Source organism: Pontibacter vulgaris (genome assembly GCF_022758145.1).
Lineage (GTDB): Bacteria > Bacteroidota > Bacteroidia > Cytophagales > Hymenobacteraceae > Pontibacter > Pontibacter vulgaris.
Map to the genome: position 1 here is coordinate 287,780 of NZ_JAJVDH010000005.1, position 115,343 is coordinate 403,122.

Consider the following 115,343-nt stretch of genomic DNA (forward strand, 5'->3'; position numbering starts at 1 on the left):
ATTTTGGATTATTTACGAGGGTAACAGCAGGTAGTTGTTGTAGAATCAATAAAAAAGTTATATATAGTGTTTGTTATTTGTTTTATCTAATTTTGTATGGCAATTATTTAATTTACATTAATATTTTATTTTTTATATATTTTGATTAGTATATAAAAAGTTATACTTGTTAAAACTGAATTAATTGTGCTTTGTCGGGGAATTTGCCTGGGGTTGAAGCATAAAAAAAGCCCCGGCTATTTTAGCCGGGGCTTCCCATTTATTTGTTAAGCTTTGTTAAGCTTCTCTTTTATTAACTGTAGCGTTGGTTCGGTTGTTTTTACTTTGGCCCTGGCTGCGGTTCTTATTGCGCCAGTTGCCATTGTTACCTGTGCCATTATTGGCACTTCCAGCTGCATTGCTGCTTCTGTTGCCATTTCCATTGCCGCCATTTCTTCTTTGCTGCTGGCCACCATTGCCTTTTGCTTTTGGTGGCGCAATGGCTCCTTCCGGCTGTGCTGATACGTAAGGGTGTTCCTTATCAACAGGCAATTGCTTCTGAATCAGCTTCTGAATATCGCGCAGGTAAACACGTTCTTCTAAATCGCAGAACGAAAGGGCAATGCCTTCGTTGCCGGCACGGCCGGTGCGGCCAATACGGTGCACATATGTTTCAGGCTCATTAGGCAATTCAAAGTTTATCACATGCGAAAGTTCTTCCACGTCAATACCACGGGCCGCAATATCGGTTGCAACCAAAACGCGGGTGCTGCCTGCTTTAAAATTGCTAAGCGCGCGTTGTCTTGCATTCTGCGACTTGTTACCATGTATAGCTTCGGCCTGTATTTCTACCCGGTTCAGTTCTTTAGCAACGCGGTCAGCACCGTGCTTGGTGCGTGTAAATACAAGGGCGCGTGCAATATTGCCTTCTTCCAGTATATGGCGTAACAAAGCACGTTTATCGTTTTTCTCTACCATGTATATCATCTGCTCTACTTTGTCAGCAGTAGATGAAACCGGTGTAACTTCCACTTTTAACGGATCAATTAAGATCGTGTCAGCAAGTTTCTGGATTTCGGTTGGCATGGTAGCCGAGAAGAATAGCGACTGGCGCTTTATTGGCAACAATGGAATAATACGCTTTATATCATGTATAAAACCCATATCCAGCATACGGTCGGCTTCATCCAGCACAAACAGGTCGATATACTTCAGGTTAATGAATCCCTGGCCAATTAAGTCCAGTAAGCGGCCCGGCGTTGCGATAAGCACATCTACACCTTTGCGCAGTACCTGTGTTTGAGCATGTTGCGATACGCCGCCAAAAATTACGGTGTGCTTAATGTTTGTGTTTTTGCCGTAAGCTGTAAAGCTTTCTCCGATCTGGATAGCAAGCTCGCGGGTTGGGGTAAGTATAAGGCACTTAATAGATGCGTATACTTTCTTACCTGATTGCTGCTTGTTATGCAGCAACTGCAGAATAGGAAGGGCAAAGGCAGCTGTTTTACCAGTACCAGTCTGGGCGCAGCCTAACAGGTCGCGTCCGGCCAATACTTTTGGTATAGCTTGCTGCTGTATAGGCGTGGGGTTAGTATAGCCTTCTGCCTGCAATGCCTTCAGTATAGGATCTATTAAATTAAGTTGATCAAATGTCATATATAAATTTTGATAATAATCTCCAAAGGTACTGCTATATTTTAGCATACCATTTTTTATTTCACCAGTGATGTGGCAGAAGAAAAGAGAGGAGGTCGGCTTGATTAAGTATGTAACGCTACAAGGGTAGTAATAATTCAATAGCCGTAGCTTATACTCTGAGCCTGCTGGTATAGATAAGGCAACGCTTTCTGGCGGTACGGGAGTATGATTTGAAAGGAAGTGTGATTTATACCTTTAACTTAAAGTTTATAACTGAAGGAAGCTCAGAGTTGGAAGTATAGAGGTTTGTTAAAGTATAGATGTTTGTTAATCAAAAAGCCCCGGCATTTTTTGCGTCGGGGCTTTTTGATTAAATAAATTCATCTTTTATAAACTCCAGAATTTCAGGGGAAAGCGGCTTGGAGAAAAAGTCCTTTACCTCTTCCAGGCTTTTAGCGCTTACAATATCTTTCCTGTCTACTGCAGACGAAAGCATGAATAGGTTGCAGCGGCCTGTTACCTCTTCCGGAAGTTTGCGATACTCATCAATAAAAGACCAGCCATCCATGCCTGGCATGTTAATATCCAGGAAAATAAGTTCAGGAAAACTGGCAGGAGCTTTTTCTGTAGCTTCTTTCAAAAAGCTTAACGCCTCTTCAGCCCATTCAAAACTAATAACTTCCTCTGCGAACTTTTCATTTTTGATAATGCTCTCGCAAACAAAATTGTTTACCTGATCGTCATCTATCAAAACTACCCTTCTCAAAGTACTCATTTATTTACCTAACTTTTAAAATACACATGAAAGGTTGTACCCACACCCACCTGGCTTTCTACCTCAACTTTACCTCCAAGTAGCTCTGTTTGTGTTTTAACTAAATGGAGGCCAATGCCTTTGCCTTCTTTGTCGTGGTGAAAACGTTTGTACAGACCAAAAACTTTTTCTTTCTCTTTTTCCAGATCAATTCCCAGGCCATTATCGCTGACCATAAGACAAATATAACCATGTAAGCGCAAAGTTTTTACCTGTAAGTATAACTTTCTGTCCGGCGAACGATATTTTAACGCATTTGATATCAGATTTAGCATAATACTATAAGCATAACTTCTGATAGTTAGCAGGGTAGGGGCATCTTCAAAATCATATTCCAGGCGGGCATCCGATTTTTCCAATTCATCAGACAAGCCATCTTTTACATGCTCCAGCAGTTGGCAAAATGCTACTTCTTCCTTTACCTTGTTTATCTCGCTACGGATGGTAAGTATATCGTTCAGGTCGCGGATGGTTGAATCCAGCAACTTCGCCGATTTAAACAGGTTATCAATTACACGGTTATTCAGTAGTTGATCAGGGCGTTTACGATCGTATATAGAAGTAAGGCCCAGTATGTTGGCAATAGGCGCCCGCAGGTTATGCGAAACAATGTAAGCAAACTGTTGCAGGTTCTGGTTTTGTTTCAGTAACTGCTCGGTCAGGTCGTTGCGTTTGTTTTCGGCAATTTTATACTCTGTCATGTCCGATGCAGAGCCATCGAGCCTGATCACATTTCCTTTTTCATCAAGCTTAGGTGATATGCGTAACATCAGCCATTTTATAACCCTGTCGCGGCGAATAATGCATACTTCGCATTGCTGGCTTTGCCCGGCCAGTAAATTAGGAATGATCTGGCCTAATAACTGCTGTTTATCCTGGGCGCGCATAATGCTAAACCATAGTTTCGGATTCGCCATGAAATCTTCCACGGTATAGCCGGTTAGCTCATGGCACTGTTGGCTGATGTACGTAAGTACGGCATCTGTGCCCATAGAGAAAATAACTTCGGGAATGTTTTCCAAAGTGGATTGTAGCAGGTTTTTAGCTGCTCTTACCTCTTGTTCTCTTTTTATTCGCTCCGTAATATCCTGAACTGTAGCTGTTACTCGAATAGCATTGCCATTCTCATCCCTGATTATTTCGCCGATATGGTAAAGGTATCTTACGGTACCGTCGGAATGCAAAATGCGGTGTTCCAGCCTTAGTTCACTGTTATTGGCAAGTGCCTCGTTATACTTTTCCAGCGCCATAGCACGGTCCTCCGGGTGAAAGCGCATTACTACATTGGCAAATGTTGGCCTGAAATCAGATTTGGAAACACCATAAATATGGTATACTTCATCCGAGAAGTGTAGCAATTCGCGTTGCAGGTCATATTCCCAGTTGCCAAAATGAGCCAGTTGCTGTGCACGTTCCAACTGTGCCTCGTTGCGCTTTATCGTTTCAATGGCCTTTTTACGCTCCGATATGTTATTTATACTTAACGAAACAGCCTGTACTTTACCCCTTGAGTTGAACACCGGCCTGAACGCAATTTCATGCCAATAGCTGCCATTGCCGGTTTCGTATACTATAGTTTCTCCCTGTATAGCCTGCGCATGGTGTTTCAGTATTTCCTGCTTCAGCGATGTGTCTACAAATTCAAGTATACTTTGTCCTGTTTGTAAATCTTTAAGCAGATAGCTCTTTACTTCTGTTTGGGCTACAGCATTAAAAGAAACTATATTCAGGTGCTCATCTAACAAATAAATTGCCTGTGGCGAGCTGTTATGCAGGGCACGCAGGTTGGCTTCGCTTTCGGCCAGTTTTTCCTGGGCCTCTTTCTGGAAAGTGATATCAATAAAAGTACCGTTCCAGATAATAACACCATTCTCTTTCAGGGTTGGCATACTGTGGCCACGCAGCCATTTCCATTTTTTCTGCCTGGCATGCCATATCCTGAACTCCAGCATCCAGGGGGTTAAGGTTTGGTAAGATTGCTGTGTTGATCTCACCATGGCAGGTACATCCTGTGGGTGCAGGTCTTTGAATAGCTTGTCGGGGTCGGCGTATACTTCTGATGGGTGTACGCCATACAATTCAACAATACCTTCGCTTACGTAAGGGAAGCTGAACTTTTGGTTGCTATCCATCTGAAACTGGTAAACTACGCCCGGTAAGCTGGAGCTGATCTCGCGCAGCTGCTTTTCATTATGCTCTATAAGCTTTGAAGCCTGTACGCGTTCCTCTATATTAACAGCAATGGCCAACCTCGGGTGATGGTCGGCCTGCTCAGGCAAGGGGTGTGATATTACCTCTACCGTAAAAGTTGTGTCGTCTTTGCGTTTGTGGCGCAAGGTGTCAGTTGCTGAGGCAAAGCGGTTTGTTCTGGATAGCTGGCGCTGCGATTGCTCTATTTCATCCACGGGCAGTAAGTCATAAAAAGTCATCTCCAGGAATTCCTCCCGTGTATAACCATACTCATCTGAAGCAGCCTGGTTTACCGCTATAAATTTACAAGTATGCTGATCGTACACCAGCATAGGCAGCGGGTTGTGCTCAAACAGCATTTTATACTGGCGGCTGCTTTCGTTAAGGGCCATTTCAAGTTGCTGCCGTTCCTGTATCTCGGCATTCAGAAGCAAATTGTCGCGCCGGAGCCTTTTAATCACATGCCGTAGCAAAAGGGCACCTGCCAGAGCTAAAAAGAAAGTAAGTATAAGCAGGAGTTTATACTTCCGTACTGCACCATTAAAAGACTCTACCGCATGGTCGCCATTGCCTTGTATAGTGTCCCGGATACCTGCGCTTAGTTCTTTAAGTAAATGCTGATGTACCTGGTAGGCTGGTGTAAGTACCTGTATGTTATAGGTTTGGGTTTCCTGTAGTTTGCCCTGCTGGCTTAGATCGAGCTGTTGCTTAATGTGGTCCTGGTAAATGCGCTGCTCGCTTATAAAAGCATGCAGTATTTTTTCATGTTCCCTGTCCTGCAGGAGCTGATCAAGTTTATTTAAGGCTACCTGGTGTTGCGCATTAATGATGTCTATGTCTTTGGCATAGCGTAATTTTAACTCCGGATTAGCGGTAGACAGGTGCTCCAGTACTTTATTATAGATCGCGTCTTCGTTCTCGTGCAGGCTGTTTATCAGGTCCAGTTTATACATGGCATCGGCAACCATGGCATTATAGTTAATCTGAACTTTACGCGCTCCTAAAAATGACAACATACTTACAGCAACCAGCGCAGCAAGCAAAACACCAAACGCAACAGCTACGAATTTGATGGTTTTGCCGCTATGGTAAGCAATGTTTAATCTGTTTCTGAATATCATGTTAAAGCTTTGCGCCTGATTGCCTGTGCTTCTAATCTTCCAATTTAGGAACATATCTTTAGAAGGACAAACCAGTAGGTATGCATACCTACCAGATTATTAGCAAAATTTACCCTCTTTTTAGTTCCATTTTAAATACATCGGGCTTATAAAATCTATATTTATAATAGCTGTGCTTATACTTTAGGAAAGTGTTGTGTGATAGCAGCATAGTATTAAAATCAGTACTTACAATTGTAGTTACAACCTATTTTTTATCTAAAAACCGTACAAAAGTGTATTGCATTAAAATCTGTAAACCTTATCCGGAAAAGTGTAATGAAAACGCAATAGTGCAGGTGTATCTTTGTAACATCAGAAATTAAGAAAGGAGACACCACGATGGAAACCCTGACATCTAAAAAATATAAAAAAGCATCCTTTCCGGTAGAGGGTATGTCATGCGCCTCCTGCGCCTCAAGTATAGAAAGTATGCTGAAAGCCCAGGAAGGTGTGCAGGAGGCAAACGTGAACTTTGCAGGTAAAACGCTACAGGTTGCCTATGAGCCATCCAGAATATCGCCTGTGCAGCTGCAGGCCACTGTTAAAGAAATAGGCTTTGACCTGCTGATAGAAAAGCAGACGGAGGAAGAGATAGAAGCGCGGCAGGCCGCCGCACTAGCCGAGTTGAAACGAAAGACCATTGCTGCAGCTATACTTGCCTTTCCGGTTTTCGTGCTGGGCATGTTCTTTCATGATACCTTTAGCTGGGGCAACTGGGCTATGCTTATACTTACTGCGCCAGTGCTGCTTTGGGCCGGGCAACGCTTTTTCGTTAACGCCTGGTTGCAGGCCAGGCACGGCCGCGCCAACATGGATACGCTGGTAGCCTTAAGTACAGGTATAGCATTTATTTTCAGTTTTTTTAATACGGTTTACCCACACTTTTTTATGAGCCGTGGCCTGATGCCGCACGTGTACTACGAAGCGGTAGCCGTGATCATTGCTTTTATACTTCTGGGGAAATACCTGGAAGAAAATGCTAAAAACAGGAGCTCCTCTGCTATTAAAAAGCTAATGGGCTTGCAGCCAAAAACGGTTAGAGTATTACGTGATGGAGCAGAAGCCGAGATAAAAATTGAAGAAGTGCAGGTTGGCGACCGCGTGTTGCTTCTTCCCGGCGATCGTGTGCCTGTTGATGGTGAAGTTGCGTATGGGGCTTCTTACCTTGATGAAAGTATGCTTAGCGGAGAGCCATTGCCGGTGCAAAAACAAATAGGAGATGCCGTTTTTGCCGGTACCATCAACCAAAAAGGAAGTCTGCAGCTAATTGCTCAGAAAACCGGAGGCGAAACTATGCTGGCCCATATTATTAAAATGGTGCAGGAAGCACAGGGAAGTAAAGCGCCTGTTCAAAAGCTAGTAGATAAAATAGCAGGTATTTTTGTGCCGGTAGTGTTGGGAATAGCTATACTTACCTTAATAACGTGGCTGGTGCTGGGAGGCGAGGCTTATCTTACAGAGGCATTGTTGTCTACAATTTCGGTGCTGGTAATTGCCTGCCCTTGTGCCTTGGGCCTTGCAACGCCAACCGCCATTATGGTAGGCGTGGGCCGCGGTGCAGAAAATGGTATCCTTATAAAAGATGCTGAAAGCCTGGAGCGTGCCCACCAGACCAATGCTGTTATACTGGATAAAACCGGAACTATCACCTTGGGTAAACCTGCTGTTACAGATGTTATCTGGGGTGATGGTATTACTGAACAGGAATTGCTGGAGCGGGTTTTCTACTCTATAGAAGCACAATCAGAACACCCGATAGCACAGGCAATTTATACTTTCTATAAAGAGGCAGGCGTAAATGCAGTACAGCCAAACTATTTTAACAGCCTGACAGGTTTAGGTATAGAAGCTGAGTTTGAAGGAATACGCTACTTTGCCGGCAATGAGAAGCTATTGAAACAGTATAATGTTCAGTTGCCGGATGCCTTACTTCAGGCAGCAGAAACGCTGCAACAGGACGCTAAAACCGTTATCTTTTTCGGAAATACAAAGCAGGCACTGGCTGTATTTGCCGTAAGCGACCCGATAAAGCCAACGGCTGCCGAAGGTATAAAAGCCATGCTGGATGCTGGCCTGGAAGTATACATGCTGACAGGTGATAATAAGCAAACAGCCGCTGCAGTTGCCAGGCAGGTAGGTATAAAACAGTATCAGGCCGAGTTGTTGCCAAACGATAAAGCAGCTTTTGTGAAGAAACTGCAGAACGAAGGAAAATCTGTAGCTATGGTAGGTGATGGTATAAACGATGCACAGGCACTTGCCACTGCCGATATAAGTATAGCCATGGGGCATGGTACTGATATTGCTATGGATGTAGCTGGTATCACGCTCATGCGCTCCGACCTGACCCAAGTAGCCACAGCGGTAAAACTTTCACGGGCGACGGTACAAACTATCCATCAGAACCTGTTCTGGGCGTTTTTCTACAATGTGATCTGTATACCGGTTGCTGCCGGCGTATTGTTCCCATTCACAGGCTTTCTGCTCAACCCCATGATTGCCGGGGCAGCAATGGCCCTGAGCTCTGTATCGGTGGTAACAAACAGCCTGCGCCTGCGTGCCAGAAAAATCTAACTCTTAAAGTATAAAAATTGTTGAATTGATAAATAAGCTAAATATGAAGACCTATAAATTTAAAACCACGATAAATTGCGGTAGCTGCATTAAAGCTGTAACGCCACACCTGGAAAAACTGGAAGGCGTAGAAACCTGGAACGTAGATACTGCCAATCCGGATAAAATTCTGGAAGTAACAACAGCTACGTTGGATGCGCAGGAAATTAAAAGCACGGTGGAAAAAGCCGGTTTCAAAGCAGAGCAAGTATAAATCCTGACCTGTAAAAACAGAAAAAGCAGCTACTTATAGCTGCCTTTTCTGTTTTATACTTTCGTACACTTTACCAGGCCCATTGCGGACAAACTACTTTAGCTGTATTGCGCAGCTTAAAGCCAAGTATAACTTCGTGGCTACCTGCATTTGCCTGACCAAGCGGAGAGGTGCTGGCATCATAAGAATAAGCCAGATCAAGTAAGGGGCTGATGTTTATACCTGCCATTGCCGATACAGATTCCTGGTGGCGGTAGGATGCGCCCGCCCAGATCCTGTTTGCATAAATTACTTTGGCTGTTGCATCTACAGAGGTGTTAGGCTGTGCTATTTTCACCATAAAAGAAGGCACTATAGATAAATAAGGAGTTACATCCAATCGGTAGCCACCTGTAACGTAATAATGCTTCTGCAAAGTGCCGCTGTTATCTTCTGCCGTAGTTGTAGTTACATACTGGCGTTTAGCCGGAACAAGTTGCGCGCCAGCCACACCAAGGTAAAAATCAGAAGCATATAACCATAAGCCCATGTTCAGGTCAAACTTTATTTCATTCACACGCCCGTCAAGTATAGCCGGATCGTTGCTGTTTATTACGCGCACGGCTGCCGGGTCCAGGCTGTATTGTATAAGACCGGGTGCCACGCCCGCTGAAACGCGGATCCTTCGGGTGAGGGGCTGGTGGTAAGCATAGCTAAAGCTCAGGCTGCCTCTTTTTAATGGGCCTGTCTCGGTGCTCATGGCCATGGCGCCTATGCCGTGGTGCGGACGCAGACGACGGTAAACAGGCTTTTTAGTGCTCGACTCTTTTGGTATAGATACACCTCTGCCACCGCGGTAAGTGGCAGTCATATCCTTCATAATAGGCATGTGAAAGGTAGCATAGTATGAAACCGGGGCTCCCTCCAGTCCAGACCATTGCTGCCTTGTGCCTAGTTTCAGGTCTCCGTAATCTTCTATACCTGAAATGGCAGGGTTTGCCAGATAATTGTTTAAAGTGTACTGCGAATATTGCGGCCTTTGTTGGGCATAACCTATACTTGCCAGCAAAAGCAATAATCCAAGGGCTAAAAGTTTATTCATAGGTTGTTATTTAACAATTGTTACGCTGCCTGATAAAGGCTTTTCATTTTTATCTAAGTAAATGATGTAGTAGTAAGTTGCCAGCGGAAGTTCCTGGCCGTTAAAGCGTCCGTCCCATGGTTGTTTGTACCCATCAGAGCTGAACACTTTATTGCCCCATTGGTTGAATACCTGTACTTTACAGTTAGGATAGCTTCCGATGTTCGGTATCTCCCATGTATCGTTGATGCCGTCGCGGTTCGGAGTGAAGGTGTTCGGTATAAGTACCTGTTGCAGTACCGTTACCGTTACCTCATCTGTGAAAGTACAGCCACCTGCCGTTTCTACCGTTACTTTATAGGTCGTAGTAACTTCAGGTTTTACCACCGGGTTTGGAATGTTGAGGTCGCTTATGCCAGGTGCCGGAGCCCAGGTATACCTGTCGCCACCACTGGCATTAAGGGTTGCGCTCTGGCCTTTTACAATAGTGATATCCAGGCCTGCATCCGCGGAAGGTTGCGTAACCGTAACTGTAACGGCTTTGCGCGCTCCTGCACAAGACAAGCTCACTTCCTGCACATAATAAGTAGTAGTGTGTTGTAAAGGAGTTGTAGTGAAACTGCGGCCGGTTGCCAGTAAGCTGCCTCCCGTAGCTGCATCATACCACTCCAGCCTGCCATCGCCCATCGAAGTTGCGGTTAACGTAACAATGCCACCGGAACAAACTATGGCATCAGCAGCAGCCGGTGCTTTAGGCAATGAGTTTATACTTACAGCCACCACATTACTTACCAGCTTGTCGCAGGCCTCCGAGGTAACCACTCTTCTAAACCACGCAGCCTGTGAAAGGGCAGCCGGGCTGTAGTTCTGTCCGTTGTTATTGCCAGGTGCTGTCATAAAGCCTGAGGTTGGTCCGGCTGTGCTCATCTCCCATAGGTAAGTATAAGTACCGCTTCCGCCTGTTGGCGCAGAACCTGTAAGGGTAGCAGGTGTTGTACCTGAACAGATTGTCTGGTTGGTGCTGATCTTGTTATTGTCCAGCGCCGGCCTTACAGAAATAAGTATAGTATTGCTGATGGCTGTATGAGGGCCAGAAGTTACCACACGCCTGAACCAGGTTGGTTTGCTTACTGCGTTTGGCTGAAAGTTCTGCGCATTATTGCCCTGGCCCTGTGCTGTTACAAAACCAGTTGCTTCGCTTGTAGTGCTGCTTTCCCAACGGTAACTGAACTGGCCTTCGCCACCTGTTGGTACTGTGCCTTGCAACTGCGCTGGCGTATTGCCCACACAAATTACCTGATCTGATTTTATGACGTTGTCAGCAATTTCGGCAATTACAGAGATTACTATTTCATTGGAGATGACCTCGCATCCACCGGAAGCAATTACTCTTCTGAACCAGGTTGTTTTGCGTAAGCCACTCTGGAATACATAATCCTTGCTGGTATAAGCGCCGGGAGCAGCAACGAATGTCTTGTTCTGGCCTTCGTCGGTGCTCATTTCCCAGCGGTACTCATACTTGTCATTGCCACCTGTAACCGGAGTAGTGTAAAGACCTGTAAGCGTAGCCGGAATTGTACCTGCATATATACTCTGAGAATCCTTGATGTTATAATTACCTAGGGGCGTGTTAACCGTCACTTTTATCGGGGCAGAGTAAACTGAACAGCCTCCTGAGCTAACTTTTCTGCGGAACCAGGTGTTGTTTTGCAAGGCTTCGGGCTGGTAGCTGCCATCCGTGCGGCTGTTGTTGCCAGGCGCAGGCGTAAAACTGCCCGTATTGCCGGTAGCGCTGTACTCCCATAAGTATTCATACTTGCCTTCTTCGCCGCCAGTAGGTGTTGTGCCTGTTAGCAACGCTGGCGATGCTCCTTTGCAGATTTCTGCTGCAGCATATAACATGTTGTTAAGGATGCCCTTGTTAACAGTAACCGTAATCACATCAGACTCACTTGCGCAATTTCCGGAAGTTACCACACGCTTGTACAAGGTAGTTTTAGTAAGTATGCCCGGGTTATAGTTGGCTGCTGTGCTGGTACCGGTTGCTTTTGCAAATGTGGCGCCGCCATCTATACTTTGCCACCACTGGAAACTATATACTCCATTGCCGCCAGATGGGGAAGTACCTTTGATCTCGGCAGCTTCGCTACCCGCACAAATCACCTGATCTGAACTTAATGGTTTAAGCTGGTTATTCAGGATCTGCGGTGTAATGTTAACAGCAACCGGAGTTGATGGATTTTCGCCACACAGTTCTGATATTACCACACGTCTGAACCAGGCTGTTTTATCGAGCTTACCTGGTTGGTAATTTTGTGCGCTGTAGTTTCCTTCGGCTGTTTTATAAGTTTTGGCGTTGCCTGCATCGGTGCTCATTTCCCAACGGTAGGTCAGGTTTTCGCCTCCGCCATCGGGTTTGCTCGCTTCAATCAGAGAGGCATTTTCGCCAAAGCAAAGATTTTGCGCTCCGCTTAAAATATTATTGTTGCTGATAACAGGTACAATGTTTACCGCTACCTCGTTGCTGGTAAGCGTGCCACACGGAGCTGCGGTAACTACACGCCTGAATATAGTTGGCCCGGTTAATGCAGCTTTGTGAGTATATTCTTTGGTAATAGCCACAACCCGGAAACTCTTGCCGTTATCGGTGCTTATTTCCCAGCTATACTTATAGTTGCCGTTGCTGCCGGTTGGCTCAGATGCAGAGAAATTAATCACGGTAACATCGGCGCAAACTAATGGTGTTTTAGTGCTGATCGTGTTATTCACCAGCGGCTTGTAAACTATAACCTCAAGTTTTGAGCGTGAACCTACACACTTGTTGCTATTAACAGCCTCTACAAAATAGGTCTCGTTGCCCGCAGCTAGCGCATGGGTGGTAGTATAGGTAGTTTCAGGGCCACTGTGCAGTAATGTGCCGTTGCGGTCGTACCATCTATAGGTTGTTCCGCTTGCTCCGTTTACAGTAAGCACAGCCGATGAGCCTTCGCAAACAGGAGCTGCACTAGCAACAGGAGCGTCCGGTAGCTGATTGACTGTTATCTCTACGATGTTAGAATAGCTGGTGCAGGCACCTGAAGTAACTTTTCTGCGATACTTAGTAGTAACAGATGGGTTTTCCGGCGTAAAGCCCGGTAAGTTTGGTGCGCCAGTTATTGCTGTAAAAGGTTTGCCATCTGTGCTGCTTTCCCATGCATAAGTATAGTTTGTACCATCGCCTCCGCTGGCTGGTTCGCCCGGGATAGGAGAAATCGCATCACCCACACAAATGGTCTGTGAGCCGGCAATAATATTTACCAATTGTGGGTTTACCGTAACAGTTACAGGTTCACTTATACTTACCTCGCATGTGCCGGATAGCACTACACGTCTGAAAGCAGTAGTTTCCTTTACCTGTCCCGGGTTCCAGTTCTGCTTCGATGTGCCACGGCTATTTGGAATTTCTGAAAAACCGCTTCCGCCCACACTAGCCTCCCAGTAGTAAGTATAGCTGCCTGTGCCATTGCCTCCTGCAGGTAATTCGCCTGTTAGCTGTGCGGCTGCTTCGCCGGCGCAAATGGTTTGAGTGCCACGGATAATGTTGTTTGAAACTGCCGGAACCACTGTTACTTTAACCGGTGCGCTGATATCTTCGGAGCAGGTACCTGAAGTAACTACACGTCGGAACCAGGTCGGTACAAGTAAAACTCCAGGCTGATACTCGGCATTATTGCTGTTTTCTATACTTGTATAGGTAATGTTATTCGTGCTGTACTCCCAGCGGTAAGTATAAATCTTATTGCCGCCTTCAGGCAGTTTCCCTGTAAGTTTAGCAGGTTGATTGCCCGCGCAAATAACCGGAACAGTATAAAGCTCATTTTTGCTGATAACTGGCGTTACAGACACGAGTACAGGTGCTGATGTAAGCTCACAGCCTGCAGATAACACTACTCTTCTGAACCAGGTTGACTTTGTAAGAGCACCAGGCTGATAAGTTGCGGTGAAGGCGCCTCCAATGGAAGTATAAACTTTACCATCAAGACTATATTCCCAACGGTAAGTATACCTGCTATTACCTCCGGTTGGCTCGCTACCATTTAACGGATCTGGTGTCTGGCCTGAGCAAATTTCTGCAACTGCGTTCAGGCGGTTGTTGTCCAGTTCAGGGTAAACAGTAACCGTAACTTCGGCGCGAGGGCCTGCGCAATTTTCCACAAAGCCTTCTGCAAAGTAAGTATGGGTGCCGGTAGTAGTAAATTCAGGTTCGAACACTTTGCCTGTAAAAACCAGTTTTCCGCTTTCATCATACCAGTTATAGTTACTGGCGGTGCCTTCTGCAGCTAAAATCGCCTTGCCAGGTCTGCACATAACATAAGGCTGCACGATAGGCTTTGCAATTTCGGGTCTTACAACCACCGTAACTTTGGTTCGGGTGCTGGCGCAACCGCTTTCAGAAGAAGCAAATTCTATATAATAATCTGTTGATTTGGTTAGCGCACCAGTTTCGAATGCTGTGCCTGCAGCTGTTGTAGCTATTGGCTGACCTCCTTTTTCCTGAGTATACCAGGAGAAAGTGCCATTTACTCCTGCTGTAGTCTCAGCCATTAAGCTTGTACCTGTATTATAGCAGATATCCTGAATGCCTGTAACAGAAGGCGCAGTTGGTAGTGGCTTCACTACAACGATCATTTCATCGGTTGTAAAGCAACTACCGGTGTAGTAAGTATATGTAAGCGTAAATGTTCCTGCTGTCGAAGGTGTGAAGGTGCCATCTTCCGAAACATGCTCCGAGCCGCTCCATTTGCCACCAAAAGGAGCTCCTTGAAGTATAAAGGCACCGCTATTCTGGCATGCTTCCTTATCTGTTCCGGCATTGGCTACCAAAACTTCTGAAACGGTTATTTTAACATCGTCTGAATTGGTACAGCCGTTTTCGTTAGTGTAGGTATAAGTAAGTATAAAATCGCCTTTGCCGGATGGTGTAAAGTAACCGTCTGTTGTTACATTGGTTCCTGACCAGGTTCCACCGGCCGGGCTTGCCTGTAGTTTGGTAGCCACAAGTTTGTCGCAAATAACCAAATCAGCACCTGCATTTACCTCGGGTAGGGGGTTTACTTTAACAGTTACTGTTGTTGTGCTGTTGCAGCCTGTTTCTGAGTTAAAACCAGTTACAGTATAAGTTGTGGTTTTGTCTGGTGTTGCTGTTACACTTTTGCCAGTGGTAGCTGATAAACCTGCTGCAGGTGCCCAGGTATAAGTGTCGGCTCCGGTGGCGGTGAGTATAGCTGAGCCTTGCCCAACGCATATTTCAGGAGTAGAGCTGGTTGCCTGTACTGTTGGAGGTGTATTTACTACCACCTTATAAGTAGTGGTGCTGGTACAGCCAGTAGTCTTATTTACACCTGTTATAGTATAAGTTGTAGTTTCTGTAGGATAGGCTGTTACTTTGCTGCCTGTTGTGGTGCTTAATCCTGTAGCAGGTGCCCAGGTATAGGTATCAGCTCCGGACGCGGTCAGTTCCACGTTATCTCCAACGCAAATAGCAGGTTTTGCCGCTGCAATCTCTAAAATCGGTAACGGATTTATAGTAACTCTTTGTACAGCTGGCGCCGAAGATTGCCCGCATTCATTTATGGCTACAACTGCAACATCATAAGTTCCGGCTTGTGTAAAGTTTATACTTGGGTATTGCGAACCGCTGCTTGTGCCATTCTCATAAGTTACTGCAGCCGGGCCGGTTACTTTCCATTCGTAGCCTGTAATGGTGCCCAGTTTTGCATTATAAGTTGGTTTGTGCAGAGAATTAGCGTTGCTAAAGGCTATAATTTTCGGGCCACAGTAAGTTTGCGGCGATGGGAGTGTAACAACAGGTTTACCTTTTATCGTTATAGCCTGGCTGACCGTGCTGCTTGGGGCGCAGCCATTGGTAGCTGTTAGCGTAACCGTATAGTTTCCAGGAGTGGTAAAGTTAAAGTTAGGCGAAGCTGAACGTGCAGTAGAGCCTGTTGCATAGCTCCAGCCTGTAGTTGGCGCCACAGACCAAGCGTATTCAATATTATCTCCAACAGATGTGTTTACAGCTTTTACCAGGTTAGGTGCACAACCTTGCTCTGGTGTGGGAGCTAATGTAAAACCCGCTTTGGGGGGCGCACTAACCTTAATTATACTTACGGCCGAGTCGCCGGAGCACTTTAAGTTGCCCCCTGAAGGTGTTACATAAATCTTTATTTTATATTCTCCGGGCTCGTTAATTTTTATAGTTGGAGTAGCAGACCGTATGGTGCCAGATACAAATTCCCAGCCGGTAGCCGGAGAAATGATCCATTCGCGGTTGTATGTATTGGAAGACTGGTTTGCGTTAAAGCCACCCTCCGAAATATCTTTCAGGTTAAAGGTCTGTCCAATGCAGCCTTCTGTAGCAGAAACTGTTAAGCCTGCAGTTGGTCCTTTTGATATCTTAATGCCACCCACCGAGGCTGGAGTAGTACCACAGGGGTTAACCGCATAGCCATTCAGTGTGAAAGAGTTATAAGGCTTTCCTTTTGAAGATTCGGTGAAAGTATGCTCAATTGTCTTGGGTAAGTTGGCGTGGGTATAAGTAAGGGTGTCTGTTCCATCATCAAACCAGAATTTATAGATAGTCTGGATTGAATTGCCTTCCGTATTCAGGATATCGAAAATAAAGGTAGAGGGAGCGCAGTCGCTGGTATTACCACGGCTGGCAAGTCCCAGGCCTGGGTTACTACCAACAAATACTCTTTCTGTTTTAGTGCTGGTGCAGCCGCTCTCACTTGTTACGGTTAATTCTAAAGTAAAAGATCCGGCTGAAGTATACCTGTGACTTACCGTTTTAAAGTCTTTGCCATACTTGGAAACACTGCCATCACCCCATTTAATGCTATAATTTGCGTTTGTTTCCTTTGTTGTAGAGGTGTTTTCTACTGTTAGATCAAAAGTGGCCTCGCCGCCGGAATAACTACAGTATGTAAAGAAATCAACCGGGTCTGCTATGCTGGCATCTGGTTTGGCAGCTATGCGCATTATATCCGATGTGCCTGTGCAACCGGATGCATCTACTGTTTTTACCCAGTATTCGCCACCCGACTTAACTTTAATGGAGCGAGATGTTTCTCCAGTAGACCAGGTGTATTGTGCTGCCTCGCTTGCTATAAGTGTTATTTCGCCATCCTCACATAAAGATTTATCGCCTAGTGAGGTGATAATTGGAGTGCAAGTTTGGGCATAGGTGGCCGAAGCAAATAATATTGCAAAATATAGAGGTAAGAGTTTAAATAAACCCTTCAAGATTGGCTGCATGGCTAAAAGTTGTAAAGAATCTTGTATTGCTTATTTATCAGCGAGCTTCTCAGAAGTTTACTGATTTTTTATAACACGATATTTCAGTTCAATTCAGCGGATAGTTTTTACCCACAATCGGAGCTGCTTTTTGCTAGGTCCTAGCAATATAACATGAGATCTATTTTATCCTTTTAACCCTTTAATATGCAAATTAATACGAGTGTATAGTTTGTTCATGTAATTGTATTTTAAATGCTATTTTGATTTTATGTTACTGGTTTTCTTAGTTGTGTCTTTAAAAAAAGTCTAAGCTTGGTTCTTTTAAGAAATGCTTTTAAAACTATGATAACCATGAATTTGCTAAGTATTTATTCCGCGATAAAGTTCCTTGTAGCAATTTTTTTTTAAGTATTTAAAATAAGTGTATTTGAATGATTCAAGTTGTTGTACTTAAGCAACTTGATGAATTGTTTTTTTAATGATAGGCAGGCTTGGTTAAGTTATATTTAGTGATTCTAAAGCATAGATAAGAAGCAGCTTGGGCATAACTTGGATCGTCAGCAGTTTTTTATAAGATACTTTAAGGTAAATAATTAGTGGGTTTATGTGTATAGTTATATTTATATATTAAATTTAATAAATATAGTTAGAATTATATATTCTTGGAAATTGCATACATTTTGAATTATATAAAGGTTGATAAAATATAAATTTTAAAAGAATTATTTTTCTAAATATTGTATTATCATAATTTGTTAATAAAACCTAATTATAAGGCAAACTTCTAAAAGTTTAAAGCGTAATAATGTGCATGGTTCAAATTTGAGGTTTTATAAGGACTTGTTGAGAATTGATAATAATAAAAGTGCAATATAAATATTTTGTTTTCCTAATATTTAAATGATATTGTTTTATAAAACTTATTATAATATCCAACTGCTTGGCAAACCTGCGAAATATGTGATTTGAGATCTGGAAATCGCTAATCTAGCAATCAGAATGAGTTAATTAAAGAAGTATATGATTGAATAAGTACAAAATAGACTATGAATAAATACCGTCACTATAATAGCTTCAACCGAGTGATTTTGTTGATGCTAGATATAATCCTTATAGCCCTTTCTTTCAAGGTTTCTAATTTCATCCGCTACGGCGAGCTGCACTTTGAGCATCAGTACAGTATTTTCTTTGTGCTTTTTGGTCTGGTATGGTGGATCGTATCTGGTTTCAAGGACTTTGTTTTTCAGATCGAACGCTTCGTTCCCTGCCATAAAAGTATAGCTAACGTCATCAATGCGTTTATTTTGCATGCTTTTTTGCTGGCAAGCTGTATCGTAATTTTTAACCTAGAATCTATTTCAAGGCTATTGCTCCTTTATACTTATTTGTCAACTGCGCTTCTAATTGGGTTCAGTCGCCTACTTATTGTACAGTTGAACAAATACTTTACCAAATCAGATATGGCATATTCGCGCTTTGTCATTATCGGTACAGGTCCTGCAGCTTCTACGCTTTATCAGACTTTTAACACACACGATAATCCAGGTACAAAATTCATGGGTTTCTTTGATAATGACCCAGATGTAAACAGCCCATACTATAATATGGTAAAAGGTAGTGTAGAAGATGTAAAAGAGTTTTGCCTGCAATACAGCATTGATGAAATTTACTATGCCCTGCCATTAAACAATAAAGAGCATATCGAAGACCTGTCTCAGTTTGCAGATGACAACTTCATGTACTTCCGTATGGTGCCTGAATTTAGTGCCCTGGTACAGCGCGATGTGAATATGTACTTCTATCAGAACATTCCGATGATCAGCATTCGCAACGAGCCATTGGAATTGGTTACAAACCGTGTTGTAAAGCGTGCTTTCGACATAGCATTTTCACTTTCGGTTATACTTTTACTCTTCCCGATCGTGATGCCGATTATCGCACTGGCTATCAGAATCAACTCTAAAGGACCGATTTTCTTTAAACAATTGCGTCCTGGTAAAAAGAACAGGTTGTTTGTCTGCTACAAATTCAGAACAATGTATATAAACAATCAGACTGAGTTACAAGCAACTAAGCACGACCCACGCATTACAAGAGTGGGTGCTTTCCTGAGAAAGACAAACCTGGACGAACTGCCGCAGTTTTTTAACGTACTCTTGGGTGATATGTCTGTGGTAGGGCCACGTCCGAACCTTGTGTCGCAACTGGAACACTATTCTAAGGTAATCTCCAAGTATAAAATGCGCCACTTTGTTACGCCAGGTATAACTGGTTATGCACAAGTAAGTGGCTTCCGAGGCGAAACCAAAGAAGTGCACCTGATGGAGAAACGCATTGAGTATGATGTGCGCTACATGGAGAACTGGAGCTTTATGATGGACATGAAAATTATATTTCTCACTGTCTGGAACATGATCAAAGGCGAAAAGAATGCTTACTAATACTGATACCATACAAGAACCAGCAATTGCCGCACCCTTAAAAACAAAGCGAAAACTACTCACTTCGCTAATATCGGCTGGTTCGTTTAATGATTTTGTAAACCATATTTTCTGGCTTACTGATAATAAGGCTTCTTCTTATGTATGTTTTGCCAACGTGCACATGTTGGTAGAATCTTACAAAGACAAAAGTTTTAATACGCTCTTAAACCAGGCTGATGTGGCCACGCCAGATGGGGGGCCGGTTTCTAAGCTGATGAAACTGCTGTACGGGCAGCAACAGGACCGTGTAGCAGGTATGGACCTGGTGCCACGCCTGCTGCAGGAAGCCGCTGACCGTGGAAAATCCGTATACTTCTATGGGTCTACAGATCAGGTACTGGAAGCGGTAGTTAGCAGAGCTAAACAAGACTTGCCAAACCTGCGCATTGCCGGTTATTATTCACCACCCTTCCGTAAGTTATCGGATGAAGAGGATAATGCCATTGTTGATATGATTAACGAAACTGCTCCGGATCTTGTATTTGTGGCACTGGGCTGCCCAAAGCAGGAACGCTGGATGGCAGACCATAAAGGCCGTGTAAATGCCTGTATGCTGGGTGTTGGCCAGGCTTTTATGACCTATGCCGGATTAGAGAAGCGATTGCCGAAATGGGCCCGTGATCTTTCGTTGGAATGGACCTATAGGTTATACCTGGAGCCGGGACGGCTCTGGAAACGATACCTGGTTACCAACAGCACCTTTGTATACCTGGCCTCGAAGCTATTGCTGCACCGCCTGGTTAAAGGTAGTTCTACTGCTGCTGATTAAACAAAATGAAAGCCTGAAACGTGATCAAGATATGAGATGGAGGAAGATGATCAGGCATTATTACCGCTACAAATTAAAGTATAACCGGCGACCAGCCTGCATTAGCAGGCGGTTTTTCCGGGCTTGCTATCATGCCTTTCTCAAGCGCAAATCAGAATTCAGTATCCGGTTAGCACAGTTGTTTCGGGTGCATAACAGCGTACACACCTTTAGGCCGGTTTCAGAAAACTATGCTGTAAAATTTGCATCTTTTTTTACAAGAAATAAATCCAAATATAGCGATTGTCGTATTAAGTGATGTGCCTGATAAGACAACACATGATGTACTGTCCTGGTACTAATTTTTAGTTCAACCCAAAAACCCTTTGCATAATGAAAGCAGTTATACTTGCCGGTGGCTATGGAACAAGAATCAGTGAAGAAAGCGGCGTAAGACCAAAACCTATGGTAGAAATTGGTGGTAAGCCCATCCTGTGGCACATCATGAAAATCTACTCTCACTACAATATTAACGAGTTTGTGATCTGCTGTGGCTATAAAGGACACATGATCAAAGAATATTTTGCAAACTATTGCCTGCACAACTCTGATGTGACCTTTGATATGCGTAAAAACAGCATGGAGATCCACAGAAATAATACCGAATCATGGAAAGTGACCTTGGTAGATACCGGTGAGGGTACTCTTACAGGTGGCCGTTTAAAGCGCGTTAAAGATTATGTAGGTAACGAAACATTCTGCATGACTTATGGTGATGGTGTTAGCGATGTGAACATTGCGGAAGCTATTGCTTACCACAAAGCCCAAGGCACGAAGGCTACACTTACAGCCGTGCAGCAGCCGGGCCGTTTCGGTGCTTTTAACCTTTCTTCAGAAGCAACTAAGATCAATCAGTTTAAAGAGAAGCCAACAGGCGGCGACATGCCATGGATAAATGGTGGTTTCTTTGTATTGGAGCCAGGCGTTTTTGACTACATCGAGGATGATAGCACTACCTGGGAAAAAGAACCAATGGAGAAATTAGCTGAAGAAGGTGAACTTTCTGCTTATCGCCATACCGGTTTCTGGCAGCCAATGGATACCCTTCGCGACAAACATTTGCTTGAAGAACTATGGCAGTCTGGTAAAGCGCCGTGGAATGTTTGGCATAAAATGCTGTCAGGCGTGCTGAACTAAGCTTCGAAAACAAAAGGAAATCAATTCAACTATCCCTTTCTCAATATATAATTATCATGAAGATCTTAATAACTGGAAATATGGGTTATGTAGGCCCTGGTGTTGTACGCCAGTTGCGTTCTACTTTCCCAAATGCAACATTGATAGGCTATGATATGGCCTATTTCGCTACCTGTTTAACCAATGCTACTGTATTTCCGGAAAGCAAACTGGATGTACAGTTATTCGGAGATGTACGCACTATGCCGGCTGAAGTGCTGGAAGGTGTTGATGCAGTAGTACACCTGGCCGCCATTTCTAACGACCCGATGGGTACGAAATTCGAAGATATAACACTAGATGTAAACTATAAGTCGAGTGTTAGAATCGCTGAAATGGCTAAAGCTGCCGGTGTTAAATCCTATGTTTTTGCATCAAGCTGCAGTATGTACGGTGCTACTGAAGGAAGCGCGAAGACAGAGAGTTCTACATTAAATCCACTTACTGCTTACGCCCGTTCTAAAGTATTTACAGAACAAGGAGTAGAGCCGCTTGCCGGTGATGGTTTTACGGTAACATGCCTTCGTTTTGCAACTGCCTGCGGTATGAGCGATCGTCTGCGCCTGGACCTGGTGCTGAATGATTTCGTAGCAGGGGCAGTAGCAACAGGTAAGATCAATATTCTGAGTGATGGCAGCCCTTGGCGTCCGTTGATCCATGTGAAAGATATGGCTCGTGCCATTGAGTGGGCAATTACCAGAGATGCTTCTAATGGTGGCGAGTTCCTGGCAGTAAATGCCGGCAGCAACGAGTGGAACTACCAGGTTAGCGAATTGGCTGAGGCTGTGGCAGATGTTATTCCGGGTACAGAAGTAACACTTAACCGTGATGCAGCTCCTGATAAACGCTCTTATTGCGTAAACTTCGACCTATTCAAGTCTTTGGCACCTAACCACCAGCCGCAGGTAACATTAAAGCAGGCAATTCAGGAATTGCGTGATGGCCTGATGGCGATGAACTTTAAAGATGGCGACTTCCGTAACTCGCTACTGATGCGCCTGAAAGTGCTGACCAGCCTGCAGGATACTGGCGAAATTAACGACCAGTTGCAGTGGAAACACAATAAAACCAAAGTATCGGAAGAACAAGCCGAGTTAGAAACAGCCTAATACATTCAAAAATGATATTTACAGAAACCAAACTAAAAGGTGCTTTTATTATAGATGTGAAGCGCCTGGAAGATGAACGTGGCTTTTTTGGCCGTTCATGGTGCCAGCGTGAATTTGAAGAGCACGTTTTAACTGCCAATGTAGTGCAGACAAACGTGTCGCATAACAAAATAAAAGGTACGCTGCGTGGCATGCACTACCAGTTGTCGCCTTACGAAGAAACCAAACTGGTACGTTGCACACGCGGTGCTATTTACGATGTGATCATCGACCTGCGCCCGGAATCGCCAACTTACAAAGAGTGGATTGGGGTAGAGCTTACTGCAGATAGCTTCCGCATGCTGTTTGTGCCTGAGCGCTTCGGCCATGGCTTTATTACCTTGGAAGACAACACAGATGTAACCTACCAGGTAACACAGTTCTACACACCAGGCGCTGAGCGTGGTATCCGCTGGGATGATCCTGCTTTTAACATCGAGTGGCCGATAGAGCCGGTACTGATTTCTGAGAAAGATAAAGTACACCCGCCTTACGTGAACGAATTCGAACCATCAACTGACGGAAAGCAGCTGGTTTAGCCAGCAGCTTTTTATTAGCTAACCCAAAACAAATTTAACGAATGATTATAGTTGATACAGCCTTAGCCAAACGCCATGCCGAAGGCAAACCAGTACGTGTAGCCATGGTAGGCGCCGGATTTATGGGCCGTGGCATTGCCCTTCAAATCTGCAAATATGTGCCAGGCATGGAGCTTGTAGCCATTGCCAACCGCGATACCGATAAAGCCAGACGTGCCTATTCAGAAGCTGATGTTTTTGATGTTGCTGAAGTAGCTTCCCTAACTGCCCTTGAAGAAAATATCCGTAACGGAAAGTATAGCATTACAGACGACGCCATGCTGCTGTGCGATGCTGAAGGCATTGATGCTATTATAGAAGTAACAGGTGCTGTAGAATTCGGGACTAACGTTGCGTTGCGCGCCATCGAAAACAAGAAGCATATCATCATGATGAATGCTGAGGTAGATGGTACTGTTGGCCCTATTCTGAAAGTATATGCTGATAAAGCAGGTGTGGTGTTCACAAACGCAGATGGCGACCAGCCAGGTGTTGAAATGAACCTATACCGTTTTGTGAAGTCGCTGGGCGTTAAGCCTGTACTTTGCGGTAACATCAAAGGCTTGCACGACCCTTACCGTAACCCAACCACACAAAAAGGCTTTGCCGAGAAATGGGGACAGAACCCAGCTATGGTAACTTCTTTTGCCGATGGCAGCAAGATATCTTTTGAGCAGGCTATTGTAGCAAACGGAACCGGTATGCGTGTGGCTAAACGCGGTATGCTGGGGCCAACTGTACCAAGCGGAACTTCTCTGAAAGATGTGGTAAATTCACTTTACCCGCTGGAAGCTTTGACTGAAGGCCCGGGAGTAGTTGACTACGTAGTTGGCGCTGAGCCAGGACCAGGTGTATTTATACTTGGTACACACGATCACCCGATTCAGCAACACTACCTTAACCTGTATAAATTAGGCGAAGGCCCACTTTATTTGTTCTATACACCGTACCACCTGTGCCATTTCGAGGTGCCAAGCACTGTAGCAAGAGCCGTATTATTTAACGATGCTGCCCTTACGCCAATTGCAGGCCCTTGTGTAGAGGTAGTTGCTGCCGCCAAAACCGACCTGAAAGCAGGCGACGTGGTAGACGGAATAGGCCACTACATGACCTACGGCCTGTGCGAAAACGCTGATACTACCCGTGCAGAGAACCTGTTGCCACTGGGGGTTGCAGAAGGCTGTATTCTGAAGCATGATGTGCCTAAGGATAAAGTGCTTACGTACGATGATGTTATACTTCCGCAAGGCCGCTTAGTGGATGAGCTGCGTGATAAGCAGTCGGCTTACTTCGCAGCAACTGATGACGCGGAGCGCGAACGCATCCTGAGCACATCAAAACTAAAAAACGAAGCACAACTTAATGCTGCTGTAGAGTAGCCCGAAGTATAAATCAAATCAGAAGTATAATGTGCGCTGTTTCCCAAACCGGTTAACAGCGCACATTTACTATATCATCCACTCAAGCTATACTTTAAGCCTTTCCTTGTGCAACCCGAAACAGTAGGTTTGATTCCGGCAGCCGGCTTGGGCACACGCATTTCACCATTGCCCTGCAGCAAAGAACTCTTTCCTGTAGGTTATACTTTAAATTCTGAGCTGGAGCCCATACCTAAACCTGTGGCACAACACCTGCTGGAACGGATGCAAATTGCAGGAATCTCCAATGCCTATGTTATACTACGGAAAGGCAAATGGGACATACCGGCTTATTTTGGAGATGGTTATGCACTACAGATGAACCTGGCTTACCTGATCATGCGCAAGCCTTACGGTACACCATTTTCTGTAAATCAGGCTTATACTTTTATCAAGGGCAAACGGGTGGCTTTTGGTTTTCCGGATATACTTTTTGAGCCCAAGGATGCTTTTGCCGAGCTGCTTCAGAAACAGGAAGCAACACAGACAGATGTAGTACTGGGGCTTTTTAAAGTTGATCATCCTGAAAAATGGGATACGGTAACACTAGCTGATGATGGCAGCATAATAAGTATAAATCCAAAACCCGCTGCAGTTGTATCTCCGTATGCATGGGTAATGGCTGTGTGGTCGCCGGCGTTTACTGAATTTATGCACCAGTATTTACTTAAATGGGAGCAGGAGCGGGGTGAACAAGCAGAGCTAAGTATAGGCCATGTAATGCAACAGGCACTTGCAGCCGGGCTGCAAATTCAAAGTGTGTTTTTCGAAAACGGTACTTGCCTCGATATTGGTACGCCTTCTGATTTGATAAAAGCCATACAGCATTACGCTAACCATAACCCACAAAACCCAACCTGACCCTTTACAACTCACATGAAAATATTAATCATACATAATAAGTATAAAGAAAAAGGAGGCGAAGACAACAGCTTTGCAGCCGAGTGCGCCATGCTCAGCAACTATGGCCACGATGTGCGAACGCTGGTGTTTGATAACAAGGACATAGACTCCTGGATGGCAGTGGCTAAACTGTCTTACCAGATGTTCTATAACTCTGATTCTGCCGCTTCTATGGAGCAGGAAATTCTGGCTTTCAGACCAGATGTGATTCATGTGCACAACTTCTTTTATGTAGCCTCGCCATCAGTATTCTACATTGCCAATAAGCATAATATACCGGTAGTGTTCACGGTACGTAATTTCAGGCTGATCTGCTCCGGAGCTTTCCTGCTGCGCGATGGCAAAGTATGTGAGCAATGTATTACAAAACAGCTTCCTTTGGATGGTATCATGCATGGTTGCCACCGCAACTCGCGCATGCAAACGGCGCAGCTTACGCTCATGACCTCGCTGCACAAAATGGCAGGCACCTGGCGCAACAAAATTACCCGCTACATTGTGCTTACCGAATTTGCCAAAAATAAACTCCTCAGCTCCAGCCTGAAACTGCGCCCTGAGCAGATTGTAGTAAAGCCTAACTGCGTTACCGACCAGGGGTATACTTTGCCGGAAGAGCGCGAAGACTATTTCCTGTTTGTGGGCAGGTTGTCAGAAGAAAAAGGTTTGGATGTGTTGCTGAAAGCTCGTGACCTGGTGCCTTACAAACTCAAGATAATTGGAACAGGACCTCTGGTACCGATGGTGGAGGAATACGCTGCCAAGTATAGCGATGTAGAATATCTTGGTTTCCAGGATAATGCCTTCATAGTTGATGCCTTGAAGAAAAGCCAGGCGCTGCTATTCCCTTCTATCTGGTACGAAGGTATGCCACGAACTATATTGGAGGCTTTCTCTACCGGTACGCCTGTTATCGCTTCCGATATCGACAACATCAACGAAATAGTGGAAAACAACTATAACGGTATCCACTTCAAAACCAGCAGCCCTGAGTCGCTGGCCGAGGTTATTCGTAACTATAGCCCAGGTATAAATCCAGCCCATCGTGCACTGTATGAGCAGGCCCGGCAGACCTTTATAGATAAGTTTACTTACGAAGGTAACTACCAGCAACTTATCAGTATTTACGAAAACTTAATAACCAATAAAGAGCGCCTGCCAGAACAGTTTCCGGCTAAAGAACTCATTTGACCCAAGTATAAATTGATAAATAATACTTTTCTAATATAACCAAGCCTCTATTTTCGCCGTAACATAAACGCAGTAAAATAACCGTAAGCAGGAGCAGTGAACGCGGCTTTATACCTGATTGATGCTCCTTCTTTTATCTAATTAATTTCTGGTGCGCAAAGCGTTTTTCTGCAGGGCACCTGTCTCAACAAACTGAAATATGGCAAAAGTATTACTTACTGGAAATGCTGGGTTTATCGGAATGCATATGGCGCTCCGACTGGCAAAAGAAGGGTATGAAGTAGTCGGTATTGATAATATAAACGAGTACTACGATATTAACCTGAAGTATGCGCGCCTGCGCGAACAAGGTATAGAAAAAGAACAGATTGAGTACGGTGCCATGGTAAACGGCCAGAGCGGGATCCGCTTTATGAAGCTGAATCTGGAAGACCGTGAAATAATGGCTCAGCTTTTCCAGGACCAGAAGTTTGACTATGTGGTGCACCTGGCTGCACAGGCCGGCGTTCGTTACTCAATCGAAAACCCACATGCCTACATCAACAGCAACATTACAGGCTTTCTGAACATACTGGAGTGCTGCCGTACGCACCCGGTGCGTAACCTGCTGTATGCCTCAAGTTCTTCGGTTTATGGCTTAAATGCTGCCGTACCATTCCGCGAGGAAGACGGTACAGAGCACCCGGTTTCGCTTTACGCTGCTACTAAAAAGGCCAACGAAATGATGGCGCACTCTTATGCACATGTGCACCAGATTCCGGTTACAGGCCTGCGTTTCTTTACAGTATATGGTCCGTGGGGACGGCCAGATATGGCGCTCTTCAAGTTTACGAAGAACATTATGGAAGGCAAGCCGATAGATGTTTACAACTATGGCCGTATGCAACGCGATTTTACGTATGTAGATGACATCGTAGACGGGATTTTTAACCTGCTGGATGTAGTGCCGCAAAAACAGGAAGTTTTGCCTGGTATCCCGCTTAAAACCGATGAAAGCAGTGCACCTTATGCAATTTACAATATTGGTAACAGCCAGCCGGTAAAGCTGCTGGATTTTGTAAAAGCAATTGAAGCATCGCTTGAGAAGCAAGCCATACTTAACCTTATTCCGCTGCAGCCCGGCGATGTAACCACTACCTACGCTGCTATGGATAAACTAAAAGAAAAAACAAATTATGCCCCATCTACTCCGCTGCAGGAGGGTACGCGCAAATTTGTGGAGTGGTACCTGCTGCATTACCACAAGGAGCTGGTTTACGAAGGATAAGCAAAATTTGCCCGCTTGTATTTGCAGGTAGCTTTGCCCGAAAGTGCTGTATACTTTCAGGCAATCTGATAAATTTCAAAGATAATTTCAGGGTGAAAGCTGTACCATTTTTAAGTAGCCTGCTCCCTGAAATCCATTAATCCGCAGATCCATTTATGAAAAAATATTTTGCAGTGCTAGGTATGACTTTGCTGTTTTCGGCTGGCCTTACCACTTCAGCAACGCCTATACATAGAGATCTTGCTGTTGCTGAACACAGCGCAGTAAATAGCACAAACAATAATCCGGAAGCCTTCATTTTCAGTAGTGTGGCTGCACCTGCCGTTACGCTGACTTCGCCGAAGATCGGTGCCGTACTAGACCAGAACAGCGCCATTACACTTACTGCAGATGCCAGCAATGAAAGCGGAAGTATAAGTAAGGTGGAGTTTTATGCCAACAATGCAAAAGTAGGAGAAGATAACACCAGTCCTTACAGCGTTTCCTGGAGCGCTGCATCTGCCGGTGACTTTACGCTTACCGCCAAAGCTTATGATAACTCGGGGGCTAGCACTACATCGTCGCCGGTAAAAATATCTGTGTTAGAATGGGGGCAGAAAATTGTACGTATTCTCCCACTTGGCAACTCCATTACGTTTGATAGCCGTACCGATGATACCCGAAACGATGGGGACAAACGCTCATACCGCTACAAATTATCTCAACAACTAAAGCAGGCTGGTTATAGCGTCGATTTTGTAGGAAGCCGCTATAGTGGTTATAATTTCTTTGCCGATGCCAACAATGGCGGTATACCTGGCATACGCGACGACCAAGTGGCGCGCATGCTGGCTACAGGTTTTAACGCCCGCGATGGCGTACAGGAAACACCGGGCCCTTATCTTGAATCTTATCCGGCAGATATTATTTTACTACATATCGGTACTAACCAGGTAAACGAAAGCCCTGCTGATGTAGAAAGCATACTGAATGAGATTGACAAGTATGAGGCATCGAGTAAAACAAGTATAACCGTAATTCTGGCGCAAATTATTAACAGGGTATCTGGGGCAGAGAAGGAGATAACATCCGCTTTTAACCGCAACATTAAAGCCATGGCCGAAGCCCGTATAGCCAAAGGCGATAAAATTGTGATTGTGGATATGGAAAAGGGTGCCGGCTTTGTATATGAACTGGAACCGAACGGGGATATGGCCGATAACCTGCACCCGAACACGGTAGGGTATGATAAAATGGCAAATGTATGGTTTGCAGCACTTAAAAATGTATTGGGTAAGCCAACTGGTATTTCAGACCCTAACTCATCTGAAAACCTGGCCGACCTGAGTGTGTTTCCTAATCCGTTTCAGAACGAGCTGAATATCATGCTGAAAGGCATCCAGAACAGTGCAGCCGAACTTGAATTGTATGATATGAATGGCAGGAGAGTAGCCGAGCTATTTAAAGGGGATCTTACACCAGGTCAGACCATTGAACTAAAGTATAATACCAGTGGGCTGGCAAGCGGAATGTACTTTGCAAAGCTGAAAACCGAAAAAGGGATGCTTACACGAAAGCTTGTATTGCAGCGCTAAACAGACTTCATTTATAAATAGCTTCAGAAACAATGTTGGAAGTAAAACGATATTTTCAACCATAAGTATAAAAACCACACATCAGGTTAAAAATCTGGTGTGTGGTTTATTTTTTAGCCCCTTTCTCACGTAGGTTATACTTCACCCTGGTAGCCTTTTCATCAAAAATTGTTTTGCATTAGCCCAATGCTGATGCCCTCTTTTATTTGCGCTGGCTGCGCAGCAAATACGTATTTATACTTTACAAATCTTTACAAACAAGCTATGAGAAAACTATACTTACTGATAAAGGAAAGCTTTATTTTAGGCTTTCTACTTTTTAGCACAATCAATGCTCAAGCCGCTGCAGGCGATCTTTACCGGGCTATAAACCTGAACGGCGAAGTCCTTACCATAGACGGCGAAGCCTGGGAAAGCAGGTCTGCTGCCAACCTTACGTATACCGGGCGCGCTTTCGAAAATCAAACTATAGTTCTGAATCCTGCTACTGATGCAGCCCGTGCCAAAATGATACGTTCTTCTGTTTGGGAGCGTAACGGAATTCTTAAGGTTTCGCTGGCTGCCATGCCCAACGCATCTTATGATGTATACATTTATACCTGGGAGGATAATGCTGCCGAAAACTATAGTTTATACTTAGAAGGAAAAAAGATTATAGACCGAAACAGTGGCAGTGCCGGTAGTTGGGCCAAACTCGGGCCTTACCGCGTAGACCTCACAGATGGGACTCTGAACATTACTACTTCCGGTGGCGCCGTAAATCTTTCAGGTTTGGAAATACGCCATGCCGGCTCAGATGCATCACCAAATATATTGCCTTCGGTTTCTGTAACTGCACCAACTGCAGGTGGTGTTTTTAACCTCGGAACTTCTGTAAATTTCAGCGCTAATGCATCAGACAGCGATGGGAGTATTGCCAAAGTTGAGTTTTTAGTGAATGGCAGTAAAATTGGAGAGGATGTAACCAGCCCATATACTATAAACTGGAGTGCCAGCACGGTAGGCGATTATTCCCTTACGGCAAAAGCTACGGATAACAATGGCGGCGCTACCGTTGCGGAGCCGGTGAGGGTTTCTATACTTGCAGGTGGCAAAAAGATAATGCGAATTCTGCCACTGGGCAACTCCATCACATACGACGAAATTTCGCTCGATAAAACCAATCCGCGCCCGACCGGCGACCGCCTCTCGTACAGGTATAAATTGTGGCAACTGCTGCGTGGAGGCAACTATAGCTTTGATTTTGTAGGTAACCGTTACAGCGGCTATAATTACTTCCCGGATGCCAACAATGCCGGTATGCCCGGAATAAATGCAGGCCAGACGGTGCGCGTATTGCAGGATGGTTACAACTCCCAGAAAGGCATACAGGAAGCTCCGGGCCCTTACTTAGAATATTATCCAGCCGATATTATACTCTTACACATTGGTGTAAACGATATCAACAAAACAGATGAGGCTACCGCAATTGCCAATGTTGGGAAAATACTGGATGAAATAGATAAATATGAGCAGGAACATAATACTGTTGTTACGGTTGTGCTGGCCAAAATCATTAACCGGGTGCCTGTTATAAGTGCTGTTACCAGTTTTAACAACAAGCTGACTAATCTTGCCAATACGCGTATAGCGCAAGGCGATAAAATCGTACTGATTGATCTGGAGAATGGTGCAGGACTAAATTACAAGTTGCAATCTGATGGCGGCGACATGGTTGATGCCCTGCACCCGGCACCAAGTGGTTATGAGAAAATGGCAAATGTCTGGTTCAGTGCCCTGAAAGGTATACTGGATGACGGTACACAATCTGCTCCTGTAATTACTTCTTCGCCGGTAACAACTGCACAGGTCGGCCAAAATTATAGTTATGATGTGAATGCATCGGGTAATCCTACGCCAACTTATACTTTAGTTACCAGCCCATCAGGTATGCAAATTAATGCAACCAGCGGTTTGGTAACCTGGAGCCCCACTCAAGCAGGAGACTATAATGTGGTTGTTGAAGCAAAGAATACAGTGGGCGCTGTTCGGCAGTCGTTTACAGTAAAAGTAACTTCCACTACAACCGCTTGTACCGCCTCCGGCACCATCGTACGCGAAATGTGGACGGGAATTACAGGTTATGATATTGCCAGCATCCCGGTTAATTCTGCGCCAACCAGCACCCTGGAGCTGACCTCGCTGGCCTCGCCGCTGCACGTGGGCGATAACTATGGCAGCCGCATGCGGGGGTATTTGTGTGCCCCGGCCACAGGCAATTATACTTTCTGGGCCGCCGGCGATAATGCCGTGGAAGTATGGATCAGCTCGGATGCCAGCCCGGCCAACAAGCGCCGCATCATTGCTTTTACAGGCTCCACCCTCAGCCGCGAATGGACCAAGTATCCTGAGCAGCAGTCGGGGTTGGTAGCCCTGGAAGCAAACAAGCGCTATTACATCGAAGTGCTGCACAAGGAAGCAACCGGCGGCGACCATGTAGCTGTAGGCTGGCGAATGCCAAACGGAACCCTGGAAAGACCTATTGGTGGTAACAGGCTTTCGCCTTACGAGGCAAGTATGAGTAGTAGCTTACCGCAATCTCAAATGGCGCTTACAAACGAACCGAAAACGACCGAAACGCTATTCAGCCTGTTTCCTAACCCAGCTGAAACAGAAGTGAACTTCGAAATAAGCGCTGCTAAAAATGAGAACGTTACGTTGCAACTGCTTAACATGAATGGAAAAGTAGTTGAGACAATTTTTACCGGTGAGTTGGAGGCAAATACATCAAAATCATTTACGCTGAATTCTGCCAGCCTGCCCGGCGGTATGTATATTGCCAGGCTTAAAACCGAAAGCAAAGTGCAGGTTATAAAGTTGCTGCTAAATAAGTAAGGTATTAATTGCCGGAAGTATAAAAGGGCAGAGCGGCTTTAATGCGGCTCTGCCCTTTTATTGTTTAGCAGGTAATAGATTTCTATCTTGATCTTTGCTGGTTTTAAAGATAGGTTAATGCCTGCTTTATACTTTCTGGTAATATACATGAGATGATCTGAAGTATAAACTGGCCTGATCTGTACTTTGTGGGAATGCATGAACTGGCTCTATACTTTAAGAAGCTGATTCGGCTTTACACTTATCCGCATTTTCAGTTTATACTTCTGATTCTCTGTTAACAGGTAAAAAAAATCTCCCTGCCATGCCCCGAAGGGAATAACAAGGAGATTAAGTTAAGGGTTATAGTTTGGGGTTAGTTGCTGCTTTCCAGGTCTTTGTTGTTGCTGCTCATTAGCAACGTTTCGCCGTCATCTGTTTTGGTTTTAACTTTCAGGTCATTGAGGTAGCTGGTCAGAATTTCAGCTGTAATATTCACACCATTCTCGTTCCAGTGGTTGTCGTCTTTAGGATACAACGGAATTTTATACTTGATGTAGGCCTGGTAAAACGGCTCCTGCAAATCAACTACATTAACCTTGCGGCGCTGTAGCTCTGCAATAAGCTGTGGCAGGAAATTAGGCTTGGTTTGAGAAGGTAAAAGCTGGTAGTAAATGTTCTCTTTGTTAGGTACGGGCAGAAATACGAATTTCATACCGCGTTTTTCCACAGCTTTGGCATAGCCTTCTATAATTGAAGCAGTACGCTTAATTTCTTCTTCACTCACAGGTTTGTTGGCCTGTTCGCCATGCAAAAACAGTTCGCCGTTGTATACATTGTACTCTTTTTGCTCAAAAGCACGATCTAAGCTGGCACGCACATAATGGTACATCGACCACTTTGTGATACGGTCCATGGTAACGACTGCCTTGGTAAGCAGTGGGCTTTCGTTAATAATGGGGCCAACTTCTGCTTTAAAAATTTCCTCTATGTTATGCTCATTAACCGGAGGCAGGTCAAGTATACGGCGCTCTGTTCTTGAAAAGATAACTACTTCAGGAGGGGTTTCTTTAAAACGTTTTGAGGCCAGGAATTTATCCAAGAAAACAGGGTCGGCGGGAGCAAAGGAGTACACCTTTTTGTGCAAGCGCCGCTCCAAGCTTTCCGACAATAACTCATCCTGTGTAAGGGCAGCACCGGCAATATAAGAATCGCCGATCAGTACTACTTCAGGCGGTGTGTTGGCATCCCTGTTTCTGAAACCATACTTATCAGTGATCCAGTGCTCTAGCTGTGGTACTGCATACTGCGAGTGGGGTGCAATTTCGCCGGCTGCTACTTTTTGCACATCCATGCCCGGGTAAAAAGGCCCTGTCATTACTTTTACATTTTGTACCGAAAGCGTTTCCCAGGGTCTGAAAGTGAAATAGTCAATTGGAAGTATAAAGATCTCTACAACAATGCATAGCACGAATGGTAGTAATAGCAATCCAAGCTTCCCAAACATTTTTTTTACTTCGTGTTTCTTAGCTTTATGCATGGTATCTGTTAATTAAAACTGGAAGTAAATAAACTGGCCTTCGCCAAAATGGCCCAACAATAAAACAACTGCGACTACAGCATAGTATAGCGACCAGCGCTGCCATACCGGCTTTTGATTTACCATGGCTCTTACGCTGCCCTGGCGTTGGATAAGGTGCACCCACTCCATAAAAATTACGGAAAGCACCCCGATGTAGAATACTTTCGGGTTAGTATCCAGGAAAACCAGGTGGCGCAAATCTCCGGAGAATACCTCTGAAATATTTCCGATTCCTGCAAAGGCGTTGTATACGATGTAGTTGGCATCTGCCAGGCTGTTGGCTCTGAAATATACCCAGGCAATGCAAACCAGCACAAACACCGTTGCCACCTGTAGTACTTTGTAAATTGTCGGGCTGGCTGTGAGGCCAAGGCTATTAGCCAGGCTGTTTCTGAAGTCTTTTGTTAAATAGCCGAAAATCTGATAGAAGCCGTGCAGGGCACCCCATACTATAAATGTCCAGCTGGCGCCGTGCCACAGGCCACTGACCATAAACACAATAAAGATGTTGTAATACCAGCGCCACTTAGTCACACGGCTACCGCCTAGCGGAATGTAGAGGTAATCTCTAAACCAAGTGCCTAATGAAATGTGCCAGCGGGTCCAGAATTCTGCAATTGTTTTAGAGAAGTATGGCCGGTTAAAGTTTTTCATGAGCGTGAAGCCCATTACCTGTGCCGATCCGATAGCTATATCAGAGTAACCTGAGAAGTCGCAGTAGATCTGGAAAGCAAAGAATATTGTGGCTATTACAAGCGAAATACCAGTATACTCGGTTGGGTTATTGTATACCTGGTCTACCATAATAGCCAGGTTATCTGCAATTACTATCTTCTTAAAAAAGCCCCAGGCCATTAGCTGCAGGCCGGCCACCACGCGGGCATAGTCAAAATACTGGCGCTCATGAAATTGGTGCAGAATATTCTGTGGTCTTTCGATCGGTCCGGCAACCAGCTGGGGGTAAAACATTACGTAAAGCGCATAAATACCAAAATGTCTTTCTGCTTTCTGGTGGCCGCGGTATACTTCAAAAGTATAGCTCATGGCCTGGAAAGTATGGAAAGAAAGCCCGATAGGCAGCAAAATGGTCAGGTATGGTATCGGGTTTTCAACGCCAAATACATCGCCCAACGATGTAATGTTATCGTTAAGGAAGTTATAGTATTTGAAGATAGCCAGCACACCGATGTTGGCTATCAGGCTGGCAATAAGGTATTTTTTCTTCTCTTTCTGGGTCTTGCTGTTTTCCAGGAAAATGCCCGCATAATAATCTATAACGATCGTGAAAAATAAGATCAGGATATATACAGGCTTGAAGAACATGTAAAACAGGCAGCTGGCTGCCAGCAACAGCGCCCATCTGAACCGGTGCGGCAGCAGAAAGAACAGCAGCGTAACTACCGGAAAAAAGAACAGGAATTCGATAGAGTTAAAAAGCATTCGATATAAAAAAAGTTAAGGGTTAGAACTTGATTAGAAATTCTTCATGTAAACCACCACGTATAATTTCTTGGTACAATAGATTTGGCCCGTTTGTGCTTCTAATACAGCTTTGGCTTCTGCGGCAGGTTAACTGTTTTACCGTTGCTAAACTGTTAAGCAGCGTAATCAAACCATGTTTCTAATAATTCATCTGTTGTTCAGGAGAGTTTTATTCTATAACAAGTAACGCTTACTGCTAATTTTTGTAAATGTTCTGCCTGTTATATAGGTCATTCTTAATGTTAGTATACTTGAGTTCTTTTTTAAGGTTTTATGAGGGGATGAATCTTTTTTAAGAAGGATAAATGCGATGCAACAGAATCCTGATAAACAGGTATATAGAGTAGTAAAAATGAATAAAAAATCTCCTGTCAGTTTGCATTAAAAATTTATGTAAACTCTTCCACAACCTATTCATGCATTAAGCTGTATTAATATGCTATAGGTTCTATATATCTATACTTGTGTTTTCCGGTAATCAATTTTATATGAAAAAAATCTACAGAAGGCGCTTTGCTTCTATAGTAATGTTTGCAGGTTATCTGTTGTTGCCTTCATTTGTTTTTGCACAAACTTCGGAAGGTAATTTATGCCAGGAGGGGATCATAAATAAATGGCATTTAGATGAATCTGCCGGTAATAACTACCGCACTTCTTACTCATTAAACCATGCTGTCGCTTTGGCTCCGCTAACTCCTGTAGAAGGTGTTATAAACGGTGCACAAGCTTTTGACGGAACAGCCAGCGCCATAGATATTCGGGATGATGGCAAGTTTGACTGGAGTACCAACTCCAGTTTTTCGATTGGTTTCTGGATGAAGCATGATAAGCCCTTGCGCGGCAATGGTGGCGAAGGTGGCAACGAAGTTATTATAGGCCGCACCGACCAGACAGGTTATGCAGGCAGGCGATTACACTGGTGGGTTGGCATTGATGCTACGAACGCAGGCAAAGGCGCAGCCCGTTTTGAGTTGCGGGACAACAAGCGCGAAGGCGTTTCGATTGTAGGAACAACGCCGCTTAATGATGGCAAATGGCATTATATTGTAGCAGTACGCGAACCCAACACCAAAAAGAATATACTTTATGTGGATGGTGTAAAAGAAGCGGAAGCTGAATTCGCATACACAGCTGACTTTAAAGCAAACGACCTTCCCATAAATGTAGGTTGGTTAAACCTGACAGGGAAATTTTACTACCAGGGTGCACTAGATGAGCTAACGTATCATCGTAATCCGCTTACAGCAGCTCAGGTAGCGGCTAACTATAATAATGGTTCAGGTATAAATTGCCAGGTAGCTCCTATACTTTTATCGCAACCACAGGTACTTACAAATAAAGGACAGGTATACCAGTATAAAGTTGATGCTGCCGGCCAGCCCGAAGTATCTTATTCGCTTCTGAATGCACCTTCGGGCATGTCAATAGATGGCAAATCAGGTGCTATTACCTGGCTACCTAATGCAGAGGGTAAGTATAATGTTACAGTTCAAGTTTCTAATGCAGTTGGCGCTGTGGAGCAGGCATACGAACTACAGGTGCTTGATCCTAAGACATGTGCCACGGAAATTACCCACTACTGGAATTTTGAAGAAACCGGGGGTAGTACATATGCCAATGTTCATTCGGCTACACAAGCAACTGCAAATGGAGCTGTTGCCCCAACAAAAGGTATACTTGGTGGCGCGCAACGGTTCAATGGCTCTGGCAGCGCATTGGATGTTGCAGATGATAACGCTTTCGACTGGAGTAATAGCAGCAACTTTACGATAGGTTTATGGATCAGGAAAGATGGCGCTATGGGTACAAAAGGGGTTAACTCCAATGAGGTGCTTGTAGGCCGCAACGACCCATCTAACAAAGCCGGTAACGATCTGCACTGGTGGATTGGCTTAGATGCAGCTGGCACAGTGCCCGGCGCAGTTCGTTTTGAGCTGCGTGATAATAACCGCTATGGTATAGGTATAACAGGCGTAAAGCCGTTAAACGATGGCAAATGGCATTATATAGTAGCTATGCGAGATGGGAAATCCAATAAGAATATACTTTATGTGGATGGTGTAAAAGAAGCGGAAGCGGATATTGAATATACCAGTGGCTTTGATGCTGTGGATAAGGCCATCAACATCGGCTGGCTGAATCTGCCCAATAAGTTTTACTTCAACGGTGAAATGGATGAGGTAATGTTATACTCTAATACTATTTCAGAGCAGTTGGTCAAGAAGCAGTATAATAATGGCCTGGCTGGTATCAATAGCTGTAACCAGGAAGTATCGCCTGTAGAACTTGTTATGTTTACCGCTACGCTGGTGAAAAACAAAGTAGAGCTGAAGTGGAAGACAAACAAAGAGGTGAACAATGATGAGTTCATTATTGAAAGATCCTCAGACGGGGAAACATTTACAGAGATTGGGCGGGTTAAAGCTGCCGGCAATTCAAATGTAGCTGTTAACTACGAGCATGTTGATCCGCAGCCAGTTAAAGGCTTAAACTATTACAGACTAAAACAAACTGAAATAGATGGCACCTTTACTTATTCAGATATTGTGCAAGTGCGTTATGGTATAGAAGATTCAGGTCTTGTATTTGTTTACCCAAACCCGAACCAGGGCAAAAATATTAAAATATCGCTTGAAGGAGCAGGTATAAATGAAAAGGTAACGGTTACGATTTTTGACATGTGGGGTAAAAAGCTGTTTGAAAAGGAGTATACTTCGGATGGTGCTGGAAGAATTACGGAAGAGCTCATTTTTAATCATAACCTTTCAGGTGGCATGTATACAGTTGGTTTCAATTCAGCAACTCTTAAGAAGTATAGAAAGCTGGTAGTGCAGTAAACTGCCAGGGTACTACTATAAAAACAGAAAGGCCGGATGTAATTTGCATCCGGCCTTTCTGTTTTATAATAAAGTATGGCTAATTCTGGCTAAGGCACTGCAGTATACCTTGCGAAAAATTAGCTACCATCTTATCCACCGTATAGTTTGCAGCTGCTTCCTGGCAGCCTTGTACAAGTTTTTCTCTTAGCACATTATCTTTAAACACTTTGATAACGGTAGCTGCATAGCTTTCCAAATTGTTTTCCGAAATAAGCCCGTTTATGCCATGTTGCAGGTATTCTATTTCAGGGCTATGGAAAGGAAAGTCTGTCGTGATCATGGGTGTTTGCAGTGAAAAAGAGTCCAGAACGGCCAAACCTACTAAGCCCGGCATCAGGAAAGCAGAAGCCAGTTTAAAGTACTTAACGCGCTCTAGTCCGAATTTTGGACCAAGGTAGTGTACCCAGTTCCGGGATTTTGCAGCTTCCTGTACTAAAGCCACATCTATACCTGATCCAAGTATGATCAACTCAAAATCAGGTATCTGTTTCCGGATCAGGTCGCAGGCATCGATAAGGAAGTTTATGCGTTTTTCTTTGTAGATGCCCCCGCAGTAAATTGCCACATTAGCGGAGTTTATGTTCAGCTCTTTTTTTATAGCATCGAGCTCTGCTTTTGAAGTATCTGCATAAGCTTTGCTAAGTGCCTGGGTATCTATAGCGTTCTGTACGCAGGTTATATTTGTCTCCGGGTAGGCATTTTGCAACAAGTATTGCTTTACATTGTTTGTGTAGGCAAACCACCAGTTACATTGGTTCAGGTAAAACGATTTAAACTTATTGCCTACAGCAGCCGGGTCAGACTGGCGGTTAAAACCATGGCCCCAAAAAGCAAATTTGCGGGGTGTAAACAAACGCTGAAACGAAAGCAGGTAATTGATCAGAAGCTTATTTGCTTGTTCTGCAATTACCAGGTCAGAATGTTTAAGGTGCCCCAGGCAAGGTTGCCAGTATAGTTCCGTTGAGCCGATCCTGAAGATTTTATTCGGTACACATATACCCCAGTCAAGCTCAGCTTCATCGCCTTTTAATGCATCGCGTTTATTCCTTTTGCCATAAATGAGATTAAGCTCTACGTTATTCTCGTAGAGCTTATCCCGTAATTTATTATAAAATTCAAGTCTGTACTTTGGTAATGCTTTTTGTATGATGGTAACCTTTTTCATTTTATGAATTCTCTCATTCCTGCAAATCACTTTTTGAGTGTTTGCACTCATGCAACTGCTTTTACCTTGGAAGTTAATCGGTTTAAACGTGTTTTAAGCTCCTGTATGTCAACTGTTATGTTATCAGTCAATCCCTTCTTCATGTTATCAGCCTTTTTAGGGCTTTTGCAAATCAGGAATTCATAATCGAGCCCGATAGAGCGTGCAATATTATAGTATATAGGATGAACAAAGCTCTCGGAAAACACTTCTAACAACTTAGCTCCTTTTTGTGCGAAGAAAAGGTTGTTAAGTCCTGCGCCACTGGCAGATACAATTACTTCGGCATTGGCAAAAAGTGCGATTTTCTCCTCGAAAGATAGTTTGCTTAGCTCAAAAGACTCGAAGCCCATAGGTCGCAACACATCCATTACTTCGTCTTCGTTGGTAACTGTGCGTAGCCTGGAGTCGCGTCTGCTGATATAGATATAGCGCGGATATTCTTTTTTGCTGGAAACCAGTGGCAAAATGGTATTGCGGTAGAAAAGCGGCATCCAGTCAGGTACAAGTATACTTCGCATTCCTCTTGGGTGAGAGCAAGTTATCAGGTTGTCGGTTTGCAAGTGTAGGTGGTTATAGCCTACAATTACTTTGCTGGCATCTATACCTAATAAGGCAAGCGAATCACGCTGGTAATCGAATACATAATTAGGAACCAGGAACCAGTCTACTTTATCGAACCAGCCACTTTCTTTTAATAAATGCAATCTTGAATAAGAGTCCAGAAGCCAATGGCCATAGTTATGAACGGCGCCACCACCTGCCAGCATGTTAAAAACGGTGCCTTTGTAATAAGTAGGCTTGTCAAAATAAGCTAGTTCAAATATTTTGTTTTCGTGTGGTTGCGTCAGCCTTGATATGTTGTACTGAAACGACATGTCGGCAACCAGCCTGTTATCCGGGGTTATAACTGCAACCGTATCAATGTTGTTTGTATACAGTCTGCCGTGTGGTATAGATAATACGGCATAGTTGTTTTTTACAGTCAGGGTTGATTCTTTGCCATGAGAGGGCGAATCATAGTTTGCAAAAGAAGAAAGAGCCTGGTAAAGTTCCTCCGGCACACTGAGGCTGGTAGTTAATTCAGGGTATACTTCTACATATTCAGAGCCTTTGAAGCGAGTGGAGTTAACAAACTCTCTTGACGTATAGTAAATGCCGCAAGGTTTATAAAAGTAATTTTTCTTGATGAATTTCCTGAGCGTATCAGTTAGCCGTCGTTTAGCTTTTTGTAAAAATGTCTTTTTCATAGTTACTATGAAATTTGAGGATTAGAAGTGATAGGGTAACTGTAAGTGATTTCTGTTATACTTGCTCTCATCTTCAGACTAGTATTTGTTACTATAGTCTCAACTATACTTACAGCAAAATCAATAAATACATTTACTATTTTTAATATATTTTGTTCCCTGCCAAGCGACACTTTTTTATACTTTCATTAAAAAAACAATCCCTGTTCTGGTTGGCTACATAAAAAAGAAAAGGCCCAGCTAATTGCCGGGCCTTTTCTTTTAAGTAATATATAATTACTGCTTATACATTTTTACTTGTTGCTCTTTGCCGTCAGCAAATACCATCTTGAGTAAGTATGTGCCTTTTGGCAGGTTTGAGCTTGCAAGGTCAAAGTCAAATCTTCTGGCTTTGTCCGCTTTTATCTGAGCCTCTTCGTAAACCGTGCGGCCTGCTTTGTTAGTGATGCTTACTTCTTTCAAATCACTTGTGGTAGCTGGTATTTGAACCGCAATTTTAGAAGTAAACGGATTTGGGTAAACCTGAATATCTGTAACAACGTCGCCCTGAGTAGCTGCTGTTTCGGTTGAGGCAATGGATGTAGTAGTAGTAACTACTCGTATCTCTATACCTGAAAGGTTAACGGCGCCACCTGCTGTTGTCAGGTTCAGCGTGCCATCTGACATGTCTACGCGGTATGGACCATGTTTCTTCCACTTTCCGGCAGTACCACTTGTGAAATCAAGTACCTTTTTACCTTCCAGGCTAATGCTGAAAGCTTCTGAAGCATTATCTTCCCAAGTATAGAAGAATACATCGTACTGGCCTTTTGGCATCGAAGCTACATTTACTTTCAGAGCACCATTACGCTCCCAGATTGATGAACGTATCATGGTAGAACGAGCTGCATCAGTTGACGGATTTAATGCGACAGTCTGATTTTCGAATGAACGGCCAGAATATGTAACGTTAGCTGCAGCTTTGCTTTCGAATGCTATACCATCAATCGTTTGCGCAGTACCGTTAAAGTTAATAGCACGGTACAGTTTGCTTGAGGTAGTCGTTGTTGGCGCAGTGGTAGTAGTGGTAGTAGTTGTGGTGGTAGGCGCAGTTGTTGTTGTTGTTGTTGTTGGTGCAGTGGTAGTAGTTGTAGTAGCTATAGTACCAGAAGTAATTCCGCTATAAGGATTTACTTTGCCTTCCATCTGACCAAACATGAACAATACACCTGGGTATGCTGCACCTGCACCTGACCATGGGTGGTTTGCACCTTGAGAAGCCGGGCTTGAAGGATACTGACGAGTACCACCGTTTCTGCGGGTATAAGCACCTGTTAGGTATGAGCTTTTATAGTAAACGTTAGGTTGTGAGAACCAAACATCATTTACTGCCTGCCATGTACCATTTACGCCATCAATTAGCAAGCTAGAGCTGGTAGTTGAAGAAGTAGAGGCATAACGCTTATAAGTACCATCCATGTGTTTAGCAATGTTTTCAAGAACTAAACGAATGTTCTTCTGGCCACCAGCTGAAGTATAAGCGCCTTTAGAAGTTGTAAAGTTCATCAGTTCTGTATCGCCAGTTCTTGCTAATGCATCAGCTACTTCTGCTGCATCTGTTGCTACAGTAGTAGCATAGTTCCAGCCTTTATCGGCAAATGAGCTTTCCCAACGCTCGAAATCACTGATTGTGCCATCCGGGAATACACCGAACATTAGCCACTCACGCACATAAGCTTTTGCGCTGCTTATAAGAGTCGTGTTTTTGGTAAGAACACCTGCAAGGCCATAAAAGCGCATGATAGTGCTGCGGCGGTTGTTATAGTACTTATGAATACTATAAACCTTATAACCATTGTAGTGAGTAACATCGCTGGATGTTTGGCTTGTGTTTTTAAGAGTATAGTCGCCGGCAGCCTTATTAACATAAAGCTTTGCCAGGTCAGCATCCTGGTTCCGCTGGAAGAAAAGACCAGCATTACGGATCCAGGCCTCAACCTTATCGCGCTCAGCAGTTGTCATTGTACTTTTCACATAATCGTATGTAAACGCTACACGTAATGCCCATTCAGCAATAATAAAGCCTGGGTTTACGTCATGCAATACATTATCGCACCATCGTGAACGATTTGAAAAGTCTGTTCCTGATTTAGAAACCTGGTTCAACAAGGCTTTCTTAGCAGCATCAGCATACTTTGTATTCTGTGTTATAAGATAAGCAAAAGCTGCATCACGCATAAGTATACCTTGCTTATGCGGTTCCGTTTTTGCCCACTGTTGCACACATCCGGATCCATCAGGTCCGTTCCATACATCTGTAGAAGGAAGGCTTAATGCCTGATTTGCGTTGGAAAGAATTCGGTTCCAATCACCTGGCGAGTTTGTGCCGGCATCGCCTGCACTTTTATAAGGACCAGAATTGGCGCGTTGACGCCAAATGGTAAGTTCCTCAGCAGTGTAATGAAGTCCTAAGCGCGTTTGGGCACTTAAGTTTAAAATGGTAACTAAAAAGAAACCTAGGGCTAAAAGTGAATTTCTCATAAACGTTATATTTTGTTTATGTTAAAAATTGATTTCGATTCAAAAATATGTGAAAAAAATGGATGGACAATAAAATTTTCTCAATTTCTTTGAAAATTACTACAACTTATTTAAATTGTGTTCGTAGGTATTTGACTTTTTAGAGAGGGATGTAGTGATCCTGTATCTTTTAGTTGTTCTATTGATGGAGTTATTGGAATGGAGATAATGGATATTTTTTGTTGTTTAAGCGTCTGTTAATCAACGTCTTGCGATTAATATAATTGATGATAGGTAAATAGCGTTATAGGTTTAGTTTTATTAGTCAGGGTAGGTGGTGGAGAGGTTATAACAACAGGCGAATTGAATAAATTAAATATATGCTATTATTTATATTTACAAAGTTTATAGTTGCTTTGTGAATTTGGCTGGTGCTTATGTAAATGATTGTGCTGTTAAAGTTATACTTATTGATGTATTTTGTGATTAATTGTTATTGTGGAAAAATGCAATTAATTATGAAGTGTGCCAGTTCTGGTATGGCAAAGAGTATGTATTTTGGGCATGTTTAACTTACATAAACCCTCTTGTGTAAGAGGCAACGGGTTTGAAGCTAAATTATTGAATACCAAGCCAAAAAAAATAAACCCGGAGTTATACTTGACTGATACTCTCAAAATCAAGTTTCAAATAGAAGGGCAATTATTTACTTTAAGAGTTGAGAAGTCTGGAGAGAGTGGATAGTTTGGCGGGATAGTGGGTAGGGCCATACTTGTTTTTCCATTTGACCGAACATGAACAAAACACCAGGATAGACTGATCCGGCTCCAGACCATGGGTGGTTGGCACCCTGAGAAGCTGGTTTCCGGGGATATTCACTCAGCTTTTTATGTTTTCTTGTATAAAGGTTAGTAAGTGCAACGTCTTCATAGAACAGGTTTATCTGAGCAAACCAAGTATCATTAACAGCCTCCCATGTGCCGTTTTTACCATCAATCAATTTACTGTTATCCCCAACTACGGCTGCAGAATCAGTGGCATACCGCTTAAAGGTGCCATTAACGTGGCTAATCAAATTGTTAAGAACCAGCTTTATACTTTTATTTTCTCCTTCCGAGCCCAATACACCTCCAGCTGTAGTATACTGTAATAGCGCAGCATCTCCTGTTCTTGCGAGAGCATCAGCAATTTCGGCCACATCACTTAAAACAGTAACCGCATAATTCCAGCCTTTATCCGGGAATTCAGGTGTCCAACGATTAAAATCGGCTATAGTACCATCAGGGAATACCCCGAACATCAGCCATTCGCGCACATATTTCTTTGCACTATTTATTAAAACAGGATCTTGTAACAATACTCCGGTCAAACCATAGAACCGCACAATTGAACTACGGCGGTTGTTATACCATGTATGAATGCTGTATACTTTATAGCCCCCGTAATGAGTTGTAGTAGTCGATTTGTTGTTTAAAGCTCGGGCATAATTACTCAACTTATAATTCTCATGCTCTCTGTTTATATAAAGCTTGGTTAAATCAGAGTCTATATCGTGCTGAAAGTATAGAGCGGCATTGTGTAACCAGGTTTCTGTTTGCTCCCGCTCAGATTCGGACATGTACGCTTTAATATAATCGTAGGTGAACAAAACTCTCGTAAGCCATTCTGCTACTATGAAACCCGGGTTAACATCATGAAGAATATTGGGGCACCAACGCAAACTATCTGAAAAGTTAGTAGCAGGCAGTTTTATTTGCTGCAAAAGTGCGTGTTTAGCAGCATTTGCAAACTTAGGGTCTTGTGTGATCAGGTAAACAAAAGCAGCATCACGCATTAACATCCCTTCTTGCTGGGGCTCTTCTTTTGCATGCTGTTGCACACAATCATCGCCCTCTGGGCCAGCCCACACATCAGATTCAGGATTATTCAAAAGCAGTTCTGCATTTGTATAGATTCGTTTCCAATCGCCGGGAGAGTTAATGCCAGCATCGCCGGGACTTTTATAAGGCCCGGTTTTAGCGCGTTTGCGCCAGATAGTTAATTCTTCCGGAGAGTAATGCAGGCCATAACCCTTTAACATGGCCGGAACAGGAATGTGTTTTTTACCTTGAGCTGATGTAGTAGTCTGTTCTGGTATTGCCTTTGGCTTCTTCTCAAGCGTAGTAATATTATTTTGTGAACTACTGCACATACCGGCAAAAGTCAGAATCAGAAGTGTAAAAATATGGCGGTGGAGATAAAGCAGCATATTATACTTTCCTGATTAAACAATCGGGCGTGATGGTCTTTGATTGGGGAAGTATTGCCTGGTTATCTAACTTGCTGTATAACAGTTTTACCTTTTCAGACCATACTTGCCCGGAAGCAAATTTGTAACCACTGCGGCCCAACTTATTTCTGAGATCGTGTTGGTGATATAGTCTTTCTATTGCCTTGGATATAAGTGATACTGTTAACTCAGGCTTGTTAACTGGTATCTTAATGCCTGCACCATCTGGTACCAGGTTTCTTGCTCCATGCAAATCCAGGGTTATGACAGGTAAGCCAAATGCCATGGCTTCTAATAGCTGTGCGGCAGAAGAATCGCGGAGGCTACAGAATAAGAAGATGTCATGTGTTAAGTAGGCCTCTTTCATTTTATCCCACGGTACATGCCCCTGCCAATGTACTTTTCCTTGCAGGTTATACTTTTTGATCCAGCCTGGTATGTATTTACGCATTGGGCCATCACCCAAAATGGTAAGCGTAAAATCTATAGCCGAATCTACTTTTGAAAGTGCATCTAACACCAACGATAATCCTTTGCGTGCCAGCAGCCTACCGGCCCAAAGAATTTTCAGCGTTTTGCCAGCAGGTCTTTCGGGGTAATTCAGAGGTATAAATTCAGATGGGAGGTTTGTATCTAAGAACAGGGTAGGAGCTGCCGCGCCAAGCTGTTTTGCTAAAGTTAGTGTATCAGAGTTGGTAACAAGTACTTCCTGTGCCAGCTCCAGTGTCTGCTTAACATTGGGATTAAATCTGGTGAGAAGTTTACTGGTATAATTTCTCTGCAACTCTAAGAACCAGCCGTTATGGAAATACTGCTTATAGGCAGTGGGTGCCATCTGGCCTCCTCCTACAGGGCCGAATATTAAAGGCAGATTAAGGCGCCATAAAGGTGTAGCTAACTGTAAACTACCCCATGTAACATGGTGCACCAGATCAAAATCAATTATTCTGCATAATTTCTTGGCGCGTTTCAAAGCAAGCCTTTGCCAGATCAGGTAGTATAAGTATAAGCCCGGTTGAGTTTTATATAAAAGCCTGACCAGCGGGGAGGTGCTGATATACTCAAAATGAATGTTCTTCAGCCCTAAGCTGGCTACCTCTTTTTCTATACTTTTTTTACCATTAATGCATGTTAGGCACCATACTTCATGCCCAAGCATGGCCACATTAATGGCCCAGTTCCAGCCATTGCCTGGCTCAGAGCCACGATTGGGTTCGCATGCATAGGCTGAAATAAGTACTTTCATGAAGAATCAGGCACCTGAATGTTCTATTTTAAAAGGTAACCAAAAATGCGCTTGGCATATCCCTGAAGTAGATACGAAGGAACATAATGCGGAGGACAATGTCTGAAAGTATACTTTGTGAAGTTAACCAGATTGCCTCCTCCTTTTATGCCAAATAGATGCTGGTAGTAATTGTTTATGGTTTTTTTACGGCGGTTGTTACGATCTCCGCTTTCTTCAGGATAAGTATAAAGTATAGCATCGTAGTTGCAGTAAACCGGAAAGCCTTTTCTGTCTGCTCTTTGTGTAAAGTCGTAATCCGCGTAATAATGCGGAAACTCAATCTCATCGAACAAACCTACTTTTGCAAATACAGCTGCTGGTATCAGGAGCCCTCTGCCCGGGAAATGTGTTACCCGATGCAAGCCCTGGCGCTGCTCCTGTGGTAATACATCAAGTAAACTTGTCATACTACACTTTTGCCAGTTTATAAGAGCACCACCATAACATGGCTGCTGGTTTTTTGCATCAAAAGCGAAAGCACCTAGCAGAGCATTGGGTGTAGTGGCAGCATGTTTTCTCAGATTTTCAATAAATTGCTCATGCGCCAGTACATCGTTGTTCAGCGTAAGCACATAGTCTGCGCCCTCAGTTAAAGCTTTGCGGATACCCAGGTTTACAGATGCTGTCCACCATAAATTACCGCTTCCGGTAATTACATCCACCTCCGGAAATTCTTCAGCAAGCATATTGGCCGTGCCATCTGTAGAGCCATCATCTATAATAATGGTCTTGAAGTATGTATCGGTTTGCTTGCGCAGCGAAAGCAGGCAGGCTTTAGTATACTCTTTACGATTGAAAACAGGTATAACGATGTAAATAGATTTTTCCATATTAAGTAAGAATCTCAGAATAATTTGAGACAGTTTTTTTCTCGTTTAATTGCTTTTTTTGCTGTGCAGTTAATTCAGGCTCTTCGTCAGTTTCTTCAGCATTAGGTTCGTATTCTGTAAAAGCAAGGGCCATTCCTATTATGCCGTAGTAGTAAAACGGCCAGTTGTAAGAAAGTCCGTATGCAAAACCACTTACTACGAAAACCAACAAAGTTATCTGCTCCGGAGAAAGGCTTTTTAAACGCAGGTATTTTATGATAATATATATTGAAGGCACACTGATGATAATGAAACCAAACAGGCCAAAGTAAAATAACTTATCGAGGTAAAAGCTGTGAAAGTGGTGGCCGGTGCCATCTTCAAAGTAAGCAATATCTGCGTCCTCGCTGTAAAACTGAATTGGGAGTTCGAAGCCTGCGAACCGCATACCAAAGATTGGGTTCTGTTCTACAAAGGGCATATACGACTGAAACTGCTGATAACGCCATCCGCCCGTTCCCTGCGATTCATAGTTCTGAATATCGGATACACGGTTAAAGAACTGGGTTATTACCTCCGGACGCTCCGAAAGCACGAACAGGAAAATTGCCATACCAACCATAGCCGGGAAAACTACCAGCGAAAGCCTTGCTGTTACAGACGGCCGCACAGGCGATTTATAGTAAACAAACAAAACGCTCACCACCAAAGAGATTGTGGTGCAAACCCATACCGTGCGGTGCTGCAAGAAAAGTATAAAGCCTAGCATGACAAAGAAAAGCACCAGATGCAGCGGCCGCTCTTTTACGAGGTACTTGTTAAAGAAATAAATACAAGGTAGCATGATAAGGTAAGTACTGCCAGCTTGTATGGCCCGCTCAGTCTGCACAAATGCACCCAGCGTAAGATACTCCCGTTTATACAACAGGATATTCAGGAAGAAACCTACAACAATAAAATAAGCGATATTTCTGAGTTGCTGTGGCTCCGGCTTACTGAAAAACATTCCGGCCATAAAAACCAGGAACAGGCACATGATCTTGGAAAAAACGTGCGGATAAACCAGGAAGCTGCCGTAAACGAAAAAGGATTCTACTACCAGGGCAAAGAAATAGAGGTAAGCAATCATCATCCAGTATTGGATGAACGGGGTAAAAAGCCCGAAAAGCAAAATGGAAACGGCTACAGCAATCACTGCCAGATACTTTTCAGGTGTTGGCAACGGCGATGGTTCTCCTCCAGTAATCAGATCAAAGTATAAATAGTCTGTTAAAAAAAGCAGAAGTATAAATACCAGATAAGTATACTTGGTTGAGATCGTAAGATTTCCGTAGGTTATCTTCATGATGTATACAAGCTGCCTGCGCGTTGATGCTGTGTTGTTAAACTCACACTATCTACGCGCAGGCGTCATGTTAGTTATTCAGGTAAATATTAAGCAGCTTGTGGAGTGAGTTGCTTCTGGAGAATTTGTTTTGGAAATACTGGAATGCTTTCTCTTTCCAATCTGTAATGGTGCCGTCCTGTTTCTTTTTATACACATCAAGTATGGCCTCATCAAAACGCTCGGTCTTATGGTTTAGCCAGTAACCGTAGGTATCCTTTTCTGCCGCAGGCTTGAAATCATTCATGCCGTGGCCGCTATAAAGTATAACTGGCAGCTTGCAGGCAATTGCCTCAATAATTACGTCGCCTAATCCTTCCCATTTAGATGAGAAAATGAAAGCGTCTGCAGCCCAGAATACTTTCGGCAAGTCTTCTATATAGCCCAGGAATTTCACGTTTTCTGCAATGCCTAACTCTTCAACATAACGTTTTTCCTGCTCGGCGTTTGGTCCGCTGCCTCTGTGCAGAAATACAATATTCGGGATCTGGTCTTTTACGCGTTTTACAGCCTCGAAAATATCGTTGTGGCATTTTTTGTCGTTGCAGGTACCAACTGTCAGCACTACAAAAGCATCGGGTGCAATGCCAAATTCTGCGCGGGCTTTTACAATTTCTTCCGGAAGTGGTGGTCTGAACTTGGTCTCATCAATCCAGTTATAAACGATAGCTGTATCGTTCTTCAGCATCTCCTTCTCTATCTTATGCACCGACTCGCCAATAGAAACGCCTGTTACGCCAAAGTATTTGTTACAGATCATGCGCTGGTATTCCCGGCTCTTTTTCTGAATGGAGCTATACTTGTCAAAAACATCGTGGTAGGTGCGCACGATCTTCAGGTTTGGATTGGCCAGCTTTGTAGAAATACACTTCCAGAAGTATAGCATTTCAGGATGAATGTGGACCACATCAAATTTATTAGACCGGAAGAATTGGTACATATCTACCAGGAAGCCTATACTTTTGGTAGCAGGAATAAAATGGATGATATAGCCTTTTTCTTCCAGTACTTGCTTGTAAGGCCCTAATGCGGTACCGTTGCAAAGAATGTGCTGCTCAAAACCTTTTTCTTCAAAAAAATCATAAGCATCATATAGCATAACTTCCGCTCCTGAATAATTCAGGTTATTCAGAACATGCAGTAGTTTGGTTTGTGTTCGGGTAATTGTATTAGCCATAAATTTATTCTTGAAAGGGTGATCTAGGCCGTGTGGCCCAGGGAGTATGTTTTCTGTGCTTGTTTTTTGGGAGACGGATAAGTGGACAGCACCTTGTTATATAGTTCTAGATAAGCTGCAGCTATCTCCTTAGATGTAAAATGTTTCTTTATATAGCTTATGCCGTCGCTGCTTAATGATTCGTAAAGTGTCTTATTTTCTACTAGTTTTTTAAGTGCCTGGTAAATTGCCTGTTCATCTGTAACATCAACCAATAAACCGTTTTTACCATAATTCAGTACCCACGGAACTGCGCCGCTTTTCTCGCCTGCTACAATCGGCAGCCCTAGAGCAAGGCCTTCAATCAGTGTATTTCCAAAAGATTCCTCAAGTGCCGGATGTAGCAGAATGTCGTATTGGGCTATACGTTCCATTAGCACGGAGTGATCATACGAGCCCATAAACGATACACCTTGGTCACATTTGTTCTGGATAGCCCACTTTTCTGCCTCGGACCCTGGTGCATACCCTGGCCCGTATATATGATACGTAATATCTTCGCCAAAGTGTTGCCGCAGCTGTTTAAAAGCTAACAAAGCTTTTGTAGCATTTTTGCGTTTGTTCCAGCCATTTAGCACCGAAACTATTTTTATACTGCTGCCCGGGTGCTTTTTACTTAACTTAGCGATATAAGTTTCATTAACCGGGTTAGAAATAACAGTTGCTTTGCTGCCTAACGAGCCAAGTTTCTTCTGCAGATACAGAGAATTTACGCTAAAGTGCCTGCCCGCTATTTTTACTCTCAGATCCAGGAAAAACCTGATAAGGCGGTAAGGGTCTTTCTGCAGCTTAAGAATTTCAGTAGCAGAATCCCGGAAAGTTATAAGATGCGGATAATTGGACCAGATAGTGCCTAAGGCAAATTCATAAGACCAATGTGCATTTACAAAGTCGGGTGCATCCTGAAGTATAAACTCTTTAATCTGGCGGGCTTCCTGCTTAAACATGTCAAGCATACGTTGCCTGCCTGATGGCCTGTAAACTCCCACATAAACAGTAAGGTGCTCTCCGCAAAGTATAACGGGTTCAGAGATAGTGCGATCCAAAGTATACAGCGATACATTTACACCATTCTTTAACAGGCCATTTACCAGGTTATTTACAGCCGTACCACCTAAGCCAAGTTCCAGTTGTTCGGGGCTTACACCTTGAAGATGTTCTTTCAGGCTATTTATCAGAGCTGGGCCGGCTATACCTATTTTTTTTATGGAGTGGTGCACTGCGTGTTTATTAAGCGTAAGTTTTATCTTTTCGGGCTTTCGCAGGAGATTTTTCGATAAATTCATCCTGAAAGGCCTGTGCCAGCGTAAGCAAGGCGCGCATCTGTTCTTTTCGGTTAAGCTGGTTTGGAGGGCCGCCAGGTGTGTTATTTGCATCTACAATATAGATACGGCCATCTGTACGGTCTCTTAATACATCCAGTTCGCCATACTCCAACCCTAATTTCTGACAGAAGCTGATTATGTTCTGTACTTCTGTAGGGCTTAACACAGCTTCTGTTGGCGTAATAACTACGCGGCTGTTCTTACTGGCAAAGCGGCTTTCAAGAGGGCGGTTTTTCATGTAAACAAATGGTATGCGGTTACCAATTATAGGAACCCTTATGTCTTCTACCTCTTTGCTGTTTGCCTGGTTGTTAATCAGCTTATGGTACACGTAACCTTCTTCAGGTTTTGCTATCGGGCAGGTTATAGTTGTGCCATCATGCACAGCGTTCTTATTTCCTTTTTTTACACATACGCCTTGGTATACCAGTGGGTCTACAGCCATACTATAACCAAAAACTTCTTCCAATACCTCGTTTACGCGCTCTTTGCTGATATCTGTACAATGGTAATTTAGTACGTGTTGTTCTGCTGCAACAGCTTCCAGTTTAGGTACATATTCTTTAAAAGTGTCATCAATCCAGAACACTGCAAAAGAATAGGCATCTGAAAGATTAGTAGTTACTTCGTAGCCAAGTATAGCCAGTAGTTTGCGCAGCATGCTGCGGTTGCGGGGGCCTTCCGGGTAAAACAAAGCAACTTTTAAAGACTCTTTCTGCTTTCGCTTTATCTTACGGGATAAAAAAGAGAACATCAGATTGTCACACGAAATCTGGTATTGGCGGTGATACTTATAAAATGTAGGGTTTTTATCAAGTCGTTCTAAAACTGACTTTTTAAGTGTGGGTAGAAAATTATTTCCCATGGCGTTTAATTTCAATTTACTCGGAAAATTGTATGGTGCATCAAACACAGGTTTTTTTAAAATAAATAACCTATGCTATTAAATGTTTATAGTTGCTAGTAGCCAGGTACCTTTGTGTTGTTATTTCATGGCTAACAGGCTTGACACCCGAAGAAGAATTTTACCTTTAAAGGATGTCTCGTTGATATTAAAAGTATTGGTAATACGGTAATAGATCTCCGATTTAATATGCTTGTTAGGACTCATAAAAAGTAAGAGCACCAGCATCAGAAAACCTACTACAGCTTCTGCAATTAATATGACCAGTTGCGGCATATTTAAATTCTTCAACCCATAAGCAGCCAGGTAAATAGCGCCTCCTGTTATTATGGCAGTGCCTGTAGCAGGTGCGTATGCCTTTAATACAGCCTTTAGCCTAAGCCCGAGAACTTTTCTTGTAACAAAAGCATAGGCAATGGTTCTGAAAAAAACTGAAAGCAGGAATGCTGTTGCAAAGCCCGTTACGCCAAAACCTTTAAGTAAGTATAGCAAAATAACCATTGCTGTTACTGAGCCAATCTGAAGCACAGCCTTTATATTAAGTGTATTAGTAGCCTCGCAAATAATGCCTGCAAAATGGTTTAGCAGTAACAATGGTATTGCAAGTGCAAGTATTTGTAGAAGTGGAATGGCAGCTGTCCACTTATCGCCCAGTACAACAAGTACGATCTGTTCGGATGCAACAGCAGCTCCAACGCAGGCCGGTATTATAAAATAGGCCGCCAGCGATATTACAGTTACATACGCTTTTCGCAGCCTGGCTGTTTCTGACTGGAGCCTGCTAAAGGCCGGGAAAAGTACCCTTGATATACTTACTGTGATAGAATGAATAGGCAGGTTAACCAGCATATAAGCTCTATTATATAAACCAAGGGCACTGGCGCCCATCAGCCTGCCAATAAGTATGGTATCAAGGTTGCCTCCAAGAAACTCAAGAAAACTGATGAACGAAACCCTTCCGCCAAAAGCAAGCAAGGGCTTATAGTGTACCCAGCTGAACAGAAAAGCTATGTTGTGGCGAACGGTTGCATAAGATAATATGGCAACTATAAATGCAGATGATAAGCTGGCGTAAACAAGACTCCATACGCCCATGCCCATATAAGCCGATGTAATGCCTATTCCGATATATCCAATAACATAAGCACTTATCTCCACAACAGCCATGTTCTTAAAGCGCATTTCTCTCCTGAGTAAACTAACCGATGTAGACGACAGACCAGAAATAACAAAAGACAAAGCCATTACCCGGATTACTGGAATTACTTCTTCATTTTTAAAAATGTAGATGGATAAGGGCGCAATCAACCACATAATCGCGAAGAAAATAATGCCAAGGAACAACGATGAGGTAAACGCAGAGCGAATATCTTCTTTAGAAAGCTGCTCTTTCTGTATCAATGCCTGGCTCATGCCCATTTGGGCAAAATAACTGGCAAAGCGTAATACTACCCCGGAAAGTGCTACCAAACCAAAAGCCGCAGGATCTAAGAGCCTTGCCATAATGGCGGTATAAATAATCTGCATCAGGGAGGTAGTAATGGTAGAAGCTGTACTCCACTGGATGCCTGATACTGTTTTGGAAGTTAAATTTTTACTCATAAAGGGGGTAAAAAAGGAGTAAGAAAGAGGCAACACGTAAATAGGTGCTGCCTCTCCTGAAGACTATACGTAATAGCCCTTTGCCTTTGCTTTGTAGCCGTATTCGTACGTTTTGTCGTAGTTTACGTCGTTTATGATCATGTACATATTCTGCAGTTTGCCCTGATCATATAAGTCGTTGATCGGCTCCAGCAGGTTTTTCTGTGTATACTTATGCCGTACCACATAAATAGTTGCATCGGTGTAGCGCATCATGATAAAATACTCTGATACAAAGCCGATTGGAGGCGTATCAAGTATAACGTAATCATATTGTTCCTTGAGCAGTTCTATTAGCTGGTGCATTCTTGGCAGCTCAAGCAGTTCAATTGCGTTGGTCGGGATAGGCCCTGAACTAATAATGTCCAGATTAGGGTGCTCGCTTTGCTGAATTGCATCGTTCAGCGTAATGTCGTCGGTTATATAAGTAGATAGGCCCACTTCATTGTTCAGGTTAAAGTAGTTGCCAAAGGTTGGCTTGCGCATATCTGTTTCTATTAACACCACCTTTTTGCCAGATGAGGCCAGTTCAAGGCTCAGGTTAACAGAGCAGAATGTTTTACCCTCGCCTGAAATAGAAGATGTTAGCCCTATTACTTTTGTGCCAGTATTGGAAGCCAGGTACTGCAGGTTAATTCTGACAGATCTGAACGACTCTGCAATGGCCGAGCGCGACTGGTGCAGCATCACCAGGCCATCTTTTTTATCAGGGTTATGGGCAATTACACCCAGAAACGGAATGTCGGTAATTGCTTTTAAATCTTCTTTACCTTTTATAGTATCATTGGCTTTATCCGAAACCACAATCAAACCTGCCGGAATAATAAGCGCTACCAGAAACGATAGTGCAAAAATGCCGCTGGCTTTCGAGTTTACAGGTGTAGTGCTTGCTAATCTGGCCTTGTCAATAACTTGTTTATCAGTTGTATTGGTGGCAAGCGCAATAGCAGCCTCTGTGCGTTTCTCCATCAGGAAGGCATAGTTCTTATCGTTGAATGCGCTTTTGCCCTCCAGGTTAGATAACTGACGCTCCTGATCTGGCATGCTGCTAAGAGTACCCTTAATCTGTGCAATGCGGCCTTGTACCTCATTTAAGGAAAGATCTGAGGAGCGGACCGTATTTTTGATGTTTTCGATAAGAGCCTGGCGTGTATTGCTGATTTTTTCGTCCAGCACTTTAATGATCGGGTTATCGCTGGTTGCTGTAACACTATAACCGGCTTTTTGTCTGCCAAGCTCAGCCAGCTGCATAATCAGGTTGTTAAGTACCGGGTTTTCGGCACTGGCAGAAGAGGGAGCTATAACCCTGGATAAATCGCTGTTGGTTTTAACAGTGCTAAGCAGATCTGAATAATATCTTTTATTAAGTATGATCTTAGCACGCTCTGATTCCAGTGCACTTAAAGTTTCGAAGCTGGTATTTGACTGGAAACCTACGTTCATGAGGTTGCGCGAAGAACGGTAGCTGGATAATGCAGCTTCGCTTTTCTTTAGTGAATCTGAGATTGTAGCCAGCTGCCCTTCAATAAACTTCAGGGTTTTAAGGCCGTTCTCATTCTTCATTTTCAGGTCATGCTCGATGTATACTTCCGAGATGGCATCCAGGAACTTAATATCTTTACCAGGTACTGGTGTTTGTGTAACCAGTTCCAGTACCTTAGAGTCTTTGTTTATCGGGTAAGCCTGTAACTGAGCCTGGTAGTTAGCAACAAGTGCTTCCGGGTTGTTTATGATGAAATAGTTTTTGCCAGGAGGCAATGCTGCATCGTGGGCAGAAGTATCGCTCTTAACAACAGTAAAGCTCAGGTTGCCATCGTTATACTTTTCGCCAAAGGCCAGTTCTTTTTCAATCTTTACCTGGGATAACTTATCAGTAGTGCGGCTTTCTTTAAAATCATAAACGGCAGCATCTGTAGCATCCATCGTGATTTTATACTTGTTGCCTTCTACAAACTCTATATAAACCGGCTGGCCTACAACCTGGCGGCTGCTGGAGTCTATTACTACTTTGTATGGCGCAGTTTCATATTGTTCTTTTACAACAAGGTCGCCTAGCTTGTTTACCCAGCTATCTTCTATGTTGTAGTAAGAAACTTCAAAGTCAAGCCTATCCAGTGTTTGCTTGATAAATGAATTTGATTTGAGTAAACCGATCTCATCATCTACTCTTATCCAGTTCTCCTGCTTTCCATTGATAAGGGTGAGTAGTTCCTGAGCCTGTTTAGAGCCAGTAGCTTTATCACCGATCATTAAGGTAGCTTTAACCTGGTATAGGGGGGTAGAGGTTTTTACATAAAGAAAAGCGGCTGCCATAATAAGTAACAGGGAAATAGCAAAGTAATGCCACTTTTTTCTGAACTTAAACAACCAACTCTTCAGATCAATCTCTCTCTCCTTGTTAGTTTTTTTCATGACTGTTATTTGAATGTGTTATATATCAAAACGAGTGTAGTAATACCAGAGAACACCACGCCCAATAAGGTAAGGTTGTTTCGTCTTGTGTAAGAGCTTAATGGTTGTACGTAAATGGCGTCATTTGGCAACAGGTAGTAATACTTGGATTGCATCAGGTTTGGGTCTGTTAAATCGAGTAGTACAACTTCTGATCCTGAGGCAGTTGGGCGTATCAGTTTAACCATTTTTCTGTTACCGGATTGGTCAATATCGCCTGCCAGGGCAAGGCCCTCCAGAATAGTTGCTTTCTCATTAAAGATGTAGTATTGGCCTGGTCTTCTAACATCGCCCAGAACGGTAACACGGAAGCTGGTCAGCTTCACAATTACATTTGCATTTTTAATGTACCTGTCTATATGTTGTTGCACTGTTTTCTGGGCATCATTTACAGTAAGGCCCGCTACTTTAACTGTGCCCACAGTTGGCAGGTTGATAGAGCCGGATTCATCTACAGAATAACCGTTCAGAAAAAGGAAACCCGGGTCTGAATTTCCAAGCTGGTTCGGGCTGTTCGAGATGTTGAAAATGCTGGAAATCTCTGGCTGTATACTTTGTACTTTTATAGAGAGCACATCGTTTGGCTGAATTTTATAGATGAACTTTTCTGTAGTTACCGGGTATGGTTTGTCTTTTGAAAAATTATCGTTCTGCAGATATACCAAGTCTTTGTTTGATACGCAGGAAGTAGCAAAAGCTATAAGCAGAAGTAGAAGAAAACTATGTTTCTTTAGCATATATTAATTTTTAAATCAAGGGTGATATACTTTGAAACGGCAGGAGCTGGATACATTTATGATTGCTGCAAGTTGAGAATTGGCAACCCATTGTGTTCCGTTTGCCGACTGTTTTTACTGATTTGGACGAAAAAAGATTTATTAAAAAATATCTTTTTTTTGATATTGGGTAAAAAAGCTGCAGAATCAGCCTCTTACGAAGAAAGGAATATTGCCGGTGGCTACTTTCTGGCTGGCATCAGTAACATAAATATAAAGCCTGTAAGGGCCTTCTTTTTCAGGTACTTGTAATTTTAATTTGCCCGTGCCTTTGTCCTGCGTTAGCGACCATACCGGGGCGGGCTCTATTTCCTTGTTATACTTGTCTTTTTTATACCTTCCTTCCGGTCTGATTTCCCATGTATAGGCAAGCTGGTTGCTTCTGTCATCCTGTGTTTCTATCTGTACCTGTATGGGTGCACCGGGCTTTGTATAAATAGCTGATATGGCAGAACTGCCGTTCCAATATAACTTTTTAATGTGCGGAGCTGCATCAGCAGGGGGTTTGCCAGTCCATACCTGCTGCATGGCATCTACGGCTTCAGTTGGGTTGCCAGCTGCGGTAAACATGCTGAAGAGGGTAGGAGTGCGTTCCTGTTTTTTGCCCCAGTAAAACACGTAAGAGCCTATACACTGCTCTGCATCCTGCTGTATGTAACTATAGTTTTGCCTGTAAAGTATGGCTTTTTCGGTGCTGGTTTTCTCTACGGTAGCATTCCAGGGGGTTTTTATTTCTTGGTCTTCCCAATAGCCCGGTGGCCCCCATTCCGATACGATATAAGCACCATCCCAACCCCACACAGGGTTCTTGATTTTACCTGCTACATTTTTTAGATCGTTAAAAGCGTTAATGGAAATAATGTCTAGATTGGGGGCAAGCATGCGCAGAAACGGCATGTTAAGTCTGGTATAACCAGCAAGGGTAGTAGTGGTAGGGTGGTTAGGATCTTCGGCTTTTACAACGCCGGCAAGCTCGTTTACCAGCAGCCAGGCTTTGATATCAGGATATACCTGGTGTACCTCGTTGCCTACAGCCCACATCAATAAAGCAGGGTGGTCTTTATAACGCCTCACATCCCGTTTTATAGCCCGTAGCTGCCTCCTGCGCGATAGCTCACTTTTATAGTTTCTGACTGTTAGGCCCAGTGTTACGGTTATACCGTTTTTATAAGCTGAGTCAAGCACTTGCTGGGCATCTTCGGTGTGCCAGGTGCGGATAGAGTTGCCGCCAACTCTTTTAAGTTCTGAAAGATGCGAGCTTCCTGCTGCCCCTTTTATGTAATAAGGCTTGCCGCCACGGTACAGGCTATACTTATCGCCTACTTTCCGAACCTCTACTTTCAGGGAATTATTGTTGTCTGTTCTGGTAGGTAATTGTTTATTAACTTGGTTATCAGTAGATAAAGAAGGGAGGGTAAGAAGGTAAGTATAAATTAACCAGAAAAAGGCAATATTCATTTATTTCTATAATTTAATTTGAAAGCAAACTTTCCGTTTGCAATACGTATACCCATGCATATTGTTCCTGGAACCTCTGTTCAAGCACATAAAAAGCAAGCTCATACAATTTATTTTACTGCAGTTTCTTATTTATGCCCACATTATTGCGAGTGCCCGCTAAACCCAGAGCACAAAAACCAATTATAAAATCGGCAGCTCCTACCAAAAGAGAAAAACTGACTATCCGGCTGATGATCTGGCTGGGGCTGGGCTTTATGGGCATTTTTGTATGGTGGTTTTTTAATCCTGAGTTTATTGGCTATAAGCCTCTTTACTGGGTACTTACGTCGGTTTTGATGTTTAAGCTGCTCCGGATGCTGCACGAATGGTATCACTATTATAACATAGGAGTACCTGAACCTCTGGCCAAATGGCGCCCCCGAACAGTGGATATGCTGACTACTGCCTGCCCTGGCGAACCACACGAAATGATTCTGGAAACGCTGCAGGCAATGGTTAACGTAACGTACCCGCATACAACTTACCTTTGTGATGAAGGCGATGACCCTGCGTTAAAAGAAGCCTGCCGCAAAATGGGCGTGGTACATGTTACCCGAACCATTAAAAAAGACGCTAAAGCCGGCAACATAAATAATGCACTGCAACTTGCCACCGGCGAAATAGCTGTTATTCTTGATCCTGACCATGTGCCTGACCCGCAGTTCCTGGACAGAGTTTTACCATACTTTGAAGATGAAGAAGTAGGGTATGTACAGGTTGTGCAGGCCTATAAAAACCAGGATGAGAGCCTGATAGCCCGCGCTGCTGCCGAACAAACCTACGTTTTTTACGGCCCGATGCAGATGTGTATGCACACGTACGGTACAGCTCAGGCCATAGGAGCTAACTGCTGTTTCAGGCGTAGCGCTCTGGATAGTATAGGGGGGCATGCAGCGGGCTTGTCAGAAGATATGCACACGGCCATGCAACTGCATGCCAAAGGCTGGAAATCGGTTTATGTGCCTGAAATATTAACACGCGGCCTGGTGCCTGCCTCGTTATCGGCATACTACAAGCAGCAGCTGAAATGGTCGAGAGGTACGTTTGAGCTGCTATTTGTTACCTATCCGAAGTTATTCTCAAAATTTACCTGGCGCCAGAAACTGCATTATTTTACGCTGCCGCTCTACTATCTTTTCGGGCTTTTCGACCTGCTAAGTATAGCCGTGCCTATTGTGTCGCTGTTTTTGGCTAAAGTGCCATGGCAGTTTGATATGGAGGAATTTGCCCTTGCTTTTTTCCCTTTAATAGGTGTATCTATGCTGATACGGCAGTATGCACAGCGCTGGCTTTTAGAAGAACATGAACGTGGGCTTCAGCTTTTTGGCGGCCTGATGCGTGTGGGTACGTGGTGGGTATTTTTATTGGGCTTCGTATATGCTGTATTGCGCGTAAATGTGCCTTACATTCCTACGCCAAAAGATGATAAGCTGAATAACGAATGGCTGCTAAGTATGCCCAACCTGGCCGTAAGCCTGCTAAGTATAGCAGCTGCTATTTATGGCTTATCCATCGACTGGAGCCCTTACAGTATCTTTATGGCGGGTTTTGCCTTGTTTAACGCTACCTTGTTTGGTATTGTGGTTTTGATGGGGCAGCAACGTTTCCTGGTAGGGGCACAGCAATGGCTTAGTAAATCAACTTTTGATAAATACCTGTTGCACCCAGTTCATAACAAGGTAATAAACCTAAGAAACTGGGCCTATAGTTTTATGCGACATAAAGCAGCTACGTTGGCTACATGTATTGTTATAGCATTTATAAGTATGGCCTGGGTGCAGCAAAATCTTACAACCGATCCGAATACCCTGGCTACGCCCGAAGTTAAAGATACAGGCGGATTTTATACCGGCATTTACCTGCCACAACTTGATCGGAAGTTAAGTATAAATGAGGTAGAAAAGGTTGAGAAAACCGTTAGCAAGGAGTTTAATATCGTTTCTTTTTACCACGGATGGGGCGAGCAAAGTATAACCGGTTTTCCTGTAGAAGAACTTCAGCAGCTTGGTGCACGAGGAGTTACCCCCATGATCACGTGGGAGCCGTGGCCATTTCATAAAGGCGAAACCAAACCGGTAATGGCTGCCATACTTGCCGGAAATTACGATGAATATATAAAGAGGTATGCCCAACTTATTGCAAAAACCGGCGTGCCCATGTACCTGCGCTTTGGCCACGAACCTGAAAATCCATTTTACCCCTGGTCGCCGGAGTATGGCAACTCACCTGAAAAATATGTGGCAGCTTGGCGGTATGTTGTAGATAAATTCAGGCAGGAAGGTGTAACAAATGTGGCATGGGTCTGGAACCCGTGGAAGCATACGACAATGCTGGATTATTACCCGGGAGACGACTATGTGGATTGGATTGGGGTTACAGCGCTTAATTACGGGCAGGCATACTCAGATCATGCCTGGCGTACTTTTGATGATCTATACGAGCCTTTCAGAAGCCACCTGACACGCATTAAGAAACCTGTAATGTTGGCTGAATTCGGAACAACTGAATTCGGAGGCGATAAAGCTGCATGGCTGAAATATGCGCTCTACAACATCAGTTTCGACTATCCTGAAATTAAGGCTGTCGTATTTTTTAACTCAGACCGGGATAAGAACTGGCCGAACGAGTGGCGACCGGACTCGACTGCATCTTTTATAGATTGGTCATTCACAAAATCAACCCAAACCAGTAAGGTAGTAAAGCGCGCCCTGGCACAAAAGCATTATAAAGAGCAACCGTATCATAGCCAGCAGCCAGCTTCAGAAGTTACCTCTGCCTATACTTCAAAATTTGTGAAAGGAAACGCGGGTAACTATACTTTGCAGGTACAGGGCAAGCCTTTCTATATTAAAGGTGTTGTCTATAATCCGTCACATAACTGGCGCGATGGCAACCACCCGCTCACACGCGATCAGCTTGAGAAAGACCTGCATCTGATCAAAAAAATGGGAGCCAATACAATACGTAGGTATAGCTCCAGCTTTTACGACCGCAACATACTTACTGTAGCCGAAGCAAACGACCTGAAAGTGCTTTATGGTTTTTGGCTTAGCCCTGATGTAGATTACAATGCCGATACGCTGGAATTAGAAAAGTATATGCAGGAAGTTGAAAAGGTAGTACAAACCTATAAAGATAACCCTGCTGTGCTGGGCTGGAGTGTGGGCAACGAAGTATGGCAGCTGCTTGACCTGTACTATGAACAACCCTACCTGGCCAGGGTGCGGCAGCAATATGTAGCTTTTGTTGAAAAACTGGCAATACGCATACATAAACTGGATCCTGACAGACCGGTATTTACAGTTCTCAGGCACAACGACCAACTGGCAGCTGCCTTGCGCGACTTTAAGACCGGTGCTCCATCCATTGATGTGATCAGTATAAGCTCGTTTAAAGAAGACGATTTAAGCGGACTTGATGAAGTTATGGCAAAACATTATCCTGAGAAGCCTTATATGGTTTCGGAGTTTGGCTACAAAGGTTACTGGAACCCTGATTACTCTAATGTTAAGGCAAAAGACAAAGCTATAGAAGAAGACCAGGATTACGAAAAAGGCCGCTATTATAAGCAACAGTGGGAGCAACACATAAAAGCGAATAAAGGCCGAAATATAGGTGGCTTCGCATTTTGCTGGCGCGACCGCATGGAGGGCACAGCCACCTGGAGTGGTATAACCGATTTTAAAGGACGCCTGAAGCCAACTTATTTTGCCATGATGGAGGCTTACACCGGCCAGAAAGTAAAACCTGTACTTCCAGCAGTATCAATTCAATCCAGAATCAAAGGATACTACACTGGCCAAACCTATACTTTTAAAGTAGCTATGGCTGCAAAGGCACCCAAAGGCTTAAAGCATGAATGGTACCTGTATGGTAACGAATACCTGGATAAAATTGGCAGCCTGGAAAAAATGAATGGCGGAAAGCAAGTTCGCATACGCCTTCCAGAAAAGGCATCGGCATACCGTTTATACTTGTATGTATCCGATAAGAACGGGAATGTAGTTACTGCCTCGTTGCCTGTTGCTGTTAACTAAGTATAAAAAAAGAACCACTTCCGTTGCTATATCAAGTATAAGCGGTGGAAGTGGTTCGACCTTTGGCTAAAAGGTTGAAATAATGTTTATATTATTCGATCCACTTGGTGCGTCTTTGCTTGGCAGGCATTGGTTTATGCATCGACCTTAACTTATCTGAAGGATTACGAACCAGTTGTTGTGCATAACCAGTTGTGTGCTCAAAAATTCCACCTTTTAATTTCCAGCCTTGTGGGATATAGCCGGCTACTTCTGTTGCCAGAACCTCAAGGTCCGGGGCAACTATAATATTGTATTCCATCTTATTAAACTAACTATAGTTCTAAAGTATAAATTAAATCAATAAGTTGTATCAGGCCGGCTACGAAAAAAATAAGAAATCGTTTACATTCGTCTAAAATTTTAGCTGTTTACAGGTATAGTTATAATAGTAGCTTGTGTTATTGATGATATTATTGCTTAAATGCTATTAGGTTAAGTGGTAACTCAGGTTGAGTTTTGCAGGGAATAGGCCGCAACAATTAGCCCCGGCAGTATCATACTTTATACTTGTGTAAAGTTGTAAATTGTGTTTTGCTAATAATAGGAGTGCGTTATTTTTTATAAAAATCTGATACTGAAGCAGGTAAGTTTATCGGGGTTGGTAGCGAGTGTGAAATTAAACCCGTGGTTAAGCAAAATCTCCCGGATCATGGTTAAGCCAATACCTTGGCCCTGCTCTTTGGTACTGAAGAAAGGAGTAAATAAGTAGGGGCGTACCTGTTCCGGTATTCCGGGGCCGTTATCGCATATAACCAGCTGAGGCGGAGATAATTGTGAGCTAACGCTTATCCGCCCATTTTCGCCTACAGATTCCATTGCGTTTTTAAGTATATTGAGCAATACCTGCTCAATTTGCTGTTCGTCCAGCTCTACTACCAGCGGCTGATTAGCCAGGTTGTTTTTGCAGAAGGTAATGTGGCGCTTTTCCAGCTCGGGTTGCATCAGGCGCTCCAGACGCTGCAGCAACACATGCACATTTACGGGCGCTTTGGATGGAGCCGGCAGCCGCACCACATTGGCCAGGTTGGCCATAAACTTGCTCAGATTGGCGTTGCGGTCAATAGCCACCTGTAATGCATACTCATAATCTTCCTGGTGCTCTTCCTCTAATTGAGGCTTGTAGAACTGCATTGAGTTAAGAATAGAGTTTATAGCACCCGTAGAATTGTTTACCTCATGCGACATCATCCGGATGATTTTCTCGTACGCCTGCCGCTCGTTCTTAACTATGGCCTCTGTAAGTTCTTCTACAAGTATAAAATAGTGCTGAAAACCGCGGTCGATAAAGTGTGCCCTGTGGCAGCGGTACGTGCGTATACCGTTTATCCGGAATGTTTTTGACTGGCCATCTTCCAGCTTCATGAGCTCTTCTGCCCATACTTCCGGCAACTGGCTCAGGTGTTTGCCCAGCAGTTCTTTGCTTTCTTTTTGCAGATAACGCTCAGCAGCAGGGTTTATAGTTTCTACATAGTTATCAAACCCGAGCATGATGATACCGGCAGGGGAGGCCTGCACCAGTTTCTCTAACAAGAAATGCTTTTCGGCCTGCGCCACGCGCTCCTTGCGCAACTGTTCAATCATGTGATTGTATACATCCACCAGCTCATCGAGTTCCTGCTGGCCAACATGCATAAACTTGGTGGAGAAATCCTGGTCGCGCATCGACTCTATACCCGAACGGATAAGGCTGAGCGGCTGAAAAAAAGCCCTGTAAAGCCTGGCCGTAATTACAACAGAAACCAGCACCAGCACTTCCATGCCCAGGAAGTATAGTTTACTTTCCTGTAGCAGGAAGAAAGCCAGTGCTGCCAACAACGCATGTATGGCAACAGCAAAAAGTATAAACTTAGTCCTGAGACTCATACGGGATATCAAACTTATCGAGGCGGCGGTATAGAGCAGCGCGGCTAACGCCCAGCGCACGGGCCACTTTGCTGATGTTGTTGTGGTAAAAAGCCATTGATTTCCGGATCATAGATGCTTCCATCTCATCCAGGGTCATGGTGCCAACAGCAGGTAATACTTTATCGCCGGGCTTGGCCGGGCTTTGCTGTGCCTGTGCCTGAAAATCCTCAGCCTCCAGCACATCTGTTTCTGCCACTAATACGGTACGCTCTACCAGGTTCTTTAGCTCGCGTATGTTGCCGGGCAGATGCTGCCCCTTTAGCCACTGCAGGGCCCGCATACTTACCTGCAAGTCGGGACGGTGGTAGGTTTTTTTAAGGTTGTTTACAAAATACTGCACCAGCAAGGGAATATCATCTTCCCGCTCGCGCAAAGCCGGAAGCTTTACCTTTATCAGGTTAATTCTATAGTATAGATCTTCCCGGAATTTACCTTCTTCTACCAGTTTTGCCAGATCTTTGTTGGTGGCGCATACAACCCGGATATCCAGCTTGCGGGAGCGGCTATCGCCGAGGACTTCATAAGTACGGTCCTGCAACACACGCAACAGTTTTACCTGGCTGTTCAGGTCCAGCTCGCCTATCTCATCCAGGAAAATAGTGCCTTTGTTAGCCATTTCGAAGCGGCCAACACGATCTGCTTTGGCATCAGTAAAGGCGCCGCGCTTGTGGCCGAACATTTCACTCTCGAATAAGCTGGAGGAAATGCCGCCCAGGTTTACTTTCACAAAAGGCTGTGATTTTCTGTTGCTGTTGCGGTGCACAGCCTCGGCAATTAATTCTTTGCCTGTGCCGCTTTCGCCTTCAATCAATACAGAGGCATCGGTAGGGGCAATCTGGCCTATTTTTTTTAGAATCCGGAGCATTTGCAGATCCTGGGCTACAATGTTATCAAAATCATACTGCTCATCCAGCTTTTTGCGTGTCAGCGATTCATCTGCCGTCTGGGCCTGCTGGGAAAGACTCAGCGAAGTTTGTACTGCTTGTACCAGGTACTCGTTGCTCCAGGGTTTGGTAATAAAATCGGCAGCGCCTAAACGCATGCCCTCCACAGCCAGGCTGATAGAGCCCCATCCGGTAATAAGTATAACCGGTAAGTTCGGGTATAGCTTTTTAAACTGGCCAAGCAGCGCCAGCCCATCGTGGCCGGTGGTATCAATAGAGAAGTTCATGTCCATGATCGCTAGCTGGAAAGTATGTTGCTCCGCCAGCAGGAGAGCTTCTCTCGGAGAAGAAGCCTCCTTTGTTTTGTAGCCACTTTGCTTAAGAAGTATACTTAGCGAAGCGCGCACGGCAACATCATCATCAATTATCAGGATCATGTGTGTAGATTTCAAGTATAAATATAGCAATTATGTTACAAGTATAAACCCGGCAGATTTTAAAATCTGCCGGGTTTATACTTGTGGTTTATTCTTCGTGCAGGGCAACTGCCGGATGTATGGCTGCTGCCTGACGGCTTGGGTAGAAGGCGCAAACAACCGTAAGCAGGTAAATAATAACTACTGCACTGATTATAGCTATGTTGTATACTGCCGACTCTACCTGAAATACCTGTAACAACGGAAGCTGAACGGCAAATACCACACCCAGTATAAGCCCCAGCGTTGCCATAACAAGCACCTCGCCTATAAATTGCCGGTAGATCTGCCCCGATGCTGCACCCAAGGCGCGGCGCAAGCCTATCTCGCTACGGCGGCTGTTAATATTGTACCACAACACCCCGAAAAGGCCAAGCGCTACATTGAAGATAAGGAAACCGCAAACCAAGCCCAGGGCAATCATGGGTACCAGCGTAAGTTTAGCTTTATTCTGGCGCATTTTTTCCAATGTGGCCACTTCCAGGGTCCAGTCTTTGCCAATGCCCGAAATCTCTTTCACCATTCTTTCTTCGAAATCCACTCCTGCACCTGGCTTTACCCTGATCAGGAGTTCATTCCAGAAATAGTCCGGCCGCTTTTGTATGTTGATACGGGTAAAGGAAGCTGGCTCTTCCGCAGCATATTCACTGCCTGCACGGAAGTAATCCGTTATTCCCACCACCTGGAAGGTGGTCGAGTCAACTCCCTGAATTAGTTTGCCAATAGCATCTTCCTGGCCAAACAATTTCTGCTGGAATGCCCTGTTGATTACAATGGGCTCATAGTTGGAAGCATTATCCTGTGCACTGAACCAGCGGCCCTGGCTTACCTGCAGCTGCATTACATCTTTATACTCATCCTGCACTTCATAAATATCCGCGTCTATATCTTTTACTTTGCCATAAGAGAAGCTATTATTCATCTGGCTAAAGGCAAACGGCGCATTGCTTGATATTAAAGATGCCTGAGATACCTCCGGAAAAGCGCGTACCCGTTGGAGCACCTGCTCCAGGCTTTGGCGGTTCTGAGCAGTAGAATCTGTACTTGGGCGCATGGTAAGCAGCCATACATTATCATGCTTAAAACCAAGCGGCTTAGTATAATTGCGAATATTATACATTACCAGGCTAAGCACCCCGAACAGCACCAGGAAACAAAAGAATATTTCAGCGATCAGCAGGAAATTGCTCTTTTTCCGGTTCCAGATCAGTTTAAACAAATGGCGTATCATTTCGAACCTCCTTTCAGCGCCTCAACGGCATGTAATCTTGACATTTTATAAGCAGGGAATACTCCCGAAATCAAACCAAAAACCAGGCACAGGAGCAAGCCGAAAGCGAACACCCGCAGGTTAAGGCCCAGATCAGCATATATGATGATACCGCTGTCATTAATGAGCCAAAGTACTGCTGCTGAGAAAATAAAACCCAGCAAACCACCCAGCAACGTCAGGAAAATATTTTCGATGATAAATTGACCTATAATGGTGGCGGAAGTTGCGCCGAATGCCTTACGTACCCCGATCTCGGAAGAACGTTCCATAATGCGGCTGATGTTGATATTAACCAGGTTGATGGTAGGCAACAACATGAACAGAAACGCCAAACCAGTGAGTATGCCATACAGGATGCCAACGCCGGGTTCTTTTCCGCTACCTAAAAAAGTACGGGCAATGCTCTCCAGAAAAGTGTCGGGGAAGGAAAAAAGTTTTGTTTCTTTCTGCGGTTGCTGACGCTCCACTTCCTGCATCATAGCAGCATATTCCTCCTTTATCTTAGGAACATCGCCAGGCGTTGTGGCCTTGATGGTGGCAAAGTATGTACCACGTAAACCGGGCCTGTTAAAGTCCTGGCTTTTAAGCGTAATAGGCACCCACACATCGGCATAAGACTGAACGCGCAACACAGGCACGTTTTCCACTACACCTACCACTTTATACTTAACCTGGTCTACCACAATATACTTTCCAACGGCTTCAGTATTCCCAAAATACTGCTCACGGGTGTTCTCGTTGATTACGGCTACACGGCTGGCACCTTTCACATCCTGTTGGGTAAAGGCGCTACCTTCCACAAAATTAAAATTCAGTATGTCCCAGAATTCGCGGTCGGTATACTTAATATCGAGCGCTAATTTGCGGTTGTTGATGTAGCTGTTTACCTGAAAAGGCATCGAGTTGATAGAAACCTGCTCAGGCGTTTTTAATGTGCGTACATGTCGGTCGAGGAAATAATAACTAGGTGGCCCGCTGTTGTTATATCCCTCTTTTAGCTGCTCTCTTATCATGTTTACAAAAAGCAGGCGGTCCGTGTCGCGCTCCGGCATTTGCGGCCCGAAAGTATGGTCGAAGAGGGAGGTAGCCACCATCAGTACCATTAAAGTAAAGCTGATACCGAAGAGGCTGATGAAGGTAAAGAACTTGCGCCGCAAGAGCACCTTCCAGGCAATTTTTAAGTAATTCTTCAGCATGGCTTATACTTTTTGAAAATCGAAAACACGTGAATCTGCTACCTGCTGGCCATCAAAGAAGCGAATAAGCCGTTCTGTTTTGTTTGCCATGTTCTCGTCGTGTGTTACCATCACGATGGTGGTGCCATCTTCTCGGTTCAGGGTCAGCAGAATGTTCATTATCTCTTCTCCCATCACAGAGTCGAGGTTGCCGGTAGGCTCATCGGCAAGTATAATTTCAGGCTGGCCGATAAGGGCACGGGCAATAGCCACGCGCTGGCGCTGCCCACCAGAAAGCTGGCTGGGGAAGTGCTTGGTACGGGCGCTCAGGCCTACTTTTTCCAATGCAGTAAGTGCACGGGTGCGTCGCTCCGCTGCCGACATGCTGCTGCGGTATAGGAGAGGAAGCTCCACGTTATCGAGCACGCTCAGGTCGTTGATGAGGTGATAGCTCTGGAAAACAAAGCCAATTTTATGGTTCCGGATTTTGGCCAGTTCCCCATCTTTATACTTCTGGATGGGCGTTCCGGCTATTTCCACCACACCATTGGTAGGCGCATCCAGTAGGCCCATAATGTTTAGGAGGGTACTTTTGCCGCAACCCGAAGGGCCCATAATAGAGACAAATTCTCCTTTGGGCACCACGAGGTTAACGTTGTGCAGGGCTACCGTCTCAATGGTTTTGGTCTGGTATACCTTTTCAATGTTCTTTAAAGTGATCATAGTTTTATAGGTTGATGTTTGATAGTTCTGATTTGTTGTTTAGTGTTACTAGAATTAAAGTCTTCATCTGCTTTCTGTTTCAGTTGTGATTGGCCCCTGCCGTTCAAAGTCAAAAAGTGTAAGTTGGCGCAGGTTATAGTGCGCCCGCCAGAACTCGCTGAGCGAGGCAATGTAGGCGCGGCGTGCCTGGTCCTTTTCAGCTAATGCTATGTTCAGATCGGTGATGCTGATGCGGCCTATAACAAAAGTGTTTTTTGTAATAGTATAGCGCTCCTGGGCAATGGCGTCGGCTTCAGAAGTAGTGGCAATTCTTGTTTTCAGGGTGTTGTACTGATTTACCTGCGTCAGCACGGCCTGCTCAAAAGTCGTTTCTTCCTGGTCCACAGTGTATTGCACCAGTTGCCTGTTAAGTTCTGCTACTTTATGAATGGAGCGCTGACGGCCCCAGTCCACAATGGGCATGCTAAAGCCAATGCGGGCGCGCTGCTGGTTTTCAGGCTGATCGTAAATATCGGTAAAGTTACCGCCTTGGTTTGTGAGGCCGAAAGTAGCGAAGAGGCTGGCATTTAACCCGTTATCACCTTTTGCTTTGGCTACCAGGCTTTCAGCTTCCAGCATCCGGCGCTTAAAGTTTATACTTTCCTTCCGGTTCTTTTTGGCCTCTGCCAGTGCTGTCGCTGTCGTTACGTGTGTGGCGGGTATACTTTCCGGTACAGCCAGTTGCAGCTGTGTGCTATCCTGTAAGCCAATAAATGTTTTTAATGCCAGTGCAGCTGTTTGTTTGTCTAGTTCAGCCTGCGCCTGTGCCAGGTCAGAATTCAGCACGGCAAGCCGAAGTTGCAGGAGGTCGTTTTTAGAAAGGCGGCCGAGTTTATACTTTTCTTCTGCAATAGTATACAGTGTATCGTTATTAGCTCTGTTTTTAGCAGCTATACTTTGGTTGGTTTGAGCGAGCAGTAGGCTGAAGTATAGCTCAGTTGCCTTAACAGCTATTTTTTCACGCTCCTCCAGGTATTGCTTCTGCGACTCTTCGTAACGTAGCGGTTCTATGCGTTTTGCCCATGCCAGGTTGTTGTAAGCAAACAGGGGCTGTTGTAAGCCAATAATGGCGGGGTTACCGTTATAGCGTGTGAGCTTGCGGTCAAAATCATCGAAGCGCTGCATCAGAGATGTTACAAAAATGCTGCCTCCGGTAGCGCCAATTACCTGGTTTAGTGTAAGGCCCAGTTCAGAATTGTTTATAGTTACGGCTTTAAAATCGGTGGTGCCATCTGGTTGCGTTACCGGAATAATAGAACGGCTATAGTCGGGTAAAGTGCCTTTAAGCTCCAGTTGCGGGCGATAATCAGACTTGAAGCTGCGCCACTGCCAGTAGCTGTTTTCGCGGCTGGTTTGTGCCTGGCGTATAGCTGCAGACTGTTCCTGTGCCAGTGCAATTACTTCCTGCAGGTTCAGTTGCCTGTTTGCCGGCTGTGCCACAACCTGCACAGCCAGCATCACAAACAACAAACAGATGTTTAGCTTCTTCATGGCTAGTTTAGCTTTATTTTGTTCAGGTGCTGGTACTCCTTCATATCCGAAATCACTATTTCATCACCTGGCTGCACACCATCCTCGAGTTCCACAAAATCTACATTGCTTACCCCAACTTTAGCCTGTTTCCGTATAATCTCATCGCCGCTTACTACAAATACCTGCTGGTTAGAAGCACTTTTAAAGTATGGCCCGTTCTTCACGCGCAACACATTGTTTTTAGAGGAAGTGGTTACAAATACATCCACGCGCAGGTTGGGGCGCAGCAGCTGGTGCGATTTTTCGGTTAAGGCTATATAAAAGGTAACAACCCCGTTTTCTACTGTTGGCTTAATAGTGGTGATGGTGCCATTCAGGTCGGTGTCGTTTATGCGAACTATAACCGATCCACCTGTGCTGAGTTGTTCTGCAAAAGCATCTGAGATAGTAGCCTGTATTTTAAAACTACTGAGGTCGGCGAGGCGGGCAATGATGTCGCCGGCGTTTACGGTGCTGCCTATCTCGTTTTTAACCCACGTTACCACGCCCTGGGTGGTGGCACGAACTTCGGCCTGTTCCATTTTGCGCTGCAGCTCTTCAATAGACCTGCCCTGCATGGCCATTGTAAACTGTAATTCCTGCTCATCGGCTTTTAGCAGGGCGCGTTCCGTAGCCATTTCGCGCTCTATCTGGGCAAATTCCTGCTGCGCTATCTTCAGGTTAAGTTCTGCTTGTTTCACACTTTCCTGGGTGCCACCGCCAATTTTAAGCAGGTACTTTTCGTCTTGCAATTGCGCTTGCAGCGTTTTTACCCGCATCTGTTTTATAGCCAGCTGAGACGAAAGACTGTTCAGTGTTTTCTGCAGGTTCAGGCGCATATGCACGCTTTTATGTTTGTTAAGTTCCTGCTCGTCTTTCAGTTTTTCATAGTTAAGTTGGGTAAAGGCACGGTCCAGAAGCAGGACCTGATCGCCAGCCTGTACTTTATCGCCGGCATTGCGCACCACTTGTTCAATGCGTGCCTGTATCGGGCTGGTTATTACCAGTTCGTGCTCGGGCACCACAACACCGGATGCGGTTATGGTTGCCACAACAGGTCCTTGCTCAACTATAGCAGTTCTGATTTCGGAGCGCGCTATACCTGGTGCAATAAGGCTTCTGAAACCAAAGATAACTGCCACCACCACGGCAGCAGCTATACTTAATTGCCAGATGCGTTTTCGTTTGCTGGCTTGTTTTACAGAGTCTGAAAGTTCTCGGTCCATAGTTGTATTTTGTACTAGCTCAATGCTATATAGCCAAACTATGTGCCATGTTTGTAAATCCTTGATCTACAGGTAATTGTAAACTAAATAATTGATTTTTAGCCTTTTAAAGGTGTTCAATAATGAACAGTTTGTGCGGTTTTGAGAGAAGAGATTTGGCTAATAGAAGGCTGGAATTAATCTGCTATATAAGCCTGTGGATTCTGAGGGAACTCCGGTGCTTTTTTACCGATCATTTCAAGAAGTGTGGTTTCGATCATCCGGCTCAAGGCGTTCAGAGCCAGGTCGTTGGCTTCGGTTCCGAATGGCTCTTCAATTTCGTTGATGATCGTGTCGAGGGCCATAAAAGTATAAGCCACGAAAATTACGAACAACGGCGTCATCCAACCAATGCTGTCTACCAGGCCAAAGGGAAGTAGAAAACAGTAAATGTATACTGTGCGGTGTAAAAGTAAATTGTATGGGTAAGGAATCGGGGTACTGGCAATGCGCTCGCAGCCTCCCACAATATTGGATAGTTCGTTAAAGTTTTGGTCAATGGCGGTTACTGTAATCGAATCCAAGAGGTCTTCTTTTTTTCGTTGTTGTACCCAGTTGCCCATTTCTTGTAAGAGCATGATAGGTTTATATTTTGCAGGCTGTACCCGCTGCGTAAGTTCTGGCGGAAGCAGGCGTTCAAAATCAGGTGTGGGGTCTGTTTCTCGTAGCTGGTGTTTTAATGCGTATGTAAAGGCAATCAGCAGGTTTATAAAGTATGAAACCTGTTCGGACTGAACCGGCAAGCCGCTCATGGTTGTTGCCTGCCTTGCCAGCGAACGCGTGTAATTTAGCAATGCGCCCCAAAGTTTGCGTCCTTCCCAGAAACGTTCGTAACCGGCATTATTTCTAAAACCCAGAAAAATTGCAAGCGCAACGCCTATCAGGGTAAAAGGAGCAGGGTTTAACGGTATTTTATAATGAAAAAGCTCCCCCCGAAAGTATACTACCACCAGCGACAACAAGCCCAATAATAGCAGCCGGGGATAGATCTGTTGTAACACAGAGCCTCTCCAGACGAAAAGCATTCTAAGCCAATTGTGTTTGGGTCTGATGATCATCAGCAGGTTTTAAGCATGCCCTGAGAAAAGGTATTTTATACTTGCAAAGAGTACAGTATACTTTCCTTATTCACGGAAGTTGCGGAAACCACGATTGGTTGTTTTTCCGGGTTGCCCCATACTTTAGCTGTAAGGAAGTATAACTGCGTGAGGCCAATGTTATACTTATACCAGAATTGTGGTTTACTTTGAAATTTAATACTTATTAATTTTTCTTCTGAGCAAAGCCGGCACGTGTCATTTCGCCCCAGCTTTTTTTACCTGTAATAAGATCGTAATTACCTTTAACGGCAGCCCACACGGTAACCGGATGGAAAATGAAAGGCTCCAGCAGGGCGGTACCTACCAGGCTTAACATGTGGCGCCGTCGTTTATATTGCTGGTAAGAGCGTTCCTCAAATAAAATAGCAAATACGGTATTCATGATGGCAAACGTGTAAACCAATCCAAAAAAGGAAAAGAAGTATGGCCAGTTGGCATATCCTAACACGGCCAGGCAAATGAAAAAGATCATCCCGAAGAACTCTACAAGCGGGGCAAGCCACTCGAAAAGTACCCACAGCGGCAGGCTTAACAAACCAAGTATACCATAGCGCTTATTCAGGATCATTTTGCGGTGCAGCATCAGTGTTTCAGCAGTTCCGCGGGTCCAGCGGTTGCGTTGTCGCTTAAGTATATCCCAGGTTTGGGGTGCTTCGGTCCAGCACAAAGGGTCAGGTATGAAAGCCACTTTGCAGGGCTCCTTTTCTTCGTACATCAGGCGGCGCATGCGTACCAGCAGTTCCATGTCTTCGCCTACGGTATTGTGGTTGTAGCCGCCGGCGCGTATTACAGTGGCTTTATCGAACATGCCAAAAGCGCCCGAAATCAACAGAAGTCCATCGAGGTGCGCCCATGCCATTCGGCCCATTAAAAATGCTCTGAAATACTCCAGTATCTGCACTCGTGCAATAAATTTATCGGGCACACGTACGCTTACCAACCGGCCATCTTCTACCACACAGGAATTGGCTATCCTGATAACGCCGCCGGTTGCGATTACTTTGCGCTCTTCCTCCATAAAAGGCTTTACCAGTTTCAGAAGCGAATCCGGCTCCAGTATACAATCAACATCTATGCAGGCAATTAGCTTGTTCGACGATACATTGATACCCACATTCAGTGCATCGGCTTTGCCGCCGTTTTCTTTATCTACCACCACCAGTTTATGGTACGCCGGGTTTTTAGCCTTGTAAATACCTCTCACGGGTTTGGTAGCTATCTGGTTATCAAGAACAAAATCTACTTTCTCCAGCTCGTAAGCATTAATAAGCAGTTCCATGGTGTTGTCTTTGCTACCATCGTTCACAATAATAACCTCGCAGTTATTGTAATGCAGTGTCAGGAGCGAGCGTACATTGTCTACAATCGTCATAGATTCGTTGTAAGCTGGCGCAATTAAGGAAACAGAAGGCGCAAACTGCGACGAAAGTATAGCTCGGTAATCAGTAAAGCTGTTCCTTTTTTTATACTTGCGCATGGCCCAGGCCGATATCATAGCAAGTATAATATAGCTGCAACAAATGCCGATGGCATAGACCAGGATAAGGTGGTTAAAAAAGGTAGCCGTCTGGCTGATATAATATTGAAGAAGCTCCATCATAGCCTTTCGTCGAGGGCGTAAGCTGCCACAGTTTGCAGCGAGTGTTCTAAATCGTTTTTTATACTCAGGATTTTCTCTTTCCCTTCTTCGCCGCAAAATACCAGTGCCCTGGCGGCGGCAAGCTGCAGGCGTTTATCGGGTTGTTGCAACTGGCTTTCATACAACTCAATAGTTTCCGGTCCGGCTATGGTGGCAAGTGTCCGGAGTATTTCCAGCTTTACTTCAACAGTTTCGTTCTCATAGATTTCTACCAGCTTGGGTGTAACTTCATAAGCCTCGAGGTGGCGCAAGGTGGCTACCGCTTCTTCGCGCACCTGTGCCGAAGGGTGTATTAACAAATCAAGTATAACTGGCAGGGCATCGTGCTGTGTGTAGTAGGTAATCATGCGCAGGCAAAAAATCACAATGCTGTCCTCTTTGTTTTTCAGCCATTTACTAAAGTTAGGAATGGCAAGAAGCTGGTTCTTTTGTGCGGCACGGGCCAGTTGCATTTGCTGCCACTCCAGCAGGGGCTCCTCCAGTTTGTTTAAAAAGGCGAAAGGCTTGTTGTTGCGCAGTTTAATTAAAGCCACCAGCGCTTCAGACCGAAGTATGGAGTGCGAATGGTTAACAAACGAGCGTATGAGTTTGCTATCCTGTTGCATATCCATTTCTGCCAGTTCGCCAATGCCTTTGGCAATTACGTTCCAGGAGTCTGAATAGAGCTTTTGCTTGGAGAATTGGTACAGCCCGAAATCTATGTATAGTTGGCGAAGTTTGTCTGATGATTCTCCGATCAGGTTCTTGTGCAAGAGGATCAGGTTCTCCAGGAAAATCTGCCGCAGGCTATCGTTCTTAATATACTTTTTCTGAAAGAATTTACTTTGCTCCGGCGTCAGGTCATCGTCAGAAAACAGGTAGGTGGTAATAAATTCCTGGGAAATATTCTCCATCCAGAGCCTTCTGGAAACCCTGTAACCATCACGCCAACGGCTGATAAGTATAAACAGGAACAGCAAAAATGCCAGCGCAAGAAAAACAGCAGCAAGCAGCAGGTTAAAATTAACCAGTGTTCTGTCGTTTGTTTCGCCCTGAAAAGGAAGTATAAAAGTAAAGGTGTCTTCCATCAGAACTTATGCTGTAACGTTATGCCTGTTGTAAAACGGTTGCGGGATGCTTTGGCCTGATATTCTTCGTATTCAAACATAAATAAGCCACCCAGCAGAAACGAGGGGCTCAGCCTGAATTGTCCTTCCAGGCCGGCACGATTGGAGTTTAACCGGCTGATTTCTTCGAAACCTACCTGGGTAAGCGGTGTGCTGCCTGTTGCTACAGTCAGGGTCAGGAACTCATCTTCGTGTCTGAAATATCGGCGCAGCTGTAAAATGCCGGTAGTTTGCCAGTTGCTGTTCTGACGTTGCAGGTATGGCCGGAATGATGCCCAGTATTTAGGAAAATACTTGCCGATGTGCCCGGTAAAAAGTGTAACCGTTTCGGTTGAATAAAAGAGCAGGCGTGTACCCACAGATGCTTCCAGGCGGTAAGGCAGCATGCGGTATACTTCGGCTCCGGCGCGGTATTCCGGAAACAGGTTGCCATCTGAAATACCCAGGTTGAGGTAGGCGTAGGTTTTTTCGTTAATCCGGGGGTAGGCTTCCAGCTCGCCTTGTATACTTTGCTGCTCAAACCTTTCTGCCACATTTACTCTTGCCACATAATTATTTTCAGGCGTTTGCCGGCTATACTCCAGTGTGCCTAGGTGCCAGTTGGGTATATCCTGGTTAAAAGTAGTAAGCTGGTAGTCTGCGCGGAGGCGGTTATACTTGCCGGCATCTTCTATCTGCTTAATTAATTGCAGTGCTTCCGGCTGATTGGGTGTAAGGGCAAGTATGCGTTGCAGTGTTATTGTAGCTTCTTTATACTGATGCAGTTCGCGCTGGGCACGGGCCTTCGCCAATAAAAATGCAACAGAAGCCGGTTCTTGCTGCAAACCTTTCTCCGCGTACAGCAATGATTTTGATGGATTTCCTGACCACAGCTCCACATCGGCTAAAGCCTGAAGCGCTTCCGCCTGTGTGGGAGTTGTGTTGGTAAGCGGGAGGAGTATAGTTCGCGCAGAATCATACTTGCTTTCCCAGGCATAGGTACGGCCGATGAGTATGACTGCATCGGTGTAAGTTGGTGCTGCCTGCAATACCTGCTTTGCTAACTGGCGGCTGTTTTTATACTTGCCCTGGCTGGCGAGCTTCTGCGCTTGTTGCAAAAGCGAATCGGTATTTACCGTAACCTGTGCAAAGAGGCTACCGGCAGAAAGTATGAAAATTGTAAGTATTGTAAAAATCCTTAACGCAGCGCGTAAATGTTTAATCATCTGGCCGAAGTATAACGGATTAGCAACCGTTTTACCCTTAGCGAAAGTTCACCGGGGCTAAAAGGTTTTGCAATAAAATCGTCGGCTCCCAGTTTAAAGGCGTCCATAATGGTTTTTTCTTCATCTGCTGCCGATAGTACAATTACAGGAACCTCCGATGCATTTGTTTTTATGTGAGATAATACCTCCATGCCAGTCACAAAAGGCAACATTAGGTCTGTGATAACCAATTTGAATGTATCGTTGGCAAGTTTTTCGAGTGCTTCTTTGCCGGTTTTGGCAAGTATAACTTCATACCCGTCTTTTTTAAGCCGGAATTCGAGGGCACGTAAAATCATTTCATCGTCCTCAACTACAAGAATTTTCATACTTAAAGGTTATGTCAGGTAACTGAAAAATTTAGTCCTGCACTACAAGCAGGTTTAGCTCCGTGGCGGCCCTGTTAAATAACTCAACCAACTGGTTATGCAGTACAAGTATGTTTTGGTGGATTACGCCTTCTGTTACAGAAGCTTCAATTTGCTTCAGGATATCCTCCATGCTGCTGGCTCCCATCATGGTTACAGAAGATTTTAGCTTATGCGAAACCTCTTTTACGTCCTTGTAATTTTCGGAAGTGATGGCGAGTTCTAATTTCTTGAGCTCTATAGGAAGCTGTTTCAGGAACAACCTGATCATCATTTGGGTAAACTCCTGGTTGCCGCCAGCCATTCTGTACAGGTAATCCAGGTGGCATATCTGTTGCAGAGCCTCGTCTTTAAAAAGTTCAGAATTTACTGCAGGGTAGTGTACTTGTGAAAGCATAGGCGAACTTCTGTTATTGCGGGCTGAGCAATAGAATTTAAGTTGATGTTTTTGTGCAACCCTGGCGGCTGCAAAGGTCAGTAAATTTGTAAACTATAGAAAATATGAAGCTCTTTTTTTGTACAGTTTTGCGCTGAAAAAGTCTGTATTCTATTTTGAAATAATTTTCAGGTGTCTGGGTTCTGCGTGTTAAGTATAAGTTGGTTTATGCTTGTAAGTCTTAATATAGTTAAATTTTAATGCTTATGGTTCGGCTGTTTTTTAAAGTTATACTACCTAAATAATACCGGTACGTTTACTTAATTAGCGCATCTTTTTATAATTTGCCTGAACACAGATAAAACTACGAAATGAACTATAAAGAAAGATTAGCAGGCATACGTAGCCAAATGAAGGAACAGGGCATTAGCGCTTACATTATTCCTTCTGCAGATCCGCATATAAGTGAATATTTACCAGATCGTTACAAGTGTATATACTTTGCTTCCGGTTTTACCGGTTCGGCAGGTACGCTGGTTATTACAGCAGACTTTGCCGGCCTCTGGACCGATGCCCGTTATTTTGTGCAGGCAGAAGAACAACTGGCAGGCAGCGGGTTTGAGCTCGTAAAACTGAAAGTACAGCAGGCACCTGAATACATTCAGTGGCTGGCAGAGCGCCTGCCCAATGGTGCCGTAGTTGCCTACGATGCCAAACTGATATCGGTAGGATTGGCCCAGTTGCTGGAGCAATCGTTAGCACCGCTAGGTATAACCTTCGCCACCGACCGCGATTACCTGGATCCGATCTGGCAAAACAGGCCTGCACTACCTACAGCACCGGCTTTCCTGGTGGGCAAAGAAATTACAGGTAAATCCACCACAAGCAAACTGGCCGACCTACGCGCCGAACTGAAAAAGTTTAGAGCTGAATACCACCTGATCTCTTCCCTGGATGACATGGCCTGGCTCTTTAACATGCGTGGCTCTGATGTGAAGTGTAATCCTGTTGTGTTAAGTTTTGCGCTCATCAGCCAGGAAAAAGCCTTTCTGTTTATAGATGTAAGCAAGCTGAACGAGGAGGAAAAAAATCAGTTGCACCAAGCCGGAGTTGAGCTAAAGCCTTACGAAGCTGTGGAAAGGTATCTGTCTGAGCTACCTGAAAAAGCCTCTATTTTCATCGATCCGAAACGCAACTGCTATGCCATGTATAAATTATTGCCGGCAACAGTTCGCGTAATCCAGGAAACAAACCCTACTACTTACTCTAAAGCTATAAAAAATGAAGTGGAGGTAGAGAACACCCGCCAGACCATGGTAAAAGATGGTATTGCGTTAACACGCTTCTTTAAATGGCTGGAAGAAAACGTGGCCAGTGGCGGCATTACCGAAATGTCGGTAGCCGATAAAGTACGTGGCTTCAGAGAAGAACTGGAAGGTTTTGTTGGCGAAAGTTTCGATACGATTGCCGGTTACAAAGCGCACGGTGCGCTGCCACATTACAAAGCTACCCCGGAGAGTGATGTAGAGCTGAAAGCAGATGGTTTGTTTTTGCTGGATTCGGGCGGACAATACCGAACAGGCACTACCGATATTACCCGCGTAGTTTCGTTGGGCAACCTGACCGACGACGAGAAAACAGATTATACTTTGGTACTGAAAGGTATGATTGATGGCGCGACAGCCCGTTTTCCGAAAGGTACGCGCGGTTACCAGATCGATGCCATTACCCGCAAACCGCTCTGGGATTATGCCCGCAACTATGGCCATGGTACCGGCCACGGCGTTGGTTTTTTCCTGAATGTGCACGAAGGTCCGCATGTATTTAACCCAACCCCAACACCGGTTGATATAGAGTTAGGTATGATCACATCGGTGGAACCTGGCATTTACCGACCTGAGCGTTACGGTATCAGAATTGAAAACCTGGTGCTGACAGTAAAGGACGAAGCGAATGAGTTTGGGGAGTTTTATACTTTCGAACACCTCACGGTTGCCCTGATCGACACTGCCCCGGTTAAAAAAGAACTACTGGAACAGCGTCAGATCGAATGGCTCAACAACTATAACCAGATGGTTGTAGACCGCGTTGGTCCGCACCTTACTGCAGACGAACTTGCTTGGTTAAAAGAAAAAGCAAAAGCTATTTAATAAGTAATAACTGATTTTTATAGCGGCTATACTTGCTTGGCAGGTATAGCCGCTTTTTTATACTTTAAGTTTGATCTTATAAGCCGCAGCTGTGTTAGTTGTGAAATTAATGGTCTGATATATTTAAAGTATATCCACATCATCCGGGCAGATGTCTAAATTTGCCAATCAGAAGTATAAATCCAGAATGTCAGCCGTAATTTCATGAGCAGCATTATTTTAGTTTTTCTTTGCCTTCTCATCGGGGTTTTGTTGCGGCGTGTGCCTGGGTTTCCGGCTAATACAGCGCTTGCGCTAAACCAGTTTATCATCTACATTTCACTGCCGGCACTTACTTTATACTTTATACCTGAAGTAAAGCTGGATAGCTCGGTTTTATTACCTGTAGGTGTGGCCTGGATAGGCTTTGCAGGCTCTGCTCTGCTTTTTTATACTTTGGGCAAAGTGTATGGCTGGTCTAAAAAACTGGTGGGCTGCCTTATACTTACAGCGGGCCTTGGTAACACATCTTTTGTAGGCTTCCCGATTATTGAGGCGCTTTATGGGAAAGCAGGTCTGGAAACAGCCATACTTGTCGATCAGCCGGGTACGTTTGTGGTAGTATCTACGCTTGGCATTGCGCTGGCTGCTTATTTCTCCAGCGGGCAACCCGATGCCAAAGCCATCGCCCGTAAAATTTTTACATTTCCGCCTTTTGTAATGTTTGCCGCAGCACTTGCTTTAAACGTGGCAGGGCTCGGTTTTCCGGATGAGCTAAAAGAGGTATTTCAGCGGTTGGGAAATACGGTTACGCCCATTGCGTTGGTATCGGTAGGTTTGCAGTTGCGCATGGAGCGGCGCAGCAAACACTGGCGTTTTCTGCTGCTGGGCCTGTTGTACCAACTGATTTTGGCGCCGGCAATCATTTATGTGCTGTATGTTTTGTTGCTGAAAGAAAGCGGCCCTGTAGTGCAGATAAGTATACTTGAAGCAGCTATGGCGCCTATGATTACGGCCTCGATAGTAGCTACGCAATATGGCTTAAAACCACGGCTTGCCAGCATGATGGTAGGGTTCGGTATCCCGGTTTCCTTTCTCACGCTCACGATCTGGTACCTGCTGATACAGGGGTTTAGCCGACTCAAACTATACTTTATACTTTTAAAGCGAAGTTGTTTTATTCCGGTTCCTGGTACGTATCCAGCTTAATTTTTTCTATTAGCAGGTAGTTTTTGAACTGGTGGATCAGGCGGTCCATTTCCTTTTCTTTCTCGTTCAGCGCAGTAACTTCTTCATCAGAAGTTTCCAGTACCGGGCTCAGGCGCTCCAGGCTCTCGTGTAGCTGGGCAATGGCCTGGCGGGTATGTGCCTGGATGTCCTCGTTTTGTTCTGTTTGCAGGCTAAGCTCCAGCTCGGCAATGTATACCTGCATAAACTCCTTCATGTGCCACGGGTTGTTGGGGCGGTTCCAGGTGAAGGAAATGTTGCAGCGGCGGCATTTGTAGGTATTGCATTTCCAGCCGCGCTCGTTAGTAGTTACGCCGGTCCGTTTCAACATATCAGCTTTCTGGCATTTCGGGCACTGCGCGTTGTCTTCAATAATCTGCTCCAGGCGCGCACGCTTATCTAAAATGGCGGTGCGGTTTTCGGCATGTATGTGCAGCTGTTTTTCCAGGTTTTCGCAGGCGCTGGTAAGCTGGGTTATTTCATTGCTCATTTCGCCTTCTTCCATTAAACGCTCTGCGCGCTTACTGAAAAAACGGATCAGTTTTAAAAGTTCGCGTTCGTTTTCCTTAAATGCTGGTTGCTTCATGTGCCGTATACTTTGTACAAATGTACACAATCTGCAGGAAAGTGCGAAAGCGGGTGCAGGGTATCTACTTTATACTTTTCTCGCGCAGGCGCTTGTATATCCGGATAGCCAGCATCAGTATAGCAGAGAAAAGTATAAGCCCGATTATTCCCCACAACATACTTAACGAACTCTTCAGAACTACCAGGAATATAATGCTGATGAGGAAAAGGGTAGCTACCTCGTTCCAGATGCGGAGCTGCGAGGATGTATACTTTAAAATGCCGTTTTGCTGCTGTTTAAATATACTATGGCAGAGAAAGTGGTAAATGTATAAACCTACCACAAAAGAGAGTTTCCAGATAAGCCAGCCCGGTACTGAGCCATACAGATAGAGCATGCTAAGCCCAAAAATAAGCGTAAGTATAGCCGAAGGCCATGTGATACCATACCACAAGCGCTTCTGCATGATCCGGAACTGGTTTTGCAGGATGTTGCGCTCTGGTTCTGGTTTTTCGGCGGCCTCGGCATAGTAAATAAACAGGCGCACAATGTAGAACAAACCGGCAAACCAGGTTACCACAAAAATGATATGCAGGGCCTTAACGTAAAAGTAGCTCATAGGGGCTGTAAGTTAGCAGCTGCAAATGTACGCGTAAAGTAAGTAATGTAGAAGTATGATTTCGCGTCAAAATATTACCGAACCGTTGTGCACAAAAGTATGGCTGCTTACCTTAGGCTCCAGCAAATAAAACTGCCATGAACATAACCGTACCCACCTTATTGCTCGATAAAGCAAAATGTCTGCAGAACATTGATATGATGGTTGAGAAGGCAAGCCGCAATAACATCAGGTTGCGCCCGCATTTTAAAACGCACCAGTCGGCGCAGGTGGGCGAGTGGTTCCGGGAGCGTGGCGTGGAGGCAATAACGGTTTCGTCGTTGCGGATGGCGCAGTATTTTGCCCGCCATGGCTGGACAGATATCATGGTGGCCATTCCTGTCAATCTGCGGGAAATAGAGCTTATAAACGAGCTGGCAAGTGCTATCAGTCTGCATGTAGTGGCCGTGAACCCGGAAACAGTTACGGCGCTGGCGGAACTGCTGGAAATCCCGGTAAACCTGTGGGTGAAAATAGATACGGGCTACCACCGTACCGGCTTGCAACCACAAGACCATACTACACTCGACGAAGTAATAAATAACGTGGAGAACAGTGATAAGCTGATATTTAAAGGTTTTCTGGCGCACGATGGCCATACCTATAAACAAACCGAAAAAGAAGCTATCGTTACTATTTACAACACTTCTGTATACCTGCTGCAGCTTGTTCGCGACCGCTATAAAACACGCTTCCCGCAGCTGCAGCTTTCCATTGGCGATACGCCTTCCTGCAGTGTGCTGCAAAGTATAAACGGGGTAGATGAGATACGGCCCGGCAATTTTGTTTTCTACGATCTGACGCAGCAGCACATCGGTTCCTGTAGTTTTGAACAGATAGCAGTTTGTATGGCCTGCCCTGTTATTGCCAAACACCCGGATCGGTTAGAGATCATACTCTATGGCGGCAGCGTTCATTTCTCTAAAGATGTGTTACCGCAGCAAAATGGCGCTTTATACGGTAGGGTAGTGGAGTTAACAGAAAAAGGCTGGACACTGCCGGTTAATGGTATAGAGCTGGTATCGCTATCGCAGGAACATGGTATAATAAGAGCTAACGAAGAGCAGTTTAACAAGTATAAAATTGGCGACCTGATCTATGTTTTGCCTGTGCATTCGTGCCTTACTGCCGATTTAATGAAAGGCTACCTGACTTTGGAAGGAGAGCGACTGGAGCATTTGTCGGGCGTTCAGGTATAAGTATAAAATTTAGCAACTATAACCGGATAATGGCATTGTATACACCGTTTACCACCTCAGCCATTTTATCGAAGTCCAGGGTATCTATCGTATCGGTAGGCAGGTGATAATTCGGGTTACGTAGAAAAGCCGAGTTGTTTATCATGACCGCATCAATGTTATACTTCCAGTAATTACGATGATCGGATAAACCCACAAGGCCAAATGCTTCGGGTAAGTTAACGGCGTAAACAGGAACCTGGCAATGCGGCTGCATCAGGTCACGCACTTTTTGAGTAAATGCCTCGTCGCCTTGCCTGCTAACTACAACTATAAAATTACCTGTATCGGGGTAATACTTACTAAATTCAGGGCTGGGAAAACGTTGCGAACCTGGTGTATCGGAATAATAGCCGATCATATCATAACAAATCATGGCCTTTACCTGCACACCAGCCTCTTTTAATGATCTGGCATGTACCGCGCTTCCCATGTTTGAGCTACCAAAGTATGGCGGCTCTTCGAGGCAATAAGCTACCAATTCTATAGTATGTGTTAATTCATTTTGCCTCTCGTTCAGGAGTCGGGCTATTTCCAGTAACCCAGCTACTCCACTGGCATTATCGTCTGCGCCAGGTTGGTCTCCACATACATCATAATGGGCACCTACTACAATTCTTTCCGCTGACCTACCTTCAAAAATGGCTGTAATATTTTTGTAAGGATTGCCATCAACCTGAAACGGCTGCTCTTTTACCTGGCAATTTAACTTCCTGAATTCAGATATAATATAGGTCGCGGCTTTGTTCAGCGACTCCAGTTGCAGGTAATTTCGGGGAGGCGAGATGGAGGTAAGTGTTTCCACATCGTTGTATAATCTGTCAGGGCTGGCTTTCATGTTTCCTTTATATATAAGCATTAGAGGTTTTTACATACTGTGAAAGCTGATTTTAAAGTATAAAGGCGCAACTCCATAGCTGCGCCTTTATACTTTGTACTTCTGGTCTATAGTTTAATACCGCTGGAAATCCCGGGCATCTCTCTCGAAATGCTCGCTGTAGCCGCTTGGGCCATAACCACCCCGATAAAAGCCGCTCATGCCATAAGGCTCGTCGTAACGGTTACTTTCGTAGCGACCCAGCGAGCCATAGTCGCCACGGGGTTCGCTGCGTGTGGTGCGGTTGTAGCCGCTACCCATGTAATTGCCCTGCTCCTGGCTATAACCTGAAGGGCGGTTTCTGTCTGTGTTAAATTCCGAACGGTCCTGCTGGCTTCCCTGGAATCTGTCAGAGCTATAAGACTCACGTTGGGATTCTTTTCCGGAAGATCCCATGCCATGGCTGTCGTAATCGCTTTGGTAGCCGTAAGAGCGATGCCCGCTCGGCGCATACCCTTCCTGCCGGGCATGTTGTGGCGAGCCCATGCCGCTGTCAAAATTCAGATGTGTGTCAGAATCGTAGTGGCGCTGCGATGGCCTGCCGCCCCTTATATCTCCAAAGCCCTGTGCGCCGCCGTAGCTGCCCATATTGCCATAGTTGTAAGAGGTGCTGTAAGTGCCGGCAATGTCCTGGCGGCTTTCCCGATGTGGTTGTGCAAATCTATCGCTGCTCCGAGACATATCAGACCAACTGCCGCGGTTTCTGTTCCCATAGTTTTCAGGAAGGTTGCGTTCGCTACTGCTTTCCGGGTGCCGGAAGCGCTCCGAACGGTGAGTATGGTAGCCGCTAAAGTTCTCATATAAGTTTTGATCTTGTGGTCTGTCCATAGCCTGTAATGTTTAATTGGTAAATGTAAAACTTAACTGTACTACTTAAAATAACGCAGCTCAAGCCGGCGAGTTGGTATAGCACGGGTATTTATTATGGTATAGGCAGCCGTGCCCGGATATAACAATTTTTAAGGCAAAGGAGTAAATGCATCTACTCTGGCAAGAGAAAAAGCATCGGTTTTTAAAGCTAAAGGCATAAAAACCAATGCTAACAAGCCATAGCATCTTGTACAACTAACCATTTGATTTGAAGAGCAATATGGCTAAGGAAACGAAGTCTAAAGAAGATAATAAAAAGCTGGAGGCACAGGGGTTTTACCGCGAAGCGCTGGAATTGCTGAACAAAAGCGGTTGCCCATACTTAGTAGGAGGCGGATTTGCATTGCGCGAATACACGGGCATCATACGCGAAACAAAAGACCTGGACGTGTTCTGCAAAGCCGGCGAATACCCGCGTATACTTAAAGTATTTGCAGAAGCTGGTTACGAAACCGAGAACTCAGATGCCCGCTGGCTGGCCAAGGCAATAAAAGGCGAGCATTTTGTTGACCTGATCTTTAACAATCCCGGCAACTTTTGCCCCGTAGACGATACATGGTTCGACCATGCTGTGAAAGGCGAATTATGGGGCGTGCAGGTGCAGTACATACCGGCCGAGGAGCTGATCTGGTGTAAAACCTACGTACAAAACCGAGAGCGTTTCGACGGAGCCGATATCAACCATATTATACTCAGGTACGGCGATAAGTTAAACTGGAAAAGAGTAATGGTGCGCATGGAGCAGCACTGGCATTTGCTGCTGGCACAGTTACTTACTTTTCAGTTTGTGTACCCGTCAGAGCGTGACATTATACCCCGCTGGCTTTTCGATGAATTGCTGAGCCGGGCAAAAGAGCAGTTTGATGTACCGGCGCAGGTTGATAAGATCTGCCGCGGTCCGTTTTTCGACCAGACACAGTATGGCGTTGATATTACCGAATGGGATTATAAAGTAATGACCATCCGAACCATTTAGCAGTAGAGTATGGAGAATGAAGAGAATTTAGAAAACCCCCAACGTGAAATTACCCGCATTGCAGCTGTAGGCGATATACACGTGCGCGAAACAGACCGTGGTAAATGGGAAGATCTATTCCGGGAAATTTCCACGCAGGCAGATGTGTTGCTTTTATGCGGCGACCTGACCGATACAGGCCGCGTAGCCGAAGCAGAGATTCTGGCAAAAGAACTACGCCTGTGCACCATACCCGTAGTAGCTGTATTAGGCAACCACGATTACGACCATGATAACCAGAAAGGCATTCGTAAAGCCCTTATCAGCGAGAATGTGCACTTGCTGGATGGCGATTCGGTTGTGATCGGAAATGTTGGTTTTGCTGGCGTAAAGGGTTTTGGCGGCGGGTTTGATAAAGCAATGCTGGGCATGTTTGGCGAAAAGATGATGAAGGACTTTGTGCAGGAAGCTGTAGATGAGTCCCTAAAACTGGATGCTGCCCTGGCCCGCCTCGATGGGGAAAACGAGAACATAAAAAAGATTGCCGTGCTGCACTACTCGCCCATACAGGCAACGGTAGTAGGGGAGCCTGAGCAGATCTTCCCATTTCTGGGTTCTTCCCGTTTGGTAGAGCCCCTGAACCGCCGGCAGGTAGTGGCAGCTTTTCACGGGCATGCGCATATTGGCACCCTGGAGGGGGTAACCAACAGCGGTGTAAAGGTGTTCAATGTATCAAAACCTATACTTGTGCGCGAGGGTTATACTTTGCCCTTCTTTATTTTTGAAGTATAAGTATAAATTGAAGTATAAATATAGATAGTAAAGCCTGACTATGCGGTTTAAGATTGCATAGTCAGGCTTTACTATTAATGCTGATTTTCTACTTGAACTGCTTTTGTCACCAAGTCAAGTATAATGTGATCGTAAAGTTGAACTTGATATTCAGTAGCTATCGCAAAAAATCAGTGAACAACAGTTTTGTATAATCGGGCTCGGTCCCGAGTGTGTTGCCGCACAGAAGGAATCAGAGACTGATAAATGAAAAAGCTGCTTTTATAAAGTATAAAGCAGCTTTTTGAAGTATAAACCAGTTAAAGTATAACTAGTTATTCCAGTTTTTTAAGTCGCTTAAGGCAAGCATCTAGGTCAATACCTTTTCCTAAAACACCTTTAAAGATATCGCCCATTTTCCTGACCCGGTCGGGTATATTTTTGATAGTGAATGCAGTTGGATGAAGTCCCTTTTTAACTTCTTCCCACAGTAAAGGCGTGGAAACGGTTGCACCTGCACGTGGGCGGGCGCTATACGGTGCTGCCACAGTCTGGCCGATGGCGTTCTGCAGATAATCGAGGTATACCTGGTTACGGCGGTCTTTGGGGTTGCGCTCCAGGCTGGTAAGTTCAGGCAAACGGTTGTGCGCCAGTTGGGCCACCGAAAATGCAAACTGCTTGGCCTGCTCAAAGGTATACTTTGCGCCAAGCGGCACATAAATATGCATGCCCGTTGCGCCGGATGTTTTTACAAAGCTTTCGGCTCCGGCTTTATCCAGAATCTCTTTTGTAACCAGGGCTACTTCTACCACCTCATCATAAGGGTTTTCGTCCGGGTCCAGGTCTATAACCAGGTAATCTGGTTTTTCGAGGTTGGCTATGCGCGAATTCCAGGGGTTAAGCTGAATGCAGCCCAGGTTGTTCATGTACGCCAATGTTGCCTTATTGTCGCAAACCAGGTAATCCACATTCTCGCCCGTAGATTCTGCCCGCAGGCTAACAGAGCGTACCCAATCCGGTGTGTGGTCTATGTCTTTCTGGAAAAAGCCGGGTTTTGTGATGCCATTCGGATGGCGGAGTAAAGATTGTGGCCTGTCCTGGAGGTAAGGCAACAGTACATCCGCTATGCTTTGGTAATAATTAATGAGGTCGCCTTTTGTATATCCTTCTTCCGGCCAGTATACTTTATCGAGGCTGCTTAAGGATAGAGGCTGCCCTTCAATTTCTACTTCGGTGCGATTAGAATCGGATTTGGGTTTAACGGTTTTAGCTTCTGAAGTTTTGCCTTTTACCTTGGGTTTTGCGGCAGCGGCTTCTATAATCTCTTGTGTATGCAACGCATTTTCACGAACTACATCGCTCGCTTTTTTATCTTCGCGCAGGCCTTCGTAAATCGCCTGCCGCATCAGGCCATCTGCCGTCCACTCGGCGAAGGAGATTTCTGCTACCAACTCTGGTTTTACCCATGTTACGGGTGCATTAGGGTTTACTTTTCCAGCAAAAGGAGAATCAGTTTGCGTTAGCGGTTTTAGTTTTGATTGGAGAATCTCGAGGGTTTTGGTGTTAAAGCCACTGCCGCTCTGGCCTACATACGTGAATTTTCCGTTATCGTAAACACCCAGTACCAGCGCACCCAGGTGCTTCCGTTTGCCTTTAGGTTCTGTAAATCCGCCAATTACGGCTTCCTGCCGCAGGTGTGTTTTTATTTTCAGCCACTCGCTGCTACGGGCGGCGGTGCGGTAAGGGCTGCTGGCAAGTTTTGCCATAATGCCTTCGATTTTTTTTTGCTGGGCTTCCTTAAAATAAGCTTTGCCCTTTGCCACCACATGCTCAGAGTAACGTATGGCCGGCGTGTTACCTTTAAGTATACTTTCCAGCTTCTTTTTCCGCTCCAGCAATGGCAGGTGCCGCAGGTCTTCGCCATCCAGGTATAGCAAATCAAAAACATAGTAGTATAAATGCTCGCTTGGCGTGTTCTGGTAGTTTTGCAATTGCTGAAAAGTGGCGTGGCCTTCTTTGTTCAATACTACAATCTCGCCATCTAATACTGCATTATGCTCCAGTTTTTCCAAACTTTCGGCAATGGGTTTATACTTATCTGCAAATGATTTTCCGGTGCGGGAGTACAGGCTGACTTTACCATCTTTTACCTCAGCTATGGCACGGTAACCGTCCCATTTTGTCTCAAATATCCAGTCTTCGCTGTCGAATGGTGCATCGGTTAGTTTGGCCATCATCGGTTTAATGTGATGCGGCATGTCAGCGGTGGCAGTTTTAGCTGGCTTTTTTATACTTGCTTTTTTACTTACTTTGGCCGGCTTGGAACCGGAAGGTTTATCAAGGTAGTCTTCGCTGTCGTAAGCTTCAGTTACCGCTTCATCATCTTTCTTTTTTACGAGCAGCCACGCATTTTCCTGCCGGCCTTTCATTTTGATAAGGTTGAACTCGCCCTGCAGTTTTTTACCATCAAGTATAAATTTTATACTTCCGGCTTCCAGTCCGCGAAGCAATGCTTCTTCATCCACTTCGCCTGTTTCTGCTTCAGCCGCATGGTAAGTGCCCTCGTCCCAGATATCAACGTGACCTGCACCATAATTGCCTTCCGGTATGTCGCCTTCAAATGTTCTGTAAGAAAACGGATGATCTTCTACCATCATGGCAAGGCGCTTATCAGCTGGGTTCATAGAAGGGCCTTTGGGTACCGCCCAGCTTTTAAGTACGCCTTCCATCTCCAACCGGAAATCATAATGCAGGGTGGAGGCCTGGTGGCGCTGAACTACAAATCGTAACTGGCCTTTGCGTTTTTTCTCGGTACCTGCCGGTTCCGGCGTCTGGCTGAAGTCGCGCTTCTGGTTATATTTTTCTAAGCCCATAGTTTGTTTTCAGAAGTGTTTGGTATGCAATAAGATGCACGAAAATTTGACATGCATTGACGGCCTGTGGCTAATGCAACAGGCACTAGTTTCAGGCTCCTTTTCGTACAGCTTTCATAGTTAAGTGTTTTCTGGTTGCATTAATTTTATCCTAAAAACGAATTTAAGTAAGGTTCGTTTGGTTGTAAGATTAAGCAGATTAAGTCCGGAAGTATAAAGTTTATTCGCAAAGAATGGGCAGATACCTGAAATGATGGCCTGGGGCTTTGCAATTCATCTGAATTATAATCGTTATATTTACGGCACACTTTTGGCGTTTTTAACTAACCGGAGACTTGCCATGAGTTTATTTATTTTTTCTCTTTAAGTTATTTCATGGCGGCGCCAAAATTCTCAAAACCTTCAAATTCATTTCATTCTGAGTTAAAAAGCAGGATAAACGCATATTTTACCGAGGCCGGAAAAAGCCCGAACGGCAACTATAAACTCTACACCAAAGCTGTGATTTTATGGGTAAGCCTGGTGTTGGTTTATGTGCACCTTCTATTTTTTACGCCTGTTGCCTGGGTGGCCATAATTGAAAGTATAATACTGGGCGGACTTACTGCCTCAATTGGTTTTAATGTAATGCACGACGGCTCGCATGGCAGTTTCAGCAAGTATAAATGGCTGAACGAGCTGGCCGGCTTATCTATAAATGTGCTGGGTGCCAACGTGTTTATGTGGAATACTAAGCACAACGTAATTCACCATGCCTATACCAACATTGATGGTATAGACGATGACCTGGATGCGAAGCCCCTTTTACGCCTGTGCGAAACACAGAAGCACTATAAGATACACCGTTTCCAGCACTGGTATTTCTGGGCTGCTTACGCTACTTTATACCTGTACTGGGTGTTTTTTACAGACTATAACAAGTATTTTACCAAGCGTGTGGGCTCTATGCCGCTTAAACCCATGAAGCTGAACAACCACTTGGTTTTCTGGAGCTTTAAGGCCCTGCATGCTGTTCTGTTTGTTGGCTTGCCTATTTTTATGGTTGGTTTCCTGCCATGGCTTATCGGATTCCTGATTTATAGTTTTGCTACCGGCTTTGTAATGAGCATCGTGTTCCAGCTGGCGCATACCGTAGAAGATACTCAGTTCCTGGCTGCTTCCGAAACTGCAGTTAAAGTAGAAGACGAATGGGCGGTGCACCAGTTAAAAACTACTGCCAACTTTGCTACCAACAACAAGATCATTTCCTGGCTGGTAGGCGGATTAAACTTCCAGATCGAGCACCATTTGTTCCCGAAGGTATCGCATATACATTACCCTGCCATCAGCAAAATTATTAAACAGGCTTGTGCAGATTATGGTATCAACTACATCGAATACCCTAAAATGCGTATGGCTGTAGCATCACACGTATCGCACCTTCGCCAGCTGGCTAAGCCGCAGTAAAAGATAAAACGCTTTACTGAAAGCCATACTTCTGAATTGGGAAGTATGGCTTTCGTGTTTTTATACTTTTCGGTTGTGTTAAGGTGATGTTATACTTGTACCTGTTTGGCTAACCTTTGGAGCATTTCCGTAGTTTAAGACGCTATACTTATAGTTTTAATTAAAGCATCAGCTACAAAATACCGTGCAACAAATACTGGCAACAAACGAGGCCGCAGGCTGGATCTGGCTTGACGTAGAAGACCCGACAGCAGAGGAACTACAGCAGGTTGCAGAGAAGTATGGCCTGCATTCTTCATCCGTTAAAGACTGCCTGGAGCCGCATCACCTGCCCAAGTATGAGGTTATCAATAACATTGTTTTCATGATAACACGCGTGTATGATACCAGCGCGCATATCGATGCGGATACCATACAGGAGCTAACCAATAAGATCGCTATTTTTTATACGGAGGGCTTTATTATTACCATCCATCGCCACCCAATTGAGTTGCTGCTGGAGATAAAGCAAAAGCACATTGATGCTGGTATGCTTAAATCTACATCTGAATTGCTGGTGAAGATTATTAAAGCCAGCTTGCGCACCTTTGAGGCCCCGGCACAACGGCTTGCCATCGAAATAGATTACTATGAAGAAAAGATTTTTCTGCACTCCAGCACAGCGCCGCTAACCAAAGGCCTATACCATGTAAAGCGCAAAGCGGGCGTATCGAGGCGCATATTGCGGTTAACAGAAGTAATCCTGGACAGCATAAACCTAACTCTGCCTCAAAACCCGGACCTGCAGGATATGCTGGACCTGCACCTGCATGTCAGCACCCTTTACGACGAAATTCTGGACAGTATCAACAACCTGATCAATATCTATATTTCGCTTTCCTCCAACAAAACGAACGAGGTAATGCGTGTGCTCACCATTTTTTCGGTTTTCTTTATGCCGCTAACCTTCATTGCAGGTATTTATGGCATGAACTTCGATTTTATGCCTGAGCTGCATACAAAGTATGGCTACCCGTTTATTATGTTGCTTATGGCTGTAGTTACAGCAAGTATTTATTACTGGTTCAGGAAGAAAAGGTGGTTATAACGGAGATGGCTGCAATTCATACTTTAACACCAGCACCTGTGCTTACATATTCTCTACAAGCCCACGCAGTTTTTCGGCATCGGTTATGGCATTGCCTATAATGGTGTTGTTAAAGAAAACCCATACTTCTTTGCCATCCAGCAGCCAGTCGTTTACCATAAAAGCATAGCGTTCCAGTTGCTCATCGGTGTAGGCCGAGGAGTATAGTTTTTCGTCGCCGTGCAGGCGCAGGTATGCGGTATCGTTTGTAGTGGTTTCGTGGCCGGGGAATCGCTTGCCGGCGCTGGCAATAACAAAGGTAATGTCATACTCTTTCAGCAGGTCCAGCGATTCTTCTGTAAACCAAGATCTGTGGCGCGCTTCCAAAGCAAATTGCTGTGTAGGGTATTTATCGCGCAGGGTCTGGTAAAAGTCCTGGGCAACCAGCCGTTCAAAATGGAAGCTGGCAGCAATCTGTATCAATACAGGTCCCAGGCGATCGCCCATCAGCAAGTACCGCGACATAAACTTATCGAGTGGTTCGTCTATATCTTTGAATTTGCGTTTGTGCGTAATTTCCTGGTTCAGTTTTGGGGCAAACCGGAACGATTCCGGCGTGCTCGCCAGCCACTTTTCTATGGTTTTAGCCATGGTAAAATGGTAGAAGCTGCTGTTTATTTCGGTGCAGTTAAAGCGCGTGGCATAATAAGCGAGGTAATCTGCAGACTTTATTTCGGGTGGGTAAAAAATGCCCTGCCAGCGGTAGCTCCAGCCAGAGGTGCCAATATGCAAGTTAGGTTTAATTTCCATAGTAGTGCGGTGTCTGAAGCTAGTACTACAGTTGCGCATAGCAGGTTATAAAGTATAGATATTAATCATTTCGTTCCTTCTTAATTTCAATTTTATCGTAAATAAGTTTTAATAATTATCCTTTCTTGTTTAAACTTTGATGAGTGTTAGTGATGCAAAAGGCACTGCTATTGGTTTTTTTTGTCTTGCTGGCAATGCCTTTTGGTATGGCTAATAGGCTGCAATCTGATAGGTATCAGTTAGCAGGGGTAGTAAATAATGCTGCCGGGGAGCCAATGGCAGGGGCCTATCTTGTAATTAAGCCTGGCAATAAAACTGTAATTACGGATGAGAAGGGCCATTTTAGCATTAAGCTGCAAGCGGGCAGGTACCAGTTGGAATGCCAGTACCTGAGTATGGAACGGTATACTAAAGAATTGCGACTGAATGAGAATACCCATCTGGCAATTACTTTAAAACCCCGGAACCTAAGCCTGAAACAGGTCGAGATTACAGCCAATCAGACCATGGATGTTAATGCTGTAAACATGGGGAGTACGTTTATGGATGTTAAGCTGCTTACTAAAATGCCTGCTTTACTCGGTGAAGTAGATGTAATCCGTTCGGTTTCCAGTTTGCCGGGCGTTGTAAATGCAGGGGAAGGAACAGCAGGTTTTTATGTAAGAGGTGGCAGTGCAGACCAGAATCTTATTTTGCTGGATGATGTACCAGTTTTTAATTCATCTCATTTGTTCGGCTTTTTTTCTGTTTACAACCCCGATGTACTAAAGAGTTATACTTTACACCGAAGTGGCATTTCAGCAAAGTATGGAAGTCGGATATCATCCATACTTGATGTAAGGCTACGCGAAGGCAATGGAGAAAAAATGCAGTACTTCGCTGGCATTTCTCCGGTGTCGGCAAGAATAGGGCTGGAGGGGCCAATAGGTGCCAAAACTACCATTATAGTATCAGCCCGCGGCGCGTACCCTAAATACCTGATGCAGCTCTTTGATAGTGAAAATATAAAGAAAAGCTCCGCCCATTTTTATGATGGAAATGTAAAAATCAACTATAATCTGAATAAAAATAATAGTCTGTCGCTTTCTACTTACTATAGCGCAGATGGCTTTAAATTTCCTTATGATACAACTTACAGTTGGTCAAACAAGCTAGGCAGCCTGAGGTGGGACCATATTTTCAGCGCCAGAATGAGCGGCTCGCTTTCGGTTGCCAAAAGTATCTACGACAATAACATAGAAGGTATTGCAACCGGCGAGGAGTTTAACCTAAGTTCAGGAATAGATTTTTCACAGCTTAAAGCCGAGTTAGGTTATTTTGGCATAAAGGGCCATACTATAGATTTTGGCGGAGGTGTGGCAAACTATAACATTCAGCCTGGAAAGCTGCGTCCTTATGGCACATCCAGCTTAAACCCTTTAACCCTGCAACGCGACAAAGGGTCAGAGTATTACGGCTACCTTAATGATGAAATAACCATCAGCGATAAGCTGTCGTTGGCGGTGGGCTTACGATACACGCATTATGTTAAAAAAGGACCAAACGATGTTTATATTTACGAAGCAGGCATACCCAAACGCGAAACTTCTATTATAGATACGGTTACTTACGCCGATGGCAAAACAGTACAAACCTACCAAGGGCTTGAGCCCAGAGCCTCGTTAAAGTATTCACTCGGTGCCAATAGCTCTTTAAAAGCGGGGTATAGCCGCACAAGGCAATATATTCAATTAATAACCAATACGGCAGCCATAACACCGGTAGATGTCTGGAAACTTTCTGATGCTTATATCAAGCCTCAGGTAGCCGACCAGGTGGCACTTGGTTACTTCCACCTTCTGCCGGATAACAGATATGAGTTTAGCCTGGAGCTATACTATAAAATGCTCCGGAACCAGGTAGATTATAAAGATGGTGCGGTTATACTTTTAAATAAGTCGCTGGAAGCAGATTTGCTTTATGGCAATGGCAAGGCTTACGGGGCCGAATGGCTTGTGAAGAAAAATACAGGCCGCCTTACCGGATGGCTCAGCTTTACTTACTCCAGGTCGTACCGCACCATTAAAGGTAACTCAGAAGAAGAAACCATAAACCACGGCGATAAATATCCATCCAATTATGATAAGCCGGTTAACCTGAACATTTTCACCGATTATCAGCTAACACCTTCCTGGACCTTGTCTGCCAATTTTAACTATACTACCGGCAGGCCAATTACAGCCGCAGATTCCTGGTTCAGGTACTACGGCTTTACTTTTTCGAACTATTACGGCCGCAACCAGGAACGCATGCCCGATTACCACCGCCTGGACATTTCGTTTAACCACGACTTCAGGAAAAAGAAATTAACAGAATCAAGCGGAAGTATATCTGTTTACAACCTGTACGCCCGCAAAAATGCTTATTCCACTTTATTCAGGCATTATTACGGCAGTCCTCCGGGGGCATATAAGCTGGCTATAATTGGTATACCTATTCCTTCCGTCAACTATAACATTAAATTCTGAAGGCGATGAAATTATTACCGTTTCTGCTTCTTATGCTGGTGCTGGCCGCGTGCATCGACCCGATTGACTTTAAGCCTGAAGATCAATCGGAGCACCTGGTAGTTGAGGCGAAATTAACCAATTTGCCAGGCACTAGCTACGTACGGCTAATGTATGCACAGCCATTTAGTTACCCTTATAATAAATTTGAGGAGAAAGCCATTATTGTGATAACCAGCCAGGAGGGCGAGCAGTTTGAGTATGCGTATAGTGGCGGAAACGGTTATTATTACCCTATAAGCGATGCAGTAGGTTTGGTAGGCCATACGTATACTTTGCATGTTACTGTTAATGAGAGGCAATACCAGTCCAGAGCTGTAACTATAAAGCAGCCAGTAGCTATAGACTCGTTGTATGTTGAATTTGGGCGCGAGAGCGTAATTGTAGAAGGCAGAAAGTATAAGGAACAACTACCCGGCTACCAGATGAAAGTTGATTATACAGACCCCGCCGGCGAAAATAACTTTTACCGCTGGTCTTTCTTTTCGCAGTACCAGGTGCTTACCCAACCTCAGGATTTTATTGAAATGCGGTGCAGAGGCTGCCCCAGGCCGGCTCCGAAACCTTGCTGTTCGCATTGCTGGATCAGCGAGCGCGTAGATAAATTTGCAGTAGTAACCGACAGGCTGACCAACGGCAAAAAAGTGATAAACCAGAAGGTGTTTTTTGTGCCGTTTGATCGCTATATGCACATAAGGTATAAGCTGAAAGTATACCAACACACGATATCCGAGGAGGCCTATGAATTTTTCAGGGTGATGGAGCAGCAAAGTGGCAGCACAGGTACTGTATTTGATCCGCCTCCTGCTGAAATAAAAGGAAATCTGTTTAATATAAACGATGAAAATGAGCGTGTAATTGGCTTTTTCGATGCCTCTGCTGCCAGTATGAAAGAAATCGTGATCAACAGGTCGGATATCTATTTCAGTTTCGGGCACCTGGTCTATCCGGATGATTGCAGACTCATGAAAGGTGCTACCGATATCAGGCCCTCAGATTGGTAAGTGGCATTTCAAGCTCTCAAAAATCGGATTATCTCGTTCATCTCTGTTATTTTTAAGGCTTATCCGATGTTGGTACTATACTGTCTGCTGCATTATTTGCCGGCTTTTTATACATTAGCTTCAGAATCAAAAATTAGAAAGTATGCTAACGATATACCATAATAAAATGTGCAGCAAGAGCCGCCAAACGCTCGACCTGTTGCAGCAAACTGGTGAGCAAGTGCAGGTAGTGGAATACCTGAAACAGCCACCTACCGCCGACGAACTGAAAGTTATACTTGCCAAGCTCAATCTGAAGCCTCAGGAAGTTATCCGGAAGGGGGAGAAGCTTTACAAAGAGCAGTTTGAAGGCAAAGAATATTCGGATGATGAATGGATCAATATAATGGCGGCGAACCCGGTACTGATAGAAAGGCCGATAGTTGTAAAAGGCGATAAAGCCGTTATTGGCAGGCCTATTGAAAATGTGCAGGCCATACTATAAAATAAAAAACAGCCACTGCTAAAGTATAGCAGTGGCTGTTTTTTTAATGTTAAGTTTGCCGCTCGGCAAACTATAGGTTAAGCTTATTTTGCCGCTGCCGTTATGGCCTGCACCAGTTCCTCATCGGAGGCTTTTTGCTGCCAGTTGCTATCGAGTTCAAGACGTACGGTCTGGGCGCCGCCGCTAGGTGTGCAAACTACAGTTACTTTTCCGTTATCGTCATCTGTAAGTTCGGCTGCTTTCTCGGCAGTGTCGTCGCTTAATCCGCCATAAGCCTGCACGCAGGTCCAGGTGGTATTTTCGTTATCGGTTACTTCGCGTTGTGTCATGGTTTTAAAGTCAGGTGCTTTTTAACGGATTCTGGCAACAGCGGTTGGTGATGGTTTATACTTTGTGTTGCCACAACTGCTGCATAAAAAGGCCGGAAGCTGCTGCCTCCGGCCTTTTTATACTTGCTGTATACTTGCTTAAAGTAACTTACTTAGCTGAGCTTTGCTGCATGGTTGCTGGCTGACCGAATCGAGAACCGAAAAAGTCACCTTGTTTCCAGGTTGGCCTTTCCGGATTCTGGGCGATCTGGTAACCGATCAGGAAATTAAGCTGCACATATTTCTTGCCTGCTTCAAAATCAAAAGTGTCGTTCAGTTCGTCCTGCGGTTTGTGGTAATGTACCTCGCGCCACTTCTGTACATATTCGCTCAGGTTGTTTTTGCCATCAGCGGTTTTATTGCCATACTTAATGTGCAGCGCCGGAATGCCTTGTACCACAAAGCTATACTGGTCGCTACGGATAAAGCGGTTTTGCTCCGGTTCCGGGTCAGATTCTACATCTAAATTAAAGTAACGGCTGGCACCGGCCACTACCTGCTCTAACGAAGAATGGTTTGCTCCCAAGGGCACTACAGCCAGCAAAGGCGCAATTATAGTTGGCATATCGGTGTTGATATCGGCTACAATTTTCTCCTTTGGTACAGTCGGGTACTTCGCAAAGTATGCTGAGCCCAGTAAGCCCATTTCTTCGGCAGTAACCATCACCAGCAGCACCGATCTTTTTGGCTTTGCTTTAACCTTTGAATAGATGTTGGCAATTTCAAGTATACTGGCCACGCCCGAAGCGTTGTCGTGCGCGCCGTTATAAATAGAATCGCCGTTTACTGGTGTACCAATGCCAACGTGGTCGAGGTGTGCACTGTGCACTACGTATTCATCCTTTAGCTTTGCATCCGAGCCTTCTATCTTACCCACCACGTTATAACTTTCGATGTTCTTATATGATGAAGTATAGCTCGCTTTAACAGAAACAGGCAGTGTCGCCGAAGCAGGAACCCCGGCCTTTAAAGAAGCTGCAGTTTTTTCGGCATCGAGCCCGGCTGTTTTAAAGAAGGCAAGTGTGGTTTCTGCATTCACATTGGCGAGTAAACGGATCTGATCGGTTACAAAATTTCTGGATACTGCCACCTTTCCATCAGCGCCCATAATGCTGTTCACGCCTTTCTGCAGGTTCGGAACACCGGCTTTGGGATTGGTAGTACCCACAATAACGCCTACTGCACCATGGCTGGCTGCATTTTTAAGTATAGTATGCATATCCATACTATAGGCAGCAACCGTGCCGGGGAAGCTGGCAGGTGTGCCACGAAGTATAACCACGATCTTGCCTTTGGCATCAATCGAGGCATAATCATCATAGTTAAGATCAGGTGCTGTAATACCGTAGCCGGCAAATACAAGCGGAGCCTCTACGCTAACCTGCTGCTCTTCGGCGCTTGGGTAAATAGCGAAATCCTTTCCGTGCTCGAGTGCCATCGGGCCATTCTTGCTGGTAGCAACCAGAGAGGCATCATTGCCTGTATAAGCCTTCCGGATGCGAACCGTTTGCAGATAACTGCCGTTTTCGCCACCCGGCTGAACGCCTGCCTTTTTATACTTTGCAATTACATAATCCACAGCCATCTGGTAGCCTTCGGTGCCAGGCATGCGGCCCTTCAGCTTGTCGTCGGCGAGGTAGCTGATGTGTTCTTTTATTGCTGCGGGCTCAACTTTTTTCATAGCTTTCGCCACTTTACGGCTTACCTCCGGCGCCTGTGCAAAGGCAGTCTGGGCAATAAACAAGCCCCCTAAGCAAAGCAGGGTTGATATTGATCTCATAAAATCTGGTTAGGGTTAGAACATCAAATATAAGCGATACTTTGGTTTTTCAAGGGCTAACAACACTTATTATGGAAGAGCCAGGTAACGTAAGTATGGAATGCCCTGGCTTATTCTTTAAACTGAAATATAGAATTGCATTTAATCTACGGTTTTAGCAAGAGCCTGCTCTTTGGTATCTGTAATGGTCATAACATTGTGGAGGCCTACAATTTCGAAAACGTTCTGGATTTTAGCGTTGAGCGCATACAGGATAAAGGTGATATTTGCCTGCCTGCAGGCCTGGTAAGCTGCCAGCAAAACGCCTAGTCCGGCTGATGAAATGTAGCTGAGTTCGGTACAATCGATGAGCAGTTTTTTTACGCCGGCGGCAATAGATTCTTCGATCGCTGTGTCGGCCACAACCGAAGACCCTGCATCCAGTTCCCCGGCCAGGTGCACAATTACGCCTTCCTCAATGTCAGTAATATCTGCAGTAAATCCTCTCATTCTTACCTAAGCTTTATTGGCAGTTTAATTGAGAAAACAGGCATACCAGTTCCTGTTTCCTGCTGTATAAGAGGAGCAAACCCACCCTAACGACATATTGAGCCGCACTTTGGCAGCTATTGTATTATTACTGGTTATGTTTAATGTCCGTTTTTAATTAAAAGCTTAAAATATTGAATAAAAATGATAAAATTAGAAATTCTCTGTATTTTATCTGTGCTCATTCCATTTAAAGGAAAGTATAAAAGTATGAGTTAACGAGCAATGGAGGTAAGTAACGATAGCACTTTGAGGTATTCACAGGCTGATTTATACTTACTGATGTCCTTAAAAATAGTGCTGTTATTTATGTGGTAAGTAGCTTAACATCTGTTTGTTATAGCCGTTATTCAAGTGTATGCTTACTGTGTGTTTATGAAAGCATAATTCAGATATTTATAAAAAGGGGGGAATAATGGCTGAGCTGAAGAATTTAGAAGACCTGCTAAAGCACGAATTGATGGAATTATGCCTGGTAGAAGATCACCTGATAGAAGTAATGCCCGGAATGGCCGAGCGTGCTAACGACGAGTTACTAAAAATGGAGCTGGAGAACCACCTGGAAGAAACAAAAGTACAGCGCGAGCGGCTAAGGAAAATATTCGGGATGATGAACATTGAAATGGATGCCGAATTAATTGCCTCGCCTATTGAAGGTATGGTGAAACTAAGCCAGGATTTGTTGGCAGAAGATGCTTCGCCGGAAGCCAAAGATGCCGGCTTAATTGCCGCAGCTCAGAAAATTGAACATTACGAAATTTCGGCTTACGGCACGGCCGCCCATTACGCCGAACGCCTTGGCCACCTTGAGGCAGCCCAATTGCTTCGCGAAACCCTGGACGAAGAAAAAATGGCTGACACAAAATTAAACGACCTGGCCAAAAATTCCATCAATTTAAAAGCTATGTAGGGTGGAAGTATAAATTTTAAGTATAAAAAGAGCGCCGTACAGGTTTACCGGCGCTCTTTTTATACTTTTTATTAAAGCGGATTTGAAGGGTAGATGAACTGCAAGAATTAGAACAAGAAACAGAAGCAGCCGTTTATTATCCTGACAAATCTATACCTGCAATCCTGCCCGATGACCCCGCTACCCCGCAAGCAGTTATTTCATGTAAAAACAGCCTATAAGTTTTTACTTATAGTAGTGTTTGGTATACTTATTTTCCTGGCTGCAAGGCTGGAGGTTAGCAATGCAGGTGTAGTTGAAGCCGTACTTTTCCTTTACAGTACCTTTAAATCATACTTATACTTTAAGCAGCTGTTCAATCGGGTAAAGGAAACGGCAAACAGTGAATTCCATTACCTCGAAATTTTTAAATTCATCGCTCTGAATACACTGCTCTTCATTATTTCCTATGCCATAGATTATATATGCCTGTATGAAATTGATAGCAGCTCTTTTGCCGGAATAAGCCAGCAGGGCATGTTTGTGTCGCGTTTAATAACCTTTTTCTACTTCAGTGTGGCTACCTTTTCTACGGCTGGTTATGGCGATATTACGCCAAGCAGTACTACAGCACAGTTGCTCACTTCAGCGGAGATGCTATTAGCCTGGGGGCTTACTATTTTGGTAGTGGCAAACTTTAGCCACATACGGGAGTCTATTAAAAATTCATGAGGTTGTGGGTTCAAGTTCAGTAGTAAGGAATTTGCCTTTATTGAGGAGGTACGCTTTGCCGCGGGGCAGCACATGCATGATCAGGTTTTCGAGGCAAATTGCTTCATCCGGGGCAATTTCTTCATAGTTGTTTAGGGTAAGTTTACGGCCATCAATAATAATGACCAGCGCCGAGCCTATCGTTTCAATAATATTACCCTGCGTGATCAGGATACCGGTGTCTTCGCCTAACCCGATACCGATGTGGGTAGGATTGGCAGCAATTGCTTCTGTTAGGCGTGGTATGCGGCGGCGGTTTACGAAATGGGTATCAATGATGATCTGCTGTATCAGGCCCATACCTTCGCCTATTCGCACTGTGCCTTTTACCAAGGGGTTCAGCTCTTTTGCTCCCTCTATCATTATAGCAGACAGGGCCATCGCTCCGGCACTGGTACCAGATACCAGAAATTTTTCTTCGTACAGGTAACGGTTTTTAAGCAGGGTTAACGCTTCCGATCCCATAAAAGCATCAGCAATACGCTTTTGGTCTCCGCCTGTAAACATAACTGCATTTGCTTCCTGCAGCCTTTTCAGGTTCTCGTGGCGGTTGGCATCTGTGGCATTTTGAATATGCATTACGCCTACATTTTCACAGCCCAACAGCAAAAAAGCATCTACATAGGCTTTGCCCATTTCTTCAGGTATATGCGAAGCAGTCGTAATCACTTCAATGCGCGTGCCCAGGCCGTAAAGTTCGTCATGTATGCGTTTCAGGATTCCATGCTCGAAAAACCGGATGCTGGCCCGCAGGTTTTCATCTGCCGGCATGGGTACAGAGCCTTTGTCTTCGTGGCCGCCAATAGCTACTATTTTTCCTTTTGGTACTTGCATAAACCCAAGTGTTGGTATTCTTCCTTTAACGAAGTATAAAAAGTAAAGTGAAAGTATAATCACTATAGTGTGCATTATTTTAACATATTATAAATTGAAATAGTTATACTATAGTTTGGTTCATCCGTAAGAATTCTGAAAATACATATACTGTAGAGGTTGAGCTGATTAGAATATCTGAACCAGGTAAATATGTTATTACAAGAACAGGCCAAGGGAGATTTACCAACATGGTTATTACAGCCAGCCAACCAACTTGGGCTTTTGCTGCTACTTTGTATTCTGATCTTTTTCACGAACCTGCCGCTTGCCGATCCTAGTATAATGGAGGCGCGCAATTTTATTACTGCCCGTGAAATGGTGGAGAACGGGAACTGGCTTTTACCTACCATGAATGGGCAGCTTCGGCTGGCTAAACCACCGCTACCCACCTGGATCACGGCTCTGGCAGGAATCATGGCTGGCGATGTAGAGAATCTGTTTGCCCTTCGTTTTCCTGCTGCATGTATGGCCACGCTCATGGTAATGTTTCTGTATTTCCTGTCGAGGAATTTAACCACCGATAAACTGGCTCCTTTTCTGGTTGCTGCTGTTCTGGCTACATCGTTCTCAATGTTTCAGGTTGGCAGGCAGGCCAGCTGGGATATTTATTGCCACAGCTTTATGGTTGGCGCCATCTGGTTACTGGTAAAAGGATGGAAAGGAAAAAAAGGGCGCTTTGGTGTTTTCGTTCTGGCAGGTTTACTCCTCGGATTTTCATTTCTAAGTAAAGGGCCTGTAGCATTTTATGGGTTACTGCTGCCTTTTTTTTTAGCTTATGGGTACGGTATAGGCTGGCAGGAGCTTAAGGCACACCGGAAGGGTCTATTACTAGCGCTGGCAGTTTTTACAGCTGTAAGCCTGAGCTGGCCGCTTTATGTTTACCTGGCCGAGCCGGGGCATTTTGCAGGTACTGTTTCAGGGGAAAGCGATGCGTGGCTGAACCGGCATAATAAACCGTTTTGGTATTACTGGGGATTTGCAGGGCAGGCCGGGGGCTGGGCTCTCTTTGTGATCCCAGCTTTGGTGGTGCCTTATGCAAGCCGCAGGATAGGAAAGTATGGTAACTATAAGTTTTTGCTATGGTGGGCTGTTCTTGCCTTGCTGTTGCTTTCTGTTATTCCCGAAAAAAAAGAACGCTACCTGTTACCGGCTATGGTACCGCTGGCATTACTGGCAGGGCATTTAATGCGATACCTTATTTACTGCTTTTCTGGTAGAAACTTTAGCAAACCGGATTATTGCCTGGCGCTGGTAAACACGGTACTGGTAGTTATAGTTACTTTCCTTGTGCCTGTGCTGGCTGCCTATTATACTTATACTATAGGGCATTTAACAGGATCGCTGCTATTAAGTATAACTGTTTTTTCTTTCGCAGCTGGGTATGCTATACTTCAGGGTTTTCGGAAGTATAAATTATACCTGCAATTTTTAGCTATACTGTTGTTGCAGGTTGTAATAGCTTCTGTTGGTTACAGGCTTTACAGTGCTGTCCGATATCCTGCCACAAATTACCAGAGCCTTCGGGAGGTACGAAAAGTAAACGAAGTGCAGGGGCTGCGTTTTTATGCTGTAGATGGAATGACGCCGCAAGGCATATGGCAGGCGGGCCAGCCTGTTGATACAGTGCGTGTGCTTCAAGGCAAATTGCAGATGCCCGGAAACAAGCCAGTTACTTTGTTTTCACCATCCCCCTTAGCACAGGAATTAGTACCCGATGCGTGGCGCATAACGAAAGTATTAGGCATGTACAGGTATAGCAAAGAGAAACCTGAGAAAGTATACTATGCTTATGTGGTTTCGCCTGAACGCCTGGCCGAAGTACCCAACAGACAAGCCAGGCCTTCCCAGAATAAGTAATCAAATTTTATACTTTATTTACCGGAATGTGCTGAATGAGGGCATGTTTTTACTGCTTTGCATGTTAAACAAGTATGGAATTTTTTGTAGATAAAGGCTCGGTCGTGCGCGAAATCTGGGGCAAAGGCGATACGATACTTTTCATATTTGCAGGTGCTTCAGCTGAGTTTGCGCTGAACAAGGCCGTAGACTGGCTATACTTTACAGGCAGGCTGCCATCTGATCCGTTAGGGAGGTTATTCTCTACGGTAGGGTATGCGCGCCGTATTGTGTTTTCGAGCAAAGAGAAGGCGCATCGCGCTATTGATAGTATGGCTGTTATACATGCAGGCGTGGAGGCCAGCCGCGGCACAACTATACCCGACTGGGCTTACCGTGATGTACTTTATATGCTGATCGATTATTCCATTCGGTCTTATGAGTTGTTGGAGCGCAAACTTACCTTCGACGAAAAAAGAGAAGTATTTGAAGTGTTCCGGTGTGTTGGCAGCCGCATGGGCATTAAAGATTTACCGCTTACGCTGCAAGACTGGCAAAAAGAGCGCACCCAGCATCTAAACCAGAACCTCGAAAAAAGCCCCCTAACCGACGATCTTTTTAAACAATACAAAAAGCACCTGGGAAGTATACGATATTGGCTTTTGCTGCAGGCCCAGGAACTTGTGGTACCAGAGCGGGTAAAATCTTTACTGGGTTATGGCAATATGTCGTTGCTGAAGCCGGTGCTTGGGGTGTATAAAATCTTTCGTTTTCTTAACCTGGATTGGCTGCTCAAATCCTTGATTTTACCAAAAGCGTATCAATCCGAGATCAAGGCATTGGATAGTGCTCCTGCATAGCAAGCCAAAAAGTATATTGGCAGCAGACGTACACTTTCGTTTATCACCCTAACAGCCATAGTTATGCCACATGCAGCCAAATTCTTTTTTCATGGAAGGCTGAATGATTTTTTACCAAAATTAAGGAAGAACGAATGGCTTGCCTATAATTTTGATGGAGCGCCCGCAGTTAAAGATGCCATGGAAGCTATCGGTGTTCCGCACCCGGAAATAGGCAATATTCTGATAAACGGCGCTGCTGCCGGCTTTATGCATCCGTTGCAAACCGGTGTGGAGGTAGAGGTGTTTCCTGCTGTTTGTGCTACAACTTCTCCTGGAAAAATTCCCACTGATGCTGAGCTACTGGATCCGGTAAAGTTTATTCTGGATGTGCATTTGGGTAAGCTGGCAAAGTTGTTACGGATGGCTGGGTTTGATACTCTTTACGAAACCAGCTATGATGATAAAGTAATAGCGCAGATTGCCCGGGCTGATAACCGCATCGTACTTACCCGCGATGTAGGTTTGTTAAAGCATAAAGCAATTCAACAAGGTTACTGGCTGCGCTCGCAGCATGGCAACGAGCAGTTAACAGAAGTTATTAAGCGCTATGGTTTGCAGAAAGCAGTGCAGCCATTTAAAAGATGCCTGGTCTGTAATGGCCTTATCCGGCAGGTAGAAAAAGAGACTGTGCAGGAGCAATTACCGCCTAAAACCAAACTTTACTTTTCAGAATTTTACCAGTGCACCTGCTGTAACAAAGTTTACTGGAAAGGATCACATTATGAGCGCATGCAGCAGTTTTTACAACAGATCAATATAGAATAAAGGCGCATTGAGATTTTAAAAATAAAGCCACCCAAACTATAGTTCAGGCGGCTTTAAAAGTTTAGCTGAGTCAATTTTTAAAATGCTGTTCAGCTAAAGTATAAATTTATACTTACCAGATCTTGTTACGATCTTCCGGCTTCTTGTAAAGCTTGTCGCCAGGCTTCACGTTAAAGGCTTTGTACCAGGCATCCATGTTTACAGGGGCACCAATTGTACGGTACTCGCCCGGAGAGTGCGGATCTGTTACGATAAGCTGGGCAGTAGTTTCAGGCAATGTGTTACCTCTCCAAACCTGGGCCCATGACAGGAAGAAACGCTGATCAGGTGTAAAACCGTCGATCTTCTTCTTAGACTTGCCTTGCTTGGTCATTTTAAAGGCCTCGTAAGCAGCGTTCAAGCCACCTAAGTCACCAATGTTCTCGCCAAGTGTAAGTTTACCGTTTACATGAATGGTGTCAAGTACAGTATAAGCATCGTACTGCTCCTGTAGTGCTTTTGCTTTTTCTTTAAACTTAGCTAAGTCTTCAGCAGTCCACCAGTTGCGCAGGGTACCATCTTTGTCGTACTGGCTACCAGAATCATCGAAACCGTGAGAGATCTCGTGGCCGATTACCGCACCAATACCACCGTAGTTAACAGCATCGTCAGCATTCGGGTCGAAGAACGGGAACTGCAGGATACCTGCCGGGAACACGATCTCGTTCATTACAGGGCTGTAGTATGCGTTTACAGTAGGAGGTGTCATGCCCCAACGCTCGCGGTCTACTGGTTTGCCCAGCTGGCTCACCATTTTGTTGTAGCCCCACTCGCCAGAGTTGCGCACGTTTTCGAAGAAGGCGTTACGGCTGATGGCCAGACCCTGGTAAGTTTCCCATTTGTTCGGGTAACCAACTTTTGGTCTGAATGCGTGAAGTTTAGCAAGTGCTTTTTCTTTCGTTTCAGCGCTCATCCAGTCAAGGCCTTTGATACGGATCTCGTAAGCCTTAATCAGGTTAGCGATCATTTCATCCATACGGGCTTTTGCCTCTGGCTTAAAATGCTTCGCTACATAAAGCTGGCCAAGCAACTCGCCGATTGTGCCGTCTGTTAAAGACGACATACGCTGCCAGCGCGGAGTTTGTACTTTCTGGCCGCTTAGTACCTGAGAGTAAGCAAAGTTAGCGTTCACGAAATCAGAGCTCAGGTAAGGAGCAGCAGATTTAAGTACGTTCCACTGCAGGTATGTCTGCCAGTCAGCAACTGGGGTGCTTGTAAGCAGGCCGTTCAGCTCTGTAAAGAATTTAGGTGCACTTACCAGAATAGTATCCTGGCCGGTAACCTTCATCTTCGCCATCAACGATTTCCAGTCCATATTTGGAGTGGTTTTGCTGAAATCGGCAACAGAGAATTTGTTGTATGTTTTATATGGGTCGCGCATTTCTACGCGGCTCATTTGTGCAGCTGCTAGTTTCTTCTCTAGGTTAAAGATGGTCTCAGCGTTTTTCTTAGCTGTAGCCTCTGGTACACCTGTTAAAGTAAATAGTGTTGTGATGTACGTTTTATAAGCCTGCTGAATTTTGGTGCTGCGGGCATCATCTTTCAGATAATAATCGCGGTCAGGCAGGGTAGTACCACCCTGGCTAAGCTGGGGCACCATGTTGTTCACGTTCTTGCGGTCCTGGCCTACATAGAAGCCGAACATCGGAGAACCTGTACCTGTCGTTCTTAGAGTTGCTACTTCGTTAAGAATGGCGTTTACATCCTTTACAGAACCAACTCTAGCTAAGTCAGCTTTGATAGGCGTGTAACCTAACTTCTCGATAGCAGCGCTATCCATGGCAGAAGCGTAGAAATCGCCAACACGCTTTTCAACAGAACCGGCAGCAGCATTTTTGTTGTTTGCCGACTCGTTAAGTATGGTTTTAACCGCGTTGATGTTGAAATCGCGCAGCTGGTTAAAGCTACCCCAACGTGTTTCTTTTGCCGGAACCGGATTGGTTCTCAGCCACGCACCGTTAGCGTAAGTATAAAAATCATCGCCTGGCTTTACGCTCAGGTCCATGTTTGCCTTGTTAATAAAGGCTGTTTTCTTGGTTGATTTTGTACCATACTGAGCAGATGCCTCTATAGAGATAACGGCAGCGGCTCCGAACAAAACCAGTTTAAGAAATCGTGTACTTGTTGATTTCATTTTTAAGATGAATAGATTAGTTTATACTTCCTCCACCTTTGGGAAGGAAGCTGTTTAGGTTCCTAAAAATAACGGTTATACTTTAAAATGCTATAGTTTTTTATACTTACCGGCTGCGTTTTTTATAAACATATAACATAAGCTGCATTATCTGCAGCCAAGCCTTTGCTTAAGTATAAAATTTATGAGGTAAGCACAAATCTGTGCCTGTTGGGTAATCCAGGCTATAAGGTTTTAAGCGGTATCTGCTCCAGTGTTTTACAAAGTAGTTTCCAGAACATTTCTACTGTACTTATGGCTACTTTTTCGTCGGGGGAGTGGGCATTAAGTATGGTCGGGCCAAAGGAAACCATTTCCATGCCGGGATATTTGGCCCCTATTATACCGCACTCCAAACCCGCATGTATGGCCACTACCTGAGCGGGCTTATGAAACACCTGCCGGTAAACACTCTGCATCAGGGAAAGTATAGCTGAGTCGGGGCTCGGAGCCCAGCCTGGGTTTGGGCCATCAAGTATAACTTCTGCCCCTGCAGCTTCAAATGTTTGTCTTATACTATTTGCAAGCTCCATTTTTTCCTGATCGTGGGAGCTCCGTGCGAAATAATTTACCTCATAAACGCTACCCTCAACTTTTATACTTGCCAGGTTATTGGAGGTCTGTACAAGGGTTTCCATTTCAGGAGTTACGCTATAAACGCCGTTGAGGATGATGTTTATACTTTGCAAAAGCTTTTGCTGAATATCTGCCGGCAGCACCTTGCTTTCCTTATTACACGGAGTAACCGTGAATGTAAGATTAGGATCAGTAGCTTTAAACGTAATTGCCCATGTACTTGCTTGTTGATGCACAAAGTGCCGGAAAGCTTCCGTTTCATTTGTAGGGATAAATACAACCGCCGATGCCGCTCTGGGTATGGCATTCAGCAAACCGCCACCTGTTATACTTGCCATGCGAACGCCGAACTGCTTTGTTGCCTCTGAAAGGAATTGATTCAGAAGTATGATTGCGTTGCCGCGCCCCAGATGTATATCCAGTCCGGAGTGCCCGCCGGTAAGGTTTTCCAGTTTAAGTTGATATGTTTTGAAGCCGGAAGAAGGAATTTGTTCCGGATTATACTTGCCTGTTATGTAAATAGCTACCCTGCCTGCGCTGCCAATAGTTAGTGTATTAATATCTTCACTATCCAGGTTTAAAAGTATACTTGCTTGTAGTTTGCCGGGCTCCAGGCCCTTAGCGCCAGACATGCCATTTTCCTCATTCACGGTAAAGAGAGCTTCCAGCGGAGGGTGTGGCAGCTCTTTCGAAGCAAGTATAGCCATGATGGCAGCTACGCCAATGCCATTGTCAGCGCCTAGCGTAGTTCCGTTAGCTTTAACCCAATTGTTCTCCACATACATTTCTATTCCCTGCGTATCGAAATCGAAATTGGTACCGGCGTTTTTCTGGTGTACCATATCCAAGTGGCTTTGCAGGGCAACAGTTTGGCAGTTCTCCATGCCCGGGCTGGCCGGCTTCCGGATAATAAGATTACTGGCTTTGTCAAGTTCCGTTTCCAGGCCAAGCTGAGTTCCAAAATCCTGAATAAACTTAGTTACCTGTGCCTCTTTGTTTGATGCCCGGGGTACTGCGCTTATCACCTGAAAATATTGCCAGAGTAGTTGTGGCTCCAGGTCTTGCAGGGTAGTTTTCATAGTTTGCTGACAGTATCAGTAAGCATTGCATTGTTAGGAACACCGGTAACAGTGCTTCGCCTTTCTAAAAGTATGGTGTCGCGCCATACGCCGTGCAGCTCTGCTATTTTTTCGCGGTAGCCAATTTCCCGGAAACCATACTTTTTTTGCAGGTTTATACTTGCCGTGTTCTCCGGAAAAGTAGAGGAGTGGAGTGTCCAGATGCCGTTGGCCTCGCTCTTCTGTATCAGCGCCTGCATGAGTAAATTTCCAATACCTTTTCCGCGCGCCTGCGCGCCGATGTAAATACTGAACTCAGCCACACCACGGTAGCAATGCCTGGCCGAAACCGGCGAAAGCGCTACCCAACCCAATACCTTTCCGTTTTCGATGGCTACAAGACGGGAGTGCGCAAGATGCCCTTTATCCCAATCCTGCCAGGTTGGTACTTCGGTATTAAAAGTGGATTGCCCGGTTTGGAGGCCCTCTTCGTAAATATTCAGCACAGCCTCCGCATGCTCCGGAAGCATTGGTGTAATTTCAATCATCGTTTTATTTCCAGATCAGGATGAGAGTACCGGTAAGTATAGTTGCCATGCCAATCAAAAGCCTGGGGGTTAGTGGTTCTTTCAGCAGGAAATAGGAGAGAAGGATGGTAACCACAATGCCGGCCCTGTCTATAGTTGCCACTATACTTACATCGGCTGTTTTAATAGCTTTAAAGTATAAGATCCAGTACACGGCGGTGCAGGCACCCGCCAATACAAACCACAGCAGGGTTTTACTATCTATGGCCCTTACCATTTTCAGGCTGCCGGCATACCAGGCGTTGGCCACAACCATTGTAAACAAAACACCAGTGCGTATTACCAGCGCCACGTGCTCGTTGGCATTGCCCATTCCCATCTTCGCAAATACCATGGCCACACCGCCCGTAAGCATGGCAATTAAAGCGTAATTAAGCCACGGCTCCATCTTCGTATAATTTTATTTTTCCCATGCCACAATAGTACAGCAAGTTTTCTTTACGGCACCCAGATTTACAGAAAAATTTTGGTTGCCGCAGATAAGTGGTCGCAAACAGAAAAGTGAGTACGGTAATAGGTTGGTACAGGTACTGCAATGCATGACTATCCCATAGCAATGGCGCCTCCGAAATAGCTGCACAACAACACAAAGCCCAGACCTATTATTTTGGGGTACAGATAGAGAACAAGGTTGGGGAGCTCTATCGCACCAAACAAACGGCCAAATTCACCAATACCCAACATCTCAAATTTATGGGCAATGTGAAGTATAAACAAAGGCTTGGTAAGCGTGCTGAAATATAAAACCCATGGGTTACCGCTACAGTAACAATAACCCATGGGTTTTATATTTTTAGTTTCATAAAGTTTAATTCTGAGGCGATTATGTATTCTGACTCTTTACCCGGGCAAGCTCCGTTTTCATGGCTTCTAAGTCTGCTTGAAACTTTTTACTTTTCATGAGCTGCTCTATAAACTGCTGCGCAAATTCTTTTCCAGCCTCTGAGTCGCTTGGGTAATTCACGCCCCTGATTTCGCGAGAGAAAGCCATGTCGTAGGCATTGCCCATAAACTGCGTTTTATACTCCGGGAAAATATAACTGAGCAGGTAGGCATGCACGTGCGAAAAAGATGAGTGGTCGCTGGGATAAGAGGCATGGCCGGGAGCTTCCAGGTTTTTCAAGGCAGGCTCTAGTTGGTATGGCCGGGCGCGGTTATACTTTACTTTTAAAGTATAGAGGTAATAGGTAGCATCCTGAATCACGTTTTGCAGTACATAGCTGGTTATGGGCAACTTCTCCGGGGTAAACCATGGCCCCAGGTTGCGACCCACGTAGAACAGACTTTTCACGTTGCGGCGGTAGTCAGGGTCGGTCAGGTTTATGATAAAGGGGTCATGATACATGTTGGCCATCGTATCAGTGCGGGCAATATCCTTGGCTGTGCGTTTCTGCTGCAGCTCCAGCAGAAAATCAAGCTCGGCTCTGGTTTGGGCGGAGCTATTGGCAGGGTAGGGCTTTATTTTGAAGCTTTCTATAGGTACATCCAGATAAACGTTACGCAATTTCAGATAAACCCCTCTGCGGAAATCTTTTGTCGGAAAAACTACACCTTCCTTGTTACCACCTTTTGCTGCAGCATCTGTTGCGCCTATGGTTTTATAATGGTTTGTAGCCGGCGATATGCTTTTGTAAACCACGCTTGTTTCCTGGCTGGTCTGGGCCTGGGCTGCAAAACCGGTGAACAGGGAAAGTATAAGCAGGAGAATGGAAGCTGTTGCCAGGCCTTTCTGGGGTGCTTTAGCTTCGTGCTGGCCGGCGCAGTTTGCAGGTAAGTTAGTGTCGCAGGTTTTGCTGTTTACAGGGCATTCTGCCTGGTGCCATTGTTTTCCCTGGCTTGGAGTGGCGTAAATGTACATTGATTCTATGTTTTATACGTCAGGTGTTTTTAGTTCTTTTTACACCCTGATGACGGACCCGCAACCAGAAAGACGCAGCTATCCGACGAAATATCCTGCAAGCTATAAAAAGCATGAATACAAAAAAAGGAAGTAAAGGCTTTCTTACGATAAGCTAAGTATAAATTTATCTTCTTTTTATACTTCAGAAAAGGCATATAACATCTCGCGGCCAATCTGCAGGGCACGTTCTTTATACTTATTGGCCTTTTGGGGTGTATTGTCTGATGCCTTAGGGTCATCGTAAGTAATAGCAATGCGTTTTTCCACGCCTGGCACAAAAGGGCAATTCTCATCCGCATCCGAGCAGGTCATGACTGTGCAAAATCCAGACGTTGGATTTCCTGCATCGTCAAACCTTTTAGACCATACTTCAACCGGGGCTTCTTGCGGGCTATACTTTACTTTATACTTCGGATTTGCCTGAGCATCTCCTTTTTCGATCTCAAAACCAATTTCCTGTATAGCCTTTACCGCGGCCGGGTAAAATGCCGTAGCTTCTGTGCCTCCCGAAAAAGTATGAACGCCCTTTATACTATAATACGTAGCTGCGGCTTGTGCCCAGAGTTGGGCCATGTGGCTGCGGCGCGAGTTGTGTGTGCAAATAAATACCAGGTTTATACTTTGTGAGACATCCCGCTTCTCCCGGATATAAGCAGCTAGTTGCTTAAGAATTTCTTTCCGTTCAGCAGGAATTTCTTCAAAGGTGCGGGTTAATTCTGTAGTTGTTTTGGTAAGGGCTGGTAGTAAAGGCATGGGGGTAAGGTGATAGTTTATACTTCTAATTTATGAGCCGTATTTCAGGATCATCGCCAACTGCCCGGCATGGTAAGCTGTATGCGAGATGATTCTGCCGATAGCAGCAGCTTTGGTCTTTTCTCCGAATTCCTTTGTGGTTATACTTGTTTCCCAATCCTCGTCTTTTTGCTGCTGCAGAATTGATCTTAAGGTGTTTGCTGCCTGTTGCTGGTAGCTCAGTAGCTCTGCCAGGTTAACCCATTCGCCGGTATCATACTTCGAGATCACTGTTTTAGCCGTAACTTTTATATCAGACCCGCCAAACACATTTTTCGCAAAGAGCAGTTCTACATCACCTATATGGCGTATCAGAAAACCGGCGGTGTTTGGCGAAGTACCTGATTTCTTTTTAAGATCTTCTTCGCGGATATTGGTCAGCAAGCCTGTAAATCGGGTACGGGCTTCCTGCCATGTCTGTAAGTATAATTCTGTCTGGCTCATAGAAAAAGAATCAGATGGTGGTTTTTGCTATACGTTACTATAGTATAAATTATACTTCCTGAGCAGATAGGGCACCTTTTTTATTGTATAATTTACGGCGGAGCCAGAAAGCTACATTTACCAAGGTTATTAGGGCGGGTACTTCCACTAACGGGCCAACCACGCCTGCAAATGCCTCTCCGGAGTTTAGGCCAAATACAGCGATAGCTACTGCAATGGCCAGTTCAAAATTGTTGCCAGCTGCAGTAAATGCCACCGATGCATTCTCAGAGTAGCTGGCTCCGGCAGCCCTGCCAACTATAAAGCTTACCAGGAACATAATGGCAAAATAGATAACCAGCGGCACCGCAATGCGCAGCACATCAAACGGGATATTTACGATCAGTTCGCCTTTTAAACTGAACATGACCACAATAGTAAACAACAGCGCAATAAGTGTAATAGGAGAGATAGCAGGTATAAATTTGGTCTGGTACCATTCCTGTCCTTTCAGGGGCACAAGAATAACCCGGCTAAGCACGCCCGCCAGAAAAGGAATACCTAAATAAATAGCCACACTCTCGGCAATGGTTGCAATAGAGATATCTACAATGGCGCCTTCGAACCCAAACACCGGCGGAAGTATAGTGATGAACAACCAGGCATAAAAACTATACAGAAAAACCTGGAAAATGCTGTTCAATGCTACCAGCCCGGCTGCATATTCCCGACTTCCGTCGGCCAGGTCATTCCAAACCAGCACCATGGCAATACAGCGAGCCAGACCAATAAGTATAAGTCCGGTCATGTATTCGGGGTAGTCGCGTAAAAAAGTAATGGCAAGTATAAACATGAGTAAGGGTCCGATAACCCAGTTCATTACCAGCGACAACCCGATTACTTTTACATTCCCGAAAACTTTAGGCAGCAACCTGTAATTTACTTTAGCCAGTGGCGGGTACATCATCAGAATCAACCCGATAGCTATAGGTATGTTAGTGGTGCCGCTGGAAAGGGAATTGATATAGCCGGAGCTGTCAGGTATAAAATAACCCATTGCCACGCCAATCAGCATCGCCATGAAGATCCAAAGCGTGAGGTAGCGGTCTAAAAATCCGAGTTTTTTCCGGCTATGGGCAGGAGCACAGTGTTCCATGTATGGGTAGAGGTGGAGTGTTATAGAATATATGGCGCGAGCGTCTTCGCTCGTGTCGAACGATAGCTGGGCCACTGGCCTGTTGAGTTTTGAAATTGTAACCGCAAAAGTAAATCATCCACCTGCTCCCTTCAAAGTAGGACTCTTTCTCAAGTATAATCCGAGGGGCTAGGGGTGGGTTTAAAGCAAAGGCTTAATCTCCCTTTATCAAGTTCCTTTCAGGATGACAGGTGCTCCATAAATTCCCATTTGAAGGGGCAGGTGGATGATACGCTTGCAGGGAAAATATTAGCAGCAACCAGCGCCAGGTGTGCAGCAGGAAGCTTCAGCCGGTTTATCGCCGTACACGGTAATGCTGAAAATACCGGTGTTGCTTTCTCTGAACTGTTTGATACCGGCTTCATCCAGGTAATCACGCAGGATCTCGTCCGGCA

The 115,343-nt window shown here is 44.7% G+C and carries 86 protein-coding genes (1 of these 86 cut by a window edge); 30 read left to right on the forward strand and 56 right to left on the reverse strand.

All coding sequences use genetic code 11. From position 1 onward, the window contains the following. Positions 1-276: 276 nt before the first annotated feature. The 3 genes from LWP20_RS13710 to LWP20_RS13720 form a co-directional block, all read right to left on the reverse strand. Complete coding sequence (locus LWP20_RS13710) at positions 277-1,635, reverse strand: DEAD/DEAH box helicase (protein ID WP_242928722.1); 1,359 nt, start codon at positions 1,633-1,635, stop codon at positions 277-279. Positions 1,636-1,987: 352 nt separating this feature from the next. Next, positions 1,988-2,392 (reverse strand): response regulator, encoded by a 405-nt coding sequence (locus LWP20_RS13715; protein ID WP_242928723.1) that lies wholly within the window; start codon positions 2,390-2,392, stop codon positions 1,988-1,990. Between the two features lie 8 nt (positions 2,393-2,400). Next, positions 2,401-5,742: a PAS domain-containing protein gene (locus tag LWP20_RS13720; protein ID WP_242928724.1), complete on the reverse strand. Its 3,342-nt coding sequence runs from the start codon at positions 5,740-5,742 to the stop codon at positions 2,401-2,403. Positions 5,743-6,123: 381 nt separating this feature from the next. Here LWP20_RS13720 and LWP20_RS13725 point away from each other — a divergent pair, with 381 nt between their 5' ends. Continuing rightward, positions 6,124-8,358, forward strand: a complete 2,235-nt coding sequence (locus tag LWP20_RS13725) for a heavy metal translocating P-type ATPase (RefSeq protein WP_242928725.1) — start codon at positions 6,124-6,126, stop codon at positions 8,356-8,358. A gap of 43 nt (positions 8,359-8,401) precedes the next feature. After that, the gene (locus LWP20_RS13730) at positions 8,402-8,611 is read left to right on the forward strand and encodes a heavy-metal-associated domain-containing protein (RefSeq protein ID WP_242928726.1); all 210 of its coding nucleotides are present in this window, start codon (positions 8,402-8,404) and stop codon (positions 8,609-8,611) included. Between the two features lie 70 nt (positions 8,612-8,681). Here LWP20_RS13730 and LWP20_RS13735 read toward each other — a convergent pair whose 3' ends face one another. Further along, positions 8,682-9,692: a PorP/SprF family type IX secretion system membrane protein gene (locus tag LWP20_RS13735; protein ID WP_242928727.1), complete on the reverse strand. Its 1,011-nt coding sequence runs from the start codon at positions 9,690-9,692 to the stop codon at positions 8,682-8,684. A 6-nt stretch (positions 9,693-9,698) separates the two neighbouring features. Beyond that, complete coding sequence (locus LWP20_RS13740) at positions 9,699-16,967, reverse strand: DUF8696 domain-containing protein (protein ID WP_242928728.1); 7,269 nt, start codon at positions 16,965-16,967, stop codon at positions 9,699-9,701. A 1,076-nt stretch (positions 16,968-18,043) separates the two neighbouring features. On the opposite strand from LWP20_RS13740, the gene LWP20_RS13745 reads away from it, so the two are divergent. The 11 genes from LWP20_RS13745 (at position 18,044) to LWP20_RS13795 (ending at position 32,366) form a co-directional block, all read left to right on the forward strand. Next, positions 18,044-19,390 carry an undecaprenyl-phosphate glucose phosphotransferase gene (locus LWP20_RS13745; RefSeq protein WP_242928729.1) on the forward strand — a complete coding sequence of 449 codons (1,347 nt, stop codon included), beginning with the start codon at positions 18,044-18,046 and terminating at the stop codon, positions 19,388-19,390. Next, positions 19,380-20,201: a WecB/TagA/CpsF family glycosyltransferase gene (locus LWP20_RS13750; protein ID WP_242928730.1), complete on the forward strand. Its 822-nt coding sequence runs from the start codon at positions 19,380-19,382 to the stop codon at positions 20,199-20,201. Before LWP20_RS13745 ends, LWP20_RS13750 begins: the two co-directional genes overlap by 11 nt. A gap of 372 nt (positions 20,202-20,573) precedes the next feature. Beyond that, positions 20,574-21,377 (forward strand): glucose-1-phosphate cytidylyltransferase, encoded by an 804-nt coding sequence (rfbF, locus tag LWP20_RS13755; RefSeq protein ID WP_242928731.1) that lies wholly within the window; start codon positions 20,574-20,576, stop codon positions 21,375-21,377. Between the two features lie 56 nt (positions 21,378-21,433). Continuing rightward, positions 21,434-22,525 carry an NAD-dependent epimerase/dehydratase family protein gene (locus LWP20_RS13760; protein ID WP_242928732.1) on the forward strand — a complete coding sequence of 364 codons (1,092 nt, stop codon included), beginning with the start codon at positions 21,434-21,436 and terminating at the stop codon, positions 22,523-22,525. 11 nt (positions 22,526-22,536) lie between these two features. Further along, a complete protein-coding gene (gene rfbC, locus LWP20_RS13765; RefSeq protein ID WP_242928733.1) occupies positions 22,537-23,103 on the forward strand; it encodes a dTDP-4-dehydrorhamnose 3,5-epimerase in 567 nt (188 codons plus the stop codon). Positions 23,104-23,144: 41 nt separating this feature from the next. Beyond that, positions 23,145-24,521: an NAD(P)H-dependent oxidoreductase gene (locus tag LWP20_RS13770; protein WP_242928734.1), complete on the forward strand. Its 1,377-nt coding sequence runs from the start codon at positions 23,145-23,147 to the stop codon at positions 24,519-24,521. A 108-nt stretch (positions 24,522-24,629) separates the two neighbouring features. Continuing rightward, a complete protein-coding gene (locus LWP20_RS13775; protein WP_242928735.1) occupies positions 24,630-25,421 on the forward strand; it encodes a nucleotidyltransferase family protein in 792 nt (263 codons plus the stop codon). 15 nt (positions 25,422-25,436) lie between these two features. After that, complete coding sequence (locus LWP20_RS13780; protein ID WP_242928736.1) at positions 25,437-26,651, forward strand: glycosyltransferase family 4 protein; 1,215 nt, start codon at positions 25,437-25,439, stop codon at positions 26,649-26,651. 199 nt (positions 26,652-26,850) lie between these two features. Further along, positions 26,851-27,918: an NAD-dependent epimerase gene (locus tag LWP20_RS13785; protein WP_242928737.1), complete on the forward strand. Its 1,068-nt coding sequence runs from the start codon at positions 26,851-26,853 to the stop codon at positions 27,916-27,918. 155 nt (positions 27,919-28,073) lie between these two features. Then, a complete protein-coding gene (locus tag LWP20_RS13790) occupies positions 28,074-29,492 on the forward strand; it encodes an Ig-like domain-containing protein (protein WP_242928738.1) in 1,419 nt (472 codons plus the stop codon). A 264-nt stretch (positions 29,493-29,756) separates the two neighbouring features. Next, positions 29,757-32,366 (forward strand): Ig-like domain-containing protein, encoded by a 2,610-nt coding sequence (locus LWP20_RS13795; protein ID WP_242928739.1) that lies wholly within the window; start codon positions 29,757-29,759, stop codon positions 32,364-32,366. A gap of 38 nt (positions 32,367-32,404) precedes the next feature. Here the strand turns inward: LWP20_RS13795 and LWP20_RS13800 are convergent, their stop codons facing one another. The 3 genes from LWP20_RS13800 to LWP20_RS13810 form a co-directional block, all read right to left on the reverse strand. After that, positions 32,405-32,566 carry a hypothetical protein gene (locus LWP20_RS13800; protein ID WP_242928740.1) on the reverse strand — a complete coding sequence of 54 codons (162 nt, stop codon included), beginning with the start codon at positions 32,564-32,566 and terminating at the stop codon, positions 32,405-32,407. A 155-nt stretch (positions 32,567-32,721) separates the two neighbouring features. Then, positions 32,722-33,885, reverse strand: coding sequence for an alginate O-acetyltransferase AlgX-related protein (locus tag LWP20_RS13805; protein WP_242928741.1), 1,164 nt, complete (start codon positions 33,883-33,885; stop codon positions 32,722-32,724). A gap of 12 nt (positions 33,886-33,897) precedes the next feature. After that, positions 33,898-35,367 (reverse strand): MBOAT family O-acyltransferase, encoded by a 1,470-nt coding sequence (locus tag LWP20_RS13810; protein ID WP_242928742.1) that lies wholly within the window; start codon positions 35,365-35,367, stop codon positions 33,898-33,900. 530 nt (positions 35,368-35,897) lie between these two features. Here LWP20_RS13810 and LWP20_RS13815 point away from each other — a divergent pair. Then, the gene (locus LWP20_RS13815; protein ID WP_242928743.1) at positions 35,898-38,246 is read left to right on the forward strand and encodes a LamG-like jellyroll fold domain-containing protein; all 2,349 of its coding nucleotides are present in this window, start codon (positions 35,898-35,900) and stop codon (positions 38,244-38,246) included. A gap of 79 nt (positions 38,247-38,325) precedes the next feature. Here the strand turns inward: LWP20_RS13815 and LWP20_RS13820 are convergent, their stop codons facing one another. The 14 genes from LWP20_RS13820 to LWP20_RS13885 form a co-directional block, all read right to left on the reverse strand. After that, positions 38,326-39,453: a glycosyltransferase family 4 protein gene (locus LWP20_RS13820; protein ID WP_242928744.1), complete on the reverse strand. Its 1,128-nt coding sequence runs from the start codon at positions 39,451-39,453 to the stop codon at positions 38,326-38,328. A gap of 47 nt (positions 39,454-39,500) precedes the next feature. Further along, a complete protein-coding gene (locus LWP20_RS13825) occupies positions 39,501-40,742 on the reverse strand; it encodes a glycosyltransferase family 61 protein (protein ID WP_242928745.1) in 1,242 nt (413 codons plus the stop codon). Between the two features lie 276 nt (positions 40,743-41,018). Further along, positions 41,019-43,262 carry a T9SS type A sorting domain-containing protein gene (locus LWP20_RS13830; protein ID WP_242928746.1) on the reverse strand — a complete coding sequence of 748 codons (2,244 nt, stop codon included), beginning with the start codon at positions 43,260-43,262 and terminating at the stop codon, positions 41,019-41,021. Between the two features lie 685 nt (positions 43,263-43,947). After that, positions 43,948-45,489, reverse strand: coding sequence for a hypothetical protein (locus LWP20_RS13835; RefSeq protein ID WP_242928747.1), 1,542 nt, complete (start codon positions 45,487-45,489; stop codon positions 43,948-43,950). Between the two features lies 1 nt (position 45,490). Continuing rightward, positions 45,491-46,756: a glycosyltransferase family 4 protein gene (locus tag LWP20_RS13840; protein WP_242928748.1), complete on the reverse strand. Its 1,266-nt coding sequence runs from the start codon at positions 46,754-46,756 to the stop codon at positions 45,491-45,493. A 23-nt stretch (positions 46,757-46,779) separates the two neighbouring features. After that, positions 46,780-47,628 carry a glycosyltransferase family 2 protein gene (locus LWP20_RS13845; protein ID WP_242928749.1) on the reverse strand — a complete coding sequence of 283 codons (849 nt, stop codon included), beginning with the start codon at positions 47,626-47,628 and terminating at the stop codon, positions 46,780-46,782. Position 47,629: 1 nt separating this feature from the next. Next, the gene (locus LWP20_RS13850; protein WP_242928750.1) at positions 47,630-48,952 is read right to left on the reverse strand and encodes an O-antigen ligase family protein; all 1,323 of its coding nucleotides are present in this window, start codon (positions 48,950-48,952) and stop codon (positions 47,630-47,632) included. A gap of 70 nt (positions 48,953-49,022) precedes the next feature. Next, positions 49,023-50,168, reverse strand: a complete 1,146-nt coding sequence (locus LWP20_RS13855) for a glycosyltransferase (protein ID WP_242928751.1) — start codon at positions 50,166-50,168, stop codon at positions 49,023-49,025. Positions 50,169-50,191: 23 nt separating this feature from the next. After that, complete coding sequence (locus LWP20_RS13860; protein ID WP_242928752.1) at positions 50,192-51,493, reverse strand: glycosyltransferase family 4 protein; 1,302 nt, start codon at positions 51,491-51,493, stop codon at positions 50,192-50,194. Continuing rightward, positions 51,438-52,397, reverse strand: a complete 960-nt coding sequence (locus LWP20_RS13865; protein ID WP_242928753.1) for an ATP-grasp domain-containing protein — start codon at positions 52,395-52,397, stop codon at positions 51,438-51,440. Before LWP20_RS13865 ends, LWP20_RS13860 begins: the two co-directional genes overlap by 56 nt. Before the next feature lie 120 nt (positions 52,398-52,517). Next, positions 52,518-54,038, reverse strand: coding sequence for a lipopolysaccharide biosynthesis protein (locus LWP20_RS13870; protein ID WP_242928754.1), 1,521 nt, complete (start codon positions 54,036-54,038; stop codon positions 52,518-52,520). A 63-nt stretch (positions 54,039-54,101) separates the two neighbouring features. Beyond that, the gene (locus tag LWP20_RS13875; RefSeq protein WP_242928755.1) at positions 54,102-56,489 is read right to left on the reverse strand and encodes a GumC family protein; all 2,388 of its coding nucleotides are present in this window, start codon (positions 56,487-56,489) and stop codon (positions 54,102-54,104) included. Between the two features lie 5 nt (positions 56,490-56,494). Further along, positions 56,495-57,265, reverse strand: coding sequence for a polysaccharide biosynthesis/export family protein (locus tag LWP20_RS13880; protein WP_242928756.1), 771 nt, complete (start codon positions 57,263-57,265; stop codon positions 56,495-56,497). Positions 57,266-57,451: 186 nt separating this feature from the next. Then, entirely contained in the window at positions 57,452-58,762 is a 1,311-nt protein-coding gene (locus tag LWP20_RS13885; RefSeq protein ID WP_242928757.1) for a glycoside hydrolase family 2 TIM barrel-domain containing protein, read from the reverse strand. 134 nt (positions 58,763-58,896) lie between these two features. Here LWP20_RS13885 and LWP20_RS13890 point away from each other — a divergent pair, with 134 nt between their 5' ends. Then, positions 58,897-62,841, forward strand: coding sequence for a glycosyltransferase (locus LWP20_RS13890; protein ID WP_242928758.1), 3,945 nt, complete (start codon positions 58,897-58,899; stop codon positions 62,839-62,841). A 91-nt stretch (positions 62,842-62,932) separates the two neighbouring features. Here the strand turns inward: LWP20_RS13890 and LWP20_RS13895 are convergent, their stop codons facing one another. The 14 genes from LWP20_RS13895 to LWP20_RS13960 form a co-directional block, all read right to left on the reverse strand. Then, positions 62,933-63,142, reverse strand: a complete 210-nt coding sequence (locus LWP20_RS13895) for a hypothetical protein (protein WP_242928759.1) — start codon at positions 63,140-63,142, stop codon at positions 62,933-62,935. A 299-nt stretch (positions 63,143-63,441) separates the two neighbouring features. Continuing rightward, positions 63,442-64,746, reverse strand: a complete 1,305-nt coding sequence (locus LWP20_RS13900; protein WP_242928760.1) for a sensor histidine kinase — start codon at positions 64,744-64,746, stop codon at positions 63,442-63,444. Further along, positions 64,730-66,109: a sigma-54-dependent transcriptional regulator gene (locus LWP20_RS13905; protein WP_242928761.1), complete on the reverse strand. Its 1,380-nt coding sequence runs from the start codon at positions 66,107-66,109 to the stop codon at positions 64,730-64,732. Before LWP20_RS13905 ends, LWP20_RS13900 begins: the two co-directional genes overlap by 17 nt. A gap of 88 nt (positions 66,110-66,197) precedes the next feature. Further along, the gene (locus tag LWP20_RS13910) at positions 66,198-67,379 is read right to left on the reverse strand and encodes an ABC transporter permease (RefSeq protein WP_242928762.1); all 1,182 of its coding nucleotides are present in this window, start codon (positions 67,377-67,379) and stop codon (positions 66,198-66,200) included. Next, positions 67,376-68,617, reverse strand: a complete 1,242-nt coding sequence (locus LWP20_RS13915) for an ABC transporter permease (protein ID WP_242928763.1) — start codon at positions 68,615-68,617, stop codon at positions 67,376-67,378. The genes LWP20_RS13910 and LWP20_RS13915 overlap by 4 nt, the downstream gene beginning before the upstream one ends. Positions 68,618-68,620: 3 nt before the next feature. Next, positions 68,621-69,319: an ABC transporter ATP-binding protein gene (locus LWP20_RS13920; protein ID WP_242928764.1), complete on the reverse strand. Its 699-nt coding sequence runs from the start codon at positions 69,317-69,319 to the stop codon at positions 68,621-68,623. 63 nt (positions 69,320-69,382) lie between these two features. Then, complete coding sequence (locus tag LWP20_RS13925; RefSeq protein WP_242928765.1) at positions 69,383-70,849, reverse strand: TolC family protein; 1,467 nt, start codon at positions 70,847-70,849, stop codon at positions 69,383-69,385. A 2-nt stretch (positions 70,850-70,851) separates the two neighbouring features. Continuing rightward, complete coding sequence (locus LWP20_RS13930; RefSeq protein ID WP_242928766.1) at positions 70,852-72,096, reverse strand: efflux RND transporter periplasmic adaptor subunit; 1,245 nt, start codon at positions 72,094-72,096, stop codon at positions 70,852-70,854. 176 nt (positions 72,097-72,272) lie between these two features. Continuing rightward, positions 72,273-73,193 (reverse strand): bestrophin family protein, encoded by a 921-nt coding sequence (locus LWP20_RS13935; RefSeq protein ID WP_242928767.1) that lies wholly within the window; start codon positions 73,191-73,193, stop codon positions 72,273-72,275. A gap of 205 nt (positions 73,194-73,398) precedes the next feature. Further along, the gene (locus LWP20_RS13940) at positions 73,399-74,835 is read right to left on the reverse strand and encodes a glycosyltransferase family 2 protein (protein ID WP_242928768.1); all 1,437 of its coding nucleotides are present in this window, start codon (positions 74,833-74,835) and stop codon (positions 73,399-73,401) included. Beyond that, the gene (locus tag LWP20_RS13945) at positions 74,832-75,941 is read right to left on the reverse strand and encodes a HEAT repeat domain-containing protein (protein WP_242928769.1); all 1,110 of its coding nucleotides are present in this window, start codon (positions 75,939-75,941) and stop codon (positions 74,832-74,834) included. The genes LWP20_RS13940 and LWP20_RS13945 overlap by 4 nt, the downstream gene beginning before the upstream one ends. Beyond that, positions 75,941-77,185 (reverse strand): YaiO family outer membrane beta-barrel protein, encoded by a 1,245-nt coding sequence (locus LWP20_RS13950; RefSeq protein ID WP_242928770.1) that lies wholly within the window; start codon positions 77,183-77,185, stop codon positions 75,941-75,943. The genes LWP20_RS13945 and LWP20_RS13950 overlap by 1 nt, the downstream gene beginning before the upstream one ends. Beyond that, positions 77,182-77,553: a response regulator transcription factor gene (locus LWP20_RS13955; RefSeq protein WP_242928771.1), complete on the reverse strand. Its 372-nt coding sequence runs from the start codon at positions 77,551-77,553 to the stop codon at positions 77,182-77,184. Before LWP20_RS13955 ends, LWP20_RS13950 begins: the two co-directional genes overlap by 4 nt. A gap of 31 nt (positions 77,554-77,584) precedes the next feature. Then, entirely contained in the window at positions 77,585-77,989 is a 405-nt protein-coding gene (locus LWP20_RS13960; protein ID WP_242928772.1) for an Hpt domain-containing protein, read from the reverse strand. 350 nt (positions 77,990-78,339) lie between these two features. Here LWP20_RS13960 and LWP20_RS13965 point away from each other — a divergent pair, with 350 nt between their 5' ends. Together LWP20_RS13965 and LWP20_RS13970 are read left to right on the forward strand one after the other, a co-directional pair. After that, complete coding sequence (locus LWP20_RS13965) at positions 78,340-80,118, forward strand: aminopeptidase P family protein (RefSeq protein ID WP_242928773.1); 1,779 nt, start codon at positions 78,340-78,342, stop codon at positions 80,116-80,118. Between the two features lie 204 nt (positions 80,119-80,322). Further along, a complete protein-coding gene (locus LWP20_RS13970) occupies positions 80,323-81,306 on the forward strand; it encodes an AEC family transporter (RefSeq protein WP_242928774.1) in 984 nt (327 codons plus the stop codon). On the opposite strand, the gene LWP20_RS13975 is transcribed toward LWP20_RS13970, so the two are convergent. Then, a complete protein-coding gene (locus LWP20_RS13975; protein WP_242928775.1) occupies positions 81,275-81,910 on the reverse strand; it encodes a hypothetical protein in 636 nt (211 codons plus the stop codon). The two genes, LWP20_RS13970 and LWP20_RS13975, sit on opposite strands and share 32 nt — an antisense overlap. A 64-nt stretch (positions 81,911-81,974) precedes the next feature. After that, positions 81,975-82,511 carry a CopD family protein gene (locus LWP20_RS13980; RefSeq protein WP_242928776.1) on the reverse strand — a complete coding sequence of 179 codons (537 nt, stop codon included), beginning with the start codon at positions 82,509-82,511 and terminating at the stop codon, positions 81,975-81,977. Positions 82,512-82,648: 137 nt separating this feature from the next. On the opposite strand from LWP20_RS13980, the gene LWP20_RS13985 reads away from it, so the two are divergent. After that, positions 82,649-83,749: an alanine racemase gene (locus tag LWP20_RS13985; RefSeq protein ID WP_242928777.1), complete on the forward strand. Its 1,101-nt coding sequence runs from the start codon at positions 82,649-82,651 to the stop codon at positions 83,747-83,749. 16 nt (positions 83,750-83,765) lie between these two features. Here LWP20_RS13985 and LWP20_RS13990 read toward each other — a convergent pair whose 3' ends face one another. Next, positions 83,766-84,647 (reverse strand): M28 family peptidase, encoded by an 882-nt coding sequence (locus tag LWP20_RS13990; protein ID WP_242928778.1) that lies wholly within the window; start codon positions 84,645-84,647, stop codon positions 83,766-83,768. Between the two features lie 93 nt (positions 84,648-84,740). Then, positions 84,741-85,493, reverse strand: a complete 753-nt coding sequence (locus LWP20_RS13995) for a hypothetical protein (protein ID WP_242928779.1) — start codon at positions 85,491-85,493, stop codon at positions 84,741-84,743. Between the two features lie 262 nt (positions 85,494-85,755). Between LWP20_RS13995 and LWP20_RS14000 the strand changes: the two genes are divergently transcribed. Both LWP20_RS14000 and LWP20_RS14005 read left to right on the forward strand, forming a co-directional pair. Next, on the forward strand, positions 85,756-86,511 hold the full coding sequence (locus LWP20_RS14000) for a nucleotidyltransferase (protein WP_242928780.1): 756 nt from the start codon (positions 85,756-85,758) through the stop codon (positions 86,509-86,511). Between the two features lie 9 nt (positions 86,512-86,520). Continuing rightward, positions 86,521-87,282, forward strand: a complete 762-nt coding sequence (locus LWP20_RS14005) for a metallophosphoesterase family protein (RefSeq protein WP_242928781.1) — start codon at positions 86,521-86,523, stop codon at positions 87,280-87,282. Between the two features lie 314 nt (positions 87,283-87,596). Here the strand turns inward: LWP20_RS14005 and ligD are convergent, their stop codons facing one another. Next, positions 87,597-90,134 (reverse strand): DNA ligase D, encoded by a 2,538-nt coding sequence (ligD, locus tag LWP20_RS14010; RefSeq protein WP_242928782.1) that lies wholly within the window; start codon positions 90,132-90,134, stop codon positions 87,597-87,599. 375 nt (positions 90,135-90,509) lie between these two features. Between ligD and LWP20_RS14015 the strand changes: the two genes are divergently transcribed. Together LWP20_RS14015 and LWP20_RS14020 are read left to right on the forward strand one after the other, a co-directional pair. Then, positions 90,510-91,580, forward strand: a complete 1,071-nt coding sequence (locus LWP20_RS14015; RefSeq protein WP_242928783.1) for a fatty acid desaturase family protein — start codon at positions 90,510-90,512, stop codon at positions 91,578-91,580. Between the two features lie 184 nt (positions 91,581-91,764). After that, positions 91,765-92,667 carry a magnesium transporter CorA family protein gene (locus tag LWP20_RS14020; protein ID WP_242928784.1) on the forward strand — a complete coding sequence of 301 codons (903 nt, stop codon included), beginning with the start codon at positions 91,765-91,767 and terminating at the stop codon, positions 92,665-92,667. A 42-nt stretch (positions 92,668-92,709) separates the two neighbouring features. On the opposite strand, the gene LWP20_RS14025 is transcribed toward LWP20_RS14020, so the two are convergent. After that, positions 92,710-93,456: a DUF72 domain-containing protein gene (locus LWP20_RS14025; RefSeq protein ID WP_242928785.1), complete on the reverse strand. Its 747-nt coding sequence runs from the start codon at positions 93,454-93,456 to the stop codon at positions 92,710-92,712. 206 nt (positions 93,457-93,662) lie between these two features. Here LWP20_RS14025 and LWP20_RS14030 point away from each other — a divergent pair, with 206 nt between their 5' ends. The 3 genes from LWP20_RS14030 to arsC all read left to right on the forward strand — a co-directional run bounded on the left by LWP20_RS14030 (position 93,663) and on the right by arsC (position 97,490). Beyond that, positions 93,663-95,963, forward strand: coding sequence for a TonB-dependent receptor (locus tag LWP20_RS14030; RefSeq protein ID WP_242928786.1), 2,301 nt, complete (start codon positions 93,663-93,665; stop codon positions 95,961-95,963). A 5-nt stretch (positions 95,964-95,968) separates the two neighbouring features. Continuing rightward, the gene (locus tag LWP20_RS14035; RefSeq protein WP_242928787.1) at positions 95,969-97,006 is read left to right on the forward strand and encodes a DUF4249 domain-containing protein; all 1,038 of its coding nucleotides are present in this window, start codon (positions 95,969-95,971) and stop codon (positions 97,004-97,006) included. 142 nt (positions 97,007-97,148) lie between these two features. Beyond that, entirely contained in the window at positions 97,149-97,490 is a 342-nt protein-coding gene (gene arsC / locus LWP20_RS14040) for an arsenate reductase (glutaredoxin) (RefSeq protein WP_242928788.1), read from the forward strand. An 83-nt stretch (positions 97,491-97,573) separates the two neighbouring features. On the opposite strand, the gene LWP20_RS14045 is transcribed toward arsC, so the two are convergent. The 3 genes from LWP20_RS14045 to LWP20_RS14055 all read right to left on the reverse strand — a co-directional run bounded on the left by LWP20_RS14045 (position 97,574) and on the right by LWP20_RS14055 (position 100,127). Continuing rightward, a complete protein-coding gene (locus LWP20_RS14045) occupies positions 97,574-97,819 on the reverse strand; it encodes a hypothetical protein (RefSeq protein ID WP_242928789.1) in 246 nt (81 codons plus the stop codon). Positions 97,820-97,967: 148 nt separating this feature from the next. Continuing rightward, positions 97,968-99,638, reverse strand: coding sequence for a M28 family peptidase (locus LWP20_RS14050; RefSeq protein WP_242928790.1), 1,671 nt, complete (start codon positions 99,636-99,638; stop codon positions 97,968-97,970). A gap of 141 nt (positions 99,639-99,779) precedes the next feature. After that, positions 99,780-100,127 (reverse strand): STAS domain-containing protein, encoded by a 348-nt coding sequence (locus LWP20_RS14055; protein WP_242928791.1) that lies wholly within the window; start codon positions 100,125-100,127, stop codon positions 99,780-99,782. A 454-nt stretch (positions 100,128-100,581) separates the two neighbouring features. Between LWP20_RS14055 and LWP20_RS14060 the strand changes: the two genes are divergently transcribed. Both LWP20_RS14060 and LWP20_RS14065 read left to right on the forward strand, forming a co-directional pair. Continuing rightward, on the forward strand, positions 100,582-101,076 hold the full coding sequence (locus LWP20_RS14060) for a YciE/YciF ferroxidase family protein (RefSeq protein ID WP_242928792.1): 495 nt from the start codon (positions 100,582-100,584) through the stop codon (positions 101,074-101,076). 171 nt (positions 101,077-101,247) lie between these two features. After that, positions 101,248-101,787, forward strand: coding sequence for an ion channel (locus LWP20_RS14065; protein WP_242928793.1), 540 nt, complete (start codon positions 101,248-101,250; stop codon positions 101,785-101,787). Here LWP20_RS14065 and LWP20_RS14070 read toward each other — a convergent pair. After that, positions 101,782-102,735, reverse strand: a complete 954-nt coding sequence (locus LWP20_RS14070) for a cyanophycinase (RefSeq protein ID WP_242928794.1) — start codon at positions 102,733-102,735, stop codon at positions 101,782-101,784. The two genes, LWP20_RS14065 and LWP20_RS14070, sit on opposite strands and share 6 nt — an antisense overlap. Before the next feature lie 117 nt (positions 102,736-102,852). Between LWP20_RS14070 and LWP20_RS14075 the strand changes: the two genes are divergently transcribed. The 3 genes from LWP20_RS14075 (at position 102,853) to LWP20_RS14085 (ending at position 106,205) form a co-directional block, all read left to right on the forward strand. Continuing rightward, positions 102,853-104,559, forward strand: coding sequence for an ArnT family glycosyltransferase (locus tag LWP20_RS14075; RefSeq protein WP_242928795.1), 1,707 nt, complete (start codon positions 102,853-102,855; stop codon positions 104,557-104,559). Positions 104,560-104,633: 74 nt separating this feature from the next. Beyond that, positions 104,634-105,398: an oxygenase MpaB family protein gene (locus LWP20_RS14080; protein ID WP_242928796.1), complete on the forward strand. Its 765-nt coding sequence runs from the start codon at positions 104,634-104,636 to the stop codon at positions 105,396-105,398. 63 nt (positions 105,399-105,461) lie between these two features. Next, on the forward strand, positions 105,462-106,205 hold the full coding sequence (locus tag LWP20_RS14085) for a Mut7-C RNAse domain-containing protein (RefSeq protein ID WP_242928797.1): 744 nt from the start codon (positions 105,462-105,464) through the stop codon (positions 106,203-106,205). Between the two features lie 112 nt (positions 106,206-106,317). On the opposite strand, the gene LWP20_RS14090 is transcribed toward LWP20_RS14085, so the two are convergent. From LWP20_RS14090 to LWP20_RS14135, 10 genes are all read right to left on the reverse strand, one after another. Next, positions 106,318-108,249, reverse strand: a complete 1,932-nt coding sequence (locus LWP20_RS14090) for a M13 family metallopeptidase (protein ID WP_242928877.1) — start codon at positions 108,247-108,249, stop codon at positions 106,318-106,320. A 353-nt stretch (positions 108,250-108,602) separates the two neighbouring features. After that, complete coding sequence (locus LWP20_RS14095) at positions 108,603-110,072, reverse strand: aminoacyl-histidine dipeptidase (RefSeq protein ID WP_242928798.1); 1,470 nt, start codon at positions 110,070-110,072, stop codon at positions 108,603-108,605. Next, positions 110,069-110,599 carry a GNAT family N-acetyltransferase gene (locus LWP20_RS14100; protein ID WP_242928799.1) on the reverse strand — a complete coding sequence of 177 codons (531 nt, stop codon included), beginning with the start codon at positions 110,597-110,599 and terminating at the stop codon, positions 110,069-110,071. Before LWP20_RS14100 ends, LWP20_RS14095 begins: the two co-directional genes overlap by 4 nt. A gap of 4 nt (positions 110,600-110,603) precedes the next feature. Then, positions 110,604-111,026 carry an EamA family transporter gene (locus LWP20_RS14105; protein ID WP_242928800.1) on the reverse strand — a complete coding sequence of 141 codons (423 nt, stop codon included), beginning with the start codon at positions 111,024-111,026 and terminating at the stop codon, positions 110,604-110,606. Between the two features lie 155 nt (positions 111,027-111,181). Beyond that, a complete protein-coding gene (locus LWP20_RS14110; protein WP_242928801.1) occupies positions 111,182-111,418 on the reverse strand; it encodes a hypothetical protein in 237 nt (78 codons plus the stop codon). Positions 111,419-111,461: 43 nt separating this feature from the next. After that, positions 111,462-112,496 (reverse strand): phosphatase PAP2 family protein, encoded by a 1,035-nt coding sequence (locus LWP20_RS14115; RefSeq protein ID WP_242928802.1) that lies wholly within the window; start codon positions 112,494-112,496, stop codon positions 111,462-111,464. A 177-nt stretch (positions 112,497-112,673) separates the two neighbouring features. Further along, positions 112,674-113,291: a low molecular weight phosphatase family protein gene (locus LWP20_RS14120; protein ID WP_242928803.1), complete on the reverse strand. Its 618-nt coding sequence runs from the start codon at positions 113,289-113,291 to the stop codon at positions 112,674-112,676. A 30-nt stretch (positions 113,292-113,321) separates the two neighbouring features. Beyond that, positions 113,322-113,774: a DinB family protein gene (locus tag LWP20_RS14125; RefSeq protein ID WP_242928804.1), complete on the reverse strand. Its 453-nt coding sequence runs from the start codon at positions 113,772-113,774 to the stop codon at positions 113,322-113,324. 49 nt (positions 113,775-113,823) lie between these two features. Continuing rightward, positions 113,824-114,909 carry an ACR3 family arsenite efflux transporter gene (arsB, locus tag LWP20_RS14130; protein ID WP_242928805.1) on the reverse strand — a complete coding sequence of 362 codons (1,086 nt, stop codon included), beginning with the start codon at positions 114,907-114,909 and terminating at the stop codon, positions 113,824-113,826. Positions 114,910-115,197: 288 nt separating this feature from the next. Beyond that, positions 115,198-115,343 carry the end of an arsenite methyltransferase gene (locus tag LWP20_RS14135; RefSeq protein WP_242928806.1) on the reverse strand. 700 nt of this gene lie beyond the right edge of the window, so only the last 146 of its 846 coding nucleotides appear in the window; its start codon lies beyond the right edge, outside the window — the gene reads right to left on this strand; the stop codon is at positions 115,198-115,200.

Excerpts from the sequence above, each read along its gene's own strand:
- LWP20_RS13710 (WP_242928722.1), bottom strand. The coding sequence starts at position 1,635 with ATGACATTTGATCAACTTAATTTAATAGATCCTATACTGAAGGCATTG.
- LWP20_RS13715 (WP_242928723.1), bottom strand. The coding sequence starts at position 2,392 with ATGAGTACTTTGAGAAGGGTAGTTTTGATAGATGACGATCAGGTAAAC.
- LWP20_RS13720 (WP_242928724.1), bottom strand. The coding sequence starts at position 5,742 with ATGATATTCAGAAACAGATTAAACATTGCTTACCATAGCGGCAAAACC.
- LWP20_RS13725 (WP_242928725.1), top strand. The coding sequence starts at position 6,124 with ATGGAAACCCTGACATCTAAAAAATATAAAAAAGCATCCTTTCCGGTA.
- LWP20_RS13730 (WP_242928726.1), top strand. The coding sequence starts at position 8,402 with ATGAAGACCTATAAATTTAAAACCACGATAAATTGCGGTAGCTGCATT.
- LWP20_RS13735 (WP_242928727.1), bottom strand. The coding sequence starts at position 9,692 with ATGAATAAACTTTTAGCCCTTGGATTATTGCTTTTGCTGGCAAGTATA.
- LWP20_RS13740 (WP_242928728.1), bottom strand. The coding sequence starts at position 16,967 with ATGCAGCCAATCTTGAAGGGTTTATTTAAACTCTTACCTCTATATTTT.
- LWP20_RS13745 (WP_242928729.1), top strand. The coding sequence starts at position 18,044 with ATGCTAGATATAATCCTTATAGCCCTTTCTTTCAAGGTTTCTAATTTC.
- LWP20_RS13750 (WP_242928730.1), top strand. The coding sequence starts at position 19,380 with ATGCTTACTAATACTGATACCATACAAGAACCAGCAATTGCCGCACCC.
- rfbF (WP_242928731.1), top strand. The coding sequence starts at position 20,574 with ATGAAAGCAGTTATACTTGCCGGTGGCTATGGAACAAGAATCAGTGAA.
- LWP20_RS13760 (WP_242928732.1), top strand. The coding sequence starts at position 21,434 with ATGAAGATCTTAATAACTGGAAATATGGGTTATGTAGGCCCTGGTGTT.
- rfbC (WP_242928733.1), top strand. The coding sequence starts at position 22,537 with ATGATATTTACAGAAACCAAACTAAAAGGTGCTTTTATTATAGATGTG.
- LWP20_RS13770 (WP_242928734.1), top strand. The coding sequence starts at position 23,145 with ATGATTATAGTTGATACAGCCTTAGCCAAACGCCATGCCGAAGGCAAA.
- LWP20_RS13780 (WP_242928736.1), top strand. The coding sequence starts at position 25,437 with ATGAAAATATTAATCATACATAATAAGTATAAAGAAAAAGGAGGCGAA.
- LWP20_RS13785 (WP_242928737.1), top strand. The coding sequence starts at position 26,851 with ATGGCAAAAGTATTACTTACTGGAAATGCTGGGTTTATCGGAATGCAT.
- LWP20_RS13790 (WP_242928738.1), top strand. The coding sequence starts at position 28,074 with ATGAAAAAATATTTTGCAGTGCTAGGTATGACTTTGCTGTTTTCGGCT.
- LWP20_RS13795 (WP_242928739.1), top strand. The coding sequence starts at position 29,757 with ATGAGAAAACTATACTTACTGATAAAGGAAAGCTTTATTTTAGGCTTT.
- LWP20_RS13800 (WP_242928740.1), bottom strand. The coding sequence starts at position 32,566 with ATGCATTCCCACAAAGTACAGATCAGGCCAGTTTATACTTCAGATCAT.
- LWP20_RS13805 (WP_242928741.1), bottom strand. The coding sequence starts at position 33,885 with ATGCATAAAGCTAAGAAACACGAAGTAAAAAAAATGTTTGGGAAGCTT.
- LWP20_RS13810 (WP_242928742.1), bottom strand. The coding sequence starts at position 35,367 with ATGCTTTTTAACTCTATCGAATTCCTGTTCTTTTTTCCGGTAGTTACG.
- LWP20_RS13815 (WP_242928743.1), top strand. The coding sequence starts at position 35,898 with ATGAAAAAAATCTACAGAAGGCGCTTTGCTTCTATAGTAATGTTTGCA.
- LWP20_RS13820 (WP_242928744.1), bottom strand. The coding sequence starts at position 39,453 with ATGAAAAAGGTTACCATCATACAAAAAGCATTACCAAAGTACAGACTT.
- LWP20_RS13825 (WP_242928745.1), bottom strand. The coding sequence starts at position 40,742 with ATGAAAAAGACATTTTTACAAAAAGCTAAACGACGGCTAACTGATACG.
- LWP20_RS13830 (WP_242928746.1), bottom strand. The coding sequence starts at position 43,262 with ATGAGAAATTCACTTTTAGCCCTAGGTTTCTTTTTAGTTACCATTTTA.
- LWP20_RS13835 (WP_242928747.1), bottom strand. The coding sequence starts at position 45,489 with ATGCTGCTTTATCTCCACCGCCATATTTTTACACTTCTGATTCTGACT.
- LWP20_RS13840 (WP_242928748.1), bottom strand. The coding sequence starts at position 46,756 with ATGAAAGTACTTATTTCAGCCTATGCATGCGAACCCAATCGTGGCTCT.
- LWP20_RS13845 (WP_242928749.1), bottom strand. The coding sequence starts at position 47,628 with ATGGAAAAATCTATTTACATCGTTATACCTGTTTTCAATCGTAAAGAG.
- LWP20_RS13850 (WP_242928750.1), bottom strand. The coding sequence starts at position 48,952 with ATGAAGATAACCTACGGAAATCTTACGATCTCAACCAAGTATACTTAT.
- LWP20_RS13855 (WP_242928751.1), bottom strand. The coding sequence starts at position 50,168 with ATGGCTAATACAATTACCCGAACACAAACCAAACTACTGCATGTTCTG.
- LWP20_RS13860 (WP_242928752.1), bottom strand. The coding sequence starts at position 51,493 with ATGAATTTATCGAAAAATCTCCTGCGAAAGCCCGAAAAGATAAAACTT.
- LWP20_RS13865 (WP_242928753.1), bottom strand. The coding sequence starts at position 52,397 with ATGGGAAATAATTTTCTACCCACACTTAAAAAGTCAGTTTTAGAACGA.
- LWP20_RS13870 (WP_242928754.1), bottom strand. The coding sequence starts at position 54,038 with ATGAGTAAAAATTTAACTTCCAAAACAGTATCAGGCATCCAGTGGAGT.
- LWP20_RS13875 (WP_242928755.1), bottom strand. The coding sequence starts at position 56,489 with ATGAAAAAAACTAACAAGGAGAGAGAGATTGATCTGAAGAGTTGGTTG.
- LWP20_RS13880 (WP_242928756.1), bottom strand. The coding sequence starts at position 57,265 with ATGCTAAAGAAACATAGTTTTCTTCTACTTCTGCTTATAGCTTTTGCT.
- LWP20_RS13885 (WP_242928757.1), bottom strand. The coding sequence starts at position 58,762 with ATGAATATTGCCTTTTTCTGGTTAATTTATACTTACCTTCTTACCCTC.
- LWP20_RS13890 (WP_242928758.1), top strand. The coding sequence starts at position 58,897 with ATGCCCACATTATTGCGAGTGCCCGCTAAACCCAGAGCACAAAAACCA.
- LWP20_RS13895 (WP_242928759.1), bottom strand. The coding sequence starts at position 63,142 with ATGGAATACAATATTATAGTTGCCCCGGACCTTGAGGTTCTGGCAACA.
- LWP20_RS13900 (WP_242928760.1), bottom strand. The coding sequence starts at position 64,746 with ATGAGTCTCAGGACTAAGTTTATACTTTTTGCTGTTGCCATACATGCG.
- LWP20_RS13905 (WP_242928761.1), bottom strand. The coding sequence starts at position 66,109 with ATGATCCTGATAATTGATGATGATGTTGCCGTGCGCGCTTCGCTAAGT.
- LWP20_RS13910 (WP_242928762.1), bottom strand. The coding sequence starts at position 67,379 with ATGATACGCCATTTGTTTAAACTGATCTGGAACCGGAAAAAGAGCAAT.
- LWP20_RS13915 (WP_242928763.1), bottom strand. The coding sequence starts at position 68,617 with ATGCTGAAGAATTACTTAAAAATTGCCTGGAAGGTGCTCTTGCGGCGC.
- LWP20_RS13920 (WP_242928764.1), bottom strand. The coding sequence starts at position 69,319 with ATGATCACTTTAAAGAACATTGAAAAGGTATACCAGACCAAAACCATT.
- LWP20_RS13925 (WP_242928765.1), bottom strand. The coding sequence starts at position 70,849 with ATGAAGAAGCTAAACATCTGTTTGTTGTTTGTGATGCTGGCTGTGCAG.
- LWP20_RS13930 (WP_242928766.1), bottom strand. The coding sequence starts at position 72,096 with ATGGACCGAGAACTTTCAGACTCTGTAAAACAAGCCAGCAAACGAAAA.
- LWP20_RS13935 (WP_242928767.1), bottom strand. The coding sequence starts at position 73,193 with ATGATCATCAGACCCAAACACAATTGGCTTAGAATGCTTTTCGTCTGG.
- LWP20_RS13940 (WP_242928768.1), bottom strand. The coding sequence starts at position 74,835 with ATGATGGAGCTTCTTCAATATTATATCAGCCAGACGGCTACCTTTTTT.
- LWP20_RS13945 (WP_242928769.1), bottom strand. The coding sequence starts at position 75,941 with ATGGAAGACACCTTTACTTTTATACTTCCTTTTCAGGGCGAAACAAAC.
- LWP20_RS13950 (WP_242928770.1), bottom strand. The coding sequence starts at position 77,185 with ATGATTAAACATTTACGCGCTGCGTTAAGGATTTTTACAATACTTACA.
- LWP20_RS13955 (WP_242928771.1), bottom strand. The coding sequence starts at position 77,553 with ATGAAAATTCTTGTAGTTGAGGACGATGAAATGATTTTACGTGCCCTC.
- LWP20_RS13960 (WP_242928772.1), bottom strand. The coding sequence starts at position 77,989 with ATGCTTTCACAAGTACACTACCCTGCAGTAAATTCTGAACTTTTTAAA.
- LWP20_RS13965 (WP_242928773.1), top strand. The coding sequence starts at position 78,340 with ATGAACTATAAAGAAAGATTAGCAGGCATACGTAGCCAAATGAAGGAA.
- LWP20_RS13970 (WP_242928774.1), top strand. The coding sequence starts at position 80,323 with ATGAGCAGCATTATTTTAGTTTTTCTTTGCCTTCTCATCGGGGTTTTG.
- LWP20_RS13975 (WP_242928775.1), bottom strand. The coding sequence starts at position 81,910 with ATGAAGCAACCAGCATTTAAGGAAAACGAACGCGAACTTTTAAAACTG.
- LWP20_RS13980 (WP_242928776.1), bottom strand. The coding sequence starts at position 82,511 with ATGAGCTACTTTTACGTTAAGGCCCTGCATATCATTTTTGTGGTAACC.
- LWP20_RS13985 (WP_242928777.1), top strand. The coding sequence starts at position 82,649 with ATGAACATAACCGTACCCACCTTATTGCTCGATAAAGCAAAATGTCTG.
- LWP20_RS13990 (WP_242928778.1), bottom strand. The coding sequence starts at position 84,647 with ATGCTTATATATAAAGGAAACATGAAAGCCAGCCCTGACAGATTATAC.
- LWP20_RS13995 (WP_242928779.1), bottom strand. The coding sequence starts at position 85,493 with ATGGACAGACCACAAGATCAAAACTTATATGAGAACTTTAGCGGCTAC.
- LWP20_RS14000 (WP_242928780.1), top strand. The coding sequence starts at position 85,756 with ATGGCTAAGGAAACGAAGTCTAAAGAAGATAATAAAAAGCTGGAGGCA.
- LWP20_RS14005 (WP_242928781.1), top strand. The coding sequence starts at position 86,521 with ATGGAGAATGAAGAGAATTTAGAAAACCCCCAACGTGAAATTACCCGC.
- ligD (WP_242928782.1), bottom strand. The coding sequence starts at position 90,134 with ATGGGCTTAGAAAAATATAACCAGAAGCGCGACTTCAGCCAGACGCCG.
- LWP20_RS14015 (WP_242928783.1), top strand. The coding sequence starts at position 90,510 with ATGGCGGCGCCAAAATTCTCAAAACCTTCAAATTCATTTCATTCTGAG.
- LWP20_RS14025 (WP_242928785.1), bottom strand. The coding sequence starts at position 93,456 with ATGGAAATTAAACCTAACTTGCATATTGGCACCTCTGGCTGGAGCTAC.
- LWP20_RS14030 (WP_242928786.1), top strand. The coding sequence starts at position 93,663 with ATGGCTAATAGGCTGCAATCTGATAGGTATCAGTTAGCAGGGGTAGTA.
- LWP20_RS14035 (WP_242928787.1), top strand. The coding sequence starts at position 95,969 with ATGAAATTATTACCGTTTCTGCTTCTTATGCTGGTGCTGGCCGCGTGC.
- arsC (WP_242928788.1), top strand. The coding sequence starts at position 97,149 with ATGCTAACGATATACCATAATAAAATGTGCAGCAAGAGCCGCCAAACG.
- LWP20_RS14045 (WP_242928789.1), bottom strand. The coding sequence starts at position 97,819 with ATGACACAACGCGAAGTAACCGATAACGAAAATACCACCTGGACCTGC.
- LWP20_RS14050 (WP_242928790.1), bottom strand. The coding sequence starts at position 99,638 with ATGAGATCAATATCAACCCTGCTTTGCTTAGGGGGCTTGTTTATTGCC.
- LWP20_RS14055 (WP_242928791.1), bottom strand. The coding sequence starts at position 100,127 with ATGAGAGGATTTACTGCAGATATTACTGACATTGAGGAAGGCGTAATT.
- LWP20_RS14060 (WP_242928792.1), top strand. The coding sequence starts at position 100,582 with ATGGCTGAGCTGAAGAATTTAGAAGACCTGCTAAAGCACGAATTGATG.
- LWP20_RS14065 (WP_242928793.1), top strand. The coding sequence starts at position 101,248 with ATGACCCCGCTACCCCGCAAGCAGTTATTTCATGTAAAAACAGCCTAT.
- LWP20_RS14070 (WP_242928794.1), bottom strand. The coding sequence starts at position 102,735 with ATGCACACTATAGTGATTATACTTTCACTTTACTTTTTATACTTCGTT.
- LWP20_RS14075 (WP_242928795.1), top strand. The coding sequence starts at position 102,853 with ATGTTATTACAAGAACAGGCCAAGGGAGATTTACCAACATGGTTATTA.
- LWP20_RS14080 (WP_242928796.1), top strand. The coding sequence starts at position 104,634 with ATGGAATTTTTTGTAGATAAAGGCTCGGTCGTGCGCGAAATCTGGGGC.
- LWP20_RS14085 (WP_242928797.1), top strand. The coding sequence starts at position 105,462 with ATGCCACATGCAGCCAAATTCTTTTTTCATGGAAGGCTGAATGATTTT.
- LWP20_RS14090 (WP_242928877.1), bottom strand. The coding sequence starts at position 108,249 with ATGGACCTGAGCGTAAAGCCAGGCGATGATTTTTATACTTACGCTAAC.
- LWP20_RS14095 (WP_242928798.1), bottom strand. The coding sequence starts at position 110,072 with ATGAAAACTACCCTGCAAGACCTGGAGCCACAACTACTCTGGCAATAT.
- LWP20_RS14100 (WP_242928799.1), bottom strand. The coding sequence starts at position 110,599 with ATGATTGAAATTACACCAATGCTTCCGGAGCATGCGGAGGCTGTGCTG.
- LWP20_RS14105 (WP_242928800.1), bottom strand. The coding sequence starts at position 111,026 with ATGGAGCCGTGGCTTAATTACGCTTTAATTGCCATGCTTACGGGCGGT.
- LWP20_RS14110 (WP_242928801.1), bottom strand. The coding sequence starts at position 111,418 with ATGGGTTATTGTTACTGTAGCGGTAACCCATGGGTTTTATATTTCAGC.
- LWP20_RS14115 (WP_242928802.1), bottom strand. The coding sequence starts at position 112,496 with ATGTACATTTACGCCACTCCAAGCCAGGGAAAACAATGGCACCAGGCA.
- LWP20_RS14120 (WP_242928803.1), bottom strand. The coding sequence starts at position 113,291 with ATGCCTTTACTACCAGCCCTTACCAAAACAACTACAGAATTAACCCGC.
- LWP20_RS14125 (WP_242928804.1), bottom strand. The coding sequence starts at position 113,774 with ATGAGCCAGACAGAATTATACTTACAGACATGGCAGGAAGCCCGTACC.
- arsB (WP_242928805.1), bottom strand. The coding sequence starts at position 114,909 with ATGGAACACTGTGCTCCTGCCCATAGCCGGAAAAAACTCGGATTTTTA.